The sequence below is a fragment of the Aeromonas sp. s3 genome (assembly GCF_040907805.1).
GTDB lineage: Bacteria > Pseudomonadota > Gammaproteobacteria > Enterobacterales > Aeromonadaceae > Aeromonas > Aeromonas dhakensis.
Map to the genome: position 1 here is coordinate 55709 of NZ_JBFOCQ010000028.1, position 80864 is coordinate 136572.

The window sequence follows — 80864 nt, forward strand, 5'->3', positions numbered from 1 at the left end:
CTACGGCGCCGAGCTGGTGCTGGTGGAGGGGGGCATGGAGGCCGCGCGCGACCTCGCCATGGCCATGCAGGCGCGGGGCGAGGGGCTGGTGCTCGATCAGTTCAACAACCCGGCCAACCCGGATGCCCATTACCTCTCCACCGGCCCCGAGATCTGGCGCCAGAGCGAGGGGGCTGTCACTCACTTCGTCTCGGCCATGGGCACCACGGGCACCATCATGGGGGTCTCCCGCTACCTCAAGGAGCAGAACCCGGCGGTGCAGGTGATCGGCCTGCAACCGGCCGAGGGGAGCCAGATCCCCGGCATCCGGCGCTGGCCGGCGGCCTACCTGCCCGCCATTTTCGAGCCCGCCCGGGTCGACCGGGTGCTGGACGTCACGCTCGACGAGTCCCTCGCCATGATGCGCCGGCTGGCGCGGGAGGAGGGGATCTGCTGTGGAGTCAGCTCGGGCGGCGCCGTGGCTGGCGCCCTGCGGGTGGCGGCAGAGATCAGACAGGGGGTGGTGGTGGCCATCATCTGCGATCGGGGGGATCGCTACCTCTCTACCGGGGTGTTCAGCGACGATCAGGGGTGAGAGCCTAGGTCGGCGTGCTGATTAACATGATATGTATCAACAGCTTGCTGATACATTGCACTGTGTACCGCTTGTAACAATCAATCCTGCCGGCAGGCTTGATTCCATTTGCCTCCTGCTTGACACTCGGCCTCTTTTGTTGACCGCTGCAAACAGGAGCGTCCCATGACCTTGTCTTCCTCTCTTCGTGTTTCTCTGCTTGGCCTCTGTCTGGCCACGGCAGGCTGCACCGTCGAACCCTATGCCTATCAGTGTGGCGACAAGCAGTGCTCGGTGACCGATCACAAGGGGCAGAAACAGGATCGGCCGCTGGACGAGGTGAAACCCGTCTGGGAGCGCAAGCAGGAGCGGGAAGAGGCAGTGCGCCGCAACAAGGAGTCCATCTGGCGCGAGAAGGCGCCCGAAGATGGCGGCAACTACGGCGCCGGCGCCACCATCCGCTGGTAACAGGCGGCCCCGCGAGACGGGGCCGCCTGCCTGATCACTCCCAGGTCTGCTCCAGCAGGGCCAGCAGCTGAGCCCGGTCGGCATCCTTGCGGTTGTAGAGCAGGGCGCCGTCGTTGATGGCGAGATCGCGGATCTCGGGCAGCAGGCCCTTGTCGGTGAGACCCGCCTCCCGCAGGGTGCGCGGCAGCTTCACCGTCTCCCACAAGGTATTGCGCAGCGCCTGCAACGCCTCGATGGCGGCCTGGGGCCGCACGGCGGCCGGGGTCGCGGCAAAGCGTTCGGCCCCTACCAGCGGCAGCAGCAGGCGGGCCAGCTCGGGGTCTATGCCCGGCCGGTTGTAGTCGAGCACGGTGGGCAGGAAGAGGTTCATGCACAGGCCGTGGGGTAGGTGGCAGCGGGCTCCCAGGCTGTGACCGAGGGCGTGCACCAGTCCCACCATGGAGTTGGAGAAGGCCATGCCCGCCAGGGTGGATCCCTCTGCTAGCTGCAGCCGCAGCTGCTTGTCCTGCGGGTTGCTCAGCACCTGGGGCAGGGCGTTGGCGATCTTCTCCACCGCCATCAGGGCCAGGGCGTCGCTGACCGGGTTCTTGGCCGTGCCGATGAAGGCCTCGATGGCGTGGGTCATGGCATCCATGGCGGTGGCGGCGGTGATGTTGAGCGGCAGCCCCTGGGTGAGGCGCGGATCCAGCACCGCCAGCTGGGGCAGCAGGAAGGGGGAGGTAAAGGGCACCTTGCGCCCGCTCGCCTCGTCCTTGATCACCGCTACCAGGGTCACCTCCGAGCCGGTGCCCGCCGTGGTGGGCACCACCGCCAGCGGCTGCAGCGGCCGGGTCAGGCAGCCGGCGCCGGCGTAATCGAGCAGCCGCTCCCCTCCCATGGAGGCTAGGATGTTGACCGCCTTGGCAGTATCGATGACGGAGCCGCCCCCCAGCGCCACCAGGCTGTCACAGCCAAGCTCCCGGTGACGGGCCGCGATCCGCTCCACCACGGCGGTGGAGGAGTCGGCCGGGATCTCGTCCCAGATGGCGGCCACCGGCAGCTCTCCCTCGGCCAGCACCCCGGCCAGCAAGGTAGCCAGCCCGGTGCCACTGACCCCCTTGTCGGTGAGCAGTAGCGGCCGGCGCGCCCCCAATCCCACCAGCTCGCCGGCCAGTTGCTCCAGCGCCTGCTCACCCGCGATCAGTTTGACCGGACAGAAAAAATCGTAATAGCGACTCATAGGCTCATCCTCTCGTTCAGCCGGTCAACAGACCCAGGTAGATGTGGCAGGCCCGGCTCAGCTTGTGGCTCGGGTCCGGATAGTGGCGCAGCAAGGGGCGGGCGATGAAGGCGGGCAGGATCAGCGCCTGCAACTGCTCCAGCGCGCGCACCAGGTGCATGGCGACGGTGAGATCCCCCTCCACCAGCAGGCGGTTCTCGCTGAACGCCTGATTGACCCCGAGCCGAAAGCTGAGGGCGCGAAAGGCAATGGCGGGATGCTTGAAACGTACCCGCAGCGGGTGCAGAGCGCCGGCATCGGGGGCGGGGCCGCTCTGCCAGCGGCCGTCCGCTTTGTGGATGGTTAAGCCCTGGGCCATGCCGCCCACCTCCAGCCGGATGGTGAGCCCGTCCGGCAAGGGGGCCAGCTCCCGGCGCACCGCCTCGTCGACCCGGGCGGCGCGGCACAGGGTGCGGCCGATGATCCAGAGCAGGCTGGTTATCCAGAGCCGGCGGCCCAGCGCCGCCAGGGTATCAAGGTGTCGGTTGTGCATACGCGTGAACTCCCGAGATGGCGGACCAGAACAGGGCGAAGGCACTGGCTTGCCAGTGAGCGTCCCGTCCCAGTTCAGGTTGGTCGACAAACAGGGAGGCGCAGGCCAGGAACTGGCCCTGGCACACCTCCAGCATCAGGGCCGGTGGGGCTTGCATCAAGTCGCCGCTGGCCTGGCCCTGGGCCAGCAGGCGGGGTAAAAAGCGCAGGGTGTCGCTCAAGATCTGGCTGCGCAGCGGGCGAGCCAGCAGGGGGGAGTGGAAGAAACCCAGCACGAACTTGAGCTCGTGGGGGTGGGCCTGCATCCAGGTCATCGCCTGGCTCCAGTAGTGGTGCGCCTGCTCCTTGAGGGGCAGGGTGGCGTCTGCCTCTGTGATGGCGGCGCCGAGGCGCTGCTTGATGTCCTGATAGAGGCTCTGGATCAGCACCTCCTTGCTGGGAAAGTGGTGAAACAGGGTGCCATTGGCCACTCCCGCCGCCTTGGCGATGCGGGCGGTGGCGGCCCCCTGCAAACCATCTTCGGCACACAGGGCAAGGGCGGCATCCAGGATCTGGCGACGCTTGTCGGTCACGGGCGTATTCATATTCATCTCGTCAACGTAAGAACAGGGCCATCATCAGCCGCTGGTGCCAGCGCCGATAGGGAGGGTGCACCATGGTGCCGGTGCTGAAGCGCCCCCGGCTCAGCACGGTCTTGGCCTTGGAGAAGGTGAGAAACCCCTCGTGGCCGTGGTAGTGGCCCATGCCGGAGGCGCCGATGCCGCCGAAGGGCACGTCGTCGGCCGCCACCTGGAACAGGCTGTCGTTGATGGCCATGCCGCCGGAGTGGGTCTCCTGGATCACCTTTTGCTGCAGAGCGGGATCCAGGCTCATCAAGTAGAAGGCGAGCGGGCGCGGCCGCGCGGCTATGTAGGCGAGCGCCTCGTCCAGCGAGTCATAGGGCACGATCGGCAGCAGCGGGCCGAAGATCTCCTGCTGCATCAGCTGGCAGTGGTTCGGCACCTCGGTCAGCAGATGGGGTAGCAGGCGGTGGGCGCCATCGTCGCGAGCCGGGCTGCCACAGGGGTGGATCTGGGCGCCAGCTCGCTCCGCTTCGGCCAGCCAGCCGGTGAGCCGCTCATACTGGCGGCCGTTGATGATGGAGCCGTAATCCGCGCTGGCCAGCCCCTGGGGATAGAGACGGGCGAAGTGATCGCGATAGGCTTCGACAAAGGCCTGCTCCTGGCCGCGCGGCAGCAGCACATAGTCGGGGGCGACGCAGATCTGGCCGGCGTTGAGGCTCTTGCCGAAGATCATCCGCTCCACCGCCAGCGCCAGCGGCATGTCGGGGGCGATGAGGCAGGGGCTCTTGCCGCCTAGCTCCAGGGTGAGCGGGGTGAGCTGGGGGGCTGCCGCGGCCATCACCAGCCGGCCCACCGCGGTGGAGCCGGTAAACAGCAGGTGATCGAAGGGCAGGGCGCTGAAGGCAGCCGCCACCTGGGCATCGCCTTCAATCACCATTACCTCGCGCTCATCGAAGACGCCATCCAGCAGCTCGCGCAGCACCCGGTTGGTGTGGGGGGTAAATTCGGAGAGCTTCAGCATGGCGCGGTTGCCGGCGGCGATGGCGCTGATGAGGGGGCCGAGGCTCAGCATCACCGGGAAGTTCCAGGGCACTATGATGCCGACCACCCCGAGCGGCTGATAGAACACCTCCACCCGGGCCGGCGCCAGCAGCAGGCCGGTGTGGCGGCGGTGCGGGCGCATCCAGCGCTTGATCCGTTTCTGGGTGTAGTTGATCTGCATGACGCAGGGGAGGATGTCGGCAATCATGCTGTCGTAGTCGCTACGCTGGTCATAGTCTTTGGTCAGGGCGTCGCACAGCGGTTGCTTGTGGGCGATCAGGGCGCGCTTGAGCTGGCTGAGATGGGCTCTGCGCTCGCTCAGGCTCGGCATGGGATTTTGCTGACAGGCGTCTCTGAGTTTGGCCAGTCTGGCCGGGAGCGACAACTTGTCGGCGGCCTCCTGCAACTGCATCGCTTCCATGGCATACCCCGCTGATAAATGGACCGACTGATTGGTCGGTCTAAATCTAGCTGCGTGTTAATCAAATGTAAAGTTCGGTGTGCTGGTTGGGCATGGCGCACGGGTGACTCACCCGGCGACTGTGCTGGCTACCACATTTTCGTGGATCCAGGGTTGGTGAATTATCCAATAAGAGGTAGTTTTGGCTATCAATCGACAAGGAGAGAGCACGATGACCAGGGAACTGAACAGCTTGTTGGCCCGCCTCGAGGATGTGGTCGAGCGGATGCCGGATTGCTTCAACACCTATGAGTTTGCCCAGAAGCTGGCGCTGCAGCATCAGCGCGAATTTTTTGCCGCGGGTCACTCCCTGGCCGAACAGGAGGGGCGCCTGCTGCGGGTGCTGCACGAGAAGATTGCGGAAGCCCTGGCCGGCAGCGACAAGGTGATAGAAGGGGCGCTGCTGCCTTGTGTCACCCCCTGGGGGGAGCGGGCCACCTCGCCGCGCTGGCATCGCAAGCACTGAACCATCCGTTGAATCAACAACAGAACAGGGCCCGTCGTGGGCCCTGTTCTGTTGTTGCTGTCACTGGGTCAGGCGGCGCGCCTGCCAGTAGCGGCTGTTCCAGTAGACGTTGTCGAGGCGCGAGCGGATCACTCCCTTGCTGGTGGAGGCGTGGATGAACTCCCCGCCGCCGGTGTAGACACCGACGTGGTATTGCTGCCAGCCGGTCTTGAAGAAGACCAGGTCGCCGTGTTGCAGCCGGTAGCGATCGACCGGCCGGCCCAGGTTGGCCTGGGATTCGGTGGTCCTCGGCAGATTGAAACCCATCACCTGCTGGTAGGCGAGCTGGGTGAAGGCGGAGCAGTCGAGACCGGCCCGATCCGAGCCGCCCATGCGATAGGGGACGCCGCGCCACTGCTGATAAAAGCCTTCAAAGGCGCTGCTCTGCTGGCGCGGTGGGGCAGGCTCGGGCGTGCTGGAACAGGCAGCCAGCAACAGGGCCAGCAGGGGCAGCAGCAACTTGCAATCCATGGGGGCTCCTTCGAGACGACAACCTCTCCATCATAAACGGGGTTTGGGGCTCGAACATAGCCTTGCCTGCAAGAAACCACCTGTTGCTACCTCAAAAGAGGCGCGAATGGAGAGGGTTATAATATTGTTTGTATTCATTTGAATAATATTTCCTGATTATCTTGAATGAGTATTTCAATATTAAAGTAGTTATTCCAATCAGCCTGACAATGAAATGATAATTAACCTTGTTGACGTCACCCCGTGATCTGTGTCACGTTCTGTCTCAGGGCTAATTCGTTATGATGACGCCATGAAATAAATGGCAAGGGACCCCGCCATTTTCACCGCCAATATGACGGCAAAAAACAAGATATCTCTGGGTATATTCCCGCAACTGGTTCACATAATAATATTCAGTCAATGACTGGCGTTGGCTGACAATATCACCAGACAGAGGAGGGCCGCCCCATGATATCCGGTCCATAGCAGTGAGTGTTCCCTCGCACCAGGATGCCTGCGGCATCTGGCTGTTGTGCCATCGTTCAGGCCGATGAGCGCGACGTTAAAGCCAATGGGTACCATGCGAGGTTCAAGGCGCAGTCAGGCGGCCTTGAGGGAAGATCGCCATTAGGTCGCGACTCCCGTGTAATAGCATCGGCGCATGCCGAATCGTCCACCTTAGATCGCCTCGCGATCCTTGTTCTGTCAACCATAAATACCTTCGCCACCCGCTGTTAATTCACGGCGAAAATAATGAATGTCATGACAGACAAGCAGAATAACGCCCCGAAATATAACCGTGAATAATATGGTTATGCCATATTTGTTCGCTGTTTAAATAGCTTGGCGTGATTCGACAAGGAGATAACAATGAAAAACAAAAAACCACGCAAATTCATCACGCAAGCTCCCGCTCTCAGTCTGCTCGCGCTGGCCTTGTTGGCAGGCAGCGTGCAGGCCGAAGATATTGGCGAGCGCACCGACCAGGGCACCGCCATGCTGGCCAGTCTGCAATCCGAACAGGGGCTGATTTACCTCAATGCCGACGTCTGGCTGAAGGGGCAGGGGGCGACGTCGCTGATGACCCGGGAGCAGCTGCGCGAGCGGGTGCTGGAACGGGGCGAGCGCCTGTTCATCGATTTCAGCGCCGTCACCGACAAGGCCGAGCGGCAGCAGGCCAGAAAGGCCATGGAGCAGCTGGCTGGCATCTCTTTTGATGCCGACTGGGTACTGGTGTCCGGCTACAAGGGGGAGTTGCTGTTCACCCCGCTGGGGGGCGTCGATGACCCGGCCTTCTATCAGGTGATGGAGCGGGTCGACAGCCTGGAAGGGCAGGGCAAGCGCCACAAGCGCTCGCTGACCCAGCCGCCTGCCGCCGAGGCCGGTCTGCCCCACGTGGCCTTCTACCTCAACGTCAACCGCAAGATCAGCGATGCCGAGTGCACCTTCCCGCGTTCGCGCACCTGGAGCCGGGGTGATCGGCTGTTCTGCGATTCGCCGAACATCTCGCTGGTCTACCGGGTCAACCTGGAGCGCTCCCTGCAATTTGGCAACACCGGCTCCGCCACGCCGGATGCCAAGATAGTGCGGATCTCGCTGGACGAAGAGTCGGCCGGTGCCGGCATCCAGCTCAACGAGGATCTCAGCTGGAGCGAGAATATCGCGGACTACCTGCTGCTGGACGGCTGGGCTCGCGACTATGCCACCGATGCCATCGCTCAGGATTATCGCTTCAGCATAGAGGCGTCCAACACCAAGGCGGCGGTGCTCAAGAGCCTGCCGACCAACCTCAACAGCAAGTACGAGCATCGCGAGATCTCGGGCTTCGAGGTGGGGGTCACCGGCGGGGTCGAGGTGAACAAGGATGGGCCCAAGGCCAAGCTGGAGGCCTCGGCCAAGTTCAGCCAGCAGCGCCAGCTCGCCTACAACACCCAGGATTACCGGGTTGAACGCTCGGCGCCGAACGCCCAGAAGGTGAGTTTCAGCTGGGTGCGCGATCAATACGCGACCGCGGAGTCCCTGCTCTCCTCCAAGACGGCCACCGTCTGGGGCATGGGCTACGATGTGGATCACAACCGTATCCAGCCGCTCAGCTACAAGGGCTTCGTGCCGAATCTGGACGTCATCTACAAGGCAGCGCCGGACGAGACGGGCAGCACCGAGTTCAAGATCGACTCCTCGGTCAACATCCGCCCCATCTACACCGGCATCTACAAGCACTACTACGTGGTGGGGGCCCATGTCTCCTTCCAGGGCTTCGAAGATACCGACAAGCGCAGACGGGTGACGGCCTCCACCAGCTTCAAGGTGGACTGGAATCACCCGGTGTTTACCGGCGGTCGCCCGGTCAACCTGCAGCTGGGGGGCTTTGACAACCGCTGCCTGAGCGCGGATGCGAACCACGGTCTGAGCGCGGTGACCTGTGACGAGACCTCGGCCGCCCAGTCCTTCATCTATGACCAGTACGGCCGTTACGTCAGCGCGCAGGATACCCGCCGCTGCCTGGACGGCAACAACCTCGGCCAGCTGCAGAGCTGCAGCCTGAGCCTGGGTCAGCGCTGGGAGTGGAAAGCGGACAGCGATGCGCTCAGCAACCTGAGTGCCCATCAGCTGCTGGGTCACGACAAGCAGAGCGGAGCGCTGGGGCTCTACGACGAGAACGGCAATCCGCAGAATGTGAGCGTACGGACCCTGACCTCCTACACCCGCATCTTCGGGCCACCGGCTAGTCACTGACAGAGCAGGGCCTTACGCCCATGACAACAACGCCGGCACGTGCCGGCGTTGTTTATGGGAGTGAGCTTCAGCCCTTGTTGTCGATGAGCGGGGCGAGCAGCTCCGCCAGCTTGTAGAAGGTCTGCACCCGGGTGGTGCTGGGGCGCCACACCAGCCCGATCTCGCGGTAGGGGTGCTCCCCCGGCAGCGGAATGGCCACCAGATCCGTGTTGTCGAGGATGCCGGCATCGATGGCCATCTGCGGCAGGAAGGTGGTGCCGAGCCCGGCGCCGACCATCTGCACCAGGGTGTGCAGGCTGGTGGCGGCAAACGGGTTGATCTTGCTCTTGTCCCGCAGCCGGCAGGCGCTCACCGCGTGTTCGGTGAGGCAGTGTTCCCGCTCCAGCAGGAAGATGCTCTGGTTGGGCAGCTCCTTGTAGTCGAACGGGGTGTGCAGGCTGGCCGCCATGCTGGCGGGCATCACCATGTGGAAGGGGTCCTGGCCGACCGTCTTGCAGTGAAAACCGCCGATCTCCACCGGCAGCGCCAGGATCAGCAGGTCGAGCTGGCCCTGCTCCAGCTGCTTGAGCAGGTTGGTGGTGGTGTCTTCACGCAGCAACAATTCCAGCTCAGGATAGGTTTTGCCGCACTCTTGCAGCAGCTTGCTGAGCAGGAAGGGGGCTATGGTGGGAATGCAGCCGAGGCGCACCGTGCCGTGCATGACGCCCCCCTGATGCTGGCCGAGTTCCATCAGATCCCGCGCATCGGAGAGCAAATTGCGAGCCCGCTCGACGATTTCCATGCCGACCGGGGTCATAATGAAGCTCTTGTGGTCCCGCTCCACCAGTTGCAGGTTCATCATGTCCTCCAGGGTCTGGATCCCGGTACTCAGGGTCGACTGGCTGACATGACAGGCCTTGGCGGCGCGGTTGAAGTTCTTGTGCTCGTCGAGAGCGACCAGATATTGCAGCTGTTTCAGGCTGGGCCAACGTTGCATAGGAAAACCCGATTAATGCTATCTATTTAATTTGATTTAACTAATCTACCATCGGGGTTATAGTTTGTCGCTTTAATTAGACGGACTTGGCTCTAGGTAGCCCAATCCTGACAGGATTGTTCACTTCACATAAAGAGGAATTGAATATGGTATTGGTAGGCCGTCCCGCACCCGATTTCACCGCTGCTGCCGTTCTGGGCAATGGCCAGATCGTTGACTCCTTCAACCTGGCATCCCACATCAAGGGCAAGGCAGCCGTCCTGTTCTTCTATCCGCTCGATTTCACCTTCGTCTGCCCGTCCGAGCTGATTGCCTTCGATCACCGTCTGGAAGAGTTCAACAAGCGTGGCGTGGAAGTGATCGGTGTTTCCATCGATTCCGAGTTCTCCCACAACGCCTGGCGCAACACCAAGATCGAAGACGGCGGCATCGGCCCGGTCAAGTACCCGCTGGTTGCCGACATCAAGCACGAAATCTGCAAAGCCTATGACGTCGAACACCCGGAAGCCGGCGTGGCATTCCGTGGCTCCTTCCTGATCGACAAGAACGGTGTCGTTCGTCACCAGGTTGTCAACGATCTGCCGCTGGGCCGCAACATCGACGAGATGCTGCGCATGGTCGATGCCCTGCAGTTCCACGAAGAGCACGGCGAAGTGTGCCCGGCTCAGTGGGAAAAAGGCAAAAAGGGCATGACCGCCTCTCCGGACGGCGTTGCCAAGTACCTGTCCGAGAATGCCGCTTCCCTGTAATCGGGTCGGTACACCGGATAATGAAAAACCGATGCCCAGGCATCGGTTTTTTTATGGCCGTAATTCGGCACTCTCGTTTCACAATGTTGGCCAGCAACCCTTGTCCAGCAACGCTTGCTCAGCAGGATTGCCGTTGCCGGCTACGTGCCGATAAACGGCAGGCATAAAAAAGCGCGCCCTTTGGCGCGCTTTTGTCATCCAGCTCCGGACTACTCGTCAAAGATACCGAAGTGATCCTTGGCGAAGTTGACCCGTTGCTCCACGTTCATCTTCACCTGACCCAGCTTCTCGATGGTCTTGAGGTTGGGCACCAGGCCGCGGCCGTTGGCGATCTGGATGGCGAGGCCCGGACGGGCGTTGAGTTCCAGCAGCATGGGGCCGCGGAACTTGTCCAGCACCATGTCGGTCCCGATGTAGCCGAGGCCCGACATCTCGTAGCAGGAGGCCGCCAGGGTCAGCAGGGTGTCCCAGTGGGGCACCTTGAGATCGTACAGATCGAGGCCGGTATCCGGATGGTGGCGGATGGGTGAGCCAAACTGTACCGCCCGCAGAGCGCGGCCGGTGCGCAGGCACAGACCCACCCCCACGGCGCCCTGGTGCAGGTTCGCCTTGCCGTCGGAGGCGGCGGTGGAGAGGCGCATCATGGCCATCACCGGGAAGCCCTTGAAGATGATCACCCGCGAATCGGGTACCCCTTCAAACGAGTAGCCGTCGAATACGTCATCGAAGTTGATGAGCCCTTCCACCAGCGCCACGTCGGGTTTGCCGCCCAATGAGTAGAGCCCCGCCAGGATGTTGGAGACATGACGCTCCAGATCCTGGCCGTTGCTGGCGCTGCCGTTCGGCTTGTAGAAGAGGCCGTCCTCCTGGCGCAGGATCACCAGGATCCCCTTGCCGCCGGAGCCGCGCGCCGGCTTGATGCAGAAGCCCGGCCAATCCTTCACCAGCTCGGTGATGCGGCTCACGTCGTGCTGGGCACGGATGGTGCCGATCAGTTCCGGCACCGTCACCCCCGCATCCAGCGCGATGCGCTTGGTCTGCAGCTTGTCATCCACCAGCGGATAGAGGCTGCGCGGATTGTAGCGACTGATGTAGGAGTGGTTGCGCTTGTTCATGCCGAGGATGCCTGACTGAGACAGGCTCCACGGGGTGGTGTACTTTTCCCAGAACCACATCTGTTACTTGTCCTTATCCGGGGTGGCACCGGAGCGCATCTCGTCCACCAGCGGCTTGAAGCGCTTGAGCTCGCTCAGCTTGTAGCCGGTGTAGTTACCCATCAACAGCACGGTCGCCATCAGCACCAGCTGCAGACCGAGGAAGTTGAAGGTGAGGTGGCGGATCAGTTCGTTGTCCATGGCCAGGTAGGCGATGATGGCCACCAGCAGGGAGCCGCCGCCCTGGCGGAACACCTCTTTCGGACCCTCTTCTTCCCACAGGATGGACATCCGCTCGATGGTCCAGGAGAGGATGATCATCGGGAAGAAGGTGATCTTCATGCCGTCGGTCAGCCCCAGCTTGAAGGCGAACGCCGAGAAGATGCCGATCATCGAGATCACCATGATGATGATGGCCGATATCCGCGCCACCAGCAGCAGGTTGAGCCGCGACAGGTAGGAACGGATCACCAGACCCGTGCCGACGATGAGCAGGAAGCCCACCAGACCGGTGATCAGCTGGGTCTGGATGAAGGCGACCGCGATCAGCACCGGCATGAAGGTACCCGAGGTCTTGATACCGACGATGACCCGCAGGAACACCACCATCAGCACGCCGATGGGGATCAGCAGCAGGCCCTTGAACAGGGTCTGCTCTTCCAGCGGCAGGCTGTGGATGGAGAAGTTCATCATCTCTGATTTTTCAAACTTCTGGGCCAGCGCCACGCTTACCGGTTGCTCCTGCGCGATCATCGAGAAGCTCACCTTGGAGTTGTGGCCACCGGTCACGTCCAGCAGGGCACCGGAGTTGTACTCCCACAGCAGCAGGTTGGCCGGGCGGCCCTGTTCACCGGTTTGCGGGTTGAACAGCTTGTAGTCGGTCGGGCTGTTGAACACCTGCAGGTAATCCACCAGCTCCTGACGACGGCGGCCGTCTTCCAGGCTCAGGGCATGGACGACACGGGCCGGTACGTCGGCGTTGTTGAGCAGCTCGGCGATCAGGTTGGCGCGGCTCTTGTGCTTTTTCAGCAGCTCGGCGTTCTGCTCCTGCTTCTCGATCTCCTTGATGATCTCGCGAGTCAGGGTGTAGCCGTCGGCGGAACGCTCCTGGGCACGCTCCAGGATCTGCTGCATGGCGGTGGCGTAGGGCTCGCTCTCGATCTGCTTCTCGATGGCCGGCGGCTGCGGGTTGGCAGCCGGCTTGGCATGGGCATCGGCCATCATGTCGACGCGGTAGTAGAGCTCCTGACGGCCGGAGGCGGTGCGGATCGACCATTCGGCGCGGGCATCGCCATCCTTCTCGACGAAGGAGAGGCCGTAACCCGGGCTCGCGGCGTTCTCGTTCATCAGGGTGAAACCGGGCTGGGTGCCCGGAATGGCCAGGGAGGCGATCACCGGCTCGCCGGTGGCCTCGAACTCCAGCTTGGCTTCGATGGACCAGATCTGGCGTTTTTCACCCGGCGTGAGCGGTACGTCCAGCGCGATGTGGTGATAGAACGTCATCCCCAGGCCGACAATGTACAGCAGGGCAACCAGCAAATAGAACGGCTTACGGGAAACCATGGATTATTTCACATCCTTGAGCTTGGGTTTTGGTTGGATATATTCGCGGGCCACATCAACCACGGCGATGTCTTTCAGGAATTCACGACCCAGCAGCACGGGGAAGGCCATGTCGCTGCGATCTTTCAGGGTAAATTCGGCCTTCTCGGTCATGTCGCCGATACGTACGGCGAGGCGTACCACAGGGCGGCGGTCGAGATCGTCGGCGGAGGCCTGACGCACCCGCACGTGGCGCACCAGCGGCGCTTCAATCTGGATCTTGTCGTCCATCTCCTGATGGCTCAGGAAGAAGCGCACCCAGTTCTTGCCGTTGCGCTCGAAGATGGTGATGTCCTGGGCGCTGATGGAGGAGGTGGTGGCACCGGTATCGACCCGCGCCTGGAAGGCGTCGTTGGCCGCGTCAACCCAGATCCACTCCGCCTCGCCGACCAGCAGCTTGCCGTCGACGGTGTGACCCTGGCTCGGGGCCTGGCACTTCTCGGTCGGGATCGCCATGGGTTTGGGCGGCTCGGGCGGCAGGTGTTCCAGCTTGCTGCCGACTTTGTTCACGGACTCTTTCATGTTGTTGACATCAGTGTTGAGCTGAACCAGCAGGTGCTGTTGCTGCACATACTGCTTCTGTTGCTGTTCCATGGATGTTTGCAGGCGCTGCTCGCTCAGATTGATCTCGTTGCGAAGCTCGGCCAGCGTCAGGGTAGGTACCGGGGGCGCTTTTTCCATCGTGACACACCCGCCGAGACTGAGCAGGGAGAGCAGGGTCATTCCTTTTAATTTGCTTTTCATGTCATTCATTTAACTGTGCTTCCTGGAATTGGGTCAGTGTAACTTCCACCGCGGCCATCGGCTAGTCTTTGGCCTTTCTGGCAATCAGTACGGCACGTTTGGGTGCCGGGTGTCCTTCTACCGTGAGTGCCGGATTGGCTGGATCCAGATAATCACTCAGGGATTCATTAATCATCCAGTCGGTACGACGCTGTTCGTCCGTGCTGGTCATATTCTCGTCGACTATCCGCACATCGGTGAACCCGCAGCGCTCGACCCACAGCTTGAGCGCTGCGCTGGAAGGAATGAACCAGACGTTGCGCATCTTGCCGTAGCGATCGGTGGGCATCAGCACGTCGTTGACGCCGCCGTCGATCACCAGGGTCTCCAGCACCAGCTCGCCGTCGTCCTTGAGCTGGTTGCGCAGCTGCTCGATGTGCTCGATGGGGGACTTGCGGTGATAGAGCACCCCCATGGAGAAGACGGTGTCGAACGCCCGCAGCTCCGGCAGCTCCTGAATGCCGAGCGGCAGCAGGTGGGCGCGCTGGTCGTTGCCGGCGAAGTGGCGAATGGCCTCGAACTGGCACAAGAACAGCGGACTCGGATCGATGCCGACCGCCAGCTTGGCCCCTTCGCCCACCATGCGCCAGAGGTGATAGCCGCTGCCGCAGCCCACGTCCAGCACGTAACGGCCTTTGAGCGGGCTGATGTGGGGCAGCACCCGATCCCACTTCCAGTCGGAGCGCCACTCGGTGTCGATGTGGATACCGTGCACCGTGAACGGACCCTTGCGCCAGGGCATGAAGTGGCGCAGCAGGCTCTCCACCTTCTTGCGCTCCCCTTCGCCGAGGCTCTCGGCCGAGCCGATTTCGACCCGACTTGTCAGCTCGACGTGGCCGGGAGCGACCTGCGGCAGCTTGTTGAGGGCGCGGTTCCAGCGCGGCAGATCGCCGTGCTGGTTGTCATGTTGCCAGGCGTGCAGCTGGGCGGGCAGGGTGTGCAGCCAGTGGCTCAGCCGGTTCTTGGCGATCAGCTGATAGAAGTTGGCAAAGTCGATCATGGCTGGGCAGGCTCGCTCGATTTGATGGCGATCATGGAGCCGAAGTTGAAGCACTGGAACCAGAGATCCTGATGGACGAAGCCGGCCTCTCGCAGACGGGCCTGATGTACCGGCAGGCTGTCGGTGCGCATCACGTTCTCAAGGGCGGTGCGTTTCTGGCTGATCTCCAGCTCGCTGTAACCGTTGGCACGCTTGAAGTCGAGGTGCAGGTCGATGAGCAGCTCGTTGACCTGCTCGTCCTCGAAGCGGAACTTCTCGCTCAGGATCAGGATCCCGCCCGGGCGCAGGCCGTCAAAGATGCGCTGGATCAGGGCGGCCCGTTTCTCGGGCGCGACGAACTGCAGGGTGAAATTGAGCACCACCACGGAGGCGTTCTCAATCTCGATGTCGCAGATGTCCGCCTCGATGAGCTCCACCGGCACCTCGGACTTGAAGCCTGAAAGGTGGGCGCGGGCCCGCTCGATCATGGGGTGGGAGAGATCCACCGCCGTGATGCGGCAGCCGGGCTGGGCAACATGGCGACGCATCGCCTGGGTGGCGGCACCCAGGGAGCAGCCGAGATCGTAGAGCCGGCTCTCGGGCTGGGCGTAGCGGGCGGCCATCATGCCGATGGCGGAGATGATGTTGCTGTAACCCGGCACCGAGCGCTGGATCATGTCGGGAAAGACATCGACGACCTGTTCGTCAAAGCAAAAATCCCCCAATCGGGCGATGGGGGCGGCAAAAATCTGATCGTGCATGCTGGCGCAACCTGACAGCCGGTGCGCGAACCGACTGTTTTGTTCAATTGAATCGTTGGGTGACACCCGTCCGGGTCGTGTCGTCACCGGTTCACGAACGGGGTGGCGGGCCTTGAGATCCATCGGGCCGCTTCCGTTCGCAATGGACCATCATCCTGGTCCTTTTGATGGGCTGCGCCCTGGGCGACAAGCGGTTGTCGTCAAGGGGCGTCGGGGCCCTGTTACCGGAGCCGGATGCTCGCCTGCAATCAAGTGCGATGGGCGGGCAGACCGGGTCCTTGCATGGGGCGCTAGTGTAGAGGAAAGGCGGCCGTTTGTCTTGACGCCAAGCCCCGTCAGATCAGAAAAAAACGGCTTTTTTTCGCGCCGAAGCGGGGGCGGCGAAAGCGCCGCTCAAAAGGGCAGCACGCCCTGGCGCGCGCGATCGTTTTCCCCCGGCCAGGGGGCCATCTCCTGCCCCAGCAGGCGGGCCACCTGACGGGCCAGTTCGGGGGCCTGGGCGTTGTCGGCAGTATGTATAAAGAGGTAGAGATCTTTTCCCTCCGCCAACCACTGACGCCAGTGAGGGAGCCAGCCTGGCAGGAAGGGGTGGTTGTCCTCGGGATGTGGCAGGCCGATGAGCCGCACCACGGGGGCGTTGGCGGTAGCCAGCAGGTGCACCGGCAGCCTCGGCTTCTTGCCCTGGGCATCGATCATGGCCGCCGAGGTGGCGGGCACCGAGAAGAGCGGCCGGCTGTCGAGCATGATGCGGTTGATGCCTCTCTCCATCAGCAGCCGGTTCAACTGCCGCTCCGCCTCGCCCTTGGCGAAGAAATCGGGGTGGCGCACCTCGAGGGCATAGCGAAATGCCGGTGGCAGCCGTTCGAAGAAGGCCGCCAGGCGAGGAAGACCGTCGGGTCCAAAGCGGGCGGGCAGCTGCAGCTTGAGCTGCCCCAGTTTGTCATGCAGGGGGGCCAGCAGGCGGATAAAGTCGCTCACTTGCTTGTCGGCGCTCACCAGATCGCTCTGGTGACTGATGGTTTGCGGAAACTTGAAGCTGAAACGAAAGCTAGCTGGCACCGCATCGGCCCAGCGCCGGACCGTATCGGGGGTCGGCGAGGCGTAGAAGGTGGTATTGCCTTCCACCGTGTTGAAGACCCGGGCATAGTGGGCGAGGTGCTCGGCGGGCTTGGCGCCCACCCCCAGCAAGTGACCGGGCCAGGCCGGGTGCGACCATTGTGGCAGGCCCAAAAAGAGGCTCATGAGGGATCCTGTCTGCGGGTTTGTCTCGATTTTCCCCTTTTTTTGCCCCGGGATGTAAAAAACAGGGCAAAGGAGGCTGCTGGCCATTTTACCCAAATGGGGGTTTTCCTCTATAATGCCAGCCCTTTTGTTTGCCAATTTGTTGTGACTCACGCCGCTGTACGCATATTGTGACGACGGCAGCGGCCATGATGCGGCCAAACAACAATCGCTTGCCGATGCCCTCCGCCCGACAACCCGGCCGCTTGTCAGCCGCCTCTGGTCGAGCCGATATCGGCGGCAGGTGTCCGATCCCGGCGGTCGGACGGTACGAGACAGATTTCAAACCGGGCAAGAAGCAGGATCTGGCCAGCTGTGAGACAGACGGTGCTTGCCAGTCGTGCCCGGCGACCCAGGTTAACCGTCTCTCTACAATTTCGAAGGAAGAAGTCCATGCGCTCTATCTATTGCGGACAGGTCAATGAGGCCCATGCAGGGCAGACCATTACATTGTGCGGTTGGGTCCATCGTCGTCGCGATCTGGGCGGCCTCATCTTTATCGACATGCGCGACCGGGAAGGGATCGTGCAGGTGTTCTTCGATCCGGACAAACCGGACGCCTTTGCCCTGGCCTCCGAACTGCGCGGCGAGTTCTGCATTCAGGTCTCCGGCGTGGTGCGCACCCGTCCCGACTCCCAGCGCAACAGAGACATGGCCACCGGCGCCATCGAGGTGTTTGCCCACGAGCTCACCATCATCAACCGTGCCGAGCCGCTGCCGCTGGACTTCAACCAGGTCAACAGCGAAGAGGTGAGCCTCAAGTATCGCTACCTGGACCTGCGTCGTCCCGAGATGGCCAAGTACCTGAAGACCCGCGCCAAGGCCAGTGCCTTCGTGCGCCGCTTCATGGACGAGCACGGCTTCCTCGACATCGAGACCCCGATGCTGACCAAGGCCACCCCGGAAGGGGCCCGTGACTACCTGGTGCCGAGCCGCGTGCACAAGGGCAAGTTCTACGCCCTGCCGCAGTCCCCCCAGTTGTTCAAACAGCTGCTGATGATGTCCGGCTTCGACCGTTACTACCAGATCGTCAAGTGCTTCCGTGACGAAGACCTGCGTGCCGACCGCCAGCCGGAATTCACCCAGATCGACGTGGAGACCTCCTTCATGACCGCACCGCAGGTGCGTGAAATCATGGAAGAGATGATCCGCAAACTGTGGCTGCACATCCTGAACGTGGATCTGGGCGACTTCCCGATCATGACCTTCGACGAAGCCATGCGTCGCTACGGCTCCGACAAGCCGGACCTGCGTCTGCCGATGGAGCTGGTGGATGTGGCTGATCTGCTGACCGCGGTCGAATTCGCCGTGTTCGCCGGCCCCGCCAACGATCCGAAAGGCCGCGTGGCTGCCCTGAAAGTGCCGGGCGGCGCCGAGCTCTCTCGCAAGCAGATCGACGAGTACACCAAGTTTGTCGGCATCTACGGTGCCAAGGGCCTGGCCTGGATGAAGGTCAACGAGGCCGCCAACGGCATCGAGGGCGTGCAGTCCCCGGTGGCCAAGTTCCTCTCCGACGCCATCGTGCGCGAGATCCTGGCCCGCACCGGTGCGATGGATGGCGACATCATCTTCTTCGGCGCCGACTCCAAGAAAGTGGTGTGCGATGCCATGGGCGCCCTGCGTCTGAAAGTGGGCCGCGATCTGGGCCTGCTGGAGAACGTCTGGAAGCCGCTGTGGGTCATCGACTTCCCGATGTTCGAGGAAGATGGCGAAGGCGGTCTGGCTGCCATGCACCACCCGTTCACCGCGCCGAGCGGCCTGAGCCCGGAGCAGCTGAAAGCCAACCCGGTAGGCGCTTACGCCAACGCCTACGACATGGTGATCAACGGCTACGAAGTGGGTGGCGGTTCAGTGCGTATCCACAACAGCGAGATGCAGTCCACCGTGTTCGACATCCTGGGGATCACCCCGGCCGAGCAGCGCCTGAAGTTCGGCTTCCTGCTGGATGCCCTCAAATACGGTACCCCGCCGCACGCCGGCCTGGCCTTCGGTCTGGACCGTCTGAGCATGCTGCTGACCGGTACCGAGAACATTCGGGACGTGATTGCCTTCCCGAAAACCACGGCGGCCGCCTGTCTGATGACCGACGCCCCCAGTTTTGCCAACCCGACCCAGCTGGGCGAGCTGGCGATTGCGACCACCGTCAAGGGTGACGAATAAGCCTTTATCGGCAACCAGGGCCGCAGCAATGCGGCCTTTCCCGTTTCCCCGGGTAGTCGCAACCTGTGTTACTGAAATTTCAAACTATAACGGAGAGTCCCTATGGCAGGTCACAGTAAATGGGCCAACATCAAACACCGCAAGGCGGCGCAAGACGCCAAGCGCGGCAAGATCTTCACCAAGCTGATCCGCGAAATCACCACCTCCGCGCGTCTCGGTGATGCCGACCCGGCCAACAACCCGCGCCTGCGTGCGGCGGTGGCGGCGGCCCTGACCAGCAACATGACCCGTGACACCATCAACCGTGCCATCGCCCGTGGGGCCGGCGGTGGTGACGGCGAGCAGCTCGAAACCATCGTCTACGAAGGTTACGGCCCGGCCGGCTCCGCCGTCATGGTGGAGTGCCTGACCGACAACCGCAACCGCACCGTGGCCGAAGTGCGTCACGCCTTCAGCAAGTGCGGCGGCAACCTGGGTACCGATGGCTCCGTGGCCTACCTGTTCACCAAGAAGGGTGTACTGACCTTCGTGGGCGCCGATGAAGATGCCCTGATGGACGCCGCTCTGGAAGCCGGTGCCGACGACGTGGTGACCGAAGAAGATGGCACCATCGAGGTGTACACCACCCCGAACGACTTCGGCACCGTGCTGGATGGTCTGGAAGCCGCCGGCCTCAAGCCCGAGAGCGCCGAAGTGACCATGATCCCTTCCACCGAAGCGGAGCTGGATGCCGAGACCGCGCCCAAGCTGATGCGCCTCATCGACATGCTGGAAGATCTGGATGACGTGCAGGAGGTGTACCACAACGGTTCCATCTCCGACGAAGTTGCCGCCACCCTGTAATCAGGTCGGCAATATTCCTCGAAACGGCAGCCTCGGCTGCCGTTTTTTTTCATCCGTATAACCCGCATCGACCCGCCCTTCGGCCAGAACAGGCCCCGCCTTAATTCTCCCTTAAGTTTGGTTTTCTACCCTGCCTGCGTCCCGGGGCCCTCGCGCCCACGGCCGGTCTGCACCTCGGGAAGAGGGCGCCGGCGCGGAAGATCCAAAGAGGGGCTGTTGCCAAGCCCCCTGTCTTGTCTGGTTTGTCGGAGTATCGTTATGCGTATCACCTTGGGTGTGATGAAGGTGAATCTGTTGTTGGTGCTGCTGTTTGCACTGCTCTTCAACTGGCCCATTTTCCTCCACTTCTACACCATTCTTACCAAGCTGGAACACGTCAAGGCGGGCTTCGTCGTCTCGATCCCCTTCGTGCTGCTGGCCGCGCTCAATGCGGTGTTCCTGCCCTTTACCTTTCGCTATCTGCTCAAGCCCTTCTTCGTGCTGCTGATCCTGATGGGATCCGTGGTCAGCTACGCCATGCTGAAATACGGGGTCATCTTCGACGTGAGCATGGTGCAGAACATCGTCGAGACCAACAGCGGGGAGGCAGCCTCCTACCTCAATGGTTCCGTGTTGCTCTGGTTCGCGCTGACCGGCCTGCTGCCGGCCTTGGCCCTGCTGTGGGTGAAGATTGACTATCCCCGTCCCTGGTACAAGGGGCTGGGCCTGCGGCTCGGCTCCATCGCCCTCTCCTTGCTGCTTCTGGTGGGGGTGGCCGCCCTCTATTACCAGGATTACGCCTCGGTCGGGCGCAACAACAAGTCCCTCGGCAAGGAGATAGTGCCCGCCAACTATGTGCACGGCCTCTATCGTTACGCCACCGACATCCTGTTCGCCACCCCGATCCCGTATCAGCAGCTGGGCACGGACGCCAGGGTGGTGGGGCAGGGCAGCAAGCCGACCCTGATGTTCCTGGTGGTGGGGGAGACGGCGCGCAGCCAGAACTACTCCCTCAACGGTTACGGCAAGGCCACCAACAGCTTCACCGCGAGGGAATCGGGCATGGTCTCGTTTCGCAACGTGCGCTCCTGCGGCACCGCCACCGCGGTCTCGGTGCCCTGCATGTTCTCCAACCTGACGCGGCGCGGCTATGACGACACCCTGGCCCAGTCCCGCGACGGCATGCTGGATGTGCTGCAGCACGCTGGGGTCTCCGTGCTGTGGAAGGAGAACGACGGCGGCTGCAAGGGGGTGTGCAAGAACGTGCCCACCATCGAGATCGAGGCCAAGGATTTTCCCCAGTACTGCCAGAAGGGATCCTGCTACGACGAGGTGATGCTGGAGGGGCTGGATCGGCAGATCGCGCAGATGAAGGGCAACAAGCTGGTGGCCTTCCACCTGATGGGCAGCCACGGCCCGACCTACTATCGCCGCTATCCCGCCAGTGAACGGACCTTCGTGCCGGACTGCCCGCGCAGCGACATCGAAAACTGCACCAATGAAGAGCTGGTCAACACCTATGACAACACCATCCGCTACACCGACAAGGTGGTGGCCCGTCTCATCGACAAGCTCAAGACGCTGGAGAAGGATTACAACGTGGGGCTGGTCTATCTGTCGGATCACGGCGAATCCCTCGGGGCCATGGGGCTCTACCTGCACGGCACCCCCTACAAGTTCGCGCCGGACGATCAGACCAGGGTGCCGCTGATGACCTGGTTCTCCCCCCAGTTGCAAGCCGACCGTCAGCTGGATATGACCTGTCTGCAGCAGGAGGCGGCCAGCAAGCGCTTCTCCCACGACAATTTGTTCCACTCCATGCTGGGGATCATGGATGTGCAGACTCAGGTCTACAACGGCGCGCTGGATCTGTTCAAGCCGTGCCGGGCGGTGTGAACCGGCGAAAGCGACCAATAAAAAAACGGCAGCCACTGGCTGCCGTTGTTGTTTCGCAAGGCCTCGGCCCTACTTCTGCTCCATGATGATCTGCAGCAGGTCTCCCTCCAGCAGGGCCCGCTTCACCAGGGCGAAACCACCGACGGTGGGCTGATTCTGGAAGCGTGCCTTCACGATGGGCAGGCCACGGTGGAAGCTCGGCAGCGACTGGTGCTCCACGCAGCGGCGGATGGCCGGGAACAAGATCTCTTCGGCGGCGGTGATTTCGCCGGCGATCAGCACTTTCTGCGGGTTGAACAGGTTGACCGTGATGGCCACCGCCCGTCCCAGATGCTCACCCACGTTCTCGATCACGCTGCGGGCCAGCTCGTCACCGGCCATGGCCGCCTTGCACACCTCCTGGATGGTGATGTGCTTCTCCTGCAGCGAGCTCAGGTGGCCGCGGCTGATGAGCTCCTTCACCTTGTCGACGATGGCTTCGTTGGAGGCGATGGTCTCGAGGCAACCGAAGTTGCCGCAGTGGCAGCGCTTGCCGAGCGGCTCGACCTGGATGTGGCCGATCTCGCCGACGTTGCGGTTCTGACCGAGGAACACCTTGCCCTTGGTGATGATGCCAGAACCCGCCCCCTGGTGGACGCTCACCAGAATGGAGTCCATGCAGTCGCGGGACTCGCCGAAGAAGTGTTCGGCCAGTGCCAGCGAGCGGGTGTCGTTACCCACGTAGCAGGGCAGGTTGAAGTGGTTTTCCAGCAGCTTGGCCAGCGCCAGATTGCGGATCTGGTACTTGGGGGTATAGATGACCATGCCCGATTCCGGATTGACCAGGCCCGGCATGGTCAGCGCGATGCTGATGAGGTTTCGGCTGCGATCCTGCTGGGAGTCGATGAAGGCACCGATCTCCCGCAGCAGCATGTCGACCACCGGCTGTTGCTCGATCTCGGTCACCTGGGTGACATGCTGGTCGAGCTCCTTGCCGTCGAGATCATAGAGACTCAGCTGCAGGTAGCCGCGGCCCAGCTTGGCGGACACAAACTGGAAGCGATGCTTGATGGTGGTCAGGGAGATGGCGCGCCGTCCACCGGTGGAGGCTTGCGGCGAGGTCTCCTTGATCAGGCCATGCTCGATCAGTTGCCGGGTGATCTTGGTCACGCTGGCCGGGGCCAGCTGACTCAACTCGGCAATTTTGACCCGCGAGATGGGCCCCTGCAGGTCGATGAGCCGATACACGGCTGCACTGTTGACCTGCTTGATAAGATCTACGTTTGCTATTTGTCCGCCAGTCATAGTGTCACTGTGTTGTGTAGTGTCCGTTAACCACGGTCCCGCAGACCGTGAAGGCCTGATCAAAGACAGTCAGGTTGGCTATTTTTCCGACCTGGATACTACCGAGACGTGAGTCCCATCCAATGGCGCGTGCAGGGTAAAGGGTGGCCATTCTCAGTGCTTCATCGAGCGGTAATCCGACCTGTTTGACCAGATTTTCCACCCCCTCGATCATGGTGAGGGCAGAGCCGCCGAGTGTACCATTCTCGTCGACGCACTGACCATCGCGGAAATAGACGGTTGCGCCACAAAAATCAAACTTCTCAAAGCCTTCCGGTGCCCCTGCCGGTGCGGTTGCGTCGGTGACCAGCACCAGTCGTTCCCCCAGCATCTTGTGCGCGAGACGCACGTTGGCCCAGTGCACGTGATGGCCGTCGACGATGACGCCGGCGTAGACATCCTTGCGATCATAGATGGCACCCACCACGCCCGGCTCGCGGCCGTTCAGGGTCGGGGTCATGGCGTTGTAGAGGTGGGTGGCGAAGCGAATGCCGCTGTCAAAGCCCGCCATGGCCTGATCGTAATTGGCGGCGGTGTGGCCGGCGGAGACCAGAATGCCGGCCTCCACCAGACGACGGATGTGCTCGGGCTTGTTGCGCTCCGGCGCCAGAGTGATCTTGGCGATGGCATCCGCGTTGGCGCAGAAGAAGTCGATCATCTCGTCGGCGGGCTGGCGGATCTGCTCGGCCGGGTGGATCCCCTTGCGCTTGAGGTTGGTGTAGGGCCCTTCCAGGTGCACGCCAAGGACTTCGTTGGGGTGCGCCGCCATGTAGTCGCGGGTGACGGCGACGGCCTGCTTCATGTCCGCATCCGGACTGGTGATCAGGGTCGGCAGGAAGCTGGTGGTACCGGATTTGAGGTTGGCGGCCTGCATGGTCGCCAGGGTCTCGGTGGTGATGTGGCCGTTGAACATGACGCCGCCGCAGCCGTTGAGCTGCACGTCGATGAAGCCGGGGCAGAGGTTGGCACCCTTGAGGTCAATCTGTTCGATGCCGGCCGGCAGTTCGGCCTGGTGGGAGATGGCGACAATCTGGTCGCCTTCGATCACCACCCCGTAACCGGTCAGCACGCAGCTGCCGGTGTAGAGGGTGCAGTTGGTCAATGCGTACATGGTGACTCCTTACAGACGGCCGATGTTGGCGGCTTCGAGCTGCTGGAAGTAGCGTACCGTCTTGACCTTGAGCTCCATGGTGGAGGGCTCGTCACACACCATCATTCCCTTCGGATGCAGCTGCAGGGTGGAGATGGTCCACATGTGGTTGACGCTGCCTTCCACCGCGGCCTGCAGGGCCTGCGCCTTGCCGTGACCGGTCACCAGGATCATGATCTCCTCGGCATCCATCAAGGTGCCGACGCCCACGGTCAGCGCCAGCTTGGGCACCTGCTCCATGTCGCCGCCAAAGAAGCGGGAGTTGGCGATGCGGGTGTCTTCGGTCAGGGTCTTGACCCGGGTGCGGGAGGCCAGGGATGAGGCCGGCTCGTTGAATGCGATGTGACCGTCATTGCCGACGCCGCCCATGAACAGGTGGATCTTGCCGTAGGACTTGATTTTGTCTTCGTAGCGCTTGCACTCGGCCAACAGATCCGGCGCGTTGCCGTTGAGGATGTTGATGTTCTCGGGGCGAATATCGATGTGGCTGAAGAAGTTGTTGTGCATGAAGCTGTGGTAGCTCTCGGGGTGGTCTTCCGGCAGGCCGACGTACTCGTCCATGTTGAAGGTGACCACGTTCTGGAAGCTCACCTCACCGGCTTTATGCAGTTCAATCAGGCGCTTGTAGGTGTTGAGCGGAGTGCCGCCAGTGGGCAGGCCCAGTACGAAGGGGCGATCGGCAGTGGGTTTGAACGCATTGATACGGTCAACGATGTAACGGGCGGACCACAGCCCCACTTGGCTGGCAGATTTCAACGGGATCAGGCGCATTGTAGATACCTCTGTACGGGTTGCGGCCGGGATGTCGGCGGCAAGAAGAGCGGGACGGATTTAAGTTGTTTTATAGCGTAAATAAAGATTGCGAACTAAGCCACATCTATCCGCCACCTTTATCTCGTTTGGGTGATAATGATCACGATTACAGGTTTATTAATTTGCGCAGCGAAATAAAAGCCCTAGACTGCCAATCAAGCCTTGATGGCTTATGCGTCAAACGTGATAAGCACTTAATTTCTAGAAAAACATTAACTAAGGAGAGGAACCGTGAACATTCTCGGTTATTTGCAAAAGATCGGCCGGGCCTTGATGGTGCCGGTAGCGGTATTGCCTGCCGCCGCGATCCTGATGGGGGTTGGCTACTGGATTGACCCGAATGGTTGGGGTGGTGACAGCGCGCTGGCCGCCTTCCTGATCAAGGCGGGTGCGGCCATCATCGACAAGATGGCAATCCTGTTCGCCGTGGGTGTTGCCTATGGCATGTCCAAAGACAAAGATGGTTCTGCCGCGCTGGCCGGTCTGGTCGGTTTCCTGGTGGTGACCACCTTGCTGAGCCCGGGCGCGGTATCACAAATCCAGCAGATCCCGCTGGACCAGGTGCCTGCTGCATTTGGCAAGATTGAGAACCAGTTCATCGGTATCTTGACCGGTGTGATCGCGGCCGAGCTCTACAACCGTTTCAGTGGTGTGGAACTGCACAAGGCACTGGCCTTCTTCTCTGGTCGTCGTCTGGTGCCGATCGTGACCTCCGTGGTGATGATCGTGGTCTCCTTCGTCCTGATGGCTGTCTGGCCGGTCATTTACGGTGGTCTGGTGAGCTTTGGTGAATCCATCGTCAACCTGGGCTCCACCGGCGCCGGTATCTACGCCTTCTTCAACCGTCTGCTGATCCCGATTGGTCTGCACCACGCCCTGAACTCCGTGTTCTGGTTCGACGTGGCCGGCATCAACGACATCCCGAACTTCCTGGGCGGTCAATCCTCCATCGACGCCGGCAAGGCGGTCGTGGGTGTGACCGGCATGTATCAGGCCGGCTTCTTCCCCATCATGATGTTCGGTCTGCCGGGCGCCGCACTGGCCATCTACCACTCCGCCAAGAAAGAGAACAAGGACAAGGTTGCGTCCATCATGATCGCCGCCGCCTTTGCCTCCTTCTTCACCGGGGTGACCGAGCCGCTCGAGTTCTCCTTCATGTTCGTGGCGCCGGTACTGTACGTCATCCACGCGTTCCTGACCGGTATCTCCGTGTTCATCGCCGCCTCCATGCACTGGATTTCTGGCTTCGGCTTCAGTGCTGGTTTTGTCGACATGTTTATCCAGTCACGTAACCCGCTGGCGACCCACTGGTACATGCTGATCCCGCAGGGTCTGGTGTTCTTCGGCCTCTACTACGTGGTCTTCCGCGCAGTGATCGCCAAGTTCAACCTGAAAACCCCGGGTCGTGAAGATGACGAAGCGGTACCGGTACAGGCTCAAACCACTGACCGCACCGAGCTGGCCAAGCAATACCTGGAAGTGCTGGGCGGCCAGGAGAACCTGGTGACCATCGATGCCTGCATCACCCGTCTGCGTCTGACCCTGAAAGACCGCAGCATCGTTGACGAGCGCAAGCTCAAAGCCCTGGGCGCGGCCGGTGTGGTCAAGCTCGGTGAGCAGAACCTGCAGGTGATTCTGGGCCCATTGGCCGAAATCATCGCAGGTGAGATGAAGGCCCTGCGTTAATCGGGCGCCAAGCTCGCCTCAAGTCTAAGTCCATTGTTGACATAACTAAGGGCCCCGCCTCGGGGCCCCATATAAAAAAAGCCAAGAAAATCCAACCTTTACTTCAAATGAGAGCAGCAGTTATGAACTTGAAACATTCTCTGTTAGCCATTGCCATGTCTACCGTTTTCGCCGGTCCGGCACTTGCAGCCGATGCCGCCAAGCAAGCCGTGGTCGACGCCCTCGCCAGCAACCTGGTGGTCAAGTATGAAGTCGTCACCAACGACGGTGCCGGCGCCGGCCTCGACTGCCAGGCGCTGGGCTCCGAGTGGGCGAGCTGTGGCGTTGCCAAGCTGCACCTGACCAATACCGGTGCTGACGTTACCTCCAAGGACTGGAGCATCTATGTCTCCTCCATCCGTCGCATCCAGCGGGTGGACAACGACCAGTTCACCATCACCCACCTGACCGGCGACCTTTATCGTTTGACGCCGACCGAGAAGTTCCAGGGCTTTGCCAAGGATGCCACGGTTGAAGTGCCGCTGGTGGTGGAGTACTGGGTATTGTTCGAATCTGACATCATGCCGAACTGGTATGTCGCCAGCGAAGGGGCCGAGCCGAAAGTGCTGGCCAGCATGAGCAACATCGACGATGCCACCACCTACGAGAAGCCGATGCCGGCCGACGGCTGGAAGCGCACCAAGGATGACAACAACATCCTGATGAACAGCGAAACCCGTTTCGCCGCCAACCAGACCAGCACCTTGTTGCCGGCTGGCAAGGTCGACAACCAGATCCTGCCGACCCCGATGAAGCAGGTAGTGAAAGCCGGCCCGCAGGTCGACTTCTCCACCATCAAGCTCAATGCCCTGGACTTGCCGAGCGATCGTGCCGAAGCCCTGAAGGCTCAACTGACCAAGCTGGGTGTTACCCTCTCCGATACCGGCTACCCAGTGACCATCAAGCTCGGCAGCAAGCTCAAGCAGGCCGAAGGCTACGACATGACCATCGGCAAGAAGGGCACCGTCATTCAGGGGCACGACATCGAAGGTGCCTTCTGGGGTGCCCAGTCCCTGATCTCCCTCTTGGGAGTCAACGACAAGCTGGTGAGCCAGATGACCGTCGAGGATGCCCCGCGCTTTGAATACCGCGGCATGCAGACCGACGTGGCCCGTCACTTCAGAAGTCCCGAGACCCTGAAGAAGCTGGTGGATCAGATGTCTGCCATGAAGCTCAACGTGCTGCACCTGGGACTGACCAACGATGAAGGCTGGCGTCTGGAGATCCCGGGCCTGCCGGAGCTCACCGACGTCGGCAGCCAGCGTTGCCACGACGAGTCCGAAACCAAGTGTCTGATGCCGCAGCTGGGCTCCGGCCCGACCAGCGACAACCAGGGTTCCGGTTTCTACAGCAAGGCCGACTACATCGACCTGGTACGCTATGCCAAGGCCCGCGGTGTGACCGTGATCCCCGAGATCAACATGCCGGCCCACGCCCGTGCCGCTGTGGTTTCCATGGAAGCGCGTTACAAGCGTCTGATGGCTGAAGGTAAAGAGACCGAAGCCAACCAGTTCCGTCTGACCGACCCGGCCGATACCTCCAACGTCACCTCGGTGCAGTTCTACGACAAGATGTCTTTCATCAACCCCTGCCAGCCGGGCGCCGCCACCTTTGTGGCCAAGGTGATGGACGAAGTGGCCCAGATGCACCAGGCCGCCGGTCAACCGCTGACTGCATGGCACTACGGTGGTGACGAGGCGAAGAACATCATGCAGGGCGGTGGTTACCAGGACCCGGCCGTCACCAAGAAAGAAGATCTGGTGGCCTGGAAGGGCAACGTCGACTCCAGCAAGCAGGACAAGCCGTTCGGCAAGTCCCCCATGTGCCAGAAGATGGTGGATGAGGGCAAGATCAAGGACGTGGCCGAGCTGCCGGTCTACTTCGCCAAGGAAGTGAGCGAGATGGTCAAGGGCCACGGCTTCTCCACCCTGCAGGCGTGGGAAGATGGTCTGAAGTACGCCACGGATGCCAGCGTGTTTGCCACTGACAAGACCCGGGTCAACTTCTGGGAAACCCTCTACTGGGGTGGTTTCAACGAAGCGATGAAGTGGGCGCACAAGGGCTATGATGTGGTGCTCTCCAACCCGGATTACCTCTACTTCGACTTCCCGAACGAGGTACACCCGGCCGAGCGCGGCTACTACTGGGCCACCCGCTTCAACGACACCCGCAAGGTGTTCGCCTTCGCCCCGGAAAACCTGCCACAGAACGCCGAGACCTCGGTTGACCGCGACGGCAACGCCTTCGTGGCCAAGGGTGACCAGGATCCGGTCAAGTTCAAGGGGATCTCCGGTCAGCAGTGGAGTGAAACCGTGCGTACCGACGCGCAATACGAGTACATGGTCTACCCGCGTATCTTCTCCATGGCCGAGCGTGCCTGGCACAAGGGGGGCTTCGAGCTGGACTACGTGAAGAACCGCGAGTTCTCCGGTACCACCAAGTTTGTCAACAAGGCCACCCTGAACAAGGAGTGGAACCAGTTTGCCAACGTGCTGGGTCAGCGCGTGCTGCCGAAACTGGATCAGGCCGGGGTGGAATACCGCCTCTCCGTACCGGGCGCCAAGGTGGTGAACGGCGTGCTTGAAGCGAACGTGGATCTGCCGGGCCTGCCCATCCAGTACAGTCTGGATGGCAAGAGCTGGAGCGCCTACGACGCAGCCGCCAAGCCGAGCGTCAACGGCAAGGTCTACCTGCGCACCACCAGTTTCGATGGCAAACGCACCAGCCGCGTCACCGAGCTGAACTGATAGCCCTCAATCCATAACGCAAGGTGGGTCGCAAGACCCGCCTTTCCCAAGGACGATGGTCATCGGGCTTGGGAAAGGTTGACTGTGCGTGTGAGCCTTTGTTGTGTGTGTATTGTCTGTTTTTGTTTTTCATCACCTTGAACCCCGCCGCGTGCGGGGTCTTTTTTTCGCCAGTCAGTCAAACCGGCCACCAGGGCGGGGCGTTTTGCTGCGCCAGTACCCCGAAACGGGCAAATTCAGGTTGAGACAGGGCGCGTAATGAGGGATCATATCCGGCTTGACGGCGGGGGGTTGAGGGTGCCAGCCGGCACAACTTCCGCCAGTGACGCATTTTTGAGGTGAGCCATGAGTCAGGCGAACAGCCCAACTAACTTTATTCGTCAGATCATTGATGAAGATCTGGCCAGCGGTAAGCACTCCAGTGTGCATACCCGTTTTCCGCCCGAGCCGAACGGTTATCTCCATATCGGTCACGCCAAGTCCATCTGCCTGAACTTCGGCATCGCCCGCGACTACCAGGGCCAATGCAACCTGCGCTTCGACGACACCAACCCGGTGAAGGAAGATATCGAGTACGTTGAGTCCATCAAACAGGACGTGCAGTGGCTCGGCTTCCAGTGGAACGGCGAGATCTGCTACTCCTCCGACTATTTCGACAAGCTGCACGGCTATGCCATCGAGCTCATCGAGAAGGGGCTGGCCTACGTAGACGAGCTCTCTGCCGAGCAGATGCGTGAATACCGCGGTACCCTGACCGCGCCGGGCAAGAACAGTCCGTTCCGCGATCGCAGCGTGGAAGAGAACCTGGCCCTGTTCGAGAAGATGAAGAACGGCGAGTTTGCCGAAGGCACCGCCTGCCTGCGTGCCAAGATCGACATGGCTTCCCCTTTCATGGTGATGCGTGACCCCGTCATCTATCGCATCAAGTTTGCCCACCACCACCAGACCGGTGACAAGTGGTGCATCTACCCGATGTATGACTTCACTCACTGCATCTCGGACGCCCTGGAAGGGATCACCCACTCGATCTGTACGCTGGAGTTCCAGGACAACCGTCGCCTGTACGACTGGGTGCTGGACAACATCACCATCGACTGCCACCCGCGTCAGTACGAGTTCTCTCGTCTGAACCTCGAATACACCGTCATGTCCAAGCGCAAGCTGAACCTGCTGGTGACCGAGAAGCACGTGGACGGTTGGGACGATCCGCGCATGCTGACCGTCTCCGGCCTGCGCCGCCGCGGCTACACCCCGGCCTCCATCCGCGAGTTCTGCAAGCGCATCGGTGTCACCAAGCAGGACAACATCGTCGAGATGAGCATGCTGGAAGCCTGCATCCGCGAAGATCTCAACGAGAATGCCCCGCGTGCCATGGCCGTGCTGCATCCGGTGAAGGTGGTCATCGAGAACTTGGCCGCCGATGAAGTGCTGACTGCACCGGCGCACCCGAGCAATGCCGAGATGGGTACCCGCGAGTTGAACTTCACCCGCGAGATCCTCATCGATGAAGCGGACTTCAAAGAAGAAGCCAACAAGCAGTTCAAGCGTCTGGTACTGGGCAAGGAAGTGCGCCTGCGCAACGCCTATGTCATCAAGGCTGAGCGGGTCGAGAAGGATGCGGACGGCAAGGTCACCTGCATCTACTGCTCTTACGATCCCGAGACCCTGGGCAAGGATCCGGCCGATGGTCGCAAGGTGAAGGGGGTGATCCACTGGGTCAGCGCCACTCACTCCCTGCCGGCCGAAGTGCGCCTCTACGACCGCCTGTTCAAGGTGCCGAACCCGGGTGCCGAAGAGGACTTCGAAGCGGCCCTGAACCCGGAATCCCTGGTGATCATCGAGGGTGCCCGCGTGGAAGCTTCCCTCAAGGATGCCAAGCCGGAGCAGGCTTACCAGTTCGAGCGTGAAGGGTATTTCTGCGCCGACAACAAGCTCTCCAGCCCGGAGCACCTGGTGTTCAACCGCACCGTGGCCCTGCGCGACGTGTGGGGCAAGGCCGAGGCCTGATGAAGGAGGGCAGGGGAGACCCTGCCCTTTCTTGTCCGGAATATGGGCATAAAAAAGCCAGCATCATGCTGGCTTTTTTATTGCGCGGGTTCTGCCAATCAATCGTCGTGCTTGCAGTCGCCGGCGGCGCAGTGGCCATAGAGATAGAGGCTGTGATTGGTCAGACGGATGTTGTGCTTCTTGGCGATCTCGGTCTGGCGCTGCTCGATCACCTCGTCGGAGAACTCGATCACCTTGCCGCAGTCGAGGCAGACCAGGTGGTCGTGATGTTCCTGGGTGGCCAGCTCGAACACTGACTTGCCCCCTTCGAAGTGGTGACGGGTGACGATACCGGCATCATCAAACTGGTTGAGAACGCGGTAGACGGTAGCGAGACCAATCTCTTCACCCTGGTCGATCAGTCGTTTGTACAGATCTTCCGCACTGGTGTGCTGGCAGTCCGGCTGTTGCAGGATTTCCAGGATCTTGACACGGGGCAAGGTGATCTTGAGCCCGGCCTTTTTTAACGCTTGGTTGTTGTCTGCCATTTCTATTTATTCGCATTCTCGAAGGTGTGGTTATTCTGATTGACTGCCGCTGTAATGGCAACCACGAACTCGCTTGGCCTGTCATTATAGGTCGTAGCTCACCTAAAAATAAACCCAGTAATTCAAGGGCTTTAGCGCGATCGACCGCCTATCCACGAATTGTGCGGATTGTGACGGCGGCTTGCTCACCCGCCGAATGTTGATAAAATGTAACCTTCTTCACTCTGGTCGGATGAGATCCATGGATTGGCTTTTTGACAACGCGGCCTGGGTGCGCCGCGCCCTCAACGCCTGGCCCCCCTTCTGGGGCGCGGGCATCAAGATAGAGACATTGAGCGATGATTTTCGCTTCTGCCGGGTCACCCTCAAGTCCCGCTGGTGGAACAAGAATGCCAACCGCACCCAGTTTGGCGGCAGCATGTTTGCGATGACCGATCCCATCTATCCACTGATGTTGATGGGCTATTTCAGGAACCGTTATTACGTCTGGGATAAGGCGGGCAGCATCAACTACATCAAGCCGGGCAAGGGCAAGCTGGTGGCCGAATTCAACCTGACCGATGGCAAGCTGGCCGCCATAGTCGCGGCGACCGAAGGGGGAGACAAGCACTTTCCCGAGTTCGAGGTGACGGTACAGGATGGCCAGGGCGAGCTGGTGGCCCAGGTCAAGCGCACCCTCTATGTGCGGGCCAAGCCCGAGCACAGGGGTGGCGAGAGCGTATGAGCCAGAAAACAACAAGGGCCCCGCGGGGCCCTTGTTGTCAGAGGTGCTGGCAAGCGTGGATCACTCCAGCTCGGCCAGGCACATCTCTTCATGCAGCTGTTTGCACCAGCCCTTGACGCGCTCGGCAGTCATCTCGGGTTGGCGATCTTCGTCGATGCCCAGACCCACGAAGTGCTTGTCGTCCACCAGCGCCTTGGAGGCTTCGAACTCGTAACCGGCGGTCGGCCAGTGGCCGATGACGATGGCGCCTTTGGCTTCGACGATGTCACGCAGGGTGCCCATGGCGTCGAGGAAGTACTCGGCATAATCTTCCTGATCGCCGCATCCGAAGATGGCGACCAGCTTGTTGGTGAAGTCGATCTCTTCCAGCTCGGGGAAGAAGTCGTCCCAGTCGGCCTGGGCTTCGCCATAGTACCAAGTCGGGATACCGAACATCAGTAGATCGAAGCTGTCGATGTCGGCCTTGCTGCTCTTGGCAATGTCACGGACTTCAATCAGTTGTTTGCCCAGTTCTTTCTGGATCATCTTGGCGACAGCTTCGGTATTACCGGTATCGCTGCCGAAAAACAGACCTACACTAGCCATAGTGTTTAGTTACCCGTATCTGGTGTTAATGCTTAACGGTCAGATTGCGATGCCTGCTGCATGTGCAGACTCAATCTGTTGCTTCAGGATAGATTGGATCAGCTCGGCTCGGCTGACGTTCTGTTGTAACGCAAGTTGGTTCAGGCGCTCCAGCAATTCGGCCTCCACCTTTAACTCTACCCGCTTCAAGCCGTTCTCTCGATCGCGCTTGAGCTGGTTGCGCTTGTTGATCTTGAGCTGGGTCTCGCGGGGGAGTGGGTTGGTCTTTGGCCTGCCGGGGCGCTTTTCGTTTGCGAACAGATCCAGTGTTGTTCGATCAGTTTGCTGTTTGGCCATACATCACAGATGGAAATAAGTTAGCCGATGCCTGAGCCTTCCCAGCCCAGTTCGATCAGCCCCTTGGCGACAAAACCTGCACAACCCAGGAAGAGTACCAACCAGACGATGAATCGGCCGAAACGGGGCACATTGCCGCGTTTGAGCACGTCCTGAATGGCCAGGCCAATCAATACGAAAATGGCCACAAAGAATAACTTCAGGCCCAGACTCTCGATCAGGTCGATATGTTCACTTAGCATGGATTGCGCACACTCCTTATGACGGGCGCACTATATCACAAAGGATTTGAAACTGTTAACCGCCTGTCGACAGGAAATCCACAACCAGTTTGTTGAACAAAACCGGCTTTTCCGCGTGCAGCCAGTGACCGGTGCCGGCGATGACCCGGGCCTTGGCAGCGGGAAATTGCGCCATCACGGTCTCGGTATGCGCGGGCAGCATGTAGTCGGAATCGCCCCCCTTGATGAAGAGCGCAGGCCCCTCGAAACGGCTCTGTGGATCGGGCCAGCCCATGATGTTGGCGTAGTTGCGCTCAAGGGCCGGCACGTTGAAACGCCAACCCCAACCCGACTCCCCCTTGGCGAAGGACTTGAGCAGGAACTGGCGCACGCCGGCGATCTCGACATGCTCGGCCAGGATGGCTTCTGCCTCGCTGCGGCTTTGCGGAGCCTGTTCGAGCGTGGCATTGAGGCCGGCAAACACGTTCTGGTGGCGGGCGTGAGGGTAGGCGACCGGCGCTATGTCGGCCACTACCAGCCTGGCGACGCGGGTCGGCGCCTGCTTGGCAACTTGCATGGCCACCTTGCCCCCCATGGAGTGGCCCACGAGCGCCACCTGTTCAAGCCCCAGCTGATCGAGCAGGGCGAGCAGGTCGGCGGCCTGGGCCGGGTAGCTCATCTCGTCGGAGTGAAAGGAGGCGCCGTGGTTGCGCAGATCGACGCTGATGACCCGGTATTGTTCGCTCAGCGGGCGTGCCAGCAGGCCCAGGTTGTCTAGGCTGCCGAACAGCCCGTGGATCAGCACGACGGGTTGGCCCTGGCCCTGCTCCTTGAAGTTCAATAATGGGTTTTGTTGCAAAATGACACCTTGTCGGTCGTGAGTACGTTGCTCGCCATGATTTAACGCACTGGAAAGAAAAGGATTTCACTCATCACGGAGCAAAAAAGTGTGGTTTTTTTCCTAAAAAAAAGCCAGCCAGATCGGCTATCAGTGCGACGGATCACACACTTGGGCCGCTATTATGCCGTATTCTCGATGAGATTCATGCACATCTGTCCGCCCCTTGCTTGGGCTGCCGGGTTTGCCTATGTATAATCGCCGCATCCGAATTTCGACGAGTCCAGCGCATCCCTATGAAAACCATCGAGCTTGATGACGATCTCTACTTCTATATCGCCAGCCAGACCCGGCACATCGGTGAGAGTGCCTCCGATATCCTGCGCCGCCTGCTGGAACAGCCCGCCCGCCAGGCCTCGCCGGTCGCAGCAGAGGTGACGGCAGCTCCGTCGCCCACCGTGGCCGACGCCATGGGGCTGGAAACGCTGCTCGATTCCGGCGAGCTGCAAAAAGAAGAGAAGTCCATCAACCGCTTCATGCAGGTGCTCAGTACCCTCTACCGGGATGATCCGGTCGGGTTTACCCAGGCCACCGAAATCAAGGGGCGCAAGCGCGTCTATTTCTCGCGGGATCCCGATGCCCTGCGCGCCAGCGGCAGCACCACCAAGCCCAAGCAGGTGCCACAGACCCCGTTCTGGGTGATCACCAACACCAACACCAGTCGCAAACAGAACATGGTGGCCCAGCTGATGGCCAGCATGGGGTATGGCGACGAGGTGATTGCCCGGGTGTGCGGCGCAATCTAACGGTTCATCAGACTCAGGCCTTGCCGGGCAAGGCCGCCATCAAGCAAGGACAACGCCATGGCACAGCATTCCCACGCCGGTCAGCCGGCCCGTTTGAGCGACCTGACCAACATTCCCCGTCTGGTCAGCGCCTACTACCTCAACAAGCCGGACATGAGCCGCCCCGAGCAGCGGGTTGCCTTCGGCACCTCTGGCCACCGCGGCAGCGCCTTGCACAATGCCTTCACCGAATCCCACATCCTGGCGGTGACCCAGGCGCTGGTGGAGTATCGCCAGCAGGCCGGCATCACGGGCCCGCTGTTTGTCGGCATGGACACCCACGCCCTGTCTGAATCCGCCTTTGCCAGTGCGGTGGAAGTGCTGGCCGCCAACGGCGTCGAGACCCGCATTCAGGCCGGCCTCGGCTTTACCCCGACCCCGGTCATCTCTCACGCCATCCTGCGCCACAATGCGGGCAAGCCTGCCGCGCGCGCCGACGGCGTGGTGATCACCCCGTCCCACAACCCGCCGGAAGACGGTGGCTTCAAATACAACCCGCCCCACGGCGGCCCTGCGGAAGGGGAGATCACCAAGTGGGTGGAGGATCGCGCCAACGCGATTCTGGAAGCGGGTCTGGCCGGCGTGAAACGGATGCCGTTCGCCGAGGCCCTCAAGAGCCCGTTCGTGGCCCTGCACGACTATGTCACTCCCTATGTGGATGACCTGAAGAACGTGCTGGATATGGAGGCCATCAAGCAGGCCGGCATCAAGATCGGTGTCGATCCGCTGGGCGGCTCCGGCGTCGCCTACTGGGACGTCATCGCCAAGACCTATGGTCTGAACATCGAGGTGGTGAACTACAAGGTCGACCCGACCTTCTCCTTCATGACCCTGGATAAAGACGGCAAGATCCGGATGGACTGCTCCAGCCCGTTTGCCATGGCCAGCCTGATCGCCCTCAAGGACAAGTTCGACATCGCCCTTGGCAACGACCCTGACTACGACCGTCACGGCATCGTCACCAAGTCGGGCCTGATGAACCCGAACCACTATCTGGCGGTGGCGATCCAGTATCTGTTTACCCATCGCATTGGCTGGTCTGCCGATGCGGCCGTCGGCAAGACGCTGGTCTCTTCCTCCATGATCGATCGGGTGGCCGGCGAGATTGGCCGCACCCTCAAAGAGGTGCCGGTCGGCTTCAAGTGGTTCGTGGATGGCCTCTACAGCGGCGAGTTCGGCTTTGGCGGCGAGGAGAGCGCGGGCGCCTCCTTCCTGCGCAAAGACGGCACCGTCTGGACCACCGACAAGGATGGCTTCATCCTGGCGCTGCTGGCAGCGGAAATTCTGGCGGTCACCGGCAAGGATCCGCAGGCCCACTACGATGCGCTGGAAGCCAAGTTTGGTCGCTCCAGCTATCGTCGCATCGACGCCCCGGCCAACAGCGCCCAGAAAGCGGTGCTCTCCAAGCTGGATCCGGCGCTGGTGGAAGCCTCCACCCTGGCCGGTGAGCCCATCGTCGCCAAGCTGACCAAGGCGCCGGGCAACGATGCCGCCATCGGCGGCCTCAAGGTGGTGACCGAGAACGGCTGGTTCGCGGCGCGCCCCTCCGGTACCGAGTCCATCTACAAGATCTACATGGAGAGCTTCAAGGGCGAGGCGCACCTGGACCTCATCCAGCAGGAAGCCCAGCAGATCGTCTCCGCCGCACTGGCCAAGGCCGGGGTCTGAGTTCGACTCATCCCCCTGCGGAATGTGAAAGAGGAGCCTTGATGGCTCCTCTTTTTTATTGCGCTTGAGCTGGATGGGTCGTGCTCACGGCTTGCCGCACTGGTCGGTGCACGCCCGGCGGGCCTGCCAGCGCTTGAAGAAGGGGCGGGCAGGCAGCTTCATCAGAAACAGTGAGGCCAGGATCACCCCGATGCCGAGCCATTGGCGAGCATCCAGCGTCTCGCCCACCATCAGCACGCCGCAGGAGACCGCCACCATGGGGTTGGTGAGGGCCAGCATGCCCATCACCTCCGGGCCGTGGCGCTTGAGCCCCCACAGCCAGGCCCAGTAGGCCAGCGCCGTATTGAGCAGGATCAGCCAGAGCAGACCAGGAGCGCTTGCCGGCTGTGGTAGCGGCATGGGGCCGGCCAGCCACCAGGCGAGCGGGATCAGCATCAGGCCGCCCAGCAGCAGTTGCCAGGCGGTCAGCGCCAGCAGATCGCTGACCGGCCAGTGGCGCATCCAGCGGCTGGACTGACCGATGAGCAGTGTGGCCAGCAGGGCGCAGGTCACGCCGACAGGATCCAGATTGGCGGAAGGGTTGAGCAGCAACAAGACCCCGCCCAGCCCCATCAGGCCCAGCAGCAGCCATTTCAGGGACGGCCTGACGCCATCCTGCAGCCAAGCCAGCAACATCAAGACCAGTGGCAGGGTGGCACCGAGCGTACCCGCCACGGCCCCGGGCAGCCGGAAGGCGGCCACGAACAGCAGGGCGAAGAAGGCGGCGATGTTGCAAAACGCCAGCAGGCTCTGCTTGCCCCAGGACAGGGGGGGCAGGCGCGGGTGCACCAGCAACAGGAGCAGGCCGGCTGGCAACGCCCGCCATACCGCCACCCAGTAGGGGGAGTAGTCGGTCAGGTAGAGGCTGACGACGGCATAGGTGCTGCCCCAGAGCAGGGGGGCCAGCAGGGCGATCAGCATGGGCATGTATTTGTCTCTTTATGAAGTATCTTTAAGTAAAGATAAACTAGCCTCTAATTGGTTTACCATCAAGTATCTCGATAAAAAGATAAGTGGCCGAAGATGGAATCAGATCATGTAGACCTGCTGCTGGCCCAGTGGGCCCGGCAGCGACCGGATCTCGACTGCTCTCCCATGGGGGTGCTGGGACGGGTGGCGCGAATGGCGGCGATCGCCGGACGGGAGGTGAGCGAGGAGCTCAAGGAGTGCGGCCTGCTTGGCAGCGACTTCGACATTCTGGCGACCCTGCGCCGGGCCGGCGAACCGCTCACCCCGACCGTGCTCTATCAATCCGCCATGTTGAGCTCGGGGGCCATGACCGCCCGCCTCGACAAACTGGCAGAGCGGGGCTTGATCGAGCGTCAGGCCGCCCCGAGCGATCGGCGCAGCCTGCTGGTCTGCCTGACCGACGCGGGTCGGGAGTTGGTTGACCGGGCGGTGGAGCGGCACGTGGCCAACGAGCGGCGCCTGCTGGCGCCATTGACCCAGGCCGAGCAGGAGCAGCTGGCCGCCCTGCTCAAGCGCTGGCTGCTGGAAAACGAGTGACCCCCTGAGCGGTCGTCATGCCTCCGCAGACAAGATGGCCTGCATCTGGGCCAGCACGGCGTTCACCTTGGCTGCGGGCGGATGGGTGCGGCCCAGCACGCGCAATCCCCACACCATGGTCATCAGCAAGGCGGCGGTGGCGTCGACGTCGCGCCCGGCGGCCAGCTCCCCTGCCGCCTGCGCCTGGCACAAGGCTGCGCTGACCCGCAGCTCGACCTCGGCGAGGTGGCTGCTGGCGGTCTCCTGAATGAGCGGGTGGTGGCGGCCGATCTCCAGCAAGGTGTTGACCAGCAGGCAGCCACGGTGCGCCTCGCTGGCGATGGCATCCCGGGCCACTGCATCGAGCAGGGCCTGCACGCCCGCCAGCGGGGAGGCTGCCGAGCCCAGGATCTGCTCGATCTGCGCCAGGCTCTGCGCCGAATAGCGCTGCAGCACCTCCATGAACAACCCCTCCTTGGAGCTGAAGGCGCCGTACAGGCTGCTGGGCTTGAGTCCCATCCGTTCGACCAGCGCGGCAATGCCGGTGTTGCTGAAGCCGGTATCCCAGAAGGCGTTGAGGGCGATTTCCAGTACCTGTTCTCTGTCAAATGATGCGGGTCTTGCCATCTCGATTCCTGCCTTGTGAAACGTTATTTTGGAGTGATCGCTAAAAAACAACTTGACCATGGAGCTTGGTCCGCCTGATATTGTAGCGACCACTACAAAAAGGATGGTCATGATGCACACACTCGAGCAAAAAATCAAAGCGTACGATGAGCAGAAGCAGCGCCAGGTACCGGCCCCGGTGCTGGCCCTGATGGAGGAGGCGACCCGCAGCCTGCAGGCAAGCGGGCTGGAGCAGGCCGCGCTAGGGCGCGGAGGGCGGATGCCCGACTTCGCCCTACCGGATCAGCACGGGGTGGTGCGCCCGCTCTCCCACTATCTGGCGGAGGGGCCTGTGCTGCTCAACGTCTATCGCGGTGGCTGGTGTCCCTACTGCAACATGGAGATGCAGGCACTCAACGCCGTGTTGCCGGCGCTGCGCGAGCGCGGCGTGAACCTCATCGGCATGACGCCGGAAACTCCCAGTTCGGCGCAGGATACCCTCACCGCCAACGAGTTGGCGATCACCGTGCTGAGCGATGAGGGCAACCGGGTCTCGGCAGCGCTGGGACTGGTGTTCGAGCTGCCGGAGGCGCTCAGGCCCATCTATGCCGGCTTTGGCATCGACATTCCGGCGAGCAACGGCGACGAGAGCTTCACTCTGCCGGTGCCGGCCAGCTACATCATCGGCCAGGACCGCACCGTGCTCTACCACTTCATCAACGCCGATTACACCCGTCGGGTCGAGCCGGCCGCCCTGCTTGCCGAGCTGGATCGTCTGGCGAAGGCGGGAGCGCTGTAAACGCACACTGCGCCCGAAGGCGCAGTGTGGATGATTGGCGAGGCGGCCCTGAGGGCCGCCTTTTTTATCCGGCCGGATCAGTAGCCGCCGCGGGCATCCTTGACCGCCAGCCCCAGCTGCCACACCGCCATGGCGTAGTGGGTGCTGTGGTTGTAGCGGGTGATGGTGTAGAAGTTGGGTAAGCCGTACCAGTACTGATAGCCGGTGCCCACATCCAGGCGCAGCAGGCTCGCCTCGCTGTGGTTGCCGAGGGTGCTGGTGGGGGTCAGCCCGGCGCGGCGCAGGGAGGCAACCGGGTAGCGGGTCTGGAAGCCGTGTTCGTAGCCGGGCAGCTGGCCCTGACCGCGCACCGCCACCGGTTGTCCCTTCTCCCAGCCGTGGGCCTTGAAGTAGTTGGCCACGCTGCCGATGGCATCCACCGGATCCCACAGATTGGTGTGGCCGTTGCCGTTGAAGTCCACCGCGTAGCGCTGGAAGCTGGAGGGCATGAACTGGCCGTAGCCCATGGCGCCGGCGTAGGAGCCCTTGGGTTCGGTGGGATCCATCCCCTCGTCGCGGGTCATCACCAGGAAGGATTCCAGCTCGCTGGTGAAGAACTCGGCCCGGCGCGGGTAGTCGAACGCCAGGGTCGCCAACGCATCCAGGATGCGGGTCTTGCCCATCACCCGGCCCCAGCGGGTCTCCACGCCTATGATGCCGACGATGATCTCCGGCGGCACCCCATAGATCTGCTGGGCGCGGTTTAGCTCGTTCTCGTACTCACGCCAGAAGCTGACGCCGTTCTGTACGTTGTCCGGAGTGATGAACTTGGCACGGTAGCGATTCCAGGCGCCGGTCGGGCCGGTGGGCGGCGTGGTGGTGGGGGCCTGGGCATCCATCAGGCGGATGATCCAGTCATAGCGCTCGGCCTGGGCCAGCACCCGGTGCAGCTCGGCGCCATCGAACCCGTGCTTTTGCACCATCCGCTGCACGAAGTTGTTCACATTGGCGCGATTGGCGAAGTCCCCTTTGCTGACTCCCGGCTGGCTCACCTGCCCGTAGAAGGGTTTGCTCGGCGGCGTCTGGTTGATGAAGGCGCTGTTGGGCTGGGGCTTGACCACGGGCTTGGCAGCCGGCGTGCTGCTGCAGCCATAGAGCATGGGAAACAGGGAGAGGGTGAGCACGGAGACAAGGCGACGCATAAGGTTCTCATGAGCCTGAAAAAGAGTGTCGCCATGGTAAAACATTGTCGTCCATGCGCAAGTGTTCCGTAGCGGCCCCCTCCCGCCGTCCTGCCTCAACGCAGGGTGTGGTAGCCGCTCCAGAGCCGGGTCAGGGTGGTGATGGCGCAGAGCAGGGCAAAGCCGTAGGCGAGCGGGGCGAAGGCGGCGGGCCACAGGCACATCAGCACGAATAGGGTTATGGTCTCGCTCCCCTCGGTGAGGCCGCCCAGATAGTAGAGGGACTTGTGGTGGTAGACCGGATTGTCGATGCCCCGCTTGCCCGCCATGATGGCAAATGCCAGAAAGCTCGAGCCGGTGCCCATGAAGGCAAACAGCAGGGTGGCGGCGGGCAGCGCATTGGCGGGGACGGCGAGGGCAAAGCCCAGCACCACGGCGGCGTAGAAGATGAAGTCGAGCGTGATGTCGAGAAAACCGCCGCAGTCGGTGATGCCGGTCTCCCGCGCCACGGCGCCGTCGAGCCCGTCCAGCAGCCGGTTGAGCAAGATGGCCACCAGCGCCCACTGATAGCAGCCAAAGGCCAGCAGCGGCAGCGCCGGCATGCCGATGGCAAAGCCGGTGAGGCTGACCTGGTTGGCGCTGATCCCGGCGCGGCAGAGCGGTCTGGCGAGCCGGGTGAGGGGGCTGCGGATAACGGGGATCAGGTGGCGGTCAAACAAGGTGAACTCCTCGGTCAAAAACGGGCTTCGGTGAGCTGGAGTATGGTGCCCGGCGCGTCATCTGCGTCGTGGGTCACCAGAATGGCGGGGATGGCCAGTGCCTTCACTTGCGCGAATACCAGCGTGCGAAAGGCGGCCCGCAGCGGCTTGTCGAGGCGGGAGAAGGGCTCGTCCAACAACAATGCCTCGGGCTCGGCCAGCAGCGCCCGCAGCAGGCTGACGCGGGCCTTCTGGCCGCCGGAGAGCGCCCCCGGCAGCTTGTCCGCCTGGTTTGTCAGATCTACCTGCGCCAGCGCGGCCACCGCCTTTTCCCGCCGCGCTCCGTGCCCCTTCACGCTGGCCGGCATGCCGAACATCAGGTTCTCCGCCACCGTCAGATGGTCGAACAGCAGATCATCTTGAAACAGCATGCCGATGCGCCGCGCCTGAGGCGGCAGTTGGGTGAGCCGGCGCGCGCCCAGGGTCACGTCCCCCTCCAGCCGGAGCGGACCGCTTGCGGGCAATACCCCCGCCAGCGCCGCCAAGAGCGAGCTCTTGCCACAGCCACTGGGCCCCATCAGGGTCAACACCTCGTTCGGTGCCACCTGCAGGGCGGGCAGCGAGAGCAGCAGTTTCTCCTCCAGATAGAGGTGAAGAGGCGTGGTGCTCAGCATATGGCTATCTCCATCGTGAGAGTTCCTCGTCAGCGGGCGCCCTTGAGCGCCGGGTTGAGCCGGGCCGGCAGCCAGAGCGCCAGCAGATAGATAACGAGCGGCAACAAGAGTTGCAGCAGGCCGTAGAGGCCCGCCAGCCGCCGGTTGAGGCCGCTGCCGATGGCCACCGCCTCGGTGGTGATGGTGACCACCCGCCCTGCGCCAAACAGCAGGGTTGGCAGGTATTGGGCCAGGCTTACCGCCGCACCGACGCCGAAGGCAAACAGCAGCGGACGGGCCAGCAGCGGCCCTTTCACCTGCCACCAGGCTCGCCACGGGGTTGCCCCGAGCAGCAGGGCGCTCTGGGTGATCCGTGGGTCGAACTGGCGATAGGGGCCCTGCAGGCACAAGTAAACGTAGGGAAAGACAAACAGCAGCTGGCTCCAGAGCACCCAGCCCCAGCCGATGCCATCGCCCCCCCACCCGAGGCTGAACCAGTCCACCCCGAGCCGAATGCCGAACAGCAGGCTGGCCTGCGGCAGCAGCAGCGGCAGGCAGATGAGCCAGAGCGGCCAGGGGCGACGGCCGGCCTGCGCCTCCAGGCTCAGCACCGCCATCACCAGCGCTATCGCCCCGCTCGCCAGCGCCAGCAGCATGCTGGTGGTCAACAGCGGCGACAGGGTCGGCAGCAGTTCGAGCCAATGGCGGCCGCTCCACTGGCTCGGCCAGAGGGCGGGAAAGGGCCAGCGCCGGGTCAGCGACCAGAGCAGCAACGCCCCCAGCACCGCCAGATTGATGACGATCAGGGTCACCACGCTGCCGGTGGCAAGGGTGCGGCCAAGAGCGCTTGGGTTGGCTCGTCTGCCATCGAGCCAGCCGGGTTTGCCAAGGGTTCGATGGGCCCGCTCAAGCAGCCGCAACAGGGCCAGCAGCAGCGCCGTGATGGCGAGCAGCAGCAGGGCGCCGCTGGCGGTGGCGCCGCGCCAGACGAGATCCGGGTCCTGATACCAGAGCCACAGGCGAACGGCCAGCGGAGCGGGAGCATCGGGCCCGAGCAACTGGGCCAGATCCACTACGGCTACCCCGTAGGCGGCCACCGCATAGAGGGGCAGACGCAAGGCAGGCCACAGCGCCGGCAGCAGCAGGCGCCACCAGATCTGAGGGGCGCTGAAGCCAAGGCTCGCCCCCAGCCACTGCTGACGCGCCACCCTGGCGGGGTCTTGCGCACCGAGCGCCATCAGCAGCAGGAAGGGGGTCTCCTTGAGGGTCAAGGCGAGGATGAGCCCGAGCCCGGCGGGATCGCGCAGGGTCTGCCAGTCGGGGGGCAGCTCGAACCCGGTGAGGGTCGGCGAGAGCAGGCGTAGCAGCCAGCCGGAGGGGGCGAGCAGAAAGGCAAAGCCGATGGCAAAGGCGACGTGGGGCTGCGCCAGCAAGGGCGAAAGCAGCCGGCGCAGCCAGCCGACGGCCCGGCTGTCGCTGTGGGCCAGCAGCAGGGCGGTCAGCAGCAGGCTGGCCAGGGTCGAGGCGGCGCCAATCCACAGGCTCAGCAGCGCCGAGTGCCAGATGCCCGGCTGGGCCAGCAGCCGCTGCAGGTGGGCCTGACTCAGCCCCTCGGCCAGCAGCTGCCAGCCCCCCGCCAGCAGCGGGAGGCCAAAAACCAGGGCGCACCCCGCCGTGAACAGGGGGCGCCAAGCGGATGCAGAGCTGCCAAAGCGGCTCATCAGTGGCTGTAACGCTCGGCCCAGGCCGCTTCGAGCCTGAGTTGCCAGCTGGGATGGGGCTCAGCCACCGATTTGAAGCGCAGTGCCGGCGCCTGCTGCTGGGTGGCGGGCAGGGCATCGGCGCGCAGCACGCTGGGATCACCCCAGAAGGCGGGCTCGGCCTTGCGCTCCTGAGCGGCGGGGCTCAGCAGGAAGTTCGCTACCACCTTGGCACCAGCACGGGCGTTGGCGTTGAAGGGGATGGCGAGGAAGTGGCTGTTGGTCAGCGCCCCTTTCGCCATGGCCACCGCCACCACGTTGGGGGGCAGGGTGCCATTTTGCACCGCGCTCTGCGCCTCCTGCGGGTTGAAGCTGATGGCCATGGCGAGCTCGCCGTCATCGAGCAGCTGGCGGGTTTCGGCGGCGCTGGTGGGGAACAGCTTGCCCTTGCGCCAGAGCGTCGGGTGCAGCTCATCCAGCCAGGCCCAGAGCGGGGCGGTAACTTTGGCAAAATCGCTTTCGGTCGCCTCCCGATAGAGGGGGGCGGGATCCGGGGTCAGCTCCAGCAAGATCTGCTTGAGGAAGCTGGAGCCGTGAAACTGGGGCGGTTTGGGATAGGTGAAGCGGCCGGGGTGGGCCTTGCTCCAGGTGAGCAGGGCCGCCGCCGAGGTGGGCAGCGGGCTGACCTCTTCGCCGTTGACCATCAGGTTGAGCTGGCCTATGCCCCAGGGGGCCTCCTGCCCCTCCACCGGCACAGTGAAGTCCTCGCTCACCGGCAGGGTACCGTCGACCAGCGCCATGTTGGGCAGCTCACGGGTAAAGGGGGCGCCGAGCAGCCCCTGCTCCTTGAGCGCCTTGAAGTTTTCGCCGTTGACCCAGAGCAGGTCGATGGGGCCGCCACTGAGCTTGCCGGCCTGCTTGTTGGCCAGCAGCTGGCTGACGCTCTGGGCGATGTCATCCACCTTCACCTGCACCAGCTTGACCTGGTATTCGCGTGCCAGCTCCTGGCCGGCCCACACCAGATAGGCGTTGATCTCCGGGCTGCCGCCCCAGGCGTTGAAGTAGACGGTCTGCCCTTTGGCCTCGTCGAGGGTCTGCTGCCACTGCGGGTTGTCACCGGCGTTGGCCTGGGTGAAGAGGAGGCTGCCAGCCAGCAGGGGCAGGGTGCGCAGCAGCTGTTTGAACGAGGGCAATGGGTGTCGCATCTGGGTTACCTGGTTGGTCAGGCGCCGCGGCGCCAGCGGTGATAACGGGTCAGCAGCGCCAGCAGGGTGGCGGGCTGACGGGCTCGTCGCCACTCGCCCGCCAGGTACTTGTTCCCCTCCATCAGGGTGGGGTAGGCGTGGATGGTGGCGAGGATCTTGCCAAGGCCGAGGCGGTGGCGCATGGCGAGCACGAATTCGGCGATCCGCTCGCCGGCGTGAGTGCCCACTATGCTGGCACCCAGGATCTGATCCTTGCCGGGCACGGTGAGCACCTCGATAAAGCCCTGACGCTCGCCGTCGGCGATGGCCCTGTCCAGCTCGGCCAGCTCGAAGCGGGTCAGCTCGAAGGGAATGCCCTGCGCCCTGGCCTCTTTCTGGTTGAGGCCGACCCGGGCAATTTCGGGGGTGGTGTAGATGGCGGCCGGCATGACCCGATAGTCGGCCCGAAAGCGCTTGAACGGGCTGAACAGGGCATTGATTGCGGCGTACCAGCCTTGATGGGCAGCGGCATGGGTAAGCTGGTAAGGGCCCGCTACGTCCCCCACCGCCAGAATGCTGGGGTAGTTGGTGGCGAGGAAGCCATCGACCGCCACCGTGCCGCGCGGGGTCAGCTCCACCCCCAGCGCTTCGAGCCCGAAGCCGCCGACGTTGGCCACCCGGCCCAGCGCCAACAGCAGCTGATCCCCTTCAATTATTTGCGTCTCGTCGCCCCGGCGCAGTTGCAGCCGGATAGGGAGATCCCCCTCGGCTGCGGGCAGATAGTCGGCTCGCTCGGCGCGCCAGCCGGTGAGCACCCTCACGCCATCGCGGGCCAGCTGTTCCGCCAGCAGTTCGGTCACTTCCCGTTCTTCGCGGGGCAGCAGCTGATCCGAGAGCTCCACCAGGGTAACGGGCACCCCAAGCAGGGCTAAGCTCTGGGCCAGCTCGCAGCCGATGGGGCCGCCGCCCAGCACCAGCAGCTGACGCGGTGCAGTGCGCAGCTGCCAGAGGGTGTCGGAGGTGAGCCAAGGCACCTGATCCAGCCCCGGCAGCTCGGGCACCAGCGGCCGGGCGCCGGTGGCGAGCACGATATGGCGGCTGGCAAGGCGCTGACCGTTCACCTCCACCTCCCAGGGTGAGACCAGCCTTGCCTCCCCTTCGATGCACTCCACTCCCAGCCCCTGATAGCGCTCGATGGAGTCGTGGGGTTCGACCTCTTTGATGACGCGGACGACCCGCTCCATCACGGCGGCGAAATCGGCGCTGGTCTGGCTTGGGCCAAAGCCCAGCTCACCGGCCCGGCGCTGCTCGGCGGCAAAGCGGGCGCTTCGGATCAGCGCCTTGGAGGGGACGCAGCCGCTGTTGAGGCAATCGCCCCCCATCTTGTGCTTCTCGATGAGCGCCACCCTGGCCTTCACCGCCGCGGCGATATAGCTGGTCACAAGGCCGCCGGCCCCGGCGCCAATCACCAGCAGGTTGTAGTCATAGTGCTTCGGCTTGCGGTAGGGGGCGTGCAGTCGATGCAGGGCGAGGCGCCGCTGCAGCCCCTTGAGCAGCATCGGCATCAGCCCGAGCAGGGTCAGCGCCACCATCAGGCCTGGGGAGAGGATATTGCCGGTGCTGGTGAGGTTGGCGAGCTCGCTGCCCGCCAGCACGTAGACGAAGGTGCCGGGCAGCATGCCAAGCTGGCTCACCCAGTAGTAGGTGCTGACTCTGATGGGGGTGAGCCCCATCAGCAGGTTGACCAAAAAGAAGGGGAAGATGGGGATGAGGCGCAGGCTCAGCAGATAAAGCGCCCCTTCCTTCTTCATGCCGGCCTGCAAGCTGGCCAGCTTGTCGCCAAAGCGCCGCTCGACCCAGTCGCGCAGCAAAAAGCGGGCGCTGAGAAAGGCCAGGGTCGCGCCAATGCTGCTGGCAAAGGAGACCAGCAAGAGCCCCCAGGCAACGCCAAACACGGCGCTGCCAGCCAGGGTGAGCAGGCTGGCGCCAGGCAGGGAGAGGGCGGTGCTCACCACATAGACGGCGACGAACAGCAGGGCGGCGGCGCCGAAATGACGCTCGACCAGGGCGGCCAGCTCGGCCTGACGGGCCTGCAGCTGGGGCAGGCTCAGGTAGTGGCCAAGGTCGAAGGCGAAGAAGGCGCCGATGAGGCAGCCCATCACCAGCACCAGCAGCAGGCGGGAGCCTCTCATCAGGCGTCCTTGCTGTTCGGCTGGGCCGGGCGCTCGGGCTGGACCGGCAGCTGGCAGAAGCCCTGCGGGGCGATATCGAGGGCGGCGTTGAATTTGGCAGACATGTTCTGGAAGGCGATGAGGCCGGTCAGCTCCACCATGGCATCGTCGTCGAACCAGGGCTTGAGACGGGCGGCCTGCTCGTCGCTGACCCCATCGAGGCCCGTCATCGCTTCTGTGTAGTCGAGTACGGCTTTTTCTCGCTCATCGAACAGCGGGCTTTCGCGCCAGTTGGCGAGCGCCTCCACCTTCTCGCTGGAGCCGGCTCTTTTTATCAGGGTCATGGCGTTGATGTCGACGCAAAAGCGGCACCAGTTGAGCTGGGAGACCCGCACCGTCACCAGGGAGCGCAGCACGGGGTCGATGGGGGAGCGCTTGCGGTTGATGACGCCATAGAGGGTGGCGACGGCGGCAAACAGGCGCGGCGAGCGGCCCCAGCACTTGCCCGGAATGAGCACCTGGCCGTAGTTGCGTTTTTGCAACCAGAAAAAGGGGCGGATGAACCAGGCATATTCCCGGTCGGCTTTCACCTCGACGCGCATGGATGACCTTCTTATTGCTTCAAATTGGGTTTGTAGGCCTGACCCAGCCGCTCGTTGAGGCGGATCAGAAACTCCTCTATACGGGCCCGGTTGGTGCCCAGGTCGCTGCGTCCCTGGCGGGAGGCGGAGCGCATGTCGATGCGGGTTTCGCTGGGCCCGGCAAAGACCCGCAGCGCCACGTCATCCTGAAAACCGAACCAGCCGGTGGTGACTACAGCCTCGAGCCCTTGTGGGCTTGGTCGCACCCGCCAGCCGAGCTGCTCCATCAGGGCGTGGGCCTCGGTGATCACCTCGGCCGGGGGGGCGCTGGTAAAGAGAGGACCGGGTTTCCCCTCAAATGCTTTCAAGGGGGCCGGATTAATGGGCAGATCCTGCACCGTTCTGAGTTCGGCTGCCCAGCGCAGCTGGGGCGGGTTGCTGGGATCCGTGCTCACGTCGTTGACCAGCGGCGTGCGCAGCGCCTGCACCACAAAGGCTAGGGGCAACAGCAGTGGGACGGTGCCCCAGCCGTTGGCGCAGCGGCTGCGACACCAGGGCAGACGAACCAGCAAGACGAGGGAGACGAGCGCCCCGAGCAGGCAGAGGGCGAATCCCAGCCACCAAGGCCAGAGGTGAACACGGCTGCCGAGGGCGCCGGCGAGCGGCAGCAACCAGGCCAGCAGTGGCCACCACAAATAACTGGGCATAACGGGGATCCCCTGGTTATGATGAACAAGTGCCCAGAAGGATAAACTTAATTGACTGATAACGTTAGTAAATTTATCTCAATCCTGCTGCTTTTCCCAAGCGTTCCGCTGTGGGCGGACAGCGCCGTGCTGGCGGCGGGGGACATGTGGCGCGCCGAGGCCGTCTACGAGACCCTGCCCGGGATCAGCCGGGTGGAGCCGGGCTATGTCAGCCAGCGGGTGGCGACGGGGTCGAGCTGGCGGGAAGTGCCACCGCGGCGCCAGGCGGTGCGCATCGATTATGACCCGGTCAAGGTGGGGTATGGGGATCTGCTCAACGTCTTCTGGCAGCTGGTGGATGGGAGTGATGGCGACGGCCAGTATTGCAACCGGGGGCTGGCATTTGCGCCGGCCCTGCTGCCGAAGGATGACTATCAGTGGCGTTTGGCCCAGGTGAGCCTGACACGCTGGCAGGCCCTGCACGGGCGGCCGAGCCGGGTTGCACTCTGGCCGCAGAGCCGGTTCACCCCGGCGCCGGAGATGGAGGACTGGGCGGCGCGCCACCCCTGGCGTTTCGGCTTCTATGCCCGCCGCTGCGGCGGCTGGCCGGTGGAGCTGAATCCAGAACCCTGAACCGGGTCCTGAACTCAGTTGCGGTAGAGCACCTTGATGAGGTGAAAGCCGAACTTGGTGCGCACCGGGCCGAGCACGGTCAGCAGCTCGCCCTTGAACACGGCATCGTCAAACGACTTGACCATGTCCCCTTTCGAAAACTCCCCCAGATCGCCGAAGCGCTTGCCGGAAGGGCAGGTAGAGAAGCGCTTGGCCATCTGGCCGAAGTCGGCTCCCTTGGCAATCTTCTCCTTGATCTCCAGACACTCTTTCTCGGTCTTGACCAGGATGTGCTGGGCACAGGCTTTTTTCATCGGGGTGCTCCTCGGTAGCGGGCAAATCGGGGGCGCAAAGAGTACTCCAATTCCTGCCGCGCGTCAGCCGTCATCAGCATGTCAGCCGCGGGCACGGGCTCCGAGCCGGGTTCTGGGGCGCGCCTGCCAGAGGATCTCCAGCCCGAGCAGGGCATGCAGGCTCCAGATGGCCAGCGGATTGAGCCAGTTGCCCCCCAGTTGCAGGGTCGCCAGGGCGCAGCCTGCCAGCAACAGGGTGATGCCCGGCAGGCGCCAGTGGGTCGGCAGCGGTGCCAGCATGGCCATGCCCAGCAGGATGGCGAGCCCGAACGGCAGGTTCAGCGCGGTGAAGGCCAGCGCCTGCTGGCCGTTCATGCCGGTCAGCAGGGCCAGCAGGGCGCTGCAACAGGCGAGAAAGGTGATGAATTCGAGTCGGTCGGCGATGTAGTCCGCCATCTGTTCGCTGCGTGCGTGCATGCTGTGTCTCCTCTGGTGGGGCAGGGGTCTGATCCAATGGCTCCAGTGTGGGCGAGAAGTGAGCAGGGGGGGCAGCGGGATAAATCGATTGAGTTGAACGAGGCTTTGATTGCGTGACGGCAACTGTTTGATCCGGCAAGATAAAATCGACGGTCCCGCGGAGGCGCGAGTGAGATGGCCCAGTGCCTGCCAGGATCCGGGCTGTGCCGCTTGGGGAGAGAGCATTGCTGCGATCTTGACCCGTTGCCGACAGTTGGTGTCGCGCCCATCGGGAAATCGGGGAGATTGCGCCGTCGGGCCGGAGTGGCCGACAGGGGCCATCTGGCCAGGCCCTGAGGGTCATGGATTGCCCTTTTGGGCCCATAGTGGCATAAGTCTGCGGGGGAATGCCTGAAAAATGGGCGGCCCGCGCGGGCAAAGGCTTCAATAATATGGCGAAATTCGCGGTCAACCCGCTCTGATGTCGAGCCGGGGATATGCTAGGATGAGGCGCGCTTGCGATCGAGTGAGCCTCATATTCGTTCTGAATATCGCATTATTTTAATCATGTTCTTCGGGGAAATTGACGTTTGACAGGATGCAATCCGCCCCTGCCTGCAGGGATCTCACCGCCCGCACGGGCTTTTCGTCGTGGGCTTCGCGCGCTGGGACTGAGCCTCTGTCTGCTGCTGTTCGTCACGCCCGCCATGGCGGCCAAACTCACCTATCAAATCAAGGGGTTGAAAGGGGAGAACAAGGACAACGTCGAAGCCTACCTCAATGCCCTGCCGGTCTATCAGGAGCGCCAGTACCGCCCGGCCCGCCCCAAGATCACCGAGAGCGTGCAAAAGGCGCTGCAGGTCTATGGCTACTACCAGCCCAAGATCACCCTGAGCCGGGACAAGAAAACCCCCGCTAAGGTGATCATCGAGGTGGATCCCGGCAAGCCGGTCATCATCTCCCGCCTCGATATCCTGCTGGAAGGGGATGCCGGCAGCGACGAGCTCTACAGCGAGCTGTTGGACAAGCTGCCCCTGAAAGAGGGGGATCCCCTCAACCACGGCAAATACGAATCCATCAAGGCGGATCTGGGCAGCCTGGGGCTGGCCCGCGGCTACTTCGACGCCAAGATCAGCAAGAGCCAGGTCAAGGTGTTCCCGGATCAGGGCACTGCCGAGATCTACATCCTGTTTCGCTCCGGCCCGCGCTACCACTTCGGCGAGATCCGCTACGACGCCACCCCGGAGGCGCTGCGTCTCATCCGCCCCCTCATCAACATCAAGAGCGGCGACCCCTATCTGGCGATCCGGCTGGCGGAGATGTCGCAGGATGTCTCCTCCACCAAGCTGTTCAAGCAGGTGGACATCAAGCCCCTCATCAGCCAGGCCGAGCATAACCGGGTGCCGGTGCAGGTGACTCTCTCCAACCGGGTCGATCACGAGATTGAAACGGGTATCGGCTATGCCACCGACGTGGGGCCGCGCATGAGTGCCACCTGGGAGAAGCCCTGGGTCAACCGCTACGGCCACCGGCTCAACGCCACCGCCAAGGTCTCCCAGCCCGAGGCGGAGCTCAGCTTCGACTACCAGATCCCGGTGGGCAACCCGCTGCGGGACTACTACTCGCTGCAGGCCGGCTATCAGTACAAGGACAACAACGATACCCGCTCCGATCTGACCACCTTCAGCGTGCACCGCTGGAAGCGTCGGCCGGAGAGCTGGGACCGGGACGTGTTCATCCGGCTGGAAAACGAGGTCTATACCCAGGGCGCTGACGAGGGCAATAGCTTGCTGTTGATCCCCGGCGTCTCCTGGTCGCGGCTGCGGGTGCGCGGTGGTCTGGTGCCCGACTGGGGCGATCGCCAGCAGCTCACCCTGGAGTTCTCCGACCCCTACTGGGGCTCCGACATCAGCTTCGTGCGGGTGTGGGGGCGCAGCAAGTGGCTGCGCACCCTGGGGGAGGATCACCGCTTCCTGCTGCGGGCCGAACAGGGGGCCATCATAGGGGACAGCTTCTCGCTGGTGCCGCCCTCCCTGCGCTTCTTTACCGGTGGCGATCAGACGGTGCGCGGCTACGGCTACGAGACCATCTCGCCGCGCGGCAGCGACGGCAAGTTGCTGGGGGGCCGCTACGTGAGCGTCGCCAGTGCCGAGTACAACTACCGTTTCAGCGACAAGTGGCTGGGGGCCCTGTTCGTCGACAGCGGTACCGCCACGGTCGACTACAGTGAGGCCTGGAAGATAGGCACCGGGGTCGGTGTGCGCTGGGTGACCCCCATCGGTCAGGTCAGGCTCGATCTGGCGGTGGGCATTTCCGAAGATGAGAAGCCGCTGCGGCTCCACTTCGCGCTGGGGCCTGAACTATGATCCGGTCTTGCTCAACCTCTCTTCTCTTATGTTCTTCTGACCGGCCGCTGCGGCTGCATCTTTCGCGGGGGTCTGCACTGTGATCTGGGTAAAACGCATCTTTCTCTGGCTGATGGGGCTGATCTTCCTGCTGCTTATCGGCGTCAGCCTGCTGGGCTTCACCCATCAGGGCAATAAGTGGCTGTGGCAGCAGGCCAGGGCCGCTCTTCCCTTCCTCAAGGGGGAGCTGGTGGCGGGCCAGCTCGGCTACGGCTGGACCCTGGAAGGGGTCGGCTGGCAGGACGAGCTGGTGGACGTCACTGTGGATCGCGCCGTGCTGGACTGGGATCTGGGCAAGTTGCTGCAGGGCAAGCTCTGGATCAAATCCCTTAACGTCACCCACCCTGTGGTCAAGGTGGCCGACTCGGAGCCGACCCCGGAAGAGCCGTCAGAGCCCTTCGTCTGGCATCCGCTGCCGCTGAAAATTCAGGTCGACAGCCTGACGGTGGCGGATCTCGATGTGACGGTGCCCGGGGTCGGGGTGAGCCTCAAGTCCCTCGACATCGGCGCCACCCTCAGCCGCAAGGGGCTCATTGTGCAGGGGCCCGTGCTGGACGGCCTCAAGGTGACCCTGGCCGAGACGCAAGCCACCGAGGCAGCCAAACCGGCCAACCCCAAGGCGACCCCCAACCCGCAGACAGCAGCCAAGGCTGCCGGCAACGGGAACAAAGCGGCAAATGCGGGCAAGGCGCAACCGTCCAAGCCGGCGGAGCCCATTGCGCTGCCCGCCATCCGGCTGCCGTTCCCCATCCAGCTGGAAGGCTTGCAGGTCACGGCGTTTCGCTATCAGCAAGGTGAATTGATCGAAGGGCTCGACAAGCTGCTGCTGTCGGCCAGCGCCGAGGGGAGCGACATCGTGCTGCGCGAGCTCTCCTTGCGCCACGCCATGGCGGATCTGGCGCTCAAGGGCAAGATCCAGCTCAAAGAGGATTATCCGCTCGCCCTGACCCTGGACGCCAAGGCCCGCAAGGGGCTGCTGGATGGCGAGCTACAGGGGCAGCAGGCCAGCCTGACCCTGGGTGGCTCGGTGGGCAAGCTGGCACTGGCGTTGCAAGCCAAGGGGCCGGTGGCCGCCAGCCTCAAGGGCTCGCTGGCTGCGCTCGACCCCGACTTGCCCTTTGATGCTGGGTTGGAGTGGAAGAGCCTGGGTTGGCCGCTGCACAAGCCTGCCAAAGACGAGCCCAGCTACCGGCTGGAGAAGGGTACGCTGAGCGCCAAGGGCAAGCTCTCCGGCTACCAGTTTGCCTTGAATACTGCCGGCAAGGGCACGGACGTGCCTCCGTTCAAGCTGGCGCTGACCGGCAAGGGGGATCTGACGCAGCTGAACCAGATAGACCTGCTGCTCAACGCCCTCAAGGGGGAGCTCAAGCTGGACGGCAAGCTCGCCTGGGACAAGGGGGTACGCTGGCAGGGCACCACGGAGTTCAAGGGGATCAACCCGGCCGAGCTGGTGCCCGATCTCAAGGGGGCGCTGGCGGGCAAGATTGTCAGCCGCTTCGAGCTCGATGAGGCAGGTCACTGGCAACTGCAACTGCCCGAGCTGAAGGTGGACGGCAAGCTCAACCAGTATCCGCTGGCCATCAAGGGCAGCGCGAGCGGCAACGACAAGATGGAGTGGACCATCCCGGCGCTGGCGCTGCAAAGCGGCCCCAACCAGCTGCAGGCCAAGGGCAGCCTGAGCCAGCAGGCGTGGAAGCTGGATGCGGATCTCGACGCCCCCAACCTGGCCGGGCTCTACCCCGGGCTCAAGGGGGACATCAAGGGGCAGGTGCGGCTGACCGGCAATCAGCAGGCGCCGCGGGTCACCACAGATCTGGCTGCCAGCCGCCTCTATTATGCCGGCACCGATCTGAAGGGGATCGCCATCAAGGGCAATGCCCTGGTCGGCGACAAGCCGGCAGGGGAGGTGGCCCTGACGGTGGCCAGCCTGGTACAGGGGACGACCAGCCTCAGCCAGCTGGCGCTCAACCTGAACGGCGATCTCAACCAGCACGCCCTGTCGCTCACCATGAAGGGTGACCCGGTGGCGGCCAACCTCAAGCTGAGCGGTGGCCTGCGCGGGGATCGCTGGCGCGGCGCCCTCGGCGAGCTCAAGTTGAAGACGCCGCTGCGGCGCTGGGAGCTGAGTGCACCCTGGGATCTGGATGTGGATCTGCCGCGTCAGCGGCTGACCATGGGCGATCTCTGTCTCGGCTCCCAGGGGGCCAGCCTCTGCGTCAAGGGCAGTCAGGTATCGGCCCAGCAGGGCAGCCTGGAGTTTGCCCTCAACCAGTTCGACCTCAAGCGCCTGCGGCCCTGGCTGCCGGACAACTTCCGCTGGCAGGCGGTGCTCTCCGCCGACGGGCGGGCCAGCTGGCGCGGCAATCAGCCGACCCTGCACGCCACCGTGCGCACCACGCCGGGCACCTTCGTGGCGGACGAGCTCAAGACCGACTATCAGCGCCTCGAGCTCGGAGTGGACTTCGAGCGCCAGCAGGCGGCCATCCGGCTCGACTTTGCCTCCGGGCAGATCGGCAACATCGATACCAAGCTCTATATCCGGGATCCGTCCGGTCGCGGCAATCTCTCCGGTCAGCTCAAGTTTGACGACCTCAAGCTGACCACCTTTGCGCCGCTCATCCCCGAGGTGCGCTCCCTGCAGGGGGTCATCTCGGCCGATGCCCGCTTCGACGGCACTCTGGCCTCGCCGCTGCTGTTTGGTCAGCTCAATCTGCTGGATGGGGAAGTGCAGACCCACTCCGACATGGTGACCCTCTCCAAGCTGGTGACCCGCCTCAAGATTGAAGGCAACCGGGCCGAGCTGGATGGCACCATGCTGGTGGGCAAGGGCCCGCTGGCGCTGGGAGGCTGGCTGAGCTGGGCGCAGCTGCCGGTCACCGGCAGCCTCACCATCGAGGGCAAGGAGCTGGAGGCCCAGTATCCTGGCATGGGCCGGGTGCGAGTCTCCCCGGACATCGCCATCTCGCTGGGGGAGGAGACCCGGATCACCGGCCAGGTGGATATCCCCTGGGCGCGGATCCTGGTCAAGAGCCTGCCCGAGAGCGCGGTGGCGGTGTCGGATGACGTGACCGTGGTCTATGACGATCTGCCGCCGGTGCCCAAGGCCGCGCCGCTGCCGATGGAGATCAAGCTGGCCATCCGGCTGGGTGATGACGTGCGGCTGGAGGCGATGGGACTCAAGACCAAGGTGGGGGGCGGCATCAACATTCGCCAGGATCCCTCGCGGCCGCTGGCGGGCAACGGTCAGCTGGTGCTCAACGACGGGCGCTTCAAGGCCTATGGCCAGAACCTCATCATCAAGGATGGCCGCATCCTTTTCTCCGGCCCCCTCGATCAGCCCTACCTCAACATAGAGGCGTATCGGGATCCCGATACCATAGAGGACAAGGTGACGGTGGGGGTGCGGGTGACCGGGCCGGCCAGCAAGCCCAAGATCACCGTCTACTCGGAGCCGCAGATGGCCCAGTCCGAGCAGCTCTCCTACTTGCTGCGCGGCAAGGGGCTGCAGACCAGCGGCGAGGATGGCGGTTTCAACGGCCTGCTGGTGGCGGGCGCAGTCAGCCAGGCCAACGGCGTGGTCTCCAGTCTGGGGGAATCCCTCGGCATGAGCGATGTGGCCCTCGACACCGCCGGCAGTGGTGAGAGCACCCAGGTGACACTGTCGGCCTACCTGCTGCCGGGGCTGCAGTTCCAGTACGGGGTAGGGGTGTTCAGCCCCATCGCCGAGTTCAAGCTGCGCTACGAGCTGATGCCAAGGCTCTACCTGCAGGCCATGAGCGGGGTGGCCCAGGCGGTGGATATCTTCTATCGCTTCACCCTGTAACGGGCGGCAAGAGACAAAAACGGGAGGCGCAAGCCTCCCGTTTTTATGGGGGCGTTGAAGGTGCCGATGAATGTGGTGGGACGCTGAAAAGCGAAAACCCGGCGCGAGGCCGGGTTTTCTTGAATAGATGGTGGAGGGAGAAGGATTCGAACCTTCGAAGGCAGAGCCGTCAGATTTACAGTCTGATCCCTTTGGCCGCTCGGGAACCCCTCCACGGGGCATTGCTGATGTTGCATCACAACCTGGGTCGTGACGGCACTTGAAATGGTGGAGGGAGAAGGATTCGAACCTTCGAAGGCAGAGCCGTCAGATTTACAGTCTGATCCCTTTGGCCACTCGGGAACCCCTCCACAAGTGCGAGGCGCATACTAACAGATCTTCTGCGGTTGTGAACCCCTCGGCGGGATTTTTCCTGCTCAAAGGATCGGATTTGCGGCCGATAAAGGATGAAACCACCGTTTCCAAGAGTTATCCCATGCTACCCAGCGCCGTTCGTGAGCAATGGCTGGTGGACGAAGCCCAGCTCGGGCAACGTCTCAACCAGGATCTCCAGCACGGAGACAGGGCGGACTTTCGTCTGCATCTGGCCCTGCTGACCGATGCGGTGGAAGAGCAGCCCTGGTTTGATCCCAGGCTGCCAGCAAAGGCAGAGAGTCGGGTCTGGCGCAGCCGCTTTGAGCTGCCCCCAGCTACCCCCTTGCAGGGGAGCGAGGATGATGCAGAGGCAAGCGTGCTCAACGAACGGCTGCAGCAGGGGGGCTCCATGGTGGATGTGCGGCTCTGGCTGGCGCTGCGCTCACCGCCGCTGCTCGGCGCCCCGCCGGCGTTGGAGCCCGCCGTTTATGACAACCTCTCGCCGCTTGGACGGGAGCGCTGGCAGGGCAAGCTGGCGGATCAGCCCAGACGCGAGGATCCGCTGCTGATGCTGCCCGTACTCGATGCGCTCAAGGAGGGGGTGGATGCCGGCCTGCACTGGCTCAGCTGAGGGTATGCCCAAGGCGTCAGGCAGCAAAAAGGCGGGGAGACCCCGCCTTTTGTGTGATGGATGTGTCGTGCCCTGGATCAGGCGTCGGCTTCGTCCGGCAGCGGGACTTCCTTGCCAGCCGCAGCGGCGCGACGGGCGATGGGTTTCTCGGTGTGACGGTTGATCTGACGCTCCAGTTTTTGCCCCAGTTCGGTGATGGCGGCGTACAAGTCCTCATGTTCTGCCTGGGCAAACAGTTTGCCGTTGGGGATGCCAGCAGTGGCTTCAACGATAAACATCAGACGCTCTTTGGAGACAATCACATGGGGTGTGATAAGAGGCACCTGAAGACGTTCGAGCTTGTCAAAGCGGGATTCAATGCGCTCGCGGATAGCCGGGGTGATCTCGATGATTTTGCTGGTAATTTCGATTTTCATATTGGCCCCCTTCGGGTCGTATTGCTTGTGTCTTCACCTTCAGATTACTCATGGCTGAACATTAAAATGTGATCTGTGTCACTAAATGGTGCCTTGCTGCGAAGGGGAGAGGGAAATTGTGATCTTTTCCCGTTCTGCACCAAAAAGCACTTGAGCTCGACGAAACAGGCAGGCAGTATGGGGAAACTTGGATCGTTTCTGTCCCTTCGTGGCAGCGCCGCATGTCGACCTCATGTCCGGTTTTCACCGCTTAGTCTCGCATCTTTCGCACTTCCCCCCGCACCGCCCTTGCCGACGTGCGCGCTGAGAATGTGGGCGCTATCGAGTCGTCAGGGACTTGAACGTGGTTGTTGTGGTGTTGGAGTAGTACATGAAACAGCAAGCCACTCAGATGATGTGGTTTTATGATCGGCAACATGCCCAGTGGAGCCTGTCCGATCATGCCTCCTACCAGCTCTGGCAAGGGGAGGGGCCTCACCCCTGGTTCGGGCAACTGGCGGCAGATGACGAGGCCGGCTTTGCCGACTTTCTCGCCAGACTCTACCACTCCCAGCAACCGGCCCAGTTCATCGGCCACCTCGGCGACGAGAACGGCGAGGTGCGTCACGTGCTCTGGAGCGGCCAGTACGTACCGGCCCAGCAGATGTGCTGTGGCTGGATTGCGCCGCTCGACACTACCCGCAGCACCCAGCTGCCTGCCGATCTCTCCCAGCAACTGCCACTGCTGCAAGACCCTCTGCTGACCCAGCTGGCCCAGGCGCTCTCCGCCCGGACCGGGCTCGATTTCTTCAATACCCTGGTCAGCCAGCTTGCCCACATTCTGGTGGCGGATGCGGTCTGGCTGGCGGAGCGCACCGGCAGCGAGCGGCTCAAGGTGCTGGCCTATCACGGCATCGACCTCAAGGAGTACGAGCTAGCTGGCATGCCGTGCCAGCAGGTCTACCAGCGCGGCGAGACCTGCATCCTGCCGCTCACCGCCGAGCATCTGCACTGCGCCGGCTTCAAGGCTGGGCAGGGCTACTACGGCCTGCCCCTGTGCGATCGCAACGGCCAGTTGCTGGGGCACCTGGCGCTGCTCTTCTCCGATCAGAGCGCCATCCCCAATCTGGGCTCGGTGCTGACCACCTTCTCCATGCGCATGGTGGCGGAGTTGGAGCGGCTGCAGAGCGACGCCCAGCTGCGCCTCTCGGCGGTGGCCTTCGAAACCCACGAAGGGATCATCATCACCGACCCCGACTTCAAGATCCTGCGGGTCAACCACGCCTTCAGCCAGATCACCGGCTTTGACAGCCAGCGAGTCATCGGCCTGCATCTGGGCAACGATCTCTGGTGCGGGCTGGGGGGGCTTGGCTACGAGCTCGGCAGCCTGAGCCGCTGGCAGGGGGAGACCCAGCGCCTGCACGCGGATGGCTATCCCTATCCGCAGTGGGAAATCGTCACCCCGGTGCAAGATGACAGGGGGGCGATCAGCCACTTCGTCATCTGCTTCGAGGATATCTCCGAGCGCAAGGAGGCGGAGCGCCGCATCCAGGATCTCGCCTACTACGACGAGCTGACCGGCCTGCCCAATCGCCGCCAACTGCACGAGACCCTGGCCCACGCCTTTGGTGAGGCGAGCCGCGACTATCTGATCGGCGCCCTGCTGTTCATCGACCTCGACCACTTCAAGACCATCAACGACTCCCTCGGTCACGCCACCGGCGACTGGCTGCTCAAGGAGGTGGCCAGCCGGCTCAAGCGGCTGGTACGCCAGGGGGATTGTCTGGCGCGCCTTGGCGGCGACGAGTTCGTGCTGCTGCTGCCCTCGCTCTCGGCCAGTCCCCCCCAGGCGGAGATGCAGGCCGACCTTATCGCCGAGCGGCTCATCAGCGAGATTGCGGCCCCCTACAACCACGCCGGTCAGGTGCTGCACATCGGCGCCAGCGTCGGCATCACCCTGTTCCCCGGTCGGGAGCAGGGGGTGGACGATCTGCTCAAGCAGGCGGACACCGCCATGTATCAGGCCAAGTCGGCCGGTCGCAAGACCCGGCGTTTCTTCGACGCCTCCATGCAGTTGCAGGCGGATCGCCGGCTGCTCATTCACAACGAGCTGCGCAGCGCCCTCAACCAGCAGGAGCTGACCCTCTACTACCAGCCCCAGCACATGGTGGAGGGGGGCGACATCATTGGCGTCGAGGCGCTGATCCGCTGGCAGCCGCCAGGCCGGGCGCTGGTGTCGCCTGCCGAGTTCATCCCCATCGCCGAGGAGACGGACCTTATCGTCGACATCGGCAACTGGGTACTGTACGAGGCCTGCGCCCAGTACGTACGCTGGGAGGAGAACGGCATTCACATCCCGCAGCTGTCGGTCAACGTCAGCGCCAAGCAGTTTCACGCCGCCGATTTTGTTGACCGGATCCACGACGTGCTGGCCTCCACCGGCATGGATCCCGCCAGCCTGAATCTGGAGATCACCGAATCCGTGGTGCTGGGGCATGCAGAAGACACCATCAGCAAGATGAGCGAGCTCAAGGCGCTCGGCATCAGCTTCGCCATCGACGACTTCGGCGCAGGTTACTCCTCCCTGAGCTACCTCAAGCGGCTGCCGGCGGACGAGCTCAAGATCGACCGCTCCTTCATCCAGGACATACCGCGCGATGGCGACAACATGGCCATCGTCGAGGCGGTGATCGCCATGGCGCGTCACATGGGATTCAACGTGACGGCGGAGGGGGTGGAGTCGCGCCAGCAACTGGAGTTTCTGCAGGCCCAGGGCTGCCACTTCTACCAGGGCTATCTAGCCTCCAAGCCACTGCCGGTGACCTACCTGGAGCGCTATGTGCGGCGCCTCGCCCGCAGTGAAAGCCTCGCCAGCGGCGAGTAAAAATAGTCTCGCCAGCGAGCTGTAGCCCCCGGGGTTAACGGGTAGAATGAGGGAATATGACACCACCGCCAGCGGGCGGTGGCATTGCCTCTCAATGGAGACGTCTCTCGTGAAAGCCGTGCAGGGAATCATTTTATCGGCGCTGTGCGTGCCGGGGCTGCTGACGCAGGTGGCGGCGCAGACCCTGGAACAATCTCTCTATCGCCAGGCTTATGACGCGGTGCGGGCCGACGATCAGGCCCGTTTTCAGCAAATTCGTGCCCGTTTGACCCATTATCCGCTGCTGCCCTATCTCGATTACTACCAGCTGGCCTTCCGGCCCGGGGCGGCGGACTATGACGACGTGACCCGCTTCATCCGCGAGCACGGCGATACCCCCCAATCCAATCGGCTGGAGCGCAGCTACCTCACCTATCTGGCCCAGAGCCAGCAGTGGTTCCAGTTCCTGCGCTTCTACCCGGCTAAGCCGAACTCCACCGATTTGCTCTGCATGCACTATCAGGCGCGCTACTACACCGGTCAGCAGAGCCAGGCACTGCAGGAGGCGGGCAAGCTCTGGCTGAGCGGCCAGTCCCGTCCCGATGCCTGTGATCCCCTGTTCCAGCTCTGGCAGCAGGCGGGTTTGCGCACCCAGGAGAAGATCTGGACCCGCATGACCTTGGCCTTCGAGGCGGAGAACCCGAATCTCATCCGCCACCTCGGCGCCCAGCTCGGTAGCGGCATGAAGGCCTATGGGGATCAGATGATCACCCTGTTCGAGCAGCCTGCCAAGGCGATGAACACGGCCTATTTCACTAACGCAGCCCCTTCCCGGAAGTTGCTGCTGCTGGGACTGGCCCGCTATGCGAACCAGCAGCCGGAGGCGGTGCTGGGGCAGCTCGGCTATCTGCGCTCGCGTTTTGCGCTGAGCGCGGCCGAACTCAAGCCGGTGGAGCGGGCGGTGGCCAGACGGCTGCTGCTGGATCGCTCCACTGCCCAGCGCAGCTGGCTGGATGCCACCGTAGTGCGCCAGGCCGACCCGGATCTGCTGGAGCTGCGGGCCCGGCTCGCCATCTGGGAGCAGGACTGGAAAGGGCTCTCCGGCTGGGTCAAGCGGATGCCCATGGGCCTGCAGAAGGAAGATCGCTGGCGCTACTGGCTGGCGCGCTCGCTGGAGGTACAGGGCCAGCAGAAACCGGCGCGGGATCTCTATCTGGAGACCGCCAATCTGCGCGGCTTCTACGGCTTCATGGCGGCGCAGCGCACCGGCGTGCCCTATCGGATGAAGAACCAGATCGTGGCGCACAAGGTGCCGGACTGGCGCACCGCCAGCCGCCGCTGGCCCTTCCTGCTGCGGGTGCGCGAGTTGCTCGACATGAACGAGATCACGGCGGCGCGGGCGGAGTGGATCCACAACATGGATCGCAACCCGGTGGCCCAGCGCCTCGAGTTCGGCCACATCGCCCTCAACCAGGGCTGGCATGAACTGGCCATCCTGGCCAGCATCCGGGCCGAGGCCTGGGATGCGCTCGATTTACGCTTCCCGCTGCCGCTCAAGCACACCTTCTCCCAGATGGCGCGGGAGCGAACCATGAACACCAGCCTGCTCTACGCCATCTCCCGTCAGGAGAGCGCCCTCTACCCGCTGGCGCAGTCGCCGGTGGGGGCGAGGGGACTGATGCAGCTGATGCCGACCACCGCCAAGGAGACGGCCAGCAAGCTGGGGGTGCCCTATCGCAACGAGCAGCAGCTGTTTGATCCCGCCATGAACATCCGCCTTGGCAGCGCCTATCTCAAGCGGTTGCTGGATGTGTATGACGGCAACCGGATCCTGGCGGCGGCGGCCTACAACGCCGGCCCCGGTCGGGTCAAACGCTGGCGCGATCAGAGTGCGGACAAGCCGATGGATGTCTGGGTCGAGAGCATTCCTTACAAGGAAACGCGCAACTATGTGCAGAACGTGCTGTCGTTCGACCTCATCTATCAGCACAAGCTGCAGCAGCCGCTGCGCTTCATGTCCGAGCGCGAGCTGAGTCACGCTTATTGAGACGGCTGCCGCCTGGGCGGCAGCCGGATTCCCATTCCTTCCCCAAAATGGTTATTATCCCATAAGGTTTTGTTACAAAAGGAAACCTGCCAGGTGATCGGGCGCCCTCTCTTGGTCTGGCAGGTTCGTTATAATCGCCCGTTCAACACAGACAGGCTTCCCCAACAAAGGAATTGATAGTGGCAACGATTAAAGACGTTTCCCGGTTGGCTAATGTGTCCATTTCAACTGTGTCGCGAGTCATCAACAACACGGCGCAGGTGGCACCAGAAAAGCGTGAGGCCGTATTGGCGGCCATGAAGGAACTCAATTTTCGTCCCAACAGTTTTGCCCAGGCGCTGGTCAGCAAGCGCTCCAACTGCATCGGCGTGCTGGTGGGGGATCTGTGTGGTGGCCCCTTCTTCGCCCAGATGATGCGCGGTATCGAGAGCGTGGTGGACAAGGCGGACAAGTTCACCATCGTCATGTCCGGCAATCACGACGAGGTGCGCGAGCGCCATGCCATCCAGGCGCTGCTGCAGCGCCAGTGCGATGCGCTGATCCTGCACAGCAAGGCGTTGCCCGACCAGGAGCTGAGCGAGCTGGTGGCGGGCAGCACCCCGGTGGTCTTCATCAACCGCCAGGTGCCGGGCGCCGAAGATCGCTGCGTCTGGCTGGACAACCAGGCCGGCATCACCACCGCCTGCCAGCACTTGCTGGATGCAGGTCATCGCAAGATTGCCTTCGTCACCTCGGACGATGAAGAGTTCGTCGATGGTCAGCAACGGATGGCCGGGTATCACCACGCCCTGCAGCGGGCCGGCATCGCTCTTGATCCTGCTCTCATCGGTCGCGCCTTTGCCGACGAGAACGGTGGCTACGTGGCGATGGGTGAGCTGCTGGATCGGGGCGTCGAGTTTACTGCCGTGCTCGGCTTCAACGACGCCATGGTGGCGGGGGCCATCTCCTGCTTGCTGGAGCGGGGATACAAGATCCCGCAGCAGATTTCGGTGGTGGGTTTTGATGACATTCCCTATGCCCGCTACATCTATCCCAAGCTCACCACGGTGCGCTACCCCATCGAGGAGATGGGCGGTCGGGCCGCCGAGCTGGCGCTGAGCCTGCTGGATCACAAGCCGGCCGAGGGGCTGGAGCTCAAGTTCGAGGCAGAGTTGGTGAGACGGGAATCCGTCGCCTGAGTGGCCGACATTGGCCCTGAACGGGCCAATGTCGCTCCCGAATTTTGCAGAAAAATTGAAAGCGTTTTCAGAAATCCTTTTCAACTGTGATCCGCTTCAAAGCTTTTTGGACTGCCTGCCACTAGCATAGGCCCCACGAATTAGGAGCCTGCGCTCCCGATTTTCCCGCTGTGGGAGGTAACTGGTTAATCCAGCTATTTCCTTCGTTACTTTCGACGGTCATCATGGATGGCCGTTTTTTTTTTGCCAGGATTTTGTCATGACAACAGAGCGTGAATACCAGACCGGGATCGTGGGGGCAGGCTGGCTGGGACTGCCGCTGGCCCGGGCGCTGCAGGCCGAGGGCCGCCAGGTGGCGGTGACGGTCAGCTCGGCCGAAAAAGCCGCGCAGCTGACAGCAGAGGGGGTGAAGGCCTGGCCGCTGCAACTAGGTACCGGGCTGGCGGCCCTGCCGTTTCGCTGCCGCGAGCTGGTGATCTGCGTGCCACCGAGCAAGGTCGAGGATTACCCGGCCGCCATCGCTCGGGTGGCCGAGTTGGCGCAGGGCTCCGGTGTGCTGCGGTTGCTGTTCGTGAGCGCCACCTCGGTCTGGGCGCCGGGGCAAGGGGAGGATGAACACCCCATGCCTACCCACGAGCGCGGGAGGCGGATGCTGGCCGCCGAGCAGGTGGTGATGGGAGCCGGCATTGCATGCTCCATGGTGCTGCGCCCGGCCGGGCTCTACGGACCAGAGCGCCATCCCGGCCGTTTCCTGGCGGGCAAGACCCTTGAGGGGGGCGGCCAGGCGGTGAACCTGGTGCATCTGGATGATGTGGTGGCCGCCTGCCAGCTGCTGCTGAAACAGGGCAAGGATGGGGATGCCTACAACCTGAGTGCGCCAGTGCACCCGCGCCGGGAGCAGTTCTACCCCTTTGCCGCGCGCCAGCTGGGCCTGCCGGCCCCGATCTTCATCGAGCCGGCCGGCCGGTTTGCCCCCGTCGAGGGGCAGCGCATCTGCGAGCAGCGCGGGTTTGTCTACCGCTGGCCCGATCCGGCGCACTGGTTTGCCGAGCTGTCAGCCCGGGGGCACTGAGCATACTGCCCGGTGCTATGCGTGGGTATGGCGGTGAGGCACAGGCGGCTCCGCTCCTTGGTCGGGCCTGCCGTTTGACGGGCAATTGAGGTTTGCCAAGGGGGAGCTCGCCCCCTATCATGCCGCCATCCATATAGAGAGAGCGGTAATGATGGTAGATACAAGACGTCACCCCGATGGGGAACTGTTGCTGAGAACCCTGGCAATGCCAGCCGATACCAACCCCAATGGCGATATCTTCGGGGGCTGGATCATGTCCCAGATGGATATAGGTGGGGGTATCATGGCCAAGGAGCTGGCAAAAGGACGTATTTGTACCGTATCCGTCGAGGGCATGACCTTTCACAGCCCGGTCAAGGTGGGCGACGTGGTGTGCTGCTACGGACGCTGTCTGAAGATTGGCCGCAGTTCCATGCGACTGAAGCTGGAGGTGTGGGTCAAGCCGGTGCTGCGTGAAAACGAAGCCCAGCGCTACTGCGTTACCGAGGGGATCTTCACCTATGTCGCCATCGACGAACAGGGAAAATCCCGCCCGGTACCGGTCTGATCCGGGTCAGATCAGCCGGGCATTGATGATGGATATTTCCTGCTCAAACCCGGTTTTTTGCCGTATCATGCGTTCCAGCATCTCTTCCGAGCCGACGCACTGCTGGGTATCGAACAGGCAGAGATCGCACTGGGGATCCCGTCTGATCTGATAGACGGTGGAAAGCTCCACTTGATGACAATTTCCTTGTTGATCATAAAACGTCACGCGGTACTGGTGCTGTCTCGCCATCGTTGAATTCCTTCTGGATGAGCCGGGCCGGACACGAGTTATGAGCCTAGTCGGCAGCGATGACGTTTGGGATGGTCATGACACAATGCAGAGGCAGGTGGTTGTTAGCCAATGAAAAATAGTTATCGCATTCTGGGTACGTCGCTGCTGACGTTGGGACTGGTCGGCTGTTTCGAGGTGCCGGATCAGGATCACCTGGTCACGGCGCAGGGCATCATCCCTGGCGCCAGCTGCCAGAAGCCGCCGCTGGTGGCACTGGCCTCCACCGCCTTGCCCCGCGAGTTTGGCATTACCGTCTGGAATCTCTACAAGGGTCAGCGCAAAAACTGGCGCGAGGGACTGGACGAGTATGCCAAGGCCCAGGATCTGGTGCTGTTGCAGGAGTCGGCGACCCGCCCCGAGATGCTGGAGTGGCTCAAGGCCGGTGATTTCCAGTGGCAGCAATTGCAAGCCTTTACTCAGGGCGGCGTCTCCTTCGGTGTCATGACGGTCGCCAAGACGCCGCAGGCGTTCGTGTGCGGCGTGCGCTCCCCCGAGCCGCTGCTGCGCATCCCCAAATCCGGTCTGGTCAGCCTCTACCCGTTGCAGGGGGATCCTGACGGTGTGCTGGTGGTCAACCTGCATGCGGTCAATTTCGAGCTGGGGATGGCCACCTTTCGCGAGCAGATCAACGATCTGACCGCCCTCATTCATCGTCACCAGGGGCCCGTCATTCTGGCCGGGGATTTCAATACCTGGAGCGACAAGCGGGAGTTCTGGCTGACGCGGCTGGTAAGCGATCTGGGACTGCAGGAGGCGATCCCGATGCCGGATCTACGCCGGACTGCGTTTGGCCGGCCGCTGGATCACCTCTACTACCGCAATCTGGATCTGGTGGAAGTGAGCAGCCCGGCGACCGATGCCTCGGATCACAATCCCATCGTGGCCCGTTTCGCGGCCCAGGCCATCACCCCCTAAGCCTGTTGATTGGCCGCTACGGCGGCCTGCTCCAGATAAAAAAATACCCCGTATCAGGCGGGGTATTTTTTTATGAAGTGATGAACGATCAGCTGTTGTTCTTCACGAACAGGGTCAGCTCCTGACCCGGCTTGAGGTAATCGCTCTTGCCCAGCTGATTCCAGCGCATCACGTCCATCACGGCGACCTGAAAGCGGGCTGCGATGGAGGAGAGGGAATCGCCGCGGCGCACCTGATAGACCATGGACTTGTTGCCACCCTTGCCCTGCTTGGGCCAGACCACCAGCTTCATGCCCGGTTTCAGGGCCGATTTGGCGTTGAGACCGTTCCACTTGGCCAGCTCGTCATGGGTCACCCCGTGTGCCTGGCTGATGCTCCACAGATTGTCGCCGGCCCGTACCTTGTACTGGATCTTGCCGCTGCCACGGCTGGCGAGCTGCTGTGGCTTGCTCTGGACGCTCTGGCTGACTACCTGTTTGCTGCCGCTGGTCGGGATCATCAGGGTCTGACCACGGCGCAGGTTGTTGCTGCGCAGGTTGTTGGCCAGCTTGATCTGCTGCACGCTCACCCCGTGATTCTGGGCGATGCGGGAGAGGGTGTCGCCACTGGTAACCTGATAGGAGCGGGTGCGGATGCGCTCGCTCTGCGGCAGGTCGGCCAGGGCCAGCTCCAGGGTATCGGCATATTCAACCGGTACCAGCAGGCGATAGGGGCCCTTGGGCGAGGTCGACCAGCGGGTCAGCGCCGGATTGACCTCTTTCAGCTGGGCCGGGCGCAGGCCCGCCAGCTGGGCTGCCACGTTCAGGTCGATCTGACCTCCTGTGTTGACCACCCGCAGTTGCGGTTTGTTGGCCAGCACCGGCAGGGTGACATTGTACTTGTCCGCATTGCGGATCATGTCAGCCATGGCCAGGATCTTGGGCACGTACATCCGGGTCTCGCGAGGCAGATCGAGCGACCAGTAGTCGGTCGGTCGGCCAGCCTTCTGATTGCGGATGATGGCGTTGCGCACCCGTCCTTCACCGGCATTGTAGGCGGCCAGCGTCTGCAACCAGTCGCCGTCGAAGAAACGGTTCAGGTACTCCAGATAATCCAGCGCGGCATTGGTGGAGGCCAGTACATCGCGGCGGCCGTCGTACCAGTTGTCGTGGCGCAGGCCGAAGTTCTTGCCGGTCGCAGGAACGAACTGCCACAGACCCACCGCATTGCTGCGGGAACGGGCGTGGGGATCGAACATGCTCTCGATCATGGGAATGGTAATAAGCTCCATTGGCAGCTCACGCCGTTCGATTTCCTCTACCATCAGATACAGGTAGGGCTCAGCCCGGCTGGCAATGGTCGCCAGATGCTTATCATTGCGCAACAACCAATCACGCTGCTGGCGGACACGGTCGTTCTCCTGCGGATCAAACTGCATATCATCGCTGATACGCACCCACAGGTTATCGGTGTCATCCAGTTCGTCGATCTGTTCGTCACCGAACAGGAAGCGCGCAGAATGTTTTTTATACGCTTTTTTGTTGACTTGGGGGGACTTGATCGGCTCGATTGCCGTTAGCGCCCGGTCATCCTGATGGCTCAGGTTTTGGCAGCCGCTGAGAAACAGCGCCGCCAATAAGGCCGTTCGTACCTTCATCTCGCTCAGGTCATCTTTGGGAAAAACAGCTCGCATCATAAGGGGCAATGGCCCCCTGATCAAGGTTTGTTCAAAAAACATCCTTCCATTGGCGCAGGATCGTGAAGGTATCTACCGGATTTTCCACGCATTTCAGAGCATGTTTCTCAGCAGAAAATTTCACGGAATCCTGTTCGCAACGCAGAAAAACATTGAAGCGCTTCTCATCCCCCAGCCGTGAGGGGAGACTCGGCAGGCCCTGCTGGCGCAGCTTGCTGATCAGCCCGATCTGTTGCTGGATCGCCTGGTTGTCGGGCTCGACAGCGTGGGCGAAGCGCAGGTTGGAGAGGGTGTACTCGTGGGCACAATAAATGAGGGTGTCATCAGGCAGGGCGGCGAGGCGCTGCAACGATCCGAACATCTGGGCCGGGGTCCCTTCGAACAGGCGGCCGCAGCCGGCACTGAAGAGGGTGTCGCCACAAAACAGCATGCCGTGACCGTGGTAGGCGATGTGACCGTGGGTGTGACCGGGCACGTGGATCACCTCGAGGCTCAGGCCGTGCCAGTTGATCTGATCCCCGTCATCGAGCCACTGGCCGTGGTACGCCGGCATGGGGTCAAGCTTGGGGCCATAGAGGCGGGCATGGGGAAAATGTTCCAGCAACTCACCCACGCCGCCCACATGGTCGTGATGGTGGTGGGTGAGCAGGATGGCATCCAGTTGCAGCTCCAGCACGGCCAGCCGTTCCAGCACGGGAGCGGCCTCGCCCGGATCGACGACCAGGCAGTGATTTTCGTGTCGGATCAACCAGATGTAGTTGTCGTTCAAGGCTGGAACTGTGATCACTGGATACATGAGTCTGCTTCTCTTTATGGAGGGTATCTTATATAACTGGATGGAGTTCGAACCCCAAGTTGAGCCCTATTATGCAGGTGGCACGTACCGAACAACAAATCGAGATCCCGACCAGCTGGTCGGCACTGCCCATGGGGGACTGGGTAGCGGCCGAGATCCAGGAGCGACTCGACAGCTGGTGTCCGCATCTGTTTGGTTATCATCTGCTGAAGGTTGGCGCGCTGAGCGCCGAGCTCTCCTGCGGTTGCTCCTCCATTCGCCACCAGATAGGGGTCGCCCCTGGCGGCCGCCTGCTGGATCTCAAGGGGGATCCGCTGGCCTTGCCGGTACGCACCGGCAGCGTGGATGCCTGCCTGCTGGCCCACTGTCTCGATTTTTCACCCGACCCGCACCAAGTGCTGCGGGAGGCGGAGCGGGTACTGACCGACGATGGCTGGCTTATCGTCAGCGGCTACAATCCGCTCAGTCTGGTCGGCATCGGCCACTGCCTGCCTTTCCTGCGTCAACATCTGCCCTGGTCCGCCCGCATGTTCACCCCGGCACGGGTCACCGACTGGTTGCAGCTGCTTGGCTGCGAGGTGATGTTTGACGAGCGCTTCGGTTATTCGTTCATGGGCAGGCAGAGCCGGATCGGCTGGTGGCGGGAGAGTGTGGGGCGGGATTACTGTCGGCCGTTTGCGTCTGTCTACGTGATAGCGGCGCGCAAACGGCGCTTCCCCTTGACACCGGTGCGCCGTCGTTGGCGTCTGCCGGGTTCCATCGCCACGCCGGGGATGGCGCGCCAGGGCGGCTAGTCGTCAGCCGCCGGTCAGACTCATGCGTCAGAGGGGAAGGCGGTCAGGGTTGATAGCCGGTATCTTCGGCCAGCTGTTTGCCGCTGGCGGCCTCGCGGGCCAGCTCATCGCAGCGCTCGTTCTCTGGGTGTCCGGAGTGCCCCTTGACCCAGAGCCACTCGATCTGGTGGCGACTGACTTCCGCATCCAGCGCTTTCCAGAGATCGACGTTCTTGACCGGTTGACGGTTGGCGGTCATCCATCCCTTCTTCTTCCAGCCGATGATCCACTGGGTGATCCCCTGGCGCACATACTGGCTGTCGGTGGTGAGGCGCACCTGGCAGGGCTCGTTCAGGGTGCGCAGCCCCATGATGGCGGCCATCAGCTCCATCCGGTTATTGGTGGTGAGGCGAAAGCCGGCGGCGATCTCCTTGCGATGCTTGCCATAGACCATGACGGCACCATAACCACCCGGGCCCGGGTTGCCGAGGCAGGAACCATCCGTATACAAATCAATCTGTTTTAACATGAGGCTTGGGGTAAACTAGCGGGTAAAGCCGAAGTTTGACATAGATTGGATCATGAGCACACCCCAACTGAATCGCCAGATCATTCTGGATACTGAAACCACTGGTATGAACACGGCCGGTGGCCCCGTCTATCTGGGACACCGGATCATCGAGATCGGCTGTGTGGAGGTGATCAACCGCAAGCTGACCGGGAACCACTTCCACGTCTACATCAAGCCGGACCGGCTGGTGGACCCGGAAGCCATCCAGGTGCACGGCATCACCGACGAGTTCTTGCGTGACAAGCCGTCGTTCAGCCAGATTGCCGACGAGTTCATCGAGTTTATCCGCGGCGCCGAGCTGATTGCCCACAACGCGCCGTTTGACGTGAGCTTCATGGACTATGAGTTCAGCAAGCTCGGCCTCAACTTCAAGACCGCCGACATCTGCGGCATCACGGATACCCTGGCGATGGCGCGGGATCTGTTCCCGGGCAAGCGCAACAACCTGGACGTGCTGTGCGATCGCTACGGTATCGACAACTCGCACCGTACCCTGCACGGGGCCTTGCTCGATGCGGAGATCCTGGCAGACGTCTACCTGTTGATGACGGGTGGCCAGACCAAACTGAACCTGGCCACCGAGAGCAACGAGAATGAAAGCAACCAGGACACCAGTATCCGGCGACTGGAGAGCAACCGTCCACCGCTCAAGGTTATCCGGGCCAGTGCCGAGGTTGAGTCGGTGCACGAGGCGCGGCTGGATCTGGTGCAGAAGAAGGGAGGGGCCTGCCTGTGGCGGCAATGAGCAAGCTATGGAGCGGCCTGCTGTTATTGGCCTCGCTGACGGCCTCGGCCAACGAGGTGTTTGCCCCCTCCGACATTCCCCTGCTCGATAATCGCTTTCGCATCGATTATGGGGTGAAAGAGATCACCTTCATCGTGACGCGCAAGCCGGGCACCCCGTCGGTGATCCTGGTGCGTCCGGACGGCAGCAAGCTCTATGTGGGCAAGGTGACGCCCCCCGATGTGGGCTGGCTGGCGCTCAAGGATCAGGATCTCATCACCATCCGCGATCCCATGCCGGGTCCCTGGCAGGCCATCGGCGAGGTGGATCCGGACAACCGGGTGCGCCTGCTGTCGAACATCAGGCTGGAAACCGATCAACTGCCGACCCAGCTCTATCAGGGGGAAAGGGTCAAGCTCAAATCCTGGCTGCTGATCGACGACGCGCCACCCAAGGATGGTTATTACCTGTCCGATCTCGGCATGACGGTACGGCTGCAGCGTTTCAATGACGCCAAGCCGGAAGGGGGGCCGGTGGTCGATGAGGTGCTCGGTCACTATCGTGACGATGGCAAGGGGCTCGACGAGGTACCAGGCGACGGCATCATGACCGCCGAGGCGGTGCTGGATGTGCCTGCCGGGAAATACCGGGCCATGTACAGCACGGGCAATCAGGTCTTCTCCCGTGCCCGCTATCAGGATGTGCTGATCTATCCGCTACCTGTCAGTTACTCCCTGGCGCCTCCCTCTCAGGAGTTCGGGGCCAAGCTCTCCTTCCTGATCGACGTGGATGAACTGGATCCCGCTTCCGTGGTGATCCAGGGCAAGGCGACCAGCACAGTCGGGACCAGCATGCCGTTCAATGCGGTGGCCACCGAACCCAAGGTGGAGGTGGATCTCTCCGCCATCAAGGAAGTCGGCCAATATGAGGTGACGGCCACCCTGTTTGGCACGACCCGCTTGGGCCGCGAAATTCAGGTGAGCCTGCCGGTCAAATCCTTCAATATCTTCCCGGTGCTGGCAACGCCCCCATCGGCCGCCTCTGCCGCGTCAGAAGCCTCGGCGGCAATTCCGAGCCAGGTTAAGTTCGAGGAAAAGGAGAGCGGCGGCTGGCTGGTCTGGCTGCTGGGGGGCGCTGGCACATTATTGCTGCTCCTGCTCGGCGGCGTGGGCTTCATCGTGCTGCAAAAGCGGCGGGCGCTGAAAAAAGCCATGGCATCGCAAAAAGCCATGGCATCGCAAAAAGCCGAGAGCGAGAGCGCCAAGCCGGAGGCCAAGCTGGATCTCAACCTGCCCGAACAATAGGTGAGGGGAATGCTGCAAGCAGCAAAAAGCCGCCTGTCAGGGCGGCTCTTTCTATATGGGCAGATTATTGGGGTGGTTGAACAACCCATCCAGCTCAATGTTCCCCGACGTAGATATCCTTGTGCTGTTCGCGGATCTCGAGGAATTTATCGAGGTTGGCCAGCATCAGCTCCACCAGCTGGGGGTCGAAGTGCTGGCCTTTCTCCTCCTGGATCAGCGCCAGTACCTTGTCCAGCGGCCAGGCCTTCTTGTAGCAGCGATCCGAGCCGAGTGCATCGAACACGTCAGCCAGCGCCACCACCCGCCCTTCCAGCGGAATGGCATCGCCCTTGAGGCCACGGGGATAACCGCTGCCGTTCCACTTTTCGTGGTGGTTGCCGGCGATGGTGGCACCGATCTGGAACAGCGCCAGATCGCTGCCGGAGAGCATGTCCTGCCCCAGCTGGGCGTGGGTCTTCATGATCTCCCACTCCTCCGGGGTCAACTTGCCCGGTTTGTGCAGGATGGCATCCGGAATGCCCACCTTGCCGATGTCGTGCAGCGGAGAGGCGCGCTTGATGAGCTCGCTCTGCTCCTCGCTCATGCCCAGCAACTGGCAGAACAGCTCGGTATAGAGGGCAACCCGCTTGACGTGCAGGCCGGACTCCTTGGAGCGGGTCTCCACCAGCTCGCCGATGCGGTAGATGATCTCGCGCTGGTTGTCGGCGATGACCTCGTTGAGCCGGATGTTCTCCAGCGCCACTATGATGTTTTCGGTGAACAGGCTGAGCAGGCCCGTATCCATCTGGCTAAGCTGGCGAGTGGTCTCGATGTGAAACAGCAGATGATGGCGTGGATTCTGGCAGTAGAGCACCATCTGGTTGCCGTCATAGACGTTGGCGCGATTGTTCATGGCTTGACGCAGGATGACAGGAGCATCGGCCAGACGCAGCGACGGATGGCCCGGCAGCAGAGGTTCCAGGATCTGATCCCGTACCTCGTAGGCATACTGCTTCACATCATAGATATGTGAATCTTCCAGATTGAGCAGGGCACTGAGCTGCTCCTGGGCCCCTTCGACAAACTGCCGCAGTGCCCGCTTCTCGAAGATCCCCTTGGAGGCCTCGATGACCTTTTCCAGCCCCTGACGGTTGCTCTCGAGGGTACGGATGTCGCGATAGGAGCGCAGGCTGGCCCGCAGCAGGGTGCGCAGCTTCTGGGAGGTGAGCTCGGTCTTGTCCTTGTAGTCGTTGATGTCGTAGTTGCTGACCACGTCATCTTCCGGGGCCTGGCCCGGCTGACCGGTACGCAGCACGATGCGCACCATCTTGTTTTGCAGATCCTCGCGCACGAATTTGACCACATCGAGACCGGCGTGATCGACCTCCATGACCACGTCCAGCAGCAACAAGGCCACGTCCGGGGTCTTGGCGAGCAGCTCCTTGGCTTGAGCGGCTGAATAAGCATGCAAAAATTCAATGGGTCTATTATCGAATTCAAACTTGCTCAGGGTGATCTTGGTGATGCGATGCACTTCGGGCTCATCGTCCACAATCATCACCTTCCATCCAGCCTGCTGGTCGTCGAGAAGGGGCAGATCGTCATCGTCAATAATCAGGATTTGGTCATCCATCATGCAATCCTGTTTGGGATCCTGTGCTTACATTAACTGCTTCACTAAGGATAGGAAACTTATTGGGAAATAAAATTTGATCTGTGAAATCTCTTTGTCGTCATCCTGATCCTGCCCCATAAAAAACGCCTCCACTTGGGAGGCGTTTGACTATCTATCAGGCGTTCAGGCGGCTCTGTGATAGGCCGATGGCTCGAACAGGGCCTTGTTGGCGACCAGCTCGATGGGATCAAAATCATCGACGTTGATGGTGCGCAAACGGCTCTCTTCGGCGCGACGCAACAGGTCCGCTTCGGTCTGGTTGAGTACCCCCAGCGTCAGGCCGGATTCTGCCACCTTGTCCAGCTGCATAAACGGACGCTTGATGCCGTCAGCCTTGCATACTTTCTCAAACAGCGGCTCGGCAGAGAGCACGTCGTCCAGCGCTTGCTCCAGCAGACCAAAGGGGTTGCCCTCTTCGCGGGTGAGATACTGACCCTGGGCCAGTCGACTGCGGGTTTCGCTCGGGGTTTGTAGCAGGCGGGCTACCTGGTTGTCCAGCTTGTCGCTCGGGCGTTTCAGGTCGCGGCCCAGTGGCAGCACGATGACGCGCAGGGCCAGCCCAATCCAGCGGTTCGGGAAGTTGCGCAACAGCTCGTCGATCGCTTCCTGTGCCTTGAACAGGGCATCCTGCAGTGCCCAGTGCAAGAGCGGCAGATCGGCGTGCTGGCGGCCTTCGTCCTGATAGCGCTTGAGGGCGCTGGAGGCCAGATAGAGCTGACTCAGCACGTCGCCGAGGCGGGCGGAGACCCGCTCCTTGCGTTTGAGCTCGCCGCCCAGAGTACCCATTGCCATGTCCGACAGGAACGCCAGGTTGGCGGAGAGGCGGGAGAGCTGCTGGTAGTAGCCCTTGGTCTGATCCTTGAACGGCGCGGCGGCGAAGCGGGCACCGGTCAGACCCAGCCAGAAGCTGCGCACCAGGTTGCTGATGGCAAAGCCGACGTGGCTGAACACCGCCTTGTCGAAGTCCTTGAGGGCCTGCTCCTGATCCGGGTGGCTGGCCGCCAGCATTTCGGGCAGCACGTAGGGGTGGCAGCGGATGGCGCCCTGACCGTAGATGATCATGCTGCGGGTCAGGATATTGGCCCCTTCCACCGTGACGGCGATGGGCGCGCCCTGATAGCCACGGGCCAGGTAGTTGTTGGGGCCCATGCAGATGGCCTTGCCGCCGTGGATGTCCATGGCATCGATGATGCACTTCTGGGCACGATCGGTGAGGTGGTACTTGACGATGGCGGAGATGACCGAGGGTTTCTCGCCCAAATCGATACCGGTCACGGTCAGTTTGGCGGCGGCGCCCATGATGTAGGCGTTGCCGCCGATACGGGCCAGCGGCTCTTCAATGCCTTCCATCTTGCCGATGGGCAGCTTGAACTGACGTCGGATGCGGCTGTAGGCGCCGCTCGCCAGGGCCAGCATCTTGACGCCGCCGGTGCTGTTGGAGGGCAGGGTGATGCCGCGTCCGACCGATAGGCATTCGACCAGCATGCGCCAGCCCTGACCGGCCATGGCCGGGCCGCCGATGATGAAATCGAGGGGGACGAACACGTCCTTGCCGCGGGTCGGGCCGTTCTGGAATGGTACGTTGAGCGGGAAGTGGCGACGGCCGATCTCGACACCCTTGATGTGGGTCGGAATGAGGGCGCAGGTGATGCCGAGCTCCTCTTCGTCACCCAGCAGGTGCTCGGGATCACGCAGCTTGAAGGCGAGGCCCAGTACGGTGGCGATGGGGGCAAGCGTGATGTAGCGCTTGTTCCAGGTCAGGCGCATGCCGAGTACTTCTTTTCCTTCCCACTCGCCCTTGCAGACGATCCCGAAGTCGGGGATGGAGCCTGCGTCAGAGCCCGCTTCCGGGCTGGTGAGGGCGAAGCAGGGGATCTCCTTGCCGACCGCCAGACGCGGCAGGTAGTAATCCTTCTGCTCATCGGTGCCATAGTGTTGCAGCAGTTCGCCCGGGCCCAGCGAGTTGGGCACGCCGACGGTGGAGGCGAGCACGGCGCTGGCGCCGCACAGCTTTTGCAGCACGCAGGACTGGGCGTAGGCGGAGAACTCCAGGCCACCGTATTTCTTCTTGATGATCATGGCGAAGAACTTGTTGTCCTTCAGGTATTGCCACACCTCGGGGGAGAGGTCGGCCCGCTCGTGGGTCACCTCCCAGTCGTTGACCATGCGGCACACCTCTTCCACCGGGCCGTCAAGGAAGGCCTGCTCTTCGGCAGAGAGAGTGCTGACCGGGATGGCGTGCAGCTTTTTCCAGTCTGGGTTGCCGGCAAACAGGTCGGCTTCCCACCAGGTGGTGCCCGCCTCAATGGCCTCTTTCTCGGTGCGGGACATCTCCGGCATGATGGACTTGTAGAGTTTGAACAGCGGCTTGGTCAGTTGATTGCGACGAAAATCCACCAGATTGAGGGGAATGGCGATCACCGCAAACAGTACCCAGACCAGCAGGGGAACGTGGCCATAGAGGGTGCCGGCAATCAGGGCTGCCGCCGTGGCCAGCGTGGAGGTGAACAGAGACGCCCGGCGATAAGCCATGGCGCCGATCACCAGGATCACTCCGAGCAGAGTGAGGGTCGTCGTCATTTTTCGCTCCTTGCATGAGTTGCCGAAATTGGGTGAACTGGGGGTTAACTGATCCAGAGGTCTGACCTGTTGGATATGGCCTCTGTTGTAATTCATACGCACAAACTTATCAAGCTGTTTACAAGCTTGTTACCTTGGCTCTGTGATCGGCATAACGTAGTGCCGGCGCCATCTTGACGGGCGGGGGGCGACTCCGGGATTGGCTTGTGCGACAATGGCGCCGCCCATATTTTGGAAGAGACATCATGTACCAAGAACTGATCCGCAATGAATTGACCGAAGCTGCCGGCGTGCTCCAGGCGTTCCTGGCAGATGAGCAAAATCTGAAGAACATCGAGGCGGCCGCCAAGCTGCTCGCTGACTCCTTCAAGCAGGAAGGCAAGGTACTCTCCTGTGGCAACGGTGGCTCCCACTGTGACGCCATGCATTTTGCCGAAGAGCTGACTGGCCGTTATCGCGAGAACCGTCCCGGCTATGCCGGCATCGCCATCTCCGATCCCAGCCACCTCTCCTGCGTTTCCAACGACTTTGGCTACGACTACGTCTTCTCTCGCTATGTGGAAGCGGTCGGCCGTCGTGGCGACGTGCTGCTCGGCATCTCCACCAGCGGCAACTCCGGCAATATCCTGAAGGCCATCGAGGCGGCGCGTGCCAAGGGCATGAAGGTGATCGCGCTGACCGGCAAGGATGGCGGCAAGATGGCCGGTCTGGCCGATGTGGAGATCCGGGTGCCGCACTTCGGCTATGCCGACCGCATTCAGGAAGTGCACATCAAGGTGATCCACATCCTGATCCAGCTGGTCGAAAAAGAGATGGCCAAGTAAGGATGTGATCCCGCGCCGGAACCGCTGAATCCTGCGGGTTTATGTTCCGGCCGGCGTGATCCGGTGCAAGAGGTCGGCCGGCAAAGTTCTGGATCCCCGCCGGGCGACCCCTTGAACGAGCAACGATCAAGTAAGCAAGGAGCCCGCAGCCTATGTGCGAACTGCTCGGCATGAGTGCCAATGTGCCGACCGATATCTGCTTCAGTTTCACCGGCCTGATGCTGCGCGGCGGCAAGACGGGACCTCACAAGGATGGCTGGGGCATCACCTTCTACGAAGGGAAGGGCTTTCGAACCTTCAAGGATCCCGAACCCAGCGCCCAGTCCCCCATCGCCAGGCTGGTACAGGCACTGCCCATCAAGAGCCGCGCCGTGGTCAGCCATATCCGCCAGGCCAACCGTGGCTGTGTGTCGCTGGAAAATACCCACCCCTTTACCCGTGAACTGTGGGGCCGTTACTGGACCTTTGCCCACAACGGTCAGTTGACCGGCTACAAGAAGCTGGCCACCGGGCGACACCGACCGGTGGGGGATACCGACAGCGAGCACGCTTTCTGCTGGTTGCTCGAGCGGCTGGAGCAGAAATACCCCAGGCGCCCTGCCAATTTCCCCGCCATGTTCCGCTATCTGGCGACCCTGTGTGACGAGCTGCGTAGCCTCGGGGTATTCAACATGTTGCTGTCGGATGGGGAGTTCGTGATGACCTATTGCAGCAACAACCTCTACTGGTTGACCCGGCGAGCTCCATTCGGGGAGGCACGTCTGCTGGATGAGGATGTCGCCATCGATTTTCAGAGCGAGACAACCCCGAACGATGTGGTGACCCTGATTGCCACGCGGCCGCTGACCGGTAATGAAGACTGGGTCAGGATGGCGCCTGGCGAGTTCAACCTGTTTCGGCTGGGTGAGCGGGTGTCTGCCGATCAGAAGTGATAACATCCTGATTTCAATGTAAAAAAATACCAGGGTAGAATCCTACCCTGGTTCTTCGCAGCAGCCATACAGGCAAAAGGGATGAGAGAGGTGTTGCTGAGTCGCATCATTCTCACGGCTGTCATTGTTATTTAATTGTTAATTTATTGGCAACCATTATGTTGCAATTCGGCCATCTATTGTCTGGTTAGGCGAGCTCGATCACGTTTTTTATCCTATGCCCCGTGCGGGTCTAATTGTTGGTAGGGAAGCAGACGTGACGGTACCATGCCGGGCATCTATAGTATGGTCTGTTTGAATACCACGGGAGGATGATGAAATGGAGTGGCTGGATCAGAAGGTATTGCGACAATTGGCGGAAGATATCGGCCAGGAGATGATGCCGGTGGTGATCTCGGTGTTTATCGAGGAGGTGGGCGAGCAGCTCACTCAACTGCGCCCGCTCTATGAGCGTCAGGACTGGACGGCTCTGGCCCGGCTTGCCCACAGCATGAAGTCTTCTTGCGGCAGTTACGGTGCTCAAGTCAGCTATCAGCAGGTGATGGCACTGGAGCTCGCCTGCAAGCAAGCGGATGGGGCCGAGGTCGCCCGTCTGCTCAACGAGCTGGAACAATCCCTGCCTCAGGTGCTCTCCCACCTTGCCAACTACCATTGAGCCCGGGCAGCCGGCGCATGGGCGCCGGACTCAACCTGCCCGCTAGCGTTGATTGACCAGTTGCTGGATCACCCTGTCCAGGGCCAGTTTCAGTTTCAGGCGATCATGGCGATGGGGCAGCGCGGCTTCACCCAGATCGGCCTGGATCAACCTGCCAGCCAGTTCAGGTTGGTACTCTCCTGCAGGAGCCAGGATGGCATCGAGCCGTCCCGTACCGACCCGTGATTCCAGCCAGCGCCACTGATCGAGCAGGCTGAGCTGGCCAGCCGGGCCATTCTCCGCCACCAGATTGCAAATGAACACCAGCATGGCGTTGCTCTCGTTGATGGCCTGCGCCACTTCCGCCAGCAGCAGCGGGGGCATGATGGAGGTGAGAAAACTGCCGGGCCCCAGAATGATCATGTCGGCCTGCTCCAGCGCCTGTACCGCCTCGCGGGTGGCTGGTACCTCGGGGCTCAGGCTGAGTGAGAGCGGCGGGGTATCGAGCTGATCGATGGATACTTCCCCCAGGATCTGGTTGCCACAGACGGTGTGGGCACACAGGTCGGTGGGAAATTCAGACATGGGTAACAATTGTGACTCTATTTTCAGCATGTCGCTGATGAGCTTGATAGCATCAAGAGGGCGCACGCAGAGGTTGTCGAGTGCCAGCAGCATCAGGTTGCCGAGGTTGTGGCCGGCCAGTTCACCACGACCGGCGAAGCGATACTCGAACAGCAGGCTGCCGATGCTGGGATCGGTGACCAGTTGATTCAAACAGTTGCGCAGATCACCCCAGGCGATACACTCCTGGCTCTTGCGCAATCGTCCGGTGGAGCCGCCATCATCCGTGGTGGTGACGATGCCGGTCAGGCGCGATCCCAGGAACGAGAGGGACGAGAGCACGCGGCCCATGCCATGGCCGCCACCGATGGCGACGACCCGGTCAAAATCATTGATGTTCTTTTGCCACATGCGGCTGTCCTGTGGTTGGTCTCGATTGAGAGCATTCTAGTCGATGAAACGGGATAATTGTTTGATTAAGGTATGATTTTTGCTTACCCCCAGCATCATGCACAACTAGGAGATGGTGTTGAACTTTCTGACGGCTCACTCTCTTGAAGAGACCTCCCTGCTGGCTGCTCGACAGATCAGTGAGCGGCTGCTCGCTCAATCACCCGATTCCCCTTCGCTGTTGTTGGTCTATTTTACTCAGGCTCATGATGCCGAGGAACTGCGTCATCACTTCAAACAGCAGTTCCCGTCGTCCCGGCTGATCGGTTGCAGCTCCTGCGGCGGGGTCATGACCCAGACCGGCCACCATGCCCGCCAGGGGCGGGGGGTGGCTGTTGCGGCCATCTACGATGACAAGGGCGCCTACGGTGTGGCGGGTCAGGCGGGGGCTGCCGTCGATGTGCGCCAGCTGCTGCGCAGCGCCATCGCTGACGGGGGTCGCCCCGGCGAGTTACCGCAGCTCATCTTGTTGCATGCAAGCCCGGGCCAGGAGGAGGCTATGCTGGAGAGCATCGAAGCCGAGCTGGGCACGACGGTCCCGGTGGTCGGCGGCTCC

The 80864-nt window shown here is 62.3% G+C and carries 73 protein-coding genes and 2 tRNA genes (1 of these 75 cut by a window edge); 33 read left to right on the forward strand and 42 right to left on the reverse strand.

Annotation, left to right across the window (positions count from 1 at the left end; translation table 11 throughout):
• Both cysM and AB5Y98_RS15335 read left to right on the forward strand, forming a co-directional pair.
• On the forward strand, positions 1–574 hold the 3' portion of the coding sequence (gene cysM, locus AB5Y98_RS15330) for a cysteine synthase CysM (protein ID WP_368232214.1). The gene continues 332 nt to the left of window position 1, outside the view; only the last 574 of its 906 coding nucleotides appear in the window; the start codon falls outside the window, past its left edge; its stop codon occupies positions 572–574.
• A gap of 165 nt (positions 575–739) precedes the next feature.
• Positions 740–1021 (forward strand): hypothetical protein, encoded by a 282-nt coding sequence (locus tag AB5Y98_RS15335; protein ID WP_368232215.1) that lies wholly within the window; start codon positions 740–742, stop codon positions 1019–1021.
• A 34-nt stretch (positions 1022–1055) separates the two neighbouring features.
• Here AB5Y98_RS15335 and AB5Y98_RS15340 read toward each other — a convergent pair whose 3' ends face one another.
• From AB5Y98_RS15340 to AB5Y98_RS15355, 4 genes are read right to left on the reverse strand one after another with little or no spacing between them, the layout of a single operon-like run.
• The gene (locus tag AB5Y98_RS15340) at positions 1056–2240 is read right to left on the reverse strand and encodes an iron-containing alcohol dehydrogenase (RefSeq protein WP_368232216.1); all 1185 of its coding nucleotides are present in this window, start codon (positions 2238–2240) and stop codon (positions 1056–1058) included.
• A gap of 16 nt (positions 2241–2256) precedes the next feature.
• Complete coding sequence (locus AB5Y98_RS15345) at positions 2257–2772, reverse strand: SCP2 sterol-binding domain-containing protein (protein ID WP_017766102.1); 516 nt, start codon at positions 2770–2772, stop codon at positions 2257–2259.
• Positions 2753–3355, reverse strand: coding sequence for a TetR/AcrR family transcriptional regulator (locus AB5Y98_RS15350; RefSeq protein WP_226009621.1), 603 nt, complete (start codon positions 3353–3355; stop codon positions 2753–2755). Before AB5Y98_RS15350 ends, AB5Y98_RS15345 begins: the two co-directional genes overlap by 20 nt.
• A gap of 10 nt (positions 3356–3365) precedes the next feature.
• Positions 3366–4796: a coniferyl aldehyde dehydrogenase gene (locus AB5Y98_RS15355; protein ID WP_368232217.1), complete on the reverse strand. Its 1431-nt coding sequence runs from the start codon at positions 4794–4796 to the stop codon at positions 3366–3368.
• 211 nt (positions 4797–5007) lie between these two features.
• Between AB5Y98_RS15355 and AB5Y98_RS15360 the strand changes: the two genes are divergently transcribed.
• Positions 5008–5301: a hypothetical protein gene (locus AB5Y98_RS15360; protein ID WP_005299095.1), complete on the forward strand. Its 294-nt coding sequence runs from the start codon at positions 5008–5010 to the stop codon at positions 5299–5301.
• 60 nt (positions 5302–5361) lie between these two features.
• Here AB5Y98_RS15360 and AB5Y98_RS15365 read toward each other — a convergent pair whose 3' ends face one another.
• Complete coding sequence (locus tag AB5Y98_RS15365) at positions 5362–5811, reverse strand: C40 family peptidase (protein ID WP_005299102.1); 450 nt, start codon at positions 5809–5811, stop codon at positions 5362–5364.
• Between the two features lie 852 nt (positions 5812–6663).
• Between AB5Y98_RS15365 and ahh1 the strand changes: the two genes are divergently transcribed.
• On the forward strand, positions 6664–8529 hold the full coding sequence (ahh1, locus tag AB5Y98_RS15370; RefSeq protein WP_368232218.1) for a hemolysin Ahh1: 1866 nt from the start codon (positions 6664–6666) through the stop codon (positions 8527–8529).
• 67 nt (positions 8530–8596) lie between these two features.
• Here the strand turns inward: ahh1 and AB5Y98_RS15375 are convergent, their stop codons facing one another.
• The gene (locus AB5Y98_RS15375) at positions 8597–9505 is read right to left on the reverse strand and encodes a hydrogen peroxide-inducible genes activator (protein ID WP_005299110.1); all 909 of its coding nucleotides are present in this window, start codon (positions 9503–9505) and stop codon (positions 8597–8599) included.
• A 146-nt stretch (positions 9506–9651) separates the two neighbouring features.
• Between AB5Y98_RS15375 and AB5Y98_RS15380 the strand changes: the two genes are divergently transcribed.
• Positions 9652–10254 carry a peroxiredoxin C gene (locus AB5Y98_RS15380; protein ID WP_005299113.1) on the forward strand — a complete coding sequence of 201 codons (603 nt, stop codon included), beginning with the start codon at positions 9652–9654 and terminating at the stop codon, positions 10252–10254.
• 209 nt (positions 10255–10463) lie between these two features.
• Here AB5Y98_RS15380 and AB5Y98_RS15385 read toward each other — a convergent pair whose 3' ends face one another.
• The 6 genes from AB5Y98_RS15385 to AB5Y98_RS15410 all read right to left on the reverse strand — a co-directional run bounded on the left by AB5Y98_RS15385 (position 10464) and on the right by AB5Y98_RS15410 (position 16775).
• Positions 10464–11429, reverse strand: a complete 966-nt coding sequence (locus AB5Y98_RS15385; protein ID WP_010634493.1) for an alpha-L-glutamate ligase-like protein — start codon at positions 11427–11429, stop codon at positions 10464–10466.
• 3 nt (positions 11430–11432) lie between these two features.
• On the reverse strand, positions 11433–12971 hold the full coding sequence (locus AB5Y98_RS15390) for an inactive transglutaminase family protein (protein WP_368232219.1): 1539 nt from the start codon (positions 12969–12971) through the stop codon (positions 11433–11435).
• A gap of 3 nt (positions 12972–12974) precedes the next feature.
• Complete coding sequence (locus AB5Y98_RS15395) at positions 12975–13733, reverse strand: ATP-dependent zinc protease (protein WP_010634492.1); 759 nt, start codon at positions 13731–13733, stop codon at positions 12975–12977.
• An 82-nt stretch (positions 13734–13815) separates the two neighbouring features.
• Complete coding sequence (cmoB, locus tag AB5Y98_RS15400; RefSeq protein ID WP_019838556.1) at positions 13816–14793, reverse strand: tRNA 5-methoxyuridine(34)/uridine 5-oxyacetic acid(34) synthase CmoB; 978 nt, start codon at positions 14791–14793, stop codon at positions 13816–13818.
• Positions 14790–15533, reverse strand: coding sequence for a carboxy-S-adenosyl-L-methionine synthase CmoA (cmoA, locus tag AB5Y98_RS15405; RefSeq protein ID WP_017781833.1), 744 nt, complete (start codon positions 15531–15533; stop codon positions 14790–14792). Before cmoA ends, cmoB begins: the two co-directional genes overlap by 4 nt.
• A 393-nt stretch (positions 15534–15926) precedes the next feature.
• Positions 15927–16775 (reverse strand): DUF72 domain-containing protein, encoded by an 849-nt coding sequence (locus AB5Y98_RS15410; protein WP_017786556.1) that lies wholly within the window; start codon positions 16773–16775, stop codon positions 15927–15929.
• A gap of 432 nt (positions 16776–17207) precedes the next feature.
• On the opposite strand from AB5Y98_RS15410, the gene aspS reads away from it, so the two are divergent.
• The 3 genes from aspS (at position 17208) to AB5Y98_RS15425 (ending at position 21692) form a co-directional block, all read left to right on the forward strand.
• Positions 17208–18974 (forward strand): aspartate--tRNA ligase, encoded by a 1767-nt coding sequence (aspS, locus tag AB5Y98_RS15415; protein ID WP_368232220.1) that lies wholly within the window; start codon positions 17208–17210, stop codon positions 18972–18974.
• A gap of 102 nt (positions 18975–19076) precedes the next feature.
• Entirely contained in the window at positions 19077–19817 is a 741-nt protein-coding gene (locus AB5Y98_RS15420) for a YebC/PmpR family DNA-binding transcriptional regulator (RefSeq protein ID WP_368232221.1), read from the forward strand.
• 258 nt (positions 19818–20075) lie between these two features.
• Positions 20076–21692 carry a phosphoethanolamine transferase gene (locus AB5Y98_RS15425; protein WP_368232222.1) on the forward strand — a complete coding sequence of 539 codons (1617 nt, stop codon included), beginning with the start codon at positions 20076–20078 and terminating at the stop codon, positions 21690–21692.
• 69 nt (positions 21693–21761) lie between these two features.
• Here the strand turns inward: AB5Y98_RS15425 and AB5Y98_RS15430 are convergent, their stop codons facing one another.
• The 3 genes from AB5Y98_RS15430 to nagB are packed head-to-tail and all read right to left on the reverse strand — an operon-like array spanning position 21762 to position 24936.
• Complete coding sequence (locus AB5Y98_RS15430; protein WP_010634486.1) at positions 21762–22976, reverse strand: ROK family protein; 1215 nt, start codon at positions 22974–22976, stop codon at positions 21762–21764.
• Between the two features lie 4 nt (positions 22977–22980).
• On the reverse strand, positions 22981–24126 hold the full coding sequence (nagA, locus tag AB5Y98_RS15435) for an N-acetylglucosamine-6-phosphate deacetylase (protein WP_017783866.1): 1146 nt from the start codon (positions 24124–24126) through the stop codon (positions 22981–22983).
• A gap of 9 nt (positions 24127–24135) precedes the next feature.
• A complete protein-coding gene (gene nagB, locus AB5Y98_RS15440; protein ID WP_368232223.1) occupies positions 24136–24936 on the reverse strand; it encodes a glucosamine-6-phosphate deaminase in 801 nt (266 codons plus the stop codon).
• Positions 24937–25209: 273 nt separating this feature from the next.
• Between nagB and nagE the strand changes: the two genes are divergently transcribed.
• The 3 genes from nagE (at position 25210) to glnS (ending at position 31457) form a co-directional block, all read left to right on the forward strand.
• Complete coding sequence (gene nagE, locus AB5Y98_RS15445; RefSeq protein WP_017766091.1) at positions 25210–26664, forward strand: N-acetylglucosamine-specific PTS transporter subunit IIBC; 1455 nt, start codon at positions 25210–25212, stop codon at positions 26662–26664.
• Between the two features lie 122 nt (positions 26665–26786).
• The gene (locus AB5Y98_RS15450; protein ID WP_368232224.1) at positions 26787–29450 is read left to right on the forward strand and encodes a beta-N-acetylhexosaminidase; all 2664 of its coding nucleotides are present in this window, start codon (positions 26787–26789) and stop codon (positions 29448–29450) included.
• 345 nt (positions 29451–29795) lie between these two features.
• The gene (glnS, locus tag AB5Y98_RS15455; RefSeq protein ID WP_025201933.1) at positions 29796–31457 is read left to right on the forward strand and encodes a glutamine--tRNA ligase; all 1662 of its coding nucleotides are present in this window, start codon (positions 29796–29798) and stop codon (positions 31455–31457) included.
• 98 nt (positions 31458–31555) lie between these two features.
• On the opposite strand, the gene fur is transcribed toward glnS, so the two are convergent.
• Entirely contained in the window at positions 31556–31984 is a 429-nt protein-coding gene (fur, locus tag AB5Y98_RS15460) for a ferric iron uptake transcriptional regulator (RefSeq protein ID WP_005299160.1), read from the reverse strand.
• Between the two features lie 241 nt (positions 31985–32225).
• Here fur and AB5Y98_RS15465 point away from each other — a divergent pair, with 241 nt between their 5' ends.
• Positions 32226–32708, forward strand: a complete 483-nt coding sequence (locus AB5Y98_RS15465; RefSeq protein ID WP_162519935.1) for a DUF4442 domain-containing protein — start codon at positions 32226–32228, stop codon at positions 32706–32708.
• A 60-nt stretch (positions 32709–32768) separates the two neighbouring features.
• Here the strand turns inward: AB5Y98_RS15465 and fldA are convergent, their stop codons facing one another.
• The 4 genes from fldA to AB5Y98_RS15485 are packed head-to-tail and all read right to left on the reverse strand — an operon-like array spanning position 32769 to position 34691.
• Complete coding sequence (gene fldA / locus AB5Y98_RS15470) at positions 32769–33293, reverse strand: flavodoxin FldA (protein WP_005299167.1); 525 nt, start codon at positions 33291–33293, stop codon at positions 32769–32771.
• 39 nt (positions 33294–33332) lie between these two features.
• Positions 33333–33629, reverse strand: a complete 297-nt coding sequence (gene ybfE / locus AB5Y98_RS15475) for a LexA regulated protein (protein WP_005299169.1) — start codon at positions 33627–33629, stop codon at positions 33333–33335.
• 20 nt (positions 33630–33649) lie between these two features.
• Complete coding sequence (locus AB5Y98_RS15480; RefSeq protein WP_005299172.1) at positions 33650–33871, reverse strand: DUF2788 domain-containing protein; 222 nt, start codon at positions 33869–33871, stop codon at positions 33650–33652.
• A 55-nt stretch (positions 33872–33926) separates the two neighbouring features.
• Complete coding sequence (locus AB5Y98_RS15485; RefSeq protein WP_017781825.1) at positions 33927–34691, reverse strand: alpha/beta fold hydrolase; 765 nt, start codon at positions 34689–34691, stop codon at positions 33927–33929.
• Between the two features lie 293 nt (positions 34692–34984).
• On the opposite strand from AB5Y98_RS15485, the gene seqA reads away from it, so the two are divergent.
• Positions 34985–35494: a replication initiation negative regulator SeqA gene (gene seqA, locus AB5Y98_RS15490; RefSeq protein WP_005299178.1), complete on the forward strand. Its 510-nt coding sequence runs from the start codon at positions 34985–34987 to the stop codon at positions 35492–35494.
• Between the two features lie 57 nt (positions 35495–35551).
• Entirely contained in the window at positions 35552–37201 is a 1650-nt protein-coding gene (gene pgm / locus AB5Y98_RS15495; RefSeq protein ID WP_368232225.1) for a phosphoglucomutase (alpha-D-glucose-1,6-bisphosphate-dependent), read from the forward strand.
• A gap of 84 nt (positions 37202–37285) precedes the next feature.
• On the opposite strand, the gene AB5Y98_RS15500 is transcribed toward pgm, so the two are convergent.
• Positions 37286–38167, reverse strand: a complete 882-nt coding sequence (locus AB5Y98_RS15500) for a DMT family transporter (RefSeq protein WP_017786564.1) — start codon at positions 38165–38167, stop codon at positions 37286–37288.
• Positions 38168–38263: 96 nt separating this feature from the next.
• Here AB5Y98_RS15500 and AB5Y98_RS15505 point away from each other — a divergent pair, with 96 nt between their 5' ends.
• A complete protein-coding gene (locus AB5Y98_RS15505; RefSeq protein ID WP_017786565.1) occupies positions 38264–38746 on the forward strand; it encodes a MarR family winged helix-turn-helix transcriptional regulator in 483 nt (160 codons plus the stop codon).
• A 15-nt stretch (positions 38747–38761) separates the two neighbouring features.
• On the opposite strand, the gene AB5Y98_RS15510 is transcribed toward AB5Y98_RS15505, so the two are convergent.
• The gene (locus tag AB5Y98_RS15510) at positions 38762–39352 is read right to left on the reverse strand and encodes a TetR/AcrR family transcriptional regulator (RefSeq protein WP_065017416.1); all 591 of its coding nucleotides are present in this window, start codon (positions 39350–39352) and stop codon (positions 38762–38764) included.
• A gap of 112 nt (positions 39353–39464) precedes the next feature.
• On the opposite strand from AB5Y98_RS15510, the gene AB5Y98_RS15515 reads away from it, so the two are divergent.
• Complete coding sequence (locus AB5Y98_RS15515) at positions 39465–40130, forward strand: peroxiredoxin-like family protein (protein WP_368232315.1); 666 nt, start codon at positions 39465–39467, stop codon at positions 40128–40130.
• A 77-nt stretch (positions 40131–40207) separates the two neighbouring features.
• On the opposite strand, the gene mltB is transcribed toward AB5Y98_RS15515, so the two are convergent.
• The 8 genes from mltB to AB5Y98_RS15555 all read right to left on the reverse strand — a co-directional run bounded on the left by mltB (position 40208) and on the right by AB5Y98_RS15555 (position 48984).
• Positions 40208–41311: a lytic murein transglycosylase B gene (gene mltB, locus AB5Y98_RS15520; RefSeq protein WP_010634473.1), complete on the reverse strand. Its 1104-nt coding sequence runs from the start codon at positions 41309–41311 to the stop codon at positions 40208–40210.
• 95 nt (positions 41312–41406) lie between these two features.
• The gene (locus tag AB5Y98_RS15525) at positions 41407–42009 is read right to left on the reverse strand and encodes a CDP-alcohol phosphatidyltransferase family protein (RefSeq protein WP_368232226.1); all 603 of its coding nucleotides are present in this window, start codon (positions 42007–42009) and stop codon (positions 41407–41409) included.
• Positions 42010–42023: 14 nt separating this feature from the next.
• Positions 42024–42662, reverse strand: a complete 639-nt coding sequence (locus AB5Y98_RS15530; RefSeq protein ID WP_017786570.1) for an ATP-binding cassette domain-containing protein — start codon at positions 42660–42662, stop codon at positions 42024–42026.
• Between the two features lie 29 nt (positions 42663–42691).
• Complete coding sequence (locus AB5Y98_RS15535; RefSeq protein ID WP_368232227.1) at positions 42692–44362, reverse strand: ABC transporter permease; 1671 nt, start codon at positions 44360–44362, stop codon at positions 42692–42694.
• Positions 44362–45546 (reverse strand): ABC transporter substrate-binding protein, encoded by a 1185-nt coding sequence (locus AB5Y98_RS15540; protein ID WP_368232228.1) that lies wholly within the window; start codon positions 45544–45546, stop codon positions 44362–44364. Before AB5Y98_RS15540 ends, AB5Y98_RS15535 begins: the two co-directional genes overlap by 1 nt.
• Before the next feature lie 17 nt (positions 45547–45563).
• Positions 45564–47717: an FAD-dependent oxidoreductase gene (locus AB5Y98_RS15545; protein WP_368232229.1), complete on the reverse strand. Its 2154-nt coding sequence runs from the start codon at positions 47715–47717 to the stop codon at positions 45564–45566.
• A complete protein-coding gene (locus AB5Y98_RS15550; RefSeq protein ID WP_117403905.1) occupies positions 47717–48298 on the reverse strand; it encodes a carboxymuconolactone decarboxylase family protein in 582 nt (193 codons plus the stop codon). Before AB5Y98_RS15550 ends, AB5Y98_RS15545 begins: the two co-directional genes overlap by 1 nt.
• A gap of 11 nt (positions 48299–48309) precedes the next feature.
• Positions 48310–48984: a DUF1499 domain-containing protein gene (locus tag AB5Y98_RS15555; protein WP_279450404.1), complete on the reverse strand. Its 675-nt coding sequence runs from the start codon at positions 48982–48984 to the stop codon at positions 48310–48312.
• A 51-nt stretch (positions 48985–49035) separates the two neighbouring features.
• Between AB5Y98_RS15555 and AB5Y98_RS15560 the strand changes: the two genes are divergently transcribed.
• The gene (locus AB5Y98_RS15560) at positions 49036–49596 is read left to right on the forward strand and encodes a peptide-methionine (S)-S-oxide reductase (protein ID WP_368232230.1); all 561 of its coding nucleotides are present in this window, start codon (positions 49036–49038) and stop codon (positions 49594–49596) included.
• Positions 49597–49610: 14 nt separating this feature from the next.
• Here AB5Y98_RS15560 and AB5Y98_RS15565 read toward each other — a convergent pair whose 3' ends face one another.
• The gene (locus AB5Y98_RS15565) at positions 49611–49889 is read right to left on the reverse strand and encodes a peptidylprolyl isomerase (protein ID WP_017779266.1); all 279 of its coding nucleotides are present in this window, start codon (positions 49887–49889) and stop codon (positions 49611–49613) included.
• Between the two features lie 81 nt (positions 49890–49970).
• Entirely contained in the window at positions 49971–50345 is a 375-nt protein-coding gene (locus tag AB5Y98_RS15570; protein WP_117403919.1) for a hypothetical protein, read from the reverse strand.
• Between the two features lie 644 nt (positions 50346–50989).
• On the opposite strand from AB5Y98_RS15570, the gene AB5Y98_RS15575 reads away from it, so the two are divergent.
• Positions 50990–52690: an autotransporter assembly complex family protein gene (locus AB5Y98_RS15575; protein ID WP_290037108.1), complete on the forward strand. Its 1701-nt coding sequence runs from the start codon at positions 50990–50992 to the stop codon at positions 52688–52690.
• A gap of 79 nt (positions 52691–52769) precedes the next feature.
• On the forward strand, positions 52770–56552 hold the full coding sequence (locus AB5Y98_RS15580; protein ID WP_368232231.1) for a translocation/assembly module TamB domain-containing protein: 3783 nt from the start codon (positions 52770–52772) through the stop codon (positions 56550–56552).
• Between the two features lie 128 nt (positions 56553–56680).
• Here AB5Y98_RS15580 and AB5Y98_RS15585 read toward each other — a convergent pair.
• Together AB5Y98_RS15585 and AB5Y98_RS15590 are read right to left on the reverse strand one after the other, a co-directional pair.
• Positions 56681–56765 (reverse strand) — tRNA-Tyr (locus tag AB5Y98_RS15585).
• Between the two features lie 52 nt (positions 56766–56817).
• Positions 56818–56902, reverse strand: a tRNA-Tyr gene (locus tag AB5Y98_RS15590).
• A 125-nt stretch (positions 56903–57027) separates the two neighbouring features.
• On the opposite strand from AB5Y98_RS15590, the gene AB5Y98_RS15595 reads away from it, so the two are divergent.
• The gene (locus AB5Y98_RS15595; RefSeq protein WP_368232232.1) at positions 57028–57537 is read left to right on the forward strand and encodes a VC2046/SO_2500 family protein; all 510 of its coding nucleotides are present in this window, start codon (positions 57028–57030) and stop codon (positions 57535–57537) included.
• 77 nt (positions 57538–57614) lie between these two features.
• On the opposite strand, the gene raiA is transcribed toward AB5Y98_RS15595, so the two are convergent.
• A complete protein-coding gene (raiA, locus tag AB5Y98_RS15600) occupies positions 57615–57953 on the reverse strand; it encodes a ribosome-associated translation inhibitor RaiA (protein ID WP_010634460.1) in 339 nt (112 codons plus the stop codon).
• Between the two features lie 370 nt (positions 57954–58323).
• Between raiA and AB5Y98_RS15605 the strand changes: the two genes are divergently transcribed.
• The 5 genes from AB5Y98_RS15605 to yciA all read left to right on the forward strand — a co-directional run bounded on the left by AB5Y98_RS15605 (position 58324) and on the right by yciA (position 65639).
• Positions 58324–60816 carry a putative bifunctional diguanylate cyclase/phosphodiesterase gene (locus AB5Y98_RS15605; protein ID WP_368232233.1) on the forward strand — a complete coding sequence of 831 codons (2493 nt, stop codon included), beginning with the start codon at positions 58324–58326 and terminating at the stop codon, positions 60814–60816.
• Between the two features lie 109 nt (positions 60817–60925).
• Positions 60926–62842, forward strand: coding sequence for a transglycosylase SLT domain-containing protein (locus AB5Y98_RS15610; protein ID WP_368232234.1), 1917 nt, complete (start codon positions 60926–60928; stop codon positions 62840–62842).
• Between the two features lie 179 nt (positions 62843–63021).
• Positions 63022–64020: a LacI family DNA-binding transcriptional regulator gene (locus AB5Y98_RS15615; protein WP_026458828.1), complete on the forward strand. Its 999-nt coding sequence runs from the start codon at positions 63022–63024 to the stop codon at positions 64018–64020.
• Positions 64021–64279: 259 nt separating this feature from the next.
• Entirely contained in the window at positions 64280–65092 is an 813-nt protein-coding gene (locus AB5Y98_RS15620) for an NAD-dependent epimerase/dehydratase family protein (RefSeq protein WP_368232235.1), read from the forward strand.
• Between the two features lie 148 nt (positions 65093–65240).
• On the forward strand, positions 65241–65639 hold the full coding sequence (yciA, locus tag AB5Y98_RS15625; protein WP_024942822.1) for an acyl-CoA thioester hydrolase YciA: 399 nt from the start codon (positions 65241–65243) through the stop codon (positions 65637–65639).
• Positions 65640–65645: 6 nt separating this feature from the next.
• On the opposite strand, the gene AB5Y98_RS15630 is transcribed toward yciA, so the two are convergent.
• Entirely contained in the window at positions 65646–65870 is a 225-nt protein-coding gene (locus AB5Y98_RS15630; RefSeq protein WP_005299261.1) for a hypothetical protein, read from the reverse strand.
• Positions 65871–65981: 111 nt separating this feature from the next.
• Here AB5Y98_RS15630 and AB5Y98_RS15635 point away from each other — a divergent pair, with 111 nt between their 5' ends.
• Positions 65982–66827, forward strand: coding sequence for an endonuclease/exonuclease/phosphatase family protein (locus AB5Y98_RS15635; protein ID WP_368232236.1), 846 nt, complete (start codon positions 65982–65984; stop codon positions 66825–66827).
• Positions 66828–66915: 88 nt separating this feature from the next.
• On the opposite strand, the gene AB5Y98_RS15640 is transcribed toward AB5Y98_RS15635, so the two are convergent.
• Together AB5Y98_RS15640 and gloB are read right to left on the reverse strand one after the other, a co-directional pair.
• A complete protein-coding gene (locus tag AB5Y98_RS15640) occupies positions 66916–68463 on the reverse strand; it encodes a LysM peptidoglycan-binding domain-containing protein (RefSeq protein ID WP_054545192.1) in 1548 nt (515 codons plus the stop codon).
• Positions 68464–68533: 70 nt separating this feature from the next.
• The gene (gene gloB / locus AB5Y98_RS15645; RefSeq protein ID WP_368232237.1) at positions 68534–69298 is read right to left on the reverse strand and encodes a hydroxyacylglutathione hydrolase; all 765 of its coding nucleotides are present in this window, start codon (positions 69296–69298) and stop codon (positions 68534–68536) included.
• A 71-nt stretch (positions 69299–69369) separates the two neighbouring features.
• Between gloB and AB5Y98_RS15650 the strand changes: the two genes are divergently transcribed.
• Positions 69370–70092, forward strand: a complete 723-nt coding sequence (locus tag AB5Y98_RS15650; protein WP_010634452.1) for a methyltransferase domain-containing protein — start codon at positions 69370–69372, stop codon at positions 70090–70092.
• 43 nt (positions 70093–70135) lie between these two features.
• On the opposite strand, the gene rnhA is transcribed toward AB5Y98_RS15650, so the two are convergent.
• Positions 70136–70600: a ribonuclease HI gene (rnhA, locus tag AB5Y98_RS15655; protein ID WP_005299276.1), complete on the reverse strand. Its 465-nt coding sequence runs from the start codon at positions 70598–70600 to the stop codon at positions 70136–70138.
• Positions 70601–70652: 52 nt separating this feature from the next.
• Between rnhA and dnaQ the strand changes: the two genes are divergently transcribed.
• The gene (dnaQ, locus tag AB5Y98_RS15660; RefSeq protein WP_268009255.1) at positions 70653–71387 is read left to right on the forward strand and encodes a DNA polymerase III subunit epsilon; all 735 of its coding nucleotides are present in this window, start codon (positions 70653–70655) and stop codon (positions 71385–71387) included.
• Entirely contained in the window at positions 71384–72670 is a 1287-nt protein-coding gene (locus AB5Y98_RS15665) for a TIGR03503 family protein (RefSeq protein ID WP_368232238.1), read from the forward strand. Before dnaQ ends, AB5Y98_RS15665 begins: the two co-directional genes overlap by 4 nt.
• Positions 72671–72764: 94 nt before the next feature.
• Here AB5Y98_RS15665 and AB5Y98_RS15670 read toward each other — a convergent pair whose 3' ends face one another.
• Both AB5Y98_RS15670 and fadE read right to left on the reverse strand, forming a co-directional pair.
• Positions 72765–74282, reverse strand: a complete 1518-nt coding sequence (locus tag AB5Y98_RS15670) for an HD domain-containing phosphohydrolase (protein ID WP_005299285.1) — start codon at positions 74280–74282, stop codon at positions 72765–72767.
• Positions 74283–74447: 165 nt separating this feature from the next.
• A complete protein-coding gene (gene fadE / locus AB5Y98_RS15675) occupies positions 74448–76904 on the reverse strand; it encodes an acyl-CoA dehydrogenase FadE (protein ID WP_252604351.1) in 2457 nt (818 codons plus the stop codon).
• A 245-nt stretch (positions 76905–77149) separates the two neighbouring features.
• On the opposite strand from fadE, the gene lpcA reads away from it, so the two are divergent.
• The 3 genes from lpcA to AB5Y98_RS15690 all read left to right on the forward strand — a co-directional run bounded on the left by lpcA (position 77150) and on the right by AB5Y98_RS15690 (position 79315).
• Positions 77150–77728 carry a D-sedoheptulose 7-phosphate isomerase gene (lpcA, locus tag AB5Y98_RS15680; RefSeq protein ID WP_005299294.1) on the forward strand — a complete coding sequence of 193 codons (579 nt, stop codon included), beginning with the start codon at positions 77150–77152 and terminating at the stop codon, positions 77726–77728.
• Between the two features lie 152 nt (positions 77729–77880).
• On the forward strand, positions 77881–78660 hold the full coding sequence (locus tag AB5Y98_RS15685) for a class II glutamine amidotransferase (RefSeq protein WP_005299296.1): 780 nt from the start codon (positions 77881–77883) through the stop codon (positions 78658–78660).
• 319 nt (positions 78661–78979) lie between these two features.
• The gene (locus AB5Y98_RS15690; protein WP_005299299.1) at positions 78980–79315 is read left to right on the forward strand and encodes an Hpt domain-containing protein; all 336 of its coding nucleotides are present in this window, start codon (positions 78980–78982) and stop codon (positions 79313–79315) included.
• Positions 79316–79357: 42 nt separating this feature from the next.
• On the opposite strand, the gene yvcK is transcribed toward AB5Y98_RS15690, so the two are convergent.
• Positions 79358–80269, reverse strand: coding sequence for a uridine diphosphate-N-acetylglucosamine-binding protein YvcK (gene yvcK, locus AB5Y98_RS15695; RefSeq protein ID WP_005299302.1), 912 nt, complete (start codon positions 80267–80269; stop codon positions 79358–79360).
• Between the two features lie 112 nt (positions 80270–80381).
• Here yvcK and AB5Y98_RS15700 point away from each other — a divergent pair.
• A partial coding sequence (locus AB5Y98_RS15700; RefSeq protein ID WP_368232239.1) for an FIST N-terminal domain-containing protein occupies positions 80382–80864 on the forward strand: 483 nt, incomplete at its 3' end.

Excerpts from the sequence above, each read along its gene's own strand:
- AB5Y98_RS15335 (WP_368232215.1), top strand. The coding sequence starts at position 740 with ATGACCTTGTCTTCCTCTCTTCGTGTTTCTCTGCTTGGCCTCTGTCTG.
- AB5Y98_RS15340 (WP_368232216.1), bottom strand. The coding sequence starts at position 2,240 with ATGAGTCGCTATTACGATTTTTTCTGTCCGGTCAAACTGATCGCGGGT.
- AB5Y98_RS15345 (WP_017766102.1), bottom strand. The coding sequence starts at position 2,772 with ATGCACAACCGACACCTTGATACCCTGGCGGCGCTGGGCCGCCGGCTC.
- AB5Y98_RS15350 (WP_226009621.1), bottom strand. The coding sequence starts at position 3,355 with ATGAATACGCCCGTGACCGACAAGCGTCGCCAGATCCTGGATGCCGCC.
- AB5Y98_RS15355 (WP_368232217.1), bottom strand. The coding sequence starts at position 4,796 with ATGGAAGCGATGCAGTTGCAGGAGGCCGCCGACAAGTTGTCGCTCCCG.
- AB5Y98_RS15360 (WP_005299095.1), top strand. The coding sequence starts at position 5,008 with ATGACCAGGGAACTGAACAGCTTGTTGGCCCGCCTCGAGGATGTGGTC.
- AB5Y98_RS15365 (WP_005299102.1), bottom strand. The coding sequence starts at position 5,811 with ATGGATTGCAAGTTGCTGCTGCCCCTGCTGGCCCTGTTGCTGGCTGCC.
- ahh1 (WP_368232218.1), top strand. The coding sequence starts at position 6,664 with ATGAAAAACAAAAAACCACGCAAATTCATCACGCAAGCTCCCGCTCTC.
- AB5Y98_RS15375 (WP_005299110.1), bottom strand. The coding sequence starts at position 9,505 with ATGCAACGTTGGCCCAGCCTGAAACAGCTGCAATATCTGGTCGCTCTC.
- AB5Y98_RS15380 (WP_005299113.1), top strand. The coding sequence starts at position 9,652 with ATGGTATTGGTAGGCCGTCCCGCACCCGATTTCACCGCTGCTGCCGTT.
- AB5Y98_RS15385 (WP_010634493.1), bottom strand. The coding sequence starts at position 11,429 with ATGTGGTTCTGGGAAAAGTACACCACCCCGTGGAGCCTGTCTCAGTCA.
- AB5Y98_RS15390 (WP_368232219.1), bottom strand. The coding sequence starts at position 12,971 with ATGGTTTCCCGTAAGCCGTTCTATTTGCTGGTTGCCCTGCTGTACATT.
- AB5Y98_RS15395 (WP_010634492.1), bottom strand. The coding sequence starts at position 13,733 with ATGACCCTGCTCTCCCTGCTCAGTCTCGGCGGGTGTGTCACGATGGAA.
- cmoB (WP_019838556.1), bottom strand. The coding sequence starts at position 14,793 with ATGATCGACTTTGCCAACTTCTATCAGCTGATCGCCAAGAACCGGCTG.
- cmoA (WP_017781833.1), bottom strand. The coding sequence starts at position 15,533 with ATGCACGATCAGATTTTTGCCGCCCCCATCGCCCGATTGGGGGATTTT.
- AB5Y98_RS15410 (WP_017786556.1), bottom strand. The coding sequence starts at position 16,775 with ATGAGCCTCTTTTTGGGCCTGCCACAATGGTCGCACCCGGCCTGGCCC.
- aspS (WP_368232220.1), top strand. The coding sequence starts at position 17,208 with ATGCGCTCTATCTATTGCGGACAGGTCAATGAGGCCCATGCAGGGCAG.
- AB5Y98_RS15420 (WP_368232221.1), top strand. The coding sequence starts at position 19,077 with ATGGCAGGTCACAGTAAATGGGCCAACATCAAACACCGCAAGGCGGCG.
- AB5Y98_RS15425 (WP_368232222.1), top strand. The coding sequence starts at position 20,076 with ATGCGTATCACCTTGGGTGTGATGAAGGTGAATCTGTTGTTGGTGCTG.
- AB5Y98_RS15430 (WP_010634486.1), bottom strand. The coding sequence starts at position 22,976 with ATGACTGGCGGACAAATAGCAAACGTAGATCTTATCAAGCAGGTCAAC.
- nagA (WP_017783866.1), bottom strand. The coding sequence starts at position 24,126 with ATGTACGCATTGACCAACTGCACCCTCTACACCGGCAGCTGCGTGCTG.
- nagB (WP_368232223.1), bottom strand. The coding sequence starts at position 24,936 with ATGCGCCTGATCCCGTTGAAATCTGCCAGCCAAGTGGGGCTGTGGTCC.
- AB5Y98_RS15450 (WP_368232224.1), top strand. The coding sequence starts at position 26,787 with ATGAACTTGAAACATTCTCTGTTAGCCATTGCCATGTCTACCGTTTTC.
- glnS (WP_025201933.1), top strand. The coding sequence starts at position 29,796 with ATGAGTCAGGCGAACAGCCCAACTAACTTTATTCGTCAGATCATTGAT.
- fur (WP_005299160.1), bottom strand. The coding sequence starts at position 31,984 with ATGGCAGACAACAACCAAGCGTTAAAAAAGGCCGGGCTCAAGATCACC.
- AB5Y98_RS15465 (WP_162519935.1), top strand. The coding sequence starts at position 32,226 with ATGGATTGGCTTTTTGACAACGCGGCCTGGGTGCGCCGCGCCCTCAAC.
- fldA (WP_005299167.1), bottom strand. The coding sequence starts at position 33,293 with ATGGCTAGTGTAGGTCTGTTTTTCGGCAGCGATACCGGTAATACCGAA.
- ybfE (WP_005299169.1), bottom strand. The coding sequence starts at position 33,629 with ATGGCCAAACAGCAAACTGATCGAACAACACTGGATCTGTTCGCAAAC.
- AB5Y98_RS15480 (WP_005299172.1), bottom strand. The coding sequence starts at position 33,871 with ATGCTAAGTGAACATATCGACCTGATCGAGAGTCTGGGCCTGAAGTTA.
- seqA (WP_005299178.1), top strand. The coding sequence starts at position 34,985 with ATGAAAACCATCGAGCTTGATGACGATCTCTACTTCTATATCGCCAGC.
- pgm (WP_368232225.1), top strand. The coding sequence starts at position 35,552 with ATGGCACAGCATTCCCACGCCGGTCAGCCGGCCCGTTTGAGCGACCTG.
- AB5Y98_RS15500 (WP_017786564.1), bottom strand. The coding sequence starts at position 38,167 with ATGCCCATGCTGATCGCCCTGCTGGCCCCCCTGCTCTGGGGCAGCACC.
- AB5Y98_RS15505 (WP_017786565.1), top strand. The coding sequence starts at position 38,264 with ATGGAATCAGATCATGTAGACCTGCTGCTGGCCCAGTGGGCCCGGCAG.
- AB5Y98_RS15510 (WP_065017416.1), bottom strand. The coding sequence starts at position 39,352 with ATGGCAAGACCCGCATCATTTGACAGAGAACAGGTACTGGAAATCGCC.
- AB5Y98_RS15515 (WP_368232315.1), top strand. The coding sequence starts at position 39,465 with ATGCACACACTCGAGCAAAAAATCAAAGCGTACGATGAGCAGAAGCAG.
- mltB (WP_010634473.1), bottom strand. The coding sequence starts at position 41,311 with ATGCGTCGCCTTGTCTCCGTGCTCACCCTCTCCCTGTTTCCCATGCTC.
- AB5Y98_RS15530 (WP_017786570.1), bottom strand. The coding sequence starts at position 42,662 with ATGCTGAGCACCACGCCTCTTCACCTCTATCTGGAGGAGAAACTGCTG.
- AB5Y98_RS15535 (WP_368232227.1), bottom strand. The coding sequence starts at position 44,362 with ATGAGCCGCTTTGGCAGCTCTGCATCCGCTTGGCGCCCCCTGTTCACG.
- AB5Y98_RS15540 (WP_368232228.1), bottom strand. The coding sequence starts at position 45,546 with ATGCGACACCCATTGCCCTCGTTCAAACAGCTGCTGCGCACCCTGCCC.
- AB5Y98_RS15545 (WP_368232229.1), bottom strand. The coding sequence starts at position 47,717 with ATGAGAGGCTCCCGCCTGCTGCTGGTGCTGGTGATGGGCTGCCTCATC.
- AB5Y98_RS15550 (WP_117403905.1), bottom strand. The coding sequence starts at position 48,298 with ATGCGCGTCGAGGTGAAAGCCGACCGGGAATATGCCTGGTTCATCCGC.
- AB5Y98_RS15555 (WP_279450404.1), bottom strand. The coding sequence starts at position 48,984 with ATGCCCAGTTATTTGTGGTGGCCACTGCTGGCCTGGTTGCTGCCGCTC.
- AB5Y98_RS15565 (WP_017779266.1), bottom strand. The coding sequence starts at position 49,889 with ATGAAAAAAGCCTGTGCCCAGCACATCCTGGTCAAGACCGAGAAAGAG.
- AB5Y98_RS15570 (WP_117403919.1), bottom strand. The coding sequence starts at position 50,345 with ATGCACGCACGCAGCGAACAGATGGCGGACTACATCGCCGACCGACTC.
- AB5Y98_RS15595 (WP_368232232.1), top strand. The coding sequence starts at position 57,028 with ATGCTACCCAGCGCCGTTCGTGAGCAATGGCTGGTGGACGAAGCCCAG.
- raiA (WP_010634460.1), bottom strand. The coding sequence starts at position 57,953 with ATGAAAATCGAAATTACCAGCAAAATCATCGAGATCACCCCGGCTATC.
- AB5Y98_RS15605 (WP_368232233.1), top strand. The coding sequence starts at position 58,324 with ATGAAACAGCAAGCCACTCAGATGATGTGGTTTTATGATCGGCAACAT.
- AB5Y98_RS15620 (WP_368232235.1), top strand. The coding sequence starts at position 64,280 with ATGACAACAGAGCGTGAATACCAGACCGGGATCGTGGGGGCAGGCTGG.
- yciA (WP_024942822.1), top strand. The coding sequence starts at position 65,241 with ATGATGGTAGATACAAGACGTCACCCCGATGGGGAACTGTTGCTGAGA.
- AB5Y98_RS15630 (WP_005299261.1), bottom strand. The coding sequence starts at position 65,870 with ATGGCGAGACAGCACCAGTACCGCGTGACGTTTTATGATCAACAAGGA.
- AB5Y98_RS15635 (WP_368232236.1), top strand. The coding sequence starts at position 65,982 with ATGAAAAATAGTTATCGCATTCTGGGTACGTCGCTGCTGACGTTGGGA.
- AB5Y98_RS15640 (WP_054545192.1), bottom strand. The coding sequence starts at position 68,463 with ATGAAGGTACGAACGGCCTTATTGGCGGCGCTGTTTCTCAGCGGCTGC.
- gloB (WP_368232237.1), bottom strand. The coding sequence starts at position 69,298 with ATGTATCCAGTGATCACAGTTCCAGCCTTGAACGACAACTACATCTGG.
- AB5Y98_RS15650 (WP_010634452.1), top strand. The coding sequence starts at position 69,370 with ATGCAGGTGGCACGTACCGAACAACAAATCGAGATCCCGACCAGCTGG.
- rnhA (WP_005299276.1), bottom strand. The coding sequence starts at position 70,600 with ATGTTAAAACAGATTGATTTGTATACGGATGGTTCCTGCCTCGGCAAC.
- dnaQ (WP_268009255.1), top strand. The coding sequence starts at position 70,653 with ATGAGCACACCCCAACTGAATCGCCAGATCATTCTGGATACTGAAACC.
- AB5Y98_RS15665 (WP_368232238.1), top strand. The coding sequence starts at position 71,384 with ATGAGCAAGCTATGGAGCGGCCTGCTGTTATTGGCCTCGCTGACGGCC.
- AB5Y98_RS15670 (WP_005299285.1), bottom strand. The coding sequence starts at position 74,282 with ATGGATGACCAAATCCTGATTATTGACGATGACGATCTGCCCCTTCTC.
- fadE (WP_252604351.1), bottom strand. The coding sequence starts at position 76,904 with ATGACGACGACCCTCACTCTGCTCGGAGTGATCCTGGTGATCGGCGCC.
- lpcA (WP_005299294.1), top strand. The coding sequence starts at position 77,150 with ATGTACCAAGAACTGATCCGCAATGAATTGACCGAAGCTGCCGGCGTG.
- AB5Y98_RS15685 (WP_005299296.1), top strand. The coding sequence starts at position 77,881 with ATGTGCGAACTGCTCGGCATGAGTGCCAATGTGCCGACCGATATCTGC.
- AB5Y98_RS15690 (WP_005299299.1), top strand. The coding sequence starts at position 78,980 with ATGGAGTGGCTGGATCAGAAGGTATTGCGACAATTGGCGGAAGATATC.
- yvcK (WP_005299302.1), bottom strand. The coding sequence starts at position 80,269 with ATGTGGCAAAAGAACATCAATGATTTTGACCGGGTCGTCGCCATCGGT.